Annotated in this window: 98 protein-coding genes and 1 pseudogene (2 of these 99 running past the window's edge); 50 read left to right on the plus strand and 49 right to left on the minus strand. The window is 69.3% G+C overall.

Going from position 1 to position 114,123, the window contains the following annotated elements; genetic code table 11:
• On the plus strand, positions 1-141 hold the 3' portion of the coding sequence (locus tag OZ403_RS12310; protein WP_140789742.1) for a DUF2381 family protein. It extends 774 nt beyond the left edge of the window; 141 of the gene's 915 nt are visible here — the last part of the coding sequence; its start codon lies beyond the left edge, outside the window; its stop codon occupies positions 139-141.
• A 50-nt stretch (positions 142-191) separates the two neighbouring features.
• Positions 192-974, plus strand: a complete 783-nt coding sequence (locus OZ403_RS12315; protein ID WP_268784291.1) for a DNA-methyltransferase — start codon at positions 192-194, stop codon at positions 972-974.
• Here the strand turns inward: OZ403_RS12315 and OZ403_RS12320 are convergent.
• A complete protein-coding gene (locus tag OZ403_RS12320) occupies positions 953-1,591 on the minus strand; it encodes a 2OG-Fe(II) oxygenase (RefSeq protein WP_140789746.1) in 639 nt (212 codons plus the stop codon). The genes OZ403_RS12315 and OZ403_RS12320 overlap by 22 nt on opposite strands.
• 80 nt (positions 1,592-1,671) lie before the next feature.
• On the opposite strand from OZ403_RS12320, the gene OZ403_RS12325 reads away from it, so the two are divergent.
• The 3 genes from OZ403_RS12325 to OZ403_RS12335 all read left to right on the plus strand — a co-directional run bounded on the left by OZ403_RS12325 (position 1,672) and on the right by OZ403_RS12335 (position 5,505).
• Positions 1,672-2,949 carry a dicarboxylate/amino acid:cation symporter gene (locus OZ403_RS12325; protein ID WP_140789747.1) on the plus strand — a complete coding sequence of 426 codons (1,278 nt, stop codon included), beginning with the start codon at positions 1,672-1,674 and terminating at the stop codon, positions 2,947-2,949.
• A 73-nt stretch (positions 2,950-3,022) separates the two neighbouring features.
• Positions 3,023-3,508 (plus strand): FKBP-type peptidyl-prolyl cis-trans isomerase, encoded by a 486-nt coding sequence (locus OZ403_RS12330; RefSeq protein ID WP_140853823.1) that lies wholly within the window; start codon positions 3,023-3,025, stop codon positions 3,506-3,508.
• 101 nt (positions 3,509-3,609) lie between these two features.
• Positions 3,610-5,505, plus strand: a complete 1,896-nt coding sequence (locus tag OZ403_RS12335; RefSeq protein WP_140789751.1) for an OPT family oligopeptide transporter — start codon at positions 3,610-3,612, stop codon at positions 5,503-5,505.
• A gap of 19 nt (positions 5,506-5,524) precedes the next feature.
• Here the strand turns inward: OZ403_RS12335 and OZ403_RS12340 are convergent, their stop codons facing one another.
• The 3 genes from OZ403_RS12340 to fusA all read right to left on the minus strand — a co-directional run bounded on the left by OZ403_RS12340 (position 5,525) and on the right by fusA (position 10,790).
• A complete protein-coding gene (locus OZ403_RS12340; RefSeq protein ID WP_174258733.1) occupies positions 5,525-6,439 on the minus strand; it encodes a flagellar motor protein MotB in 915 nt (304 codons plus the stop codon).
• A gap of 228 nt (positions 6,440-6,667) precedes the next feature.
• Positions 6,668-8,590, minus strand: coding sequence for an ABC-F family ATP-binding cassette domain-containing protein (locus OZ403_RS12345; RefSeq protein WP_140789755.1), 1,923 nt, complete (start codon positions 8,588-8,590; stop codon positions 6,668-6,670).
• Between the two features lie 85 nt (positions 8,591-8,675).
• Entirely contained in the window at positions 8,676-10,790 is a 2,115-nt protein-coding gene (gene fusA / locus OZ403_RS12350; protein ID WP_268784292.1) for an elongation factor G, read from the minus strand.
• Positions 10,791-10,948: 158 nt separating this feature from the next.
• Here fusA and OZ403_RS12355 point away from each other — a divergent pair, with 158 nt between their 5' ends.
• Both OZ403_RS12355 and encD read left to right on the plus strand, forming a co-directional pair.
• The gene (locus OZ403_RS12355; protein ID WP_140789759.1) at positions 10,949-11,311 is read left to right on the plus strand and encodes a nuclear transport factor 2 family protein; all 363 of its coding nucleotides are present in this window, start codon (positions 10,949-10,951) and stop codon (positions 11,309-11,311) included.
• Positions 11,312-11,353: 42 nt separating this feature from the next.
• Positions 11,354-11,683, plus strand: a complete 330-nt coding sequence (gene encD, locus OZ403_RS12360) for an encapsulin nanocompartment cargo protein EncD (RefSeq protein WP_140789761.1) — start codon at positions 11,354-11,356, stop codon at positions 11,681-11,683.
• Here the strand turns inward: encD and sthA are convergent.
• Both sthA and OZ403_RS12370 read right to left on the minus strand, forming a co-directional pair.
• On the minus strand, positions 11,667-13,070 hold the full coding sequence (gene sthA / locus OZ403_RS12365) for a Si-specific NAD(P)(+) transhydrogenase (protein WP_140789763.1): 1,404 nt from the start codon (positions 13,068-13,070) through the stop codon (positions 11,667-11,669). The genes encD and sthA overlap by 17 nt on opposite strands.
• A 50-nt stretch (positions 13,071-13,120) precedes the next feature.
• Positions 13,121-13,930, minus strand: a complete 810-nt coding sequence (locus OZ403_RS12370; RefSeq protein WP_140789764.1) for a pseudouridine synthase — start codon at positions 13,928-13,930, stop codon at positions 13,121-13,123.
• A gap of 183 nt (positions 13,931-14,113) precedes the next feature.
• Here OZ403_RS12370 and OZ403_RS12375 point away from each other — a divergent pair, with 183 nt between their 5' ends.
• Positions 14,114-14,374 carry a hypothetical protein gene (locus OZ403_RS12375; protein WP_140789765.1) on the plus strand — a complete coding sequence of 87 codons (261 nt, stop codon included), beginning with the start codon at positions 14,114-14,116 and terminating at the stop codon, positions 14,372-14,374.
• On the opposite strand, the gene OZ403_RS12380 is transcribed toward OZ403_RS12375, so the two are convergent.
• On the minus strand, positions 14,371-15,093 hold the full coding sequence (locus tag OZ403_RS12380) for an RNA methyltransferase (protein WP_268784293.1): 723 nt from the start codon (positions 15,091-15,093) through the stop codon (positions 14,371-14,373). The genes OZ403_RS12375 and OZ403_RS12380 overlap by 4 nt on opposite strands.
• 267 nt (positions 15,094-15,360) lie before the next feature.
• On the opposite strand from OZ403_RS12380, the gene OZ403_RS12385 reads away from it, so the two are divergent.
• Positions 15,361-21,102: an alpha-2-macroglobulin family protein gene (locus tag OZ403_RS12385; RefSeq protein WP_268784294.1), complete on the plus strand. Its 5,742-nt coding sequence runs from the start codon at positions 15,361-15,363 to the stop codon at positions 21,100-21,102.
• 20 nt (positions 21,103-21,122) lie between these two features.
• Here OZ403_RS12385 and OZ403_RS12390 read toward each other — a convergent pair whose 3' ends face one another.
• Positions 21,123-21,806: a phospholipase D-like domain-containing protein gene (locus tag OZ403_RS12390; protein WP_140789770.1), complete on the minus strand. Its 684-nt coding sequence runs from the start codon at positions 21,804-21,806 to the stop codon at positions 21,123-21,125.
• Between the two features lie 33 nt (positions 21,807-21,839).
• Here OZ403_RS12390 and pbpC point away from each other — a divergent pair, with 33 nt between their 5' ends.
• Complete coding sequence (pbpC, locus tag OZ403_RS12395) at positions 21,840-24,209, plus strand: penicillin-binding protein 1C (protein ID WP_237078248.1); 2,370 nt, start codon at positions 21,840-21,842, stop codon at positions 24,207-24,209.
• Between the two features lie 62 nt (positions 24,210-24,271).
• Here the strand turns inward: pbpC and OZ403_RS12400 are convergent, their stop codons facing one another.
• Complete coding sequence (locus OZ403_RS12400; RefSeq protein ID WP_442929770.1) at positions 24,272-26,077, minus strand: CotH kinase family protein; 1,806 nt, start codon at positions 26,075-26,077, stop codon at positions 24,272-24,274.
• 288 nt (positions 26,078-26,365) lie between these two features.
• Here OZ403_RS12400 and OZ403_RS12405 point away from each other — a divergent pair, with 288 nt between their 5' ends.
• Positions 26,366-26,836: a hypothetical protein gene (locus tag OZ403_RS12405; RefSeq protein ID WP_237078250.1), complete on the plus strand. Its 471-nt coding sequence runs from the start codon at positions 26,366-26,368 to the stop codon at positions 26,834-26,836.
• Between the two features lie 7 nt (positions 26,837-26,843).
• On the opposite strand, the gene OZ403_RS12410 is transcribed toward OZ403_RS12405, so the two are convergent.
• The gene (locus OZ403_RS12410) at positions 26,844-30,521 is read right to left on the minus strand and encodes a tolB protein precursor protein (protein WP_442929771.1); all 3,678 of its coding nucleotides are present in this window, start codon (positions 30,519-30,521) and stop codon (positions 26,844-26,846) included.
• Between the two features lie 184 nt (positions 30,522-30,705).
• Here OZ403_RS12410 and OZ403_RS12415 point away from each other — a divergent pair, with 184 nt between their 5' ends.
• Together OZ403_RS12415 and OZ403_RS12420 are read left to right on the plus strand one after the other, a co-directional pair.
• Positions 30,706-32,157 carry an LVIVD repeat-containing protein gene (locus OZ403_RS12415; protein ID WP_268784297.1) on the plus strand — a complete coding sequence of 484 codons (1,452 nt, stop codon included), beginning with the start codon at positions 30,706-30,708 and terminating at the stop codon, positions 32,155-32,157.
• A gap of 9 nt (positions 32,158-32,166) precedes the next feature.
• Complete coding sequence (locus OZ403_RS12420) at positions 32,167-33,261, plus strand: EAL domain-containing protein (RefSeq protein WP_268784298.1); 1,095 nt, start codon at positions 32,167-32,169, stop codon at positions 33,259-33,261.
• Here OZ403_RS12420 and OZ403_RS12425 read toward each other — a convergent pair.
• From OZ403_RS12425 to OZ403_RS12460, 8 genes are all read right to left on the minus strand, one after another.
• Entirely contained in the window at positions 33,251-34,342 is a 1,092-nt protein-coding gene (locus OZ403_RS12425; RefSeq protein ID WP_268784299.1) for a hypothetical protein, read from the minus strand. The two genes, OZ403_RS12420 and OZ403_RS12425, sit on opposite strands and share 11 nt — an antisense overlap.
• Positions 34,343-34,585: 243 nt before the next feature.
• On the minus strand, positions 34,586-36,202 hold the full coding sequence (locus tag OZ403_RS12430) for a hypothetical protein (protein WP_140789780.1): 1,617 nt from the start codon (positions 36,200-36,202) through the stop codon (positions 34,586-34,588).
• Entirely contained in the window at positions 36,199-36,981 is a 783-nt protein-coding gene (locus OZ403_RS12435; RefSeq protein WP_140789782.1) for an outer membrane lipoprotein-sorting protein, read from the minus strand. Before OZ403_RS12435 ends, OZ403_RS12430 begins: the two co-directional genes overlap by 4 nt.
• A gap of 4 nt (positions 36,982-36,985) precedes the next feature.
• The gene (locus tag OZ403_RS12440) at positions 36,986-38,287 is read right to left on the minus strand and encodes an ABC transporter permease (protein WP_140789783.1); all 1,302 of its coding nucleotides are present in this window, start codon (positions 38,285-38,287) and stop codon (positions 36,986-36,988) included.
• Positions 38,288-38,291: 4 nt separating this feature from the next.
• A complete protein-coding gene (locus tag OZ403_RS12445) occupies positions 38,292-40,400 on the minus strand; it encodes an ABC transporter permease (RefSeq protein ID WP_268784300.1) in 2,109 nt (702 codons plus the stop codon).
• A 2-nt stretch (positions 40,401-40,402) separates the two neighbouring features.
• On the minus strand, positions 40,403-41,146 hold the full coding sequence (locus OZ403_RS12450; protein WP_140789787.1) for an ABC transporter ATP-binding protein: 744 nt from the start codon (positions 41,144-41,146) through the stop codon (positions 40,403-40,405).
• On the minus strand, positions 41,143-41,640 hold the full coding sequence (locus OZ403_RS12455) for a GbsR/MarR family transcriptional regulator (protein ID WP_140789789.1): 498 nt from the start codon (positions 41,638-41,640) through the stop codon (positions 41,143-41,145). The genes OZ403_RS12450 and OZ403_RS12455 overlap by 4 nt, the downstream gene beginning before the upstream one ends.
• A 243-nt stretch (positions 41,641-41,883) precedes the next feature.
• Positions 41,884-42,501 carry an RNA-binding protein gene (locus tag OZ403_RS12460; RefSeq protein ID WP_140797932.1) on the minus strand — a complete coding sequence of 206 codons (618 nt, stop codon included), beginning with the start codon at positions 42,499-42,501 and terminating at the stop codon, positions 41,884-41,886.
• Between the two features lie 265 nt (positions 42,502-42,766).
• Between OZ403_RS12460 and OZ403_RS12465 the strand changes: the two genes are divergently transcribed.
• The 23 genes from OZ403_RS12465 to OZ403_RS12575 all read left to right on the plus strand — a co-directional run bounded on the left by OZ403_RS12465 (position 42,767) and on the right by OZ403_RS12575 (position 60,426).
• Positions 42,767-43,042 (plus strand): hypothetical protein, encoded by a 276-nt coding sequence (locus tag OZ403_RS12465; protein ID WP_174258734.1) that lies wholly within the window; start codon positions 42,767-42,769, stop codon positions 43,040-43,042.
• Positions 43,043-43,180: 138 nt separating this feature from the next.
• Complete coding sequence (locus OZ403_RS12470) at positions 43,181-43,750, plus strand: hypothetical protein (RefSeq protein WP_140789795.1); 570 nt, start codon at positions 43,181-43,183, stop codon at positions 43,748-43,750.
• A 30-nt stretch (positions 43,751-43,780) separates the two neighbouring features.
• A complete protein-coding gene (locus OZ403_RS12475; protein WP_013939015.1) occupies positions 43,781-44,212 on the plus strand; it encodes a tetratricopeptide repeat protein in 432 nt (143 codons plus the stop codon).
• Positions 44,213-44,228: 16 nt separating this feature from the next.
• On the plus strand, positions 44,229-44,624 hold the full coding sequence (locus OZ403_RS12480; protein ID WP_011552511.1) for a hypothetical protein: 396 nt from the start codon (positions 44,229-44,231) through the stop codon (positions 44,622-44,624).
• Positions 44,625-44,631: 7 nt separating this feature from the next.
• Positions 44,632-45,468: a sigma-70 family RNA polymerase sigma factor gene (locus tag OZ403_RS12485; RefSeq protein WP_140789797.1), complete on the plus strand. Its 837-nt coding sequence runs from the start codon at positions 44,632-44,634 to the stop codon at positions 45,466-45,468.
• 22 nt (positions 45,469-45,490) lie between these two features.
• A complete protein-coding gene (locus OZ403_RS12490) occupies positions 45,491-45,907 on the plus strand; it encodes a hypothetical protein (RefSeq protein ID WP_011552513.1) in 417 nt (138 codons plus the stop codon).
• A gap of 114 nt (positions 45,908-46,021) precedes the next feature.
• Positions 46,022-46,840 (plus strand): type III secretion protein, encoded by an 819-nt coding sequence (locus OZ403_RS12495; protein WP_140789799.1) that lies wholly within the window; start codon positions 46,022-46,024, stop codon positions 46,838-46,840.
• 71 nt (positions 46,841-46,911) lie between these two features.
• A complete protein-coding gene (locus tag OZ403_RS12500) occupies positions 46,912-49,161 on the plus strand; it encodes a hypothetical protein (RefSeq protein WP_268784301.1) in 2,250 nt (749 codons plus the stop codon).
• Positions 49,162-49,185: 24 nt separating this feature from the next.
• Positions 49,186-49,857: a FliH/SctL family protein gene (locus tag OZ403_RS12505; protein ID WP_268784302.1), complete on the plus strand. Its 672-nt coding sequence runs from the start codon at positions 49,186-49,188 to the stop codon at positions 49,855-49,857.
• 24 nt (positions 49,858-49,881) lie between these two features.
• The gene (sctN, locus tag OZ403_RS12510; protein WP_011552517.1) at positions 49,882-51,195 is read left to right on the plus strand and encodes a type III secretion system ATPase SctN; all 1,314 of its coding nucleotides are present in this window, start codon (positions 49,882-49,884) and stop codon (positions 51,193-51,195) included.
• A 51-nt stretch (positions 51,196-51,246) separates the two neighbouring features.
• Positions 51,247-51,735, plus strand: a complete 489-nt coding sequence (locus OZ403_RS12515) for a flagellar assembly protein FliH (RefSeq protein WP_011552518.1) — start codon at positions 51,247-51,249, stop codon at positions 51,733-51,735.
• Positions 51,736-51,768: 33 nt separating this feature from the next.
• Positions 51,769-52,677: a flagellar hook-length control protein FliK gene (locus OZ403_RS12520; RefSeq protein WP_268784303.1), complete on the plus strand. Its 909-nt coding sequence runs from the start codon at positions 51,769-51,771 to the stop codon at positions 52,675-52,677.
• The gene (sctQ, locus tag OZ403_RS12525) at positions 52,674-54,095 is read left to right on the plus strand and encodes a type III secretion system cytoplasmic ring protein SctQ (RefSeq protein WP_268784304.1); all 1,422 of its coding nucleotides are present in this window, start codon (positions 52,674-52,676) and stop codon (positions 54,093-54,095) included. Before OZ403_RS12520 ends, sctQ begins: the two co-directional genes overlap by 4 nt.
• Positions 54,096-54,213: 118 nt before the next feature.
• On the plus strand, positions 54,214-54,909 hold the full coding sequence (locus OZ403_RS12530) for a flagellar biosynthetic protein FliO (RefSeq protein WP_140858283.1): 696 nt from the start codon (positions 54,214-54,216) through the stop codon (positions 54,907-54,909).
• A gap of 11 nt (positions 54,910-54,920) precedes the next feature.
• The gene (gene sctR / locus OZ403_RS12535; protein ID WP_020477619.1) at positions 54,921-55,745 is read left to right on the plus strand and encodes a type III secretion system export apparatus subunit SctR; all 825 of its coding nucleotides are present in this window, start codon (positions 54,921-54,923) and stop codon (positions 55,743-55,745) included.
• 12 nt (positions 55,746-55,757) lie between these two features.
• Positions 55,758-56,021, plus strand: coding sequence for a flagellar biosynthesis protein FliQ (fliQ, locus tag OZ403_RS12540; protein ID WP_002637061.1), 264 nt, complete (start codon positions 55,758-55,760; stop codon positions 56,019-56,021).
• The gene (locus OZ403_RS12545; RefSeq protein WP_140797936.1) at positions 56,018-56,836 is read left to right on the plus strand and encodes a flagellar biosynthetic protein FliR; all 819 of its coding nucleotides are present in this window, start codon (positions 56,018-56,020) and stop codon (positions 56,834-56,836) included. Before fliQ ends, OZ403_RS12545 begins: the two co-directional genes overlap by 4 nt.
• Before the next feature lie 22 nt (positions 56,837-56,858).
• A complete protein-coding gene (gene sctU, locus OZ403_RS12550; protein ID WP_140789811.1) occupies positions 56,859-57,938 on the plus strand; it encodes a type III secretion system export apparatus subunit SctU in 1,080 nt (359 codons plus the stop codon).
• 43 nt (positions 57,939-57,981) lie between these two features.
• Positions 57,982-58,266: an EscU/YscU/HrcU family type III secretion system export apparatus switch protein gene (locus OZ403_RS12555; protein WP_011552525.1), complete on the plus strand. Its 285-nt coding sequence runs from the start codon at positions 57,982-57,984 to the stop codon at positions 58,264-58,266.
• A gap of 47 nt (positions 58,267-58,313) precedes the next feature.
• Positions 58,314-58,793 carry a hypothetical protein gene (locus OZ403_RS12560; RefSeq protein ID WP_026113929.1) on the plus strand — a complete coding sequence of 160 codons (480 nt, stop codon included), beginning with the start codon at positions 58,314-58,316 and terminating at the stop codon, positions 58,791-58,793.
• Between the two features lie 4 nt (positions 58,794-58,797).
• Positions 58,798-59,274 (plus strand): SycD/LcrH family type III secretion system chaperone, encoded by a 477-nt coding sequence (locus tag OZ403_RS12565; protein WP_140789813.1) that lies wholly within the window; start codon positions 58,798-58,800, stop codon positions 59,272-59,274.
• Positions 59,275-59,367: 93 nt separating this feature from the next.
• Positions 59,368-59,949, plus strand: coding sequence for a hypothetical protein (locus OZ403_RS12570; RefSeq protein WP_268784305.1), 582 nt, complete (start codon positions 59,368-59,370; stop codon positions 59,947-59,949).
• 99 nt (positions 59,950-60,048) lie between these two features.
• Entirely contained in the window at positions 60,049-60,426 is a 378-nt protein-coding gene (locus OZ403_RS12575; protein ID WP_140789817.1) for a hypothetical protein, read from the plus strand.
• Between the two features lie 196 nt (positions 60,427-60,622).
• Here the strand turns inward: OZ403_RS12575 and OZ403_RS12580 are convergent, their stop codons facing one another.
• Positions 60,623-60,847 carry a hypothetical protein gene (locus tag OZ403_RS12580; RefSeq protein ID WP_002640925.1) on the minus strand — a complete coding sequence of 75 codons (225 nt, stop codon included), beginning with the start codon at positions 60,845-60,847 and terminating at the stop codon, positions 60,623-60,625.
• 263 nt (positions 60,848-61,110) lie between these two features.
• On the opposite strand from OZ403_RS12580, the gene OZ403_RS12585 reads away from it, so the two are divergent.
• Both OZ403_RS12585 and OZ403_RS12590 read left to right on the plus strand, forming a co-directional pair.
• Positions 61,111-62,277, plus strand: a complete 1,167-nt coding sequence (locus OZ403_RS12585) for a DUF1521 domain-containing protein (RefSeq protein WP_268784306.1) — start codon at positions 61,111-61,113, stop codon at positions 62,275-62,277.
• Positions 62,278-62,336: 59 nt separating this feature from the next.
• Complete coding sequence (locus OZ403_RS12590; RefSeq protein WP_268784307.1) at positions 62,337-62,843, plus strand: tetratricopeptide repeat protein; 507 nt, start codon at positions 62,337-62,339, stop codon at positions 62,841-62,843.
• A 194-nt stretch (positions 62,844-63,037) separates the two neighbouring features.
• Here the strand turns inward: OZ403_RS12590 and OZ403_RS12595 are convergent, their stop codons facing one another.
• Positions 63,038-63,262: a hypothetical protein gene (locus OZ403_RS12595; RefSeq protein ID WP_002640925.1), complete on the minus strand. Its 225-nt coding sequence runs from the start codon at positions 63,260-63,262 to the stop codon at positions 63,038-63,040.
• 256 nt (positions 63,263-63,518) lie between these two features.
• On the opposite strand from OZ403_RS12595, the gene OZ403_RS12600 reads away from it, so the two are divergent.
• On the plus strand, positions 63,519-63,977 hold the full coding sequence (locus OZ403_RS12600) for a tetratricopeptide repeat protein (protein WP_140789821.1): 459 nt from the start codon (positions 63,519-63,521) through the stop codon (positions 63,975-63,977).
• Positions 63,978-64,029: 52 nt separating this feature from the next.
• On the opposite strand, the gene OZ403_RS12605 is transcribed toward OZ403_RS12600, so the two are convergent.
• Positions 64,030-64,818 carry a carboxypeptidase-like regulatory domain-containing protein gene (locus OZ403_RS12605; protein WP_174258735.1) on the minus strand — a complete coding sequence of 263 codons (789 nt, stop codon included), beginning with the start codon at positions 64,816-64,818 and terminating at the stop codon, positions 64,030-64,032.
• Positions 64,819-65,052: 234 nt separating this feature from the next.
• On the opposite strand from OZ403_RS12605, the gene sctV reads away from it, so the two are divergent.
• Positions 65,053-67,176 (plus strand): type III secretion system export apparatus subunit SctV, encoded by a 2,124-nt coding sequence (gene sctV / locus OZ403_RS12610; protein WP_140789823.1) that lies wholly within the window; start codon positions 65,053-65,055, stop codon positions 67,174-67,176.
• 258 nt (positions 67,177-67,434) lie between these two features.
• On the opposite strand, the gene OZ403_RS12615 is transcribed toward sctV, so the two are convergent.
• Together OZ403_RS12615 and OZ403_RS12620 are read right to left on the minus strand one after the other, a co-directional pair.
• Complete coding sequence (locus OZ403_RS12615; protein ID WP_140874308.1) at positions 67,435-68,505, minus strand: FHA domain-containing protein; 1,071 nt, start codon at positions 68,503-68,505, stop codon at positions 67,435-67,437.
• 31 nt (positions 68,506-68,536) lie between these two features.
• The gene (locus tag OZ403_RS12620; protein ID WP_140797938.1) at positions 68,537-69,475 is read right to left on the minus strand and encodes a tetratricopeptide repeat protein; all 939 of its coding nucleotides are present in this window, start codon (positions 69,473-69,475) and stop codon (positions 68,537-68,539) included.
• A gap of 222 nt (positions 69,476-69,697) precedes the next feature.
• On the opposite strand from OZ403_RS12620, the gene OZ403_RS12625 reads away from it, so the two are divergent.
• The gene (locus OZ403_RS12625; protein ID WP_174256944.1) at positions 69,698-70,216 is read left to right on the plus strand and encodes an outer membrane beta-barrel protein; all 519 of its coding nucleotides are present in this window, start codon (positions 69,698-69,700) and stop codon (positions 70,214-70,216) included.
• Here OZ403_RS12625 and OZ403_RS12630 read toward each other — a convergent pair.
• The gene (locus OZ403_RS12630; protein WP_140797940.1) at positions 70,182-70,988 is read right to left on the minus strand and encodes an RDD family protein; all 807 of its coding nucleotides are present in this window, start codon (positions 70,986-70,988) and stop codon (positions 70,182-70,184) included. The genes OZ403_RS12625 and OZ403_RS12630 overlap by 35 nt on opposite strands.
• 202 nt (positions 70,989-71,190) lie before the next feature.
• On the opposite strand from OZ403_RS12630, the gene OZ403_RS12635 reads away from it, so the two are divergent.
• The gene (locus tag OZ403_RS12635) at positions 71,191-74,295 is read left to right on the plus strand and encodes a cyclic nucleotide-binding domain-containing protein (protein WP_140789833.1); all 3,105 of its coding nucleotides are present in this window, start codon (positions 71,191-71,193) and stop codon (positions 74,293-74,295) included.
• Between the two features lie 28 nt (positions 74,296-74,323).
• On the opposite strand, the gene OZ403_RS12640 is transcribed toward OZ403_RS12635, so the two are convergent.
• A complete protein-coding gene (locus OZ403_RS12640) occupies positions 74,324-75,433 on the minus strand; it encodes a hypothetical protein (RefSeq protein ID WP_268784308.1) in 1,110 nt (369 codons plus the stop codon).
• 51 nt (positions 75,434-75,484) lie between these two features.
• On the opposite strand from OZ403_RS12640, the gene OZ403_RS12645 reads away from it, so the two are divergent.
• Positions 75,485-75,889, plus strand: a complete 405-nt coding sequence (locus OZ403_RS12645; protein WP_237081857.1) for a hypothetical protein — start codon at positions 75,485-75,487, stop codon at positions 75,887-75,889.
• Positions 75,890-76,074: 185 nt separating this feature from the next.
• The gene (locus OZ403_RS12650; RefSeq protein WP_140789837.1) at positions 76,075-77,616 is read left to right on the plus strand and encodes a bifunctional metallophosphatase/5'-nucleotidase; all 1,542 of its coding nucleotides are present in this window, start codon (positions 76,075-76,077) and stop codon (positions 77,614-77,616) included.
• A gap of 96 nt (positions 77,617-77,712) precedes the next feature.
• Here the strand turns inward: OZ403_RS12650 and OZ403_RS12655 are convergent, their stop codons facing one another.
• Positions 77,713-79,236, minus strand: a complete 1,524-nt coding sequence (locus tag OZ403_RS12655) for a hypothetical protein (RefSeq protein WP_140878315.1) — start codon at positions 79,234-79,236, stop codon at positions 77,713-77,715.
• An 87-nt stretch (positions 79,237-79,323) separates the two neighbouring features.
• Here OZ403_RS12655 and OZ403_RS12660 point away from each other — a divergent pair, with 87 nt between their 5' ends.
• Both OZ403_RS12660 and OZ403_RS12665 read left to right on the plus strand, forming a co-directional pair.
• The gene (locus OZ403_RS12660) at positions 79,324-80,340 is read left to right on the plus strand and encodes a stage II sporulation protein M (RefSeq protein WP_140789839.1); all 1,017 of its coding nucleotides are present in this window, start codon (positions 79,324-79,326) and stop codon (positions 80,338-80,340) included.
• Positions 80,333-80,812: an inorganic diphosphatase gene (locus OZ403_RS12665; protein WP_268784309.1), complete on the plus strand. Its 480-nt coding sequence runs from the start codon at positions 80,333-80,335 to the stop codon at positions 80,810-80,812. Before OZ403_RS12660 ends, OZ403_RS12665 begins: the two co-directional genes overlap by 8 nt.
• Here OZ403_RS12665 and OZ403_RS12670 read toward each other — a convergent pair.
• The 12 genes from OZ403_RS12670 to OZ403_RS12725 form a co-directional block, all read right to left on the minus strand.
• Positions 80,790-82,097, minus strand: coding sequence for a DUF58 domain-containing protein (locus OZ403_RS12670; RefSeq protein ID WP_140797942.1), 1,308 nt, complete (start codon positions 82,095-82,097; stop codon positions 80,790-80,792). The genes OZ403_RS12665 and OZ403_RS12670 overlap by 23 nt on opposite strands.
• Entirely contained in the window at positions 82,094-83,092 is a 999-nt protein-coding gene (locus tag OZ403_RS12675) for an AAA family ATPase (RefSeq protein ID WP_140797943.1), read from the minus strand. Before OZ403_RS12675 ends, OZ403_RS12670 begins: the two co-directional genes overlap by 4 nt.
• On the minus strand, positions 83,089-84,369 hold the full coding sequence (locus OZ403_RS12680; protein ID WP_140874320.1) for a DUF4350 domain-containing protein: 1,281 nt from the start codon (positions 84,367-84,369) through the stop codon (positions 83,089-83,091). The genes OZ403_RS12675 and OZ403_RS12680 overlap by 4 nt, the downstream gene beginning before the upstream one ends.
• Positions 84,362-86,272, minus strand: coding sequence for a DUF4129 domain-containing protein (locus tag OZ403_RS12685; RefSeq protein WP_268784310.1), 1,911 nt, complete (start codon positions 86,270-86,272; stop codon positions 84,362-84,364). Before OZ403_RS12685 ends, OZ403_RS12680 begins: the two co-directional genes overlap by 8 nt.
• Positions 86,273-86,275: 3 nt before the next feature.
• Positions 86,276-86,545 (minus strand): hypothetical protein, encoded by a 270-nt coding sequence (locus tag OZ403_RS12690; protein WP_140789850.1) that lies wholly within the window; start codon positions 86,543-86,545, stop codon positions 86,276-86,278.
• 52 nt (positions 86,546-86,597) lie between these two features.
• Positions 86,598-88,151 carry a transcription termination factor Rho gene (gene rho / locus OZ403_RS12695; protein WP_140853855.1) on the minus strand — a complete coding sequence of 518 codons (1,554 nt, stop codon included), beginning with the start codon at positions 88,149-88,151 and terminating at the stop codon, positions 86,598-86,600.
• Positions 88,152-88,416: 265 nt separating this feature from the next.
• Positions 88,417-90,894 (minus strand): signal peptide peptidase SppA, encoded by a 2,478-nt coding sequence (gene sppA, locus OZ403_RS12700; RefSeq protein ID WP_268784311.1) that lies wholly within the window; start codon positions 90,892-90,894, stop codon positions 88,417-88,419.
• A 48-nt stretch (positions 90,895-90,942) separates the two neighbouring features.
• Positions 90,943-92,145: a PEGA domain-containing protein gene (locus OZ403_RS12705; protein WP_174258738.1), complete on the minus strand. Its 1,203-nt coding sequence runs from the start codon at positions 92,143-92,145 to the stop codon at positions 90,943-90,945.
• A gap of 62 nt (positions 92,146-92,207) precedes the next feature.
• The gene (locus tag OZ403_RS12710) at positions 92,208-93,674 is read right to left on the minus strand and encodes a PEGA domain-containing protein (protein ID WP_268784312.1); all 1,467 of its coding nucleotides are present in this window, start codon (positions 93,672-93,674) and stop codon (positions 92,208-92,210) included.
• Between the two features lie 100 nt (positions 93,675-93,774).
• A complete protein-coding gene (locus OZ403_RS12715; protein WP_268784313.1) occupies positions 93,775-95,706 on the minus strand; it encodes a DNA gyrase/topoisomerase IV subunit B in 1,932 nt (643 codons plus the stop codon).
• Positions 95,707-95,718: 12 nt separating this feature from the next.
• Positions 95,719-98,097: a DNA gyrase/topoisomerase IV subunit A gene (locus tag OZ403_RS12720; protein ID WP_268784314.1), complete on the minus strand. Its 2,379-nt coding sequence runs from the start codon at positions 98,095-98,097 to the stop codon at positions 95,719-95,721.
• Between the two features lie 318 nt (positions 98,098-98,415).
• Positions 98,416-99,081, minus strand: coding sequence for a hypothetical protein (locus tag OZ403_RS12725; protein WP_140789858.1), 666 nt, complete (start codon positions 99,079-99,081; stop codon positions 98,416-98,418).
• 104 nt (positions 99,082-99,185) lie between these two features.
• On the opposite strand from OZ403_RS12725, the gene OZ403_RS12730 reads away from it, so the two are divergent.
• Both OZ403_RS12730 and OZ403_RS12735 read left to right on the plus strand, forming a co-directional pair.
• On the plus strand, positions 99,186-99,842 hold the full coding sequence (locus tag OZ403_RS12730) for an MBL fold metallo-hydrolase (protein WP_140789860.1): 657 nt from the start codon (positions 99,186-99,188) through the stop codon (positions 99,840-99,842).
• A gap of 157 nt (positions 99,843-99,999) precedes the next feature.
• Positions 100,000-101,286, plus strand: coding sequence for a hypothetical protein (locus OZ403_RS12735; protein ID WP_140874335.1), 1,287 nt, complete (start codon positions 100,000-100,002; stop codon positions 101,284-101,286).
• A gap of 175 nt (positions 101,287-101,461) precedes the next feature.
• On the opposite strand, the gene OZ403_RS12740 is transcribed toward OZ403_RS12735, so the two are convergent.
• From OZ403_RS12740 to OZ403_RS12760, 5 genes and pseudogenes are all read right to left on the minus strand, one after another.
• Positions 101,462-101,686: a hypothetical protein gene (locus tag OZ403_RS12740; RefSeq protein ID WP_268784315.1), complete on the minus strand. Its 225-nt coding sequence runs from the start codon at positions 101,684-101,686 to the stop codon at positions 101,462-101,464.
• Between the two features lie 263 nt (positions 101,687-101,949).
• Positions 101,950-102,882 carry a VOC family protein gene (locus OZ403_RS12745; RefSeq protein WP_268784316.1) on the minus strand — a complete coding sequence of 311 codons (933 nt, stop codon included), beginning with the start codon at positions 102,880-102,882 and terminating at the stop codon, positions 101,950-101,952.
• 253 nt (positions 102,883-103,135) lie between these two features.
• Positions 103,136-103,852, minus strand: coding sequence for a SitI6 family double-CXXCG motif immunity protein (sitI6, locus tag OZ403_RS12750; protein WP_268784317.1), 717 nt, complete (start codon positions 103,850-103,852; stop codon positions 103,136-103,138).
• Positions 103,853-103,864: 12 nt separating this feature from the next.
• Positions 103,865-104,537: pseudogene (sitA6, locus tag OZ403_RS12755) on the minus strand (SitA6 family polymorphic toxin lipoprotein).
• 45 nt (positions 104,538-104,582) lie between these two features.
• On the minus strand, positions 104,583-105,320 hold the full coding sequence (locus tag OZ403_RS12760; RefSeq protein ID WP_140789867.1) for a M50 family metallopeptidase: 738 nt from the start codon (positions 105,318-105,320) through the stop codon (positions 104,583-104,585).
• A gap of 136 nt (positions 105,321-105,456) precedes the next feature.
• Between OZ403_RS12760 and OZ403_RS12765 the strand changes: the two genes are divergently transcribed.
• Entirely contained in the window at positions 105,457-107,634 is a 2,178-nt protein-coding gene (locus OZ403_RS12765; RefSeq protein WP_268784318.1) for a S46 family peptidase, read from the plus strand.
• Positions 107,634-108,290 (plus strand): hypothetical protein, encoded by a 657-nt coding sequence (locus OZ403_RS12770; protein ID WP_140797952.1) that lies wholly within the window; start codon positions 107,634-107,636, stop codon positions 108,288-108,290. Before OZ403_RS12765 ends, OZ403_RS12770 begins: the two co-directional genes overlap by 1 nt.
• Before the next feature lie 12 nt (positions 108,291-108,302).
• Here the strand turns inward: OZ403_RS12770 and OZ403_RS12775 are convergent, their stop codons facing one another.
• From OZ403_RS12775 to OZ403_RS12800, 6 genes are all read right to left on the minus strand, one after another.
• Positions 108,303-108,806: an RNA polymerase sigma factor gene (locus OZ403_RS12775; protein WP_140853870.1), complete on the minus strand. Its 504-nt coding sequence runs from the start codon at positions 108,804-108,806 to the stop codon at positions 108,303-108,305.
• 161 nt (positions 108,807-108,967) lie between these two features.
• Positions 108,968-110,608, minus strand: coding sequence for a sigma 54-interacting transcriptional regulator (locus tag OZ403_RS12780; RefSeq protein WP_140789873.1), 1,641 nt, complete (start codon positions 110,606-110,608; stop codon positions 108,968-108,970).
• A 98-nt stretch (positions 110,609-110,706) separates the two neighbouring features.
• Positions 110,707-111,675 (minus strand): type II secretion system protein GspN, encoded by a 969-nt coding sequence (gspN, locus tag OZ403_RS12785; RefSeq protein ID WP_140797953.1) that lies wholly within the window; start codon positions 111,673-111,675, stop codon positions 110,707-110,709.
• Between the two features lie 3 nt (positions 111,676-111,678).
• Positions 111,679-112,236 (minus strand): type II secretion system protein GspM, encoded by a 558-nt coding sequence (gene gspM, locus OZ403_RS12790; RefSeq protein ID WP_140789877.1) that lies wholly within the window; start codon positions 112,234-112,236, stop codon positions 111,679-111,681.
• Positions 112,237-112,238: 2 nt separating this feature from the next.
• Entirely contained in the window at positions 112,239-113,840 is a 1,602-nt protein-coding gene (gene pilM / locus OZ403_RS12795; protein WP_140789879.1) for a pilus assembly protein PilM, read from the minus strand.
• A gap of 1 nt (position 113,841) precedes the next feature.
• On the minus strand, positions 113,842-114,123 hold the 3' portion of the coding sequence (locus tag OZ403_RS12800) for a general secretion pathway protein GspK (RefSeq protein ID WP_140797954.1). Its footprint extends 1,086 nt past the window's final position; only the last 282 of its 1,368 coding nucleotides appear in the window; the start codon falls outside the window, past its right edge; it ends in the stop codon at positions 113,842-113,844.

The raw sequence follows: 114,123 nt of genomic DNA on the forward strand, positions 1-114,123 counted from the left end.
CCGGTGGACCCCGACGGCCGCCAGCCCGTCATCATCATCGTGGACGAGCCGGAGGCCGCGGACCACGGCCGGTACACGCTCGAGTTGTGGGACGAGGGCCGCAAGCGGAGTATGAAACTCGAGGGACTTCAGGCGCTGTAAGCGCGCGACTTGAGCCCCGCGCTCCGCCGTGTAGGGTGCCGCTCAGGCCGATGACTTCCATTCCCCCGCCCGAGTCCCTTCGCTGCATCAACGCCGATTCCCGCGAGCCGGCGGGCTACCGCGCCGCGTTAGGCGACACCCGCGCCGCGTTGCTCCACACGGACCCGCCGTACTGCCTGCTCACCCGGCGGCGCAAGGGCGGGGACCTGCGAGACACGCGCGCGCATAAGAAGATCGACCAGAACCCCATCGTCCGCTTCGAGACGGTGCGCGACTACCGCGCCTTCTCCGAGGCCTGGCTGTCGCGCGCCACCGCGCACCTCACCCCGGACGCGCCGCTCATCATCTGGACGAACCTGCTGGGCAAGGAGCCCATCCTCACCGCGGCGCGCGGGCTGGGCTATCCGCACCTGCGCGGCGAGTACGTCTGGGGCAAGCGCACCACGGACAAGAACACCAATGAGCAGACGCTGCGCGTCTACGAAGTCGCGCTCGTGATTGCCCGCACGCCCGAGCCGCCGCTGGCGCCAGGAGATTTGCCCACCGTCTGGGCCGTGGTTGGCGGCTATGACGATGAAGGCGAAGCGAAGCGCTGGGGCGGCCACCCGCACCACAAGCCCTTCTCCGTCCTGGAGCCGCTGGTGCGCACGTACAGCCGCCCGGGGGACACGGTGCTGGACCCCTTCGCGGGCAGTGGCTCCATGCCGTCGGCGGCGCTGCGGCTGGGCCGGCGGCCCGCGTGCCTGGAAATCGAGCCGGAGTGGGCCGAGCGCGTCACCCTCCGCCTGCGCGAGACGGCCCGCGAGGAAGCTCAGCGCGCCAGCGCCCGGTAGAGGCGCGTGTCCGCCCACGCGGGGATGTCGGTGGGGCGGTGGCCCCACCAGTTCATCACCAGCGTGCGGCGCTGCCGGGACTTTCCGGGCAGCTTCCCGTCGGGAATCTGGTTGTCCGCGTCCAGCACGCCGTGGGTGAGCGTGCCGTCGAACACCACCAGCCGGTTGGGCCGGGGCGTCACCAGGTCGGCGGTGTCCAGGTTCGCGGGAGCCAGGGATGGGTTGGCCGGGTCTGGCAGCTCGGGCGTCACCACCAGCGCGCCGCCGCGCACGCGGTTGAGGAACAGCACGGAGGAGATGCGCGGGTGCACCAGTTCGCCGGTGCGCAGCGCGAGCTTCTCGTCGCGGTCCTGGTGGAAGTCCACGCGCACGTCCGTCGGGTACATGCGTGACAGCCACCACTCCACGCCGGCCACGCGGCGCTTGCCGGCGATGTGCGGACGCAGCGTGAGGATGATGTCCTCCACCACGTTGGCCGCGGGGCCGAAGTCGTACCAGAAGGTCGTCTGGTAGGTCTGACGCAGGCGCTCCGTGCCCACGGCGCCCAAGCGTCGCAGCAGGCGGCGGAAGAGCAGGGGGGGCACGGCGTTCTCAGTGAGTCGAACGAGGGTTTCCACGAGGAGGACAGCATGCCATCTTCGCCTACCGCCCGGTGGCGCGGACCATTCTCCTCCGGCGAGGAGGGCTCGGAGATTCGATGAAGGCGCACCAGAAGATGCTCGTCGGCATTGCCTCCGGCGCGGTGGCGGGCCTTGTCGCCAACGTCGTCGCGGGCGGCGCGCCCTGGCTGGCCTTCGTCGTGGACAACGTCGCCTCGCCGGTGGGGCAGATCTTCATCCGCCTGCTGCTGATGCTCGTGGTGCCGCTGTTGTTCTCCGCCATCGTCGCGGCGGTGGCGGAGCTGGACCTCAAGCAGGTGGGGCGGCTGGGGGCTCGCACGCTGGGCTACACCGTCGCCCTGTCCTCCATCTCCGTCCTCATCGGCCTGGTGCTGGTCAACACGCTGGAGCCCGGCGCGGGCCTCAGTGACGAGGCCCGTGCGTTGGCCCAGGGCGGGATGGCCATCCAGGCGGCCGCCGCGCCTGGGGCATCCTCGTTCGGCGCGGTGCTCATCTCCATGGTGCCCACCAACCCCATCAAGGCCGCGGGGGATGGAGACTTCATTGGCCTCATCGTCTTCTCGCTCATCTTCGGCATGGGCGTGGCGCTCACCCCGGGCGAGCCCGTCCAGCGCCTTCGAGAGACCATCCAGGGCCTCTACGACGTGATGATGAAGCTCATCGACGGCGTGCTGAGCCTGGCGCCCTTCGGTGTGGCCGCGCTGCTGTTCTCCATGACGGCGCGGCTGGGCTTCGGCATCTTCGTGCAGCTCGCCTCGTACATGGGCACGGTGCTGCTGGCGCTGGGCCTGCACATGTTCGTCGTCTACTCGCTGTCGGTGCGCTTCCTGGGCGGGCGCAACCCCGTCGAGTTCTTCCGCAGCAGCCGGCTGGCCATCGTCACCGCCTTCTCCACGTCGTCGTCCAGCGCCACGCTGCCCACCGCGCTCAAGGTGGCGGAGGAGAACCTCAAGCTGCCGCGCACCGTGTCGCGCTTCGTGCTCACCGCCGGCTCGGCCATGAATCAGAACGGCACCGCGCTCTTCGAAGGCGTCACGGTGCTCTTCCTCGCCCAGGTCTACGGCGTGCCGCTCAGCCTGCCCGACCAGGCGCTCATCATGTTCATCTGCATCCTGGCGGGCATCGGCACCGCGGGCGTGCCGGCGGGCTCCATTCCCGTCATCGCGATGATTCTGGGCATGTTCAAGATTCCGGTGGAGGGCCTGGGCCTCATCCTGGGCGTGGACCGCTTCCTGGACATGTGCCGCACCACGCTCAACGTCACCGGCGACCTGGCCGCCGCCGTCTACGTGGCGCGCGGAGAGCCGGCCGACAGCCCGGCCGAAGAGGGAGCCGTGGACCCCTCTGCTTCCTGACGCCGGGCATTTCCCGCCGCACCTTCCCCGCAGCAAGCGCAGTCCCACCGCAGTCATCGGCAAGGAGCCCCGCATGAGGGTCGCCAAGGATTCCGTCGTCTCGCTCGAATACCGGCTGCACCTGGGAGACGGCCAGGTCATCGACCAGAGCGCGCCCGACCAGCCGCTCTCCTACCTGCACGGGCACCGGCAAATCGTCCCGGGGCTCGAAGGGGCCCTGGAGGGCATGGGCCTCGGCGAGAGCAAGCAGGTGGTGGTGGCCCCCGGCCAGGGCTACGGCGAGCACGACCCGGCGGGCGTGCGCACTGTGCCGCGCAACATGCTGCCACCCGGCTTCGCGCCGCAGGCCGGCCAGACGCTGATGGCGCAGACGGACCAGGGCGACATCCCGCTGCGCATCCAGGAAGTGCGCGATGAGGGCGTCGTGGTGGACCTCAACCACCCGCTGGCCGGCAAGACGCTGCACTTCGACGTCACCGTGAAGGGCGTGCGTGCCGCCACGCAGGAGGAGCTCACCCACGGCCACGTCCACGGGCCGGGCGGGCATGAGCACGGCTGACGTGCCGCCCTGACGCGGCGCGGCCAGCCCAGGAGGTTGGCCCGCCCCGTCAAACGCGGTGCTCGCGGGGGGCGTGGGGGTGAACTATCTTCGCCGCCCCCATGAGCCAGTCCCCCTCCCAGACGCCCAGTCCCAGCGGCCTCCGCATCCAACCGTCCGACTCCCCGGGTGACGCGGGAGCCTCCGCGGCCCAGGACCCCGAGCGCTACTGGCTGGAGCACGTCTATCAGGGTGGGGTGCGTCAGCTCACGGTGCGCGCCGTCATCGCCGGCATGGCGATTGGCGCGGTGATGTGCCTGTCCAACCTGTACGTCATCCTCAAGACGGGCTGGAGCCTGGGCGTCACCATCACCGCCTGCATCCTGGCCTTCGCGGTGTTCGGCACGCTGCGCTCGATTCGGGTGCTGAAGACGGAGTTCACCGACCTTGAGAACAACGCCATGGGCTCGGTGGCGTCGGCCGCCGGCTACATGACGGGCGGTGGCAACATGGCCGCGGTGCCCGCGCTTCTGATGCTGACGGGGACGCTGCCGTCCTCGGGTTGGCTCATGGTGTGGTTCGCCGTCATCTCCGCGCTGGGCGTCTTCGCCGCCATCCCCATCAAGCGCCAGCTCATCAACGTGGAGGCGCTGCCGTTCCCCACGGGCACGGCCACCGCGGAGACCATCCGCGCGCTGCACGGCCATGGCGAGGTGGCCCGCCGCAAGTCGCGGCTCCTGGGCATCGCGGGTGGCATTGGCGCGCTCCTGGTGGCGCTGCGGGACGCGCGCTTCACGTGGCTGGCCAACATCCCGGAGAAGGTGAGCCTGCCCTTCACGATGTTGGGGAAGAAGGCGTCGGCGTGGTCGCTGTCCTTCGAGTTCAGCCTGCTGCTGGTGGGCGCGGGCGCGCTGGTGAGCTTCCGCACGGGCTGGTCCATGCTGCTGGGCGCGGTGCTCACCTACGGCTTCCTCGCCCCGGCCATGGTGAGCCAGGGCGCCATTCCCGAGGTGACCTACCGTTCCATCAACAGCTGGATGGTGTGGACGGGCTCGGCGGTGCTGGTGTCCTCGGGCCTGCTCTCCTTCGCCTTCCAGTGGCGCAGCGTGGCGCGCTCCTTCAAGTCGCTGTCCGGCCTGTTCAGGGGGAAGAGCACGAAGGAAGAGGAGGCCGACCCGCTGGCCGGCATCGAGTGCCCGCCCGCGTGGTTTCCCCTGGGCTTCGCGATTCTCGGCCCGGTGGCCGTGTTCCTCATGGCCTACCTGTTCCAGATTCCGTGGTGGGCGGGCGTGCTGGCCATGCCGCTGGCCGTCGTCATGGGCGTCATCGCCAGCCGGGTGACGGGCGAGACGGACACCACGCCCACCAAGGCGCTGGGCCCCGTCACGCAGCTCATCTTCGGCGGCCTGGCGCCGGGCAACATCCCCGCCAACGTCATGAGCGCCAACGCGACGGGCGGCGTGGGGCTCCACTCGGCGGACCTGCTGACGGACCTCAAGTCCGGGTGGCTGCTGGGCGCCAACCCGCGCCAGCAGTTCGTCGCGCAGCTCTTCGGCGTGGTCGCCGGCGCGGCGGTGGTGGTGCCCGTGTTCAAGATTCTCGTGCCGGACGCCAGCATGCTGGGCACGGAGGAGTTCCCCGCGCCCGCCTCCATGGTGTGGGCCGGCGTGTCGAAGCTGCTCGCCACGGGCGTGGCCGCGCTGCCGGGCTCGGCGCGCGTGGGCGCGCTGTGCGGCGCCATCCTGGGCATCTTCCTGGTGCTGCTGGAGCGCTGGGCCCCGGCGAAGGCCAAGGCCTACGTGCCGTCCCCCGCGGGCTTCGGATTGGCCATCGTGATTCCGGGGTCCAGCTCCATCGCCTTCTTCCTGGGCTCGGCCATCGCCGCGCTGCTGCGCCGCACGAAGCCGAAGCTGGCGGAGGACATGGTGCTGCCGGTGTCCTCCGGCTTCATCGCGGGAGAGAGCCTGCTGGGCATCGGCATCGCGATGGCGAAGGCCTTCGGAGTGATGCCCAAGTAGGCCGGCGGGGTGGGGCGCCTCAGTCCACCCGGAAGGTGGAGAACGAGGCGCCCGCCACGAAGCGGAAGGTGGGCGTGTCCATGCCGGCGCCCAAGCCCGGCCCGCCCAGGACGTAGAGGTCCAGCCAGGACAGCGCGTGCTTGCGGATGGCCAGCAGCAACTCGCCGCCCGGACGGCCACCTTGCAGCGGCAGCCCCGCCACCACGCTCACCTCGCCGCGCGTGCTCTCCCCGGCCCGCGACGTCACCGTGGCACCCAGCCGCAGCTCGCTGCCGATGACGTCCTGGGAGAAGCCGGACACGTTGAAGAGCTCGTGCTTCTTGCGCACCAGCACGCCGGCCTCACCGCCGATCTGCCACGTCTCCGCCAGGAAACCGACCTGCAGGCGGGGGTGCACCGCGTAGTCGTCCCGGGCCAGCAGCGCCGTGCTGCCCACCGGGAGCGCGGCCGACACGTCCGCCGCCAACTGGAAGCCCAAGTCCTGACGCATCAGCGCCGCGCGCAGGCCCAGCCAGGGCGTTCCCATTCCCGAACCTTCCGGCGCGTTGAAGTCCCGGAAGCGCGAGCCACCCTGGCTGACGATGAAGGGCACCTCCGCGGCGACCTGGAGCCACGGCAGCACGCCGTAGGCGGCCGTCATGTCCATGGTGAAGCGGTCCTCCACCAGGCCACTGCCGCCGCCCGGCTCCCATCGACGTTGGAAGTGGAAGGGGAGCTGCTCGTAGTGTCCCTGGACCGACATCCGCAGCTCGCCCTGGGGCAGCGTGCGGCCCGTGCCCACCATCAGCGAGCCCAGCGCCGCCGGGTCCAATTCCAGACGCTGGAGGTTGAAGGTGGGGAGCGACCGGCCCTGGGCCCGCGTTTCAGCGGGGCCAACGAACAGGGCCAATGAAGACAACGCAGAGACAAGCGCGAGCGCAGGCCGGGACGGCAAGACGACGCCTCCAATGAAACACGACGTGAATGCGACAGCCCCGAAGGCCCGCACGAGTCGCACGACACGCCAGTCCCGTGCAAGGGCGGCACGCCTTCCCTTGCGTCCAGCAAGTATCAGGGTTCCAAACAACTTGCTGGCTTGACGGGCCAGTCGTCCGGATTCTCCCCGTGTTTCCGTGAAGTCTCATTCCCAGACATGGCTGGGAATGGACAGACGCGCGCCGGCCTACGCGCTGGCGGCGGCCAGGTCCTGCAGCTCCTGCCAGCGCGTGTACAGCCGGTCCACCTCGGCGACGGCGGCGTCCAGCTCCTTCTGCACCTCCGCCACCTTGGGGCCGTTGCTGTACACGGCGGGGTCGGCGAGCTGGGCCTCCAGGCCGGCCTTGCGCGACTCGGCGGCCTCGATGGTGGCCTCCATGCCGTCCAGCTCGCGCTGGTCCTTGTAGGAGAGCTTCCCGGGCTTGCGCGCGGCCTTGGCGGGTGCGGGCTCATCCTGCTTGGGGCCCGGCTTCGGGGCGGCGGGGGCCGCGGCCTTCGCGTCCGCCTGCTCCTTCAGCCGCCGGTACATGGCGTAGTTGCCCTCGTAGCGGGTGACGCGGCCTTCGCCCTCGAAGGTGAGGATGCTGGTGGCCACCTTGTCCAGGAAGTACCGGTCGTGCGTGACGAGCAGTGTGCTGCCCCCGAAGTCCAGGAGCAGCCGCTCCAGGATGTTGAGGGTGACGATGTCCAAGTCGTTGGTGGGCTCGTCCAGCACCAGCACGTTGGCGCCCTCCAGGAACAGGCGCGCCAGCAGCAGCCGGTTGCGCTCGCCGCCCGACAGCGCCTTCACCTTCATGCGCTGCATGGGCACGGGGAAGAGCAGGTCGTCCAGATAGTCGCGCAGGGCCACCTTCTGGTCGCCCAGCTCCACCCAGTCCTCGCCCTGCGAGGCCGATTCGTACACGGTGGCCTCCAGGTCGAGCTGCGCCCGGCTCTGGTCGTAGTACGCCACCTTCGTGTTCTTCCCGATGACGAGCTTGCCGCCGTCGGGCTCCACCTCGCCCAGCAGCACGCGCAGGAAGGTTGTCTTGCCCACGCCGTTGGGCCCCACCAGGCCCACGCGCTCGCCGCGCTGGAGGCGGAAGTCCACGCCGTCCAGCACCTTCCGGTCGCCAAAGGCCTTCTTCACGCCCTCTGCCTCGATGACGGTGTGGCCCAGCCGGGGCGCCGCCGCCACGCGCAGGTCCGCCACCTTGGGGCGCTCGAAGCCCTTCTCCGCCATCAGCTTCTGCGCGCGTTCGATGCGGGCCTTGCTCTTGGTGCGGCGGGCCTCCGGGCCCTTGCGCAGCCACGCCACTTCCTGCGCAATCCAACGCTCGCGCTTGTGCTGCGCCAGCTCGGCGTTCTCCTGCGCCACCAGCTTCTGCTCCACGTAGGCCTGGTAGTTGCCGGGATACGACGTGACGCCCGCGCCGGGCTGGATTTCGACGATGCGGTCCACCAGCCCGTCCAGGAAGTACCGGTCGTGCGTGACGAGCAGCAGCGCTCCGGGCAGCTTGTCCAGCTCCTCCTCCAGCCAGTCCACGGTGTCAGCGTCCAGGTGGTTGGTGGGCTCGTCGAGCAGCAGCAGGTCCGGCCGCGTCAGCAGGGCCCGGGCAATGGCCACGCGCTTGCGCAGGCCGCCGGACAGCTGCGCCACGGGCCGGTCCCAGTCCTTCACGCCCAGCCTGTCGAGCAGCGTCTTGGCGTGGTGCTCGGTGTCCCAGCCGCCCATCTGCTCGATGCGGTCGCTGAGCGCGGAGAACTGCGCCATCAGCTTCTCCTGCTCTTCCGCCGGGGCGGACTCCATCCGCTTCGCCAGCTCCGCGTGGGCGGCCAGCGCCTCCTTCAGCGGCCCCTGGGACACGGACAGCTCGGAGGCCACCGTGGCGCCTTCGGGGAACTCCGGCTCCTGGGGGAGGTAGGTGACGCGGGCGCCACGGCGCAGCTGGAGCTCACCCGTGTCGGCGCGGGCGGCCCCGGCCAGGATTTTCATCAGCGACGACTTGCCGGAGCCGTTGACGCCCACCAGGCCCACCCGCTCCCCTTCCTCGATGGTGAAGGTGAGGTCCTGGAAGACGGTGCGGCTTCCGAAGCTGAGCTGGACGTTGGCGGCGCGGAGCAGCGTCACGGTATCGGACTCCTGAAAAGGCGAAAGGCGCCCCTCATTGAAGAGGGACGCCTTCCTTACCGCCAGAGTGTGGCGGATGCGCGGACTACTTGCGCGCTGCCTGCTCAGCGGCCAGCTTCTCCTTGTACGCCGCCATCAGGGCCTCGGACTCGTTCCGGGGCACCGGCGTGTAGCGGGAGAACTCCATCGTGTACTCGCCCTTGCCCTGGGTGGCGGAGCGCAGGTCCGTGGAGTAGCCGAACATGGTGTTCAACGGCACCTCGGCCACCGCCGTGACGTAGCCCTCGGCCGTCTCGGTGGAGAGGATGGTGCCACGGCGCTGGTTCAGCTGACCCACGACGGAGCCCTGGAAGTCCTCGGGAGCCTGGACCTCCACCTTCATCATCGGCTCGAGGATGATGGGCTTGGCGGCGGCATAGCCCTCACGGAAGCCCATGATGGCGGCCGTCTTGAACGCCATTTCGGACGAGTCCACCGCGTGGAAGGCGCCGTCGTTGATGACCACGCGCACACCCACCACGGGGAAGCCGATGAGGCTGCCCTTCTTCACGGCCTCGGTGAAGCCCTTGTCGCAGGCCGGGATGAACTCGCGGGGGATGGAGCCGCCCACGATGTCGTCCACGAACTCGTACTGCTGCACCGCGTCCGAGGGCAGCGGCTCGATGTAGCCGCACACGCGAGCGAACTGGCCGGAGCCACCCGTCTGCTTCTTGTGCGTGTACGCGAACTCGCCCTTCTGGCTGATGGTCTCGCGGTACGCCACCTGCGGCTTACCGGCCTGGACCTCGCAGTTGTACTCGCGCTTCATGCGCTCGATGTAGATCTCCAGGTGGAGCTCACCCATGCCGCGGATGATGGTCTGCCCGGACTCCTCATCACGGTGCACGCGGAAGGTGGGGTCCTCCTTGGTGAACCGGTTGAGCGCCTTGGAGAAGTTGGCCAGCGCGGAGCGGTCCTTGGGCGCCACGGCGAGCGAAATCACGGCGTCCGGGACGTGCATGGACGTCATCGTGTAGTTCACCACACCATCGGTGAACGTGTCGCCGGACGCGCACTCGATGCCGAACAGCGCAACGATGTCACCCGCGGTGGCATCGTTGATGTCGTTCATCTGGCTGGAGTGCATGCGGACGATGCGCGGAACCTTGACCTTCTTCTGGTTCGACTGGTTGATGATGAAGTCACCCTTCGACACGCGGCCCTGGTAGATGCGCATGTACGTGAGCTGCCCGTAGCGACCATCCTCGAGCTTGAACGCGAGGCCGACGAAGGGCTTCTCCGGGTCGGAATCGAGGATGACCTTCGCCTCGTTGTTCTTCTGGTCCAGCGCCTCGTTCGTCGCCTCTTTGGGGTTGGGCAGGAACGCGCAGACGGCGTTCAGGAGCAGCTGCACGCCCTTGTTCTTGTACGCGGAGCCGCACATGACCGGCGTCATCTTCAGGCTGATGGTGGCCCGGCGGACGGCGGCGATCAGCGCCTCGTTGGAGATGGGCTCGTCGGCGAGGAACAGCTCGCCGAGCTGGTCGTCGACCTCGGCCACGCCTTCGATCATCTGCTGGCGGCGCGTCTTGGCCTCCTCGATCAGCTCCGCCGGGATCTCCTCTTCACGGATGTTCTCGCCGCTCTCGCCATCGAAGTAATACGCCTTCATTTCGATGAGGTTGATCAGACCCTTGAGGCGGTCCTCGGCGCCGATGGGCATCTGCATCTTCACCGGGTGGTGGTTCAGCTTCTCCTTCAGCTGAGCGGCCACGCGGTCATAGTTCGCGCCGGAGCGGTCCATCTTGTTGACGAACGCGATGCGCGGGACGCGGTAGCGCTTCATCTGGCGGTCCACGGTGATGGACTGAGACTGCACGCCAGCGACCGAGCAGAGGACCAGGATGGCGCCGTCGAGCACGCGGAGCGAGCGCTCCACCTCGATGGTGAAGTCCACGTGTCCCGGGGTGTCGATGAGGTTGATGTTGTACTCGCCCCACATCGCGAACGTGGCGGCGGACTGGATGGTGATGCCCTTCTCACGCTCCAGGTCCATCGAGTCCATGACCGCGCCCACGCCGTCCTTGCCGCGGACCTCGTGGATCTCGTGAATCCGACCCGTGTAGAACAGGATGCGCTCAGAGAGCGTCGTCTTGCCCGAGTCGATGTGGGCGGAGATACCGATGTTTCGAATCTTCTCGATGGGTGCGTTGGCGGCCACGATCCGGTCCTTCTTTTCTTGAAAGTGCCTGACGGAACAGAGCAGGCGGGGCCTCTACTTCCCACAGGACGTAGTTTCCAGCCAAATCCGCATGGAAATTGACCCACTTGGGCCTACCTCTGCCTACTCAATACCGTAATCAGTTGAGGTTTCTAACGATGAGCGCGACCGAAAACTTCTCCCTCGCCCGAGCCTGGCTGGACGCCTTCAACGCCTATGACGTGGACGCGCTGGTGGCGCTCTATGCCGAGGACGCCACCCACACGTCACCCAAAATCCGGGTGCTGCACCCGGAGACGGGCGGGCGACTGGTAGGGCGGCAGGCCCTGTCCGCGTGGTGGAAGGCGGCCAACGCCCGGCTGCCGGGGCTGCGGTATGAGCTGGTGGCCCTCACCGCGGACGAGGACAGGGTGTTCATGGAGTACCTGCGCCACGCGCCGGGGGAGGCCCCCATGCCGGTGGCGGAGGTCTTTGAGGTGCGTGACGGCCGGATTGTCGCCTCGCGGGTGTACCACGGCTGAAGTCCCCCCACCTTCCGTGAAGTGGGCTAGCGTGGCCGTCCAATGGCGAAGAACTCGAACCCCAGCGCTTTCGACAGGGACTTCGGATACCTGATGCCGTTCCTGGACCGCGTGGCGGCGGCCGCCTCCGACCTGGGGGATGCGTCCGCTCGCGCGGAGCTCACCCGGCTGATGGTGGAGGAGAAGGCGCGCTGGCAGCGCATCCAGGAGTTGCTCGGAGGGGCAGGGGGCCGTGGCGCCGCCGCGCCGACGCCGGCCCGGGAAGCGCCCGCCGAGGCACCCCGGCTGGCGAGGGGCTCGGCGGACGAACTTCACGAAGCGGCTCCGTTCGCCACGGGGCTCACCGTGGGGAGCCTCAAGGGCAGCCGCTGAGCTGGTCCAGCGCGTCGAAGGTGGCTGCCTTGTAGGCCTCCGACAGCGTCGGGTAGTTGAAGCACGTCTCCACGAAGAGCCGGGCACTGGAGCCGGTGAGCAGGGCCGTGAGGCCCACGTGCACCAGTTCGGAGGCCTGGGGGCCCATGACGTGCACGCCCAGCAGCTTGAGGCTCTCCCGGTGGAAGAGCAGCTTCAGCAGGCCGTGCGTGTCCCCCAGAATCTGTCCGCGCGGGTTGGTGGCGAAGGCGGCGCGGCCGGCCACGTAGGGCACGTTCAGCTTGCGCAGGGCCCCCTCCGTCTCGCCGGCCATCGACACCTCGGGGATGGTGTAGATGCCGTAGGGCAGCACCGGCGCCATGGTGCGCACGCCGCCCAGGTCGAACGCGTGCTCCACGGCGATGCGCGCCTGGTCCATGGACGTGGAGGCCAGCGCCGGGAAGCCGATGACGTCCCCCACGGCATAGATGTGGGGCAGGGCCGTCTGGTACGTGGGGCCCACCTCCACCTGTCCGCGCGGGCCCACCTTCACGCCCAGGGCCTCCAGCCCCAGGCCCGCGGTGTTGGCGGTGCGGCCGGAGGCGACCAATATCTGGTCCGTCTCCAGCGCGGTGCCGGAGGAGAGCAGCATCCGGATGGGGGTGTCCGCGTCCTGTGGCACGTCCACCTGCTCCACCACCTGCCCGAAGCGCAGCTGGATGCCGAGCGCCTCCATGCGCTGGCCCAGCAGCGCGGAGAACTCATCGTCCAGGAAGGGCAGCAGCTCCGCGCGCGTCTCCACCAGCGTCACGGGGATGCCCATGGCGGCGAACATGCAGGCGTACTCACAGCCGATGACGCCGGCGCCCACCACCACCAGCGAGCGCGGCAGTCTTTCGAGCTCCAGCACCTCGTCCGAGTCGTGGATGCGCGGGTCCTCGAAGGGATACAGCGGCGGCCGGTACGGCGACGAGCCGGTGGCCACCAGGATGGTGCCTCCGGTGAGGCGCCGCTCCGGGGAGTCCTGGCGCCGCACGACGACGGTGTTCGCGTCCACGAGCGCGCCGGTGCCCTGGATGATTTCCACCTTGTGGCGCTGGAGGTTGCGGGCAATGCGCTCGCGCTCGATGTCCTTCACCCGCCGTTCGCGGAAGAGGAAGTCGGACACCGTGGCCTCGTGCCGCAGCGTCGTCTCCACGCTGTACAACCCTCGCGCCCGGAAGCCGGACAGGTGCAGCGCCGTCTCTCGCAGCGTCTTGGAGGGAAGGGTGCCCGTGTTCGCCGCGGTACCGCCCAGCACGGGCTCCCGCTCCACCACCGCCACGCGCTTGCCCGCCAGCGCCGCCTGTACCGCGCCCCACTCACCCGCCGGGCCGGAGCCAATCACCACCAGGTCGAAGTCCGCCATGGAGACGAAGGTACGCGACCCCGCCGGTCGTTTGAAGCCAATGCAAGCGGCTAGGGGGCCGAGGGCGCACGCCCCTCGTAGCGAAGCCCCTCGCGGACCTCGTCGTCCGTCAGCAGCCGGAAGGTGCCTTCGGGGATGCCTTCCAGGTCCACGCCGCCCACGGCCTCGCGGTGCAGCGCGCGCACGGGCAGGCCCACGGCGCCGAGCATCCGCTTCACCTGGTGGTGCCGGCCTTCCGTGAGAGTTACCTCCACCGTGTGCTCGTCCCGCACGTTCACCTTCGCGGGGCGGGCGGGACCGTCATCCAACGTCATGCCCCGGCGCAGGGGCTCCACCCGCTCGTCGCTCGCGGTGCTGAAGACGGTGGCCACGTACCGCTTGGGCAGGCGCGCGTCCGGGGACGTGGCGTGGGCCACCAGCTTGTCGTCGTTGGTGAAGAGCAGCAGGCCCGTGGAATCCACGTCCAGGCGGCCCACGGCGTGCCACGTGTAGCCCGCCAGCTCCGGCGGGAGCTGGGGCAGCAGCGCCTCGAAGACGGTGCCGGTGCGGTGCTGCCGCTCCGTGGAGGACAGCAGGCCCGCGGGCTTGTGGAAGGCCAGCACGCGCGTGGGCGGGGCCTCCAGGGACACGACGAGTCCGTCCACCTTCACGGTGGCGCCCGGCGGCACGGGCGTCAGCGCCATCTTCGCCACTCGGCCGTTGATGCTGACGCGGCCGGCGCGGATGGCGTCCTCCGCTTCCTTCTGGGGAAAGACGCCCGCGCGGGCCAGCGCGCGTGACAGCCAGTCCGGCTTCTCCTTGCCCTCCCAGCGTTTGTGCTGCTGCTGCGGCGGCTTCGGCTTGTCGGGCTTGCGAGGCATGGGCGCGGCACTGTACCCGGCCCGGCCTCGGGCGGGAGCGGGAGTTGTACGAACCCGTGCAGGCGCCAGCGGGATGATGCCGGCTGGTGGGGGGACGCCCGGCCGGCCGGTCCGTGTCCACACGGCCGCCGTGGCCCTTCGGGATTGCGGGCAGGAACGTGCGTCGGTGGACACCTTCCGAACATGCGCACCCGGATTCCATACCTGACGCTCCTGGTCCCCGTTCTCGCGCTCGCCCAGTCACGGGCGCGGGCGCCCATCGGCGGGGAGCCCGCGCCCGCCCAATCCACGTGGCTGTGGGTCCTGCTGCTGGTCGTGGCCGCCGCTGTCCTTGCCTGGGGCGCAGTGCGCATGGCGGGGCGCAAGGGGCCGCCGACGTCCGGGTCCGGGGGGATTGGCGTGGGGAAGGGGACGGGAATCCCCCAGAAGCCGCGCTCCGTCTAGGGCGCGGGCTGACGCTTGCGGAGGCTGTGCAGCGCGGCCAGCCACAAGCGGGCTTCCTTCCGCGTCAGCCGTGAGCGCCGCAGCGGTGCGAACAAGTCCCGCACCGCCGTGCGGCCCGGCTGGGCGTCCACGAGGAAGCCTCCCGTCGTGAGGACGGATTCCAGCGTGGCCTCCACCTGCGCGAGCTCCGCGTCCGTGGCCGCCGCGGGCAGCGGGCCGGGCGGCGTGGTGGCGGCCTCCAGCATCGCCACGCGGACCTCGTAGGCGTACAGCAGCACGGCCTGCGCCAGGTTGATGGAGGGCTGCTCGGGCGCGGTCGGCACGGCGGACAAGTCATGCACGCGCTCCACCTCCGCGTTGGTGAGCCCGCTGCGCTCGTCACCGAAGACGAGCGCCACGGGCCCCTGGGGTGCCCGGGCCACCAGTTCCTCACCCACCGCGCGCGGGGGAAGCCGGCGCTTGCCTTCGACCTTGCGCGAGCTGGTCCCCACCACCCAGACACAGTCCGCCACGGCCTCTTCCAGCGTGTCCGCGCGTCGCGCCGCATCCAGCACGTCCCCGGCGTGGACGGCGAGCCTTCGCGCCGGCTCCAAATCCTCCACCTCCGGGCGGACCCAGACCCAGTCGGACAGGCCGCAGTTCTTCAGGGCCCGGGCGGCGGCGCCCAGGTTTTCCGCGTTGCGGGGGCGCATGAGGATGAATCGGACGGGCAGCACCATGCGCGGGGCACCTTAGCGGTTTCTCGCATCGCGAGGACCGCGGATGGATGTCCCGCCGCGTCGCGGACTCCGCTACCCTGGGGGCCTCGAAAGCCTTCGCAGGCGCCCAGGAGCCACACACGGTGTGGCCCCTTGGACACCCTGCGGGTCCGCTGACGCGCGGGGGACGCGTCAGAGCCGCGGGCGCCTGACCACAGCCCTCTCTTCCCCGGCGCGCCCTGGTCCGGCACGCCGTGTGAAGAACACGCGTCATCTTCTGGAGGAATCATGGGTTCGCAGTCCGTCGTCACGCAGCGGCCATCGTGGGCGAAACGCTCGCGCTGGCTCCTCGCGGCCATGTTGGTGAGCGCCACGCTCGCAGGCTGCAAGAAGGAACAGGAGTCCACCGAGCCGCCCGCGCCGCAGCCCCAGGCGCCCGTCGCCGCGCAGCCAGCGGACGCGGGGACGGCCGTGGCGCAGACGCCGACGCCCCCCGCGCCCGAGCTGCTGACGCCCGTCGTCCGCGCGGTCTCCACCAGCGACGTGCTGCCGCAGGACATCGTCATCGAGTTCCCGCGGGAGGTACGCCCCAACGATGGCTCGGTGTTGAAGGACACCGTCGTGACCATCACTCCGGATGTGCCGGGCAGCCTCTCCTGGTCCTCCCCGTCCACGCTGACCTTCAAGCCGTCGGGCGCGGGCTTCGCCTTCGACACGAAGTACGCCGTTTCGGTGTCGTCGGTGGGGTTGGACTCGGGCGTGGTGAAGCCGGCCGCGGTTGGGGACTGGTCGCACACGTTCACCACGCCGCCCTTCCAGTTCGTCCGGATGGTGCCGCGTCAGCTCGACACGGTGAAGGGCCGCGTGGAGGTGGAGGTCGTCTTCTCCGGTCCCGTGGACATCGCCGCGGTGCGCTCGCGGGCGGGCTTCCGGGTGGGTGGGCAGGCCGTGGGTGACGTGAAGTGGCGCACCCTGCCCACCACGCGCAACGTCGTCAGCGCGCAGCTGAGCGGCGGGCTGCTCAGGCAGGGCCGCACGGTCGACTTCAGCCTCCAGGCGGGACTGCCCGCCGTGTCGCAGGCGAAGGCGACGGCCCCCGCCGCGCGCAGCGCGTTCGAGCTCCGCGCCGGCAAGCGAATGGACATCACCCGCGCCTCGGTGGAGCAGGGCACCACCGGCTTCTACATCGAGGTGAGCTGCCGGGACGTGGATGGCGCCGAGCCGCCCTCCCCGCGCGAGACGGAAGGGTATGACCCGTACTACTGGGACCACCGCAACAAGGGCTGCACGCTGGATGACGGCGTCGCCGCGGAGGCCATCCACCTGACGCCCGCCGTCAAGGTCTCCGTCGCGCCGTCGCGCCGCGGCTTCCGCATCTTCGGTGACTTCAAGCGCGGCTCCTACGCGCTGCGCATCGACGCGGGCACGACCTCGGTGGGCGGCGGCATGTTGCTGGCCACCTACGAGGACGCCTTCGCCGTCCCCGCGCGCTCGCCGCAGTTGTCCTTCGCGACCACCGGCCGCTACCTGCCGCGCAGCGCGTGGCGCAACCTGCCGCTGCAGCACCTCAACCTGGACTCGGTGGAGCTCACCGTCCGCAACGTGCCGCCGGAGAACCTCGTCTTCTGGATGAGCGACGACTACCGCGAGCGCGCGGATGAGCGCACCTCCAACGTGGTGGCGAAGCGGACGCTGGCGCTCAAGTCGCCCCCCGACACGCTGGCGACCACCTACGTGGATGTGGCCAGCCTGGTGCCCGCGAACACGAAGGGCCTGGTGGAAATCACCGCGAAGCAGAACCACCACGTGGCGGCGAGCCGCATCCTCCTCACCAACCTGAGCCTGGTGGCCAAGCGAGGTGAGGCCGCGCCGGGCTCCAACGGCGCCGGTGAGGTCTGGGTGTGGGCGCTGGGCATCGAGAGCACCGAGCCGCTGTCGGGCGTGGAGGTCTCCCTGGTGAAGAAGAGCGGCGAGTCGGTGGCCCGCTGCACCACGGTGGCGGCGGATGGCTGCCGGCTCCAGGTGCCCGCGCCCGGCGTCGACGACAGCGCGCCCTTCGCGCTCATCGCCCGTGACGGCGAGGAGCTGACGTACCTCAAGTACAGCGAGCTGAAGACGGAGATCGCCAACGCGGACGTACATGGCGAGTCCTACCGTTCGGAGAAGGCCTACCGCGCGTCGGTGTGGTCGGACCGCGGCGTGTACCGCCCAGGCGATACGGCGCACATCGCCGCGGTGCTGCGGGGGCAGGACGACAAGGCGCCGCCGGCGGGCATGCCTGTGGAGTTGGTGGTGGTGGACCCGCGTGAGCGCGAGCTGAAGAAGGTGTCGCTGAAGACGAACGAGGCGGGCCTGGTGACGCTGGACCTGCCCTTCGAATCATTCCAGGACACGGGCAGCTACCGCGTGGTGCTGAATGTGGCGGACCGCGAAGTGGCAATCTACTCCGTCAGCGTGGAGGAGTTCGTCCCGGAGCGCATGAAGGTGGAGGCGCGCACGGAGCAGGCCGGCTACCTCCAGGGCGAGGAAGTCCCGGTGGGCGTGGAGGCCGCGTACCTCTTCGGCGGCTCGGCGGAGGGCAGCCCGGTGGAGCTGACGTGCCGGCTGATTCCGTCCGCCTTCAAGCCGAAGGAGAACGCGCAGTACGCCTACGGACTGTGGCGCCAGGACGGCAGCGAGCCCCGCCCCGTCACGCTGGGCCAGGTGCAGGGCACGCTGGACGCGAAGGGACAGGCCGTCCTTCGTTGCCCGGCCCAGGGCGCCATGGGGGCCCTGCGGGGCGCCGGGGCGCTGAGCGCGCTGGCCAGCGTCTTCGAGTCGGGCAGCGGCCGCTCCACCCAGGGCAGCGTGACGGTGCCGGTGCACCCGGAGGCGTACTACGTGGGGCTCCAGGGCAGCACGGGCAAGGTGAAGGCAGGCAAGCCCTTCACGGTGAAGGGCGTGGTGGTGGATTGGGACGGCAAGCTGCTGGCCGCCTCGGACAAGACGCCCAAGTCGGTGGACGTGGAGTTCCTGCGCCTGGAGGAGGAGTACGGCTCCTTCTATGACGAGAACGAAGGCTACGAGCGTTACCAGCGCTACCTGCGCCCGGTGCGTGAGGGCCGCTCCACGGTGGCGGTGAAGGACGGCCGCTTCTCGCTGGACGTGACGCCGGGCGCGGACGCCGCGGGCTACATCGTGCGCGTGCGCTCGGGTGGGGCCCAGACGGACCTGGAGCTGGAAGGGGAGGGCCGCTACTATTGGTGGGGCGAAGGCTCGCGCGTGGACCAGACGCCGCGCCCGCTCAAGCCCACGTCGCTGGACCTGGCGCTGCCGGCGAAGGGGCGCGTGGGGCAGGCCATCACCGTGAAGCTGAAGTCGCCCTACAAGGGCCGCATGCTCTTCACCGCGGAGACGGACCGCGTGCTCGCCTCCCACTGGGTGGCGGTGGCGCCCGGCGAGGTGACGTGGAGCTTCACGCCGTCCGCCTTCGCGCCCAACGTGTACGTGAGCGCCTTCCTGGTGAAGGACCCGCACCTGGAGTCCGCCGAGGCCTTCATGCCCGACCGCGCCTTCGGCGTGGGCAGCGTCACGTTGGAGCCGGTGGAGTACACGCAGTCGGTGACGATGAACGTGCCCAAGGAGGTTCGCTCCAACGACACCCTCACGGTGGACCTGGAGCTGGGCCCGCAGGAAGGCCCCACCTTCGCCACTATCGCGGTGGTGGACGAGGGCATCCTCTCCCTCACGCGCTTCCAGAGCCCGGACCCGCAGAAGCAGCTCTTCTCCCGGCGAGCGCTGGGCGTGGAGACCTACGAGACGCTGGGCTGGACGCTGCTGGTGCCGCCGGGCGGCGCGTCCCGCTCCACGGGTGGTGACGGCGAGGGCGGCGCGGACGGCCGCGTGCAGCCCGTCAAGCCGGTGGCCCTGTGGAGCGGCCTGCTGCCGGTGCCGGCCAACGGCAAGCTGCGGGTGCCCTTCAAGCTGCCCCAGTACCGCGGCGCGGTGCGGGTGATGGCGGTGACGGCGGGCCCGCAGCGCATTGGCCGCGCCAGCGCGCAGGTGTTGGTGCGCGACCCGCTGGTGCTCCAGACGACGTTGCCACGCTTCCTCACGCAGCACGACGAAATCCAGGTGCCCGTCTTCGTCACCAACCTGTCCGGCAAGACGCAGGACGTGAAGGTGACGCTCAACGCGGAGTCACTGCCGGTGCCGGGGCTGGTGATGCCCGCGGCGGCCACTTCGCCGCTTCAACTGCTGGGCAAGAGCGAGGGCACGGCGCGGGTGGCGGACGGCAAGTCCCACACCTTCGTCTTCCAGGCCCGCGCGGTGCAGGCGGTGGGCGCGGCGCGGCTGTCGGTGACGGTGGAGGGCGGCGGCTACACCTCGAGTGAGTCGCTGGACGTGCCGCTGTCTCCGGCGGGCCCGCGCGAGCGCCTGGTGCAGCAAATCGAGCTGGCGCAGGGGACGACGGACGTCTCGCAGTACCTCCAGGGCTGGGTGCCCACGACGGAGCGCTCCACGCTGTGGGTGACGGCCAATCCGTACGCGCGCTCGCTGCAGCACCTCTCGTACCTGGCGCGCTACCCCTACGGCTGCGTGGAGCAGACGACGTCCGCCACCCGTCCGTTGCTGTACGTGTCCGAGCTGGTGAACGACGTGGACCCCACGCTGACCCAGGGCGGGACCGTGGGCGACATGGTGCTGTCGGGCATCAACCGCATCCTGGCCATGCAGACGCCGTCGGGCGGCTTCGGCTACTGGCCGGGCGCCACGGAGCCGGTGGGCTGGGGCTCGGCGTATGCCGCGCACATGCTGCTGGACGCGCAGAAGCTGAAGTACCCCGTGCCGCAGGACCGGCTGAACGACGCGCTCACGTGGATGTCCACCGAGCTGAACAAACTCGAGGGCCGCCAGAGCCGCGACGACATGTACACGGACAGCGCGGAGGCCTACATGCACTACGTCCTCTCCGTGGCCGGCAAGGGCCGCAAGGCGCGTGTGCAGAAGCTGGTGGACGCGTTGGCGGAGCGGGCGAAGCAGAAGGCGCTCACGGGCGAGGAGCAGGAGCGTGACTACATGCTCAAGGCTTCGCTGTGGCTTGCGGGCGACCGGCGCTACGAGAAGGAGCTGCGCAACCCCGACCTGTCGCCCGTCACCGGGGAGCGGAAGAACGACTGGTCCTTCTATTCCGACCGGCGCCGTCGTGGCTTCATGCTCAGCACCTTCCAGGACTTGTTCGGCAAGGACGCGGCGGGTGAGCCGCTGGCGCGCATGGTGGCCGAATCGCTCCAGGGGCACTCCAGCGGCTGGTACACGACGCAGGAGCTGGTGTGGGGCATCACCGGCCTGGGCAAGCGGCTGCAAGGGACGTCCACCCAGTTCTCCGCGCCGGTGCTCAAGGCGGACGGAAAGGTCATGACGCCGGTGCAGGACAAGACGGTGCGTTCGTCGGACCGGACGTGGGCCCTGGCCCGCGCCAGCGAGCGGCAGGGCCTTCAGCTGGAGGTGACGTCCAAGGACGAGGGCCGGCTGTACCTCGTGCTCAGCAGCGAGGGCGTGCGCTCGGACAGCAAGCCCCGCACGGGCGGCGAGGGCCTGGCGCTCACGCGCACCTGGCGCAAGCTGGACGGCACGGTGCTGGCCATGGGGCAGGCCCCGGTGGCGTTGGCGGACCTCGTCTACGTGGAGCTGGAGATTCGCAACACGACGGGCGAGCGCGTGCAGAACATCGCCCTGGTGGACCGGCTGCCGGCGGGCTGGGAAATCGAGAACGCGCGCCTGGGCCGGGGTGGCTCCACCGACTGGGTGGACCCGGCGTCGCTGTGGTCCGCGGACTACGTGAACATCCGCGATGACCGGATGGAGGTCTTCGGCAGCCTGGGGCCTCGCGAGTCGAAGAAGGTCGTCTACGCGGTGCGCGCGGTGACGGCGGGTGCCTTCACCCTGCCGTCGGCGGAGGCGGAGGCCATGTATGACCCGCGCCTGTGGGCGCGTGAGCCGGGCCGGACGATTCAGGTGTCCGGGCCGTGGAAGGACAACCTGCTGTAGCGCGGCGCGGGGAGACGCTCCTAGCCGAGCGTCTCCCACAGCGCGTCGAACGCGCGGCTGAAGGGCTGCACCAGCCGCGCGTCGTCGGATACCAGGACGTTCTCGTGGTTGTACTCGGCGGCCGAGCGCGTCCAGTTGTAGCTGCCCGTCACCAGCCGCAGCCGGTCGAACACGGCGAACTTGTGGTGCATATGCGCGGACGTCCTGTCCAGGCGGATGGGGATGCCGGCGTCCCCCAGCCGCTCCATGTCGGAGCCCGGGTCCATGGCCTTGTCATCGTCACTCACGATTCGCATCCGCACACCGCGCCGGTGGGCGTCCAGCAGCGCGCGGGTGATGCGGTCATCCGTCACGGTGAAGACGCAGACGTCGATGGAACCGCGTGCCGACTGGATTTGCTGGACGATGGCGTTGAGCGGGCCCTCGCCCGGAGAGAAGTGCGCCTCCATGCGCGACGTCTGCTCGGGCTCGGGCGCGTGCAGCGCCTGCACCGTCTCCTCGAGCCAGGAGATGACCTCCCGGGAGCGCGCGTCCTTCATCGACGCTCGCGCCAGGGCGAAGGCCTGGGTGCGGAAGAGGGTGAGCAGGGCCTCGCCTGCCCGCCGCTCCGCCAGGACGGCCTGCAACGCCTGCCGCTCGGTGGGTGTCAGCCGCCGGTCGTCGAGAATGGACGTCAGGATGGCGTCGATTTCAAAGGCATTCATTGCGCGTAGTATATGCCTGGGATTCACCGTCTCATGAGCCGTGCCCGTCGAATCACCCGGAAGCTCTTGCCCGTCGGCCTGGGGTTGTTGGGCCTCACCGTGGCCGCGTGGGTGGCCGCCTGGCGCGTGCCCATGCCGGCCCGTCTCTTCGCGCCCGCATCGGTGGTGATGGAGTACCGGGACGGCACGCCGGCCCACGTCTTCCTGGCCCCGGACGAGCGCTGGCGCATCCCCACGGCGCTGGAGCGCGTGGACCCGGACTACGTCCAGGCCCTGCTGGCCCTGGAGGACAAGCGCTTCTTCCACCACCCGGGCGTGGACCCGCTGGCGGTGCTGCGCGCGGCGACACGCAACCTGTCCACGGGGCGGCGGGTGTCCGGCGCCTCGACTTTGACGATGCAGTTGGTCCGCGTGTTGGAGCCGCGGCCCCGCACCTTCACGTCGAAAATCATCGAGTCCTTCCGGGCGATGCAGCTGGAGGTGCGGCTGTCCAAGCAGGAGGTGCTCGCGGCCTATCTCCAGTTCGTCCCGTACGGGCGCAACGTCGAAGGCGTGGAGGCGGCCGCGCTGGCGTACTTCGGCCACACGGCGGCGAACCTGAGCCCCGCGGAGATTGCCACGCTGCTGGCGGTGCCGCAGAACCCGAACCGGCGCTTCCCCACGGCGCAGAACACGGCCCGGTTGCAGTCGGCGCGCGACGGCGTGGCGCGAAGGCTGCTGGACGTGGAGGCGCTTCCCCGAGGGCCCGAGGCGGCCCGCGTGTCGGCGGAGACGGTGCTGCGCGAGGTGCGCGACACGCCTGTGCCCACGGACCTGAAGCCCTTTCCCCGTGAGGCGCCACACGTGGCGGTGTGGCTGCGCACGCAGCGGCCGGAGCAGGCCCGGCTGCGCACCACGCTGGAGGCCGGCACGCAGCGGATGGTGGAGCGGTTGATGCGGGACGCGGCGGTGGGGCTGGCGCCGCGGGGCATCTACAACGGGACGGCGGTGGTGGTGGACCGGCAGCAGGCGGAGGTGCTCGCGCTGGTAGGCAACTTCGACTTCTTCGACCAGAAGCACGGCGGGCAGATTATCGGCTTCGCCACGCCGCGCTCGCCGGGCTCGGCGCTCAAGCCCCTGCTGTATGCCATGGGCATCGACCTGGGAATGGTGGGGCCGGAGCAGCTGGTGGCGGACGTGCCCACGGCCTACGGCGGCTATGCGCCGCGCAACTTTGACGGCCGCTTCCAGGGGTTGGTGCGCCTGGAGTACGCGCTGTCCCAGTCGCTCAACATGCCCTTCGTGCGGCTCTTGGAGCGCGTGGGGGTGGAGCGCTTCCTGGGCGCCCTGCAATCGGCGGGAGTCACGAGCCTGGTGCAGGAGCCCGGGTACTACGGCCTGTCCGCGGCGGTGGGCGGCATCGAGCTGACGCCGCTGGAGCTCGCGGGCGTCTACGTCGCGCTGGCGGGGGATGGACGCGCGCCGCCGCTGCGGCTTCTGCTGGACGAGAAGGCGGCCGCGCCGGTGGAGGTGCTGTCCCCTGGCGCGGCCTGGCTGACGCGCCAGGCGCTGTCGCTGAGGGACCGGCCGGACTTCCCGGCCCGCCGTCGGCTGACGGGCATGCCGGCGCGCGTGCACTGGAAGACAGGGACCAGCTTCGGCCACCGCGACGCGTGGGCGGCGGGCTCGGGGCCGCGGCACACGGCTGTCGTCTGGCTGGGGAACTTCAATCACACGCCCAGCGTGCACCTGGTGGGCGCTGACGCGGCGGGGCCGGTGCTGTTCGACATCCTGGAGGGCGTGGGTCCGCGCGGCCTCAACCTGCCGGACGAGAGCATGAATCCGCCCGATGACCTGGCCGTGGTGGAGGTTTGCGCCTATTCGGGCCACCTGCCGACGGATGCCTGCGTGCAGCGCAAGCACGTCTACGCGCGGCGCTCGGCGGTGCCCACCACGCGCTGCCCGTACCACCAGCACGTGGAGGTGGACGTGGCCACGGGGCTGTCGGTGGGCCCCATGTGCCGGACGGGGCGGAAGACGGAGACGCGCGTGTACGTGTCGTGGCCGGCCACCATCCGCCGCTGGCTTGAGGAGCAGCACCGGCGCCTGCCGGAGCCACCCGCCGCCGCGCCTGGCTGCGAGCCCGGGGGGGCGCGCGCGGCCCCGTCCATTGTCTCCCCCGCGCCGGGACATGTGGCCGTGCTGATTCCCGGTGTCCCGGCCTCGCAACAGGAGGTGCCGCTGGAGGCGGAGGCCTCACACGAGCGGGCACTGACGTGGTTCGTGGACGGTGCCCTGCTGGGGACGGCGCGCGCCGATGAGCGCGTGTGGTGGACGCCGTCCGTGGGCTCCCACGAGATTCTCGTCACCGATGACCGGGGACTGAGCGCGAAGCGGACGTTGGAGGTCCGCATGCGGCCCTGAAACGCAGCGCGGCGCCCCCGGAGTCCAGGAGCGCCGCGCTCAGGTGAGGCTCGCCTCCGCGCTCAGCGCACTTCCCAGCCCCGCGCGCCGCGCTCGTAGCGCTTGCCCGCGCCCAGGTCGCCGTAGAAGAGCAGGTCTTTCACGCCCACCACGGAGCGCCCGTCGAAGAGGCCAATCTCGCCGTTGGCGGGCATCTGGATGCCCAGCTGCGCGGCGTTGAGGCGGACGCGCTGCCCCGGGGCCACCATCAGCTCCGGCAGCACCGCGCCGATGGGGGCACGCACCTGCGTGGGCAAGTGGCCGGGGCTCTGCGCCAGGCTGATGCGCAGCTGCGTCGTCAGCACCATGCCCGCCAGGGAAATGGGCGCCGAGGTGCGGTTGCCCACCTCCACCCAGCCTTCACGCGGGTGGACGGCCTCCAGCACCAGCGTGGGTTGCTGCTGCGCGAGCCGCTCCAGCTCCTTGAAGATGAAGTCGCGGCGCTCGCGCACGTAGCGCTTCAGGTAGGCGCGGCCCGCGGAGAAGCGGCCGTAGTCCATGAAGGGGTCATCACGCATGTGCGGGTCGATGAGCGCGTGCAGTTTGTCGATGTGCGCGTCCATCACCTCGCGGGTGAAGAGCTCGTCCAACGCCTTGTCCAGCCGCGCCTCCAGCCGCTCGCGCAGCACGGGGTTCATCACCACGCGGGTGGCCAGGTTGGAGAACACCGGCAGGTAGCCGGGGTACGAGGCCGTCTCCAGCTTGCGCTGCTCGTACATCTTCGCCACCCATTCGTCGGTGAGGGTGAAGCTGAACAGCGGGTGGCGCATGTTGCTGGTGCTCTGGCTCATGTCCTCCACGCTGATGGGGTGCCACCAGCGCGAGTCCACGTTGTTGAGGTCCCACGGGACGTAGGACCACCTGGCCACCGCGCGGTCGTAGATGAAGTAGCTCTCCGAGTCCTCCACGTAGTTGTTGGACATCAGCGCGTCCATCACCATGGCGCGCAGGTAGTGCTCCAGCTCGAAGCGCTTCTCCATTTCGCTGACGAACTGGGGCTCGGGCGTGTGGTTGATGGCGCCCACCATCTCCCAGAGCTTGTCGTCCGGCTGGGACTCGTTCGTCTTCTTCGCCCAGTCACCCTGGTACGGCACCTTCACCATCTTGAATTCGCAGTCCTTCCAGCCACACCGGTAGATGGTTCCATCCGTGTCGGCGTAGGCGTGCGCCCGCAGGAAGGCCTTGTTCACCTGCTCGATTTCCAGGAACACGCCCTGGTACACGCCGTTGACGTTGAGCCGCACCAGCGTGCCCTTCGACGCGGGGACGCGCATGGCCTCCAACAGGTCGAAGGCAAGCTTCTCCGCCAGCAGCGTCGCGTCCGCGTACTCGGCCACGAGGTTGAGTGACGTCCTCCCCTCGAAACGCACGCCGTCCTCGAAGCTCACGTTCCAGCTCTTCTTCGGGAAGAATCGCGCGGAAGCACCCCGCAGGCGCACCTGCACGCGGTACGTCGTCCCGTTCGCCTTGAAGAGGCCGCCCTGCTCTGGCGTCCAAGGGTCCGCCTCGAACATCCGCATCGTCTCTTCGGGAATGATGAGCTCGTACTGCGGCACCGACGTCTGCACGGGCGGCATCACAAAGGGCCGCTCCGTCTCCGGCACGGGCGGTGGCGGTTCCGGAGGCGGATCCACCGGAGGCGGGTCGACGGGAGGCGGGTCCACCGGTGTCGGCTGCGTCGGCTGCGGCTCCTCCTCGCCAGGGGGCGTTTGCGGATTCTCCACGCCCGGAGGGTCCTGGAGGGACGGTGGCCGCTCCGCCTGGGTTCCATCACAGGCCCACAGGCTCAGCAGCGGCAGGCACAGCAGCAATCGAGAAGGAGTCATCAACCCCGGCGCAAAGCAACGGTTGTGCCCGCCTCCAGGGTCCCTTTTTGGTGGAGAGCGAACGCTTGAGTCGGCACGCAGGCACCCACCGTCGCGTGCAAGGGAAACGGATTACCCAACCTGGCTGCTTGTCCCACCCTGGAGGGAATGGGACGCGAAGGGGCCCCTGGCGGGGCAGGCGGCCGGGCGGAACGGGGCCCCTTTCCCCGCGTGGGCTGTGCACGGGGGGCGGCGGCGGTCCTAGCTTCAAGAGAAGAGGGGGCGCGCCGCGTCAGGGAGAGAGGGCCTCATATGGAATCGTGGAACCAGACGTCGTCAGACACCGTGCGTGTCCACACGCCGCTGGTGGTGAACCGGCGCATCGACGAGCACGTGGAGCGCTGCGTCCGGTACATGGCGGAGAAGGGGGACCGCGCGGAGATGACGCGCTACCTCGCCCGGCTGGAGCGCGAGTGGGACATCAACCGCGCCCTCGCCGTGGGCACGTCGGCCCTGGGCCTGCTGGGCCTGCTGCTGGGCCAGCGGGACGGCGGCCGCTGGTGGAGGCTCACCGCGGTGGCGGGGGGCATGCTGCTCCAGCACAGCGTGTCCGGCTTCAGCCCCCTGTCCGAGCTGCTGCGCGTGCTTGGCGTGCGCACCCGCCGGGAAATCGACCTGGAGAAGTTCGCCATCAAGGCGCTGCGCGGCGACTTCGAGCGCATCCCCATGGAGGGCGGGCCCATGGCCCGCGCCAACGCCGCCCTCGTCGCCGCGCAGTCCTGACGCCGCCTCAGCGGCGCGGCGCGGTGTAGCCGCCTCCCAGGGAGGGCATCAGGGCCGGGGACATGGGCGTCGGCGATGGGCCGACGCTCTTCCCGGTGTTCGCCTGGTCGAAGAAGCCATTGAGGCCGGCGATGCCCAGCGAGAAGTTCGTCACCCAGCCCGGGTCCGGCCGGCCGGCAGCGGCGCCGACGTCGAACGGCCGGGCGAAGTGCAGGCGCAGCAGCAGGGGGCCCAGCGCGAGGTTGAAACCGACGACGCCGTTCACCACGCGGTGGTTCCACAAGTCATCCCGGCCCTCGCCGACGCCGCCCGCGTCGATGGCGGCAATCGCTTCCAGGTCGCTGAGGAAGGCCACCCGGATGATGTCGTTGAGCGGCAGCTGCGCCTCCAGCGTGGAGTAGATGTAGTGCCGGCCGAGCAGCCACTGGATGTCGCCGAAGTTCACGCCGCGCAGCGTGTCGAACGATGACAGGAAGTAGGAGCGCGCGTACCGGCCTCCCAGCGTGGTGCCCAGGCCGCCGCGGATGAAGATGTTGGCGCGGCCGTAGATGGGGAAGTAGCGCTCCGCGTCCACGCGCACGTTGCCGTAGGCCTGGTTGTCGAAGGGCTGCACGCCCACCGTCGTCTCCAGCATGGCCGCGCTGCCCGACAGCGGGCCGGTGGCGTAGTGGTACTTCAGGCTGTCGTAGCCAATCTGCCCGCTCAGCTCCGTCTGGAAGCGGATGGCGCGGTTTCGCGCGTTCCAGGCCGTCAGCAGCTCCCGGTTGGCCGCGTTGCGCTCGGGGAAGAACAGCTCGAACTCCGTGTAGTCGTCCAGGAAGTACCGGGTGCCACCAATGGCCAGGTCACCCTGCACGAACAGGAAGGTGCTCAGCGGGTAGCGCACGCTTCCGAGCGCGCCGAAGAAGCGCTCACCCGACGTGAAGAAGGCATTCTGCGCGCCCTCTTCACCTTCGAAGGTGCGGTCCACGCGGAAGCGCAGGGACTGGAAGATGCCGCCACCCCACGTCATGCGTGACTTGTCGTTGACGTAGAGCAGGTAGCCGTCCGTCAGGTCGAAGCTGCCGTACACCGCCAGGGTGAGCAGGAACTGGTGGTCCTTCATGCGGTCACTGGCCGCCGCGAACAGCTGGCCCACGAAGCCGCCGCCGCCCGCGCCCGCGAAGCCGAAGAAGGGACCGAACTCCAGGTTCTGCCGGGTGAAGGGCTCGTAGTTCTGTGCGTCCGTGAGGGGCCGCACCGCCAGCGGGTTGGGCGGCTCCGGCGGCGGTTCGGCGGGGACGTCCAGCGCCAGCATGCGCGGCGGGCGCAGCACCGCGGGCCGGCGCTCACCGGAGACGTGGAACAGCATCCACAGGCTGCCGTCCGGGCCCGGGCCGGGCTCGAAGACGCCCGTCGTCAGGTCCGTGCGCCGCACGATGCGGCCGTCCTTCGTCAGCTCGTGCAAATCGGAGCTGCTGTTGTTGAAGGCGGTGAAGAAGAGGCGTCCGTCCGCCAGGGCCACCGGGGCCGTGTGGTCCCGCTCCTCGCTGGTGAGGCGCTCCACCTGCCGGGGCGCGTCCGGACGCACGCGGAAGAGGTTGAACTGGCGGTGAGACGTCGCGTCCGACGTGAAGATGACGCCCGAGGGACCCCACGTCACCTCGCGCTCGGAGAACACGTCGTCGGTGAGCTGCAGCGGCGGGGCGTCCGGGCCCGCCTGCAGGTCGATGGCGTAGATGTCCCGCAGACCCGCGTCGTTGATGCCGATGAAGGCCACCCACCGGCCGTCGGGCGAGAAGGCCGGCGAGTACGCCGCGAGCAGCCCGTGCCGGTCGATGCGGTACGCGGTGCGTCCGCCCAGGCTCAGGTCGACCACCAGGCCCACCTCCCGGTCGATGCCGGTCCGGATGGCGTTGCGGCGCACCAGCACGTCCGCGCCTCGTCGCTCCGACTTGTGCGTGTAGTCCTGCACGTAGATGACGTCGCGCCCGGTGATTTCGGCGATGAAGGCCAGCTTGTCGTTCGTCAGCGCGAAGCTGCGTCCGGAGATGGGGTGCAACGACTCCACGCCCGGCACGCCGTCACCCGCGACCTTCACCGTCTTGTCCGGCACGCGCGGATCCATGATGTACAGCCGGCTCTCACCCGTCTCCGGGACGATGGTGCGCAGCCCCAGCACGTTGCCCGACGGGGAGGACGCCATGGCGGTGGTGTAGCCGGGCGCCTTGTCGAGCAGGTCCAGTGCCGGCGCGGACTGCTCGGACGCCAGGTACGTCTTGAAGGCCCGGCGCTTCAGCCAGTTCTCGAACCGCGCGGAGATGCGCTTGGGGTTGTCGCCGGTGAGCCGCTCAAGCAGCTCCTCGAACTTGAGCGACGGTGAATCGCGCGAGCCACCCGCCAGCCTCGGTGACTCCTCCAGCACGCGCTGGATGAAGCCGGCGCCGTACTCCTCTTCGAGGAAGGACACACGGACCTGGCCCACCTTGTAGATCCACAGGTAGCCGTAGGGCCCGGGGGAGAAGAAGTCGAGGAAGGCGTAGCCCTTGAAGAGGTCCGGGTTCACCAGCAGGTCCCGCACCAGCATCTCCGCTTCCGGGTCCATGCCGCGCTTGGCGTAGAACTCGGCGAGGCCCTCGATGAACCACAGCGGAATGGCCTGCAGCGGGTCGCCGAACATCTTGGCCTGCTCGGCCACGGTGCGGACCTTCTGGATGGTGAACTGGTGCGCCAGTTCGTGGGTACTGACCTCCTCGAAGAGGCGGTGGTCACCCAGGTACGGCAGCGTCAGCTTCAGGTCCTCGCCGGTGCTGGTGAGACCGAGCGTGCCCTCGGACACGGCGAAGAGGTTGGTCTGCAGGAACTCCTGGTAGCTGCTGTAGAGGATGTACGGGAACGTCTTGGTGGGAACGTACTTGAACTGATCCACCAGGTACCGGTAGGCCTCCTCGATGAGCGGCGCGGCGCGCTCGGCCACCATGCGCTCACGCTCATAGAAATAGAAGCGCACCCCGCCCGACTTGTCCCCCAGCGACTTCGCGTAGGTGTAGTTGAACCCACCGTCCGCGCCCGCGAACACCGACTGGCCGCCGCCCAGCACCGTCCCGCCGTCGTCATCGGAGTCGCTGGCCATCAGGTAGGTGGCGCCCGCGTCCTGCTCGCCGCCGTCGGTACCACCGGCCGCGAGCGTGCCGCCATCCGCCGTCCCCGCATCGGCCGCGGCCAGGGCACCGCCGTCCTCCGTCCCCCCGTCGGCGGCCGCCAGGCCACTCTCCGGGACGCTCCCGTCTTCACCCGTCGTCAAAGGCGGCACGCCCGCGTCGGTCGCCCCCCCGAGCACCACCGGCGTGCTGCCGGGCAGCCCCGTCTGGGACTGGGGCTCGGACGTGCCTCCCGTGGTCTCCGAGGGCGGACCGGTGGGAGGCGCCTTCGTGTCGCCCTCGTCCGGCGAGGTGGTGGGCGCGCCCGGGTTGGCGCCGCCCGGACTTTCCGGTGGCTGTTCGTGAGCCGTCCGCTCGGGAGGTTCCGCCAGACCCGTGGCCCCCGGTCCGACGAGGATATCCGTGTGTCGCCACTCGAATTCGTAGCTGTTCACCGCCGTTTTCCCGGGTCTTCGGGGCACGACGTAGAACTGGGCAAGCGCGAGCCCCGGGAAGAGCACGACGAGCAGGGCTGCGGCGAGGGGACGGGGGTTCACTGAAGGCACCTCTGTGGGTGGGGTACCGGCGAGACTACACCTGCTAGGGAGGCTGCCTCCCAGCGGTCCAGGTATACAAGCGCCCCGACGATTTCTTTCCGTTTACTTGACGGGCAGTGGGCATCGCCCCCTCGGAGGCCGGGGGAGCGCGCTGTTTCGTTGGGTGCTGGCGCCGGATGATATGCATGGGGGCATGAAACGCCTCCTCGCACTCACCAGCACCCTGGCGCTCGCCACCGCTTGCGGCAATGACAATCCGTCCGTTCCCAAGGCGGAGTGTCAGGTCGAGGCCATCGATTTGTCGGCCTGCCAGCTTTCAAGCCTCTCCGCCGTACAACCCGAGGGCATCTGGAACCTCAATATCAACCTCAACGACCGTTCCGGTGCCGCGGCCGCGATGCGGTTGTCGGGAGGGGGCAGCAACACCCAGATGCTGATGGGCCTCGCCGCCACGGAGCGGCAGAGCACCCCGGAGTCGTTCTTCCTGGCCAGCGAGTTCCAGGGCTCCAACAACGTGACGATGCGCTTCGCCGTCGCCGGGTGTTCCTCGTCCGGGCCCGGGCAGATGTCGGGCATCTTCCGGCGTTGCGCCAATGGCACTGCGGACATGAAGGGCACCTTCGAGGCCATCCGGCTGGGCCGCCGCGCGGGTGAAGCGGAGGCGTCCGGCGTGGAGCTGGTCAGCGAGGTGAAGCTGACCGAAGCCACGGCCACGAACGTCGCGGTGGCCCATGGCCACGCCTACGTGACGGCGGGGGCCAAGGGCCTCATCACCTTCGACCTGAGCGACCCCTCGCAGCCGCGCCAGGTCCGCCAGTACGAGCTGTCCAACGACTACTACACGGACGCGCTGGTGAACGGGAACACGCTCTATGTGGCCAGCCGCCGCAGCGGCATCGCCGTGTTCGACATCACCAACCCGGCGGTACCTGTCCGCCTGCGCTCCGTGCCCGAGTCCGTGGTGGAGGTGAACTCCCTCGCGCTGGACGGAAACGTCCTGTACGCGGCGTCGCCCGCGCCCAACGCGGAGGTGTACGTCTACGACGTCGCCACGCCCGCGGAGCCGAAGCAGCTCAGGCGGTACTTCGTCGAGGGCGCGGAGCCCCTGGCGGGGGAGGTGCCCCTGCACGTCTCGGCGATGGGCGGCCGGCTCTACGTGAGCAACTGGTCCTTCGGAATGACCGTCTCGGACGTCACCACCCCGGCGAGCCCGAAGCTGTTGGGCCGCTTCGCCAACGGCACGTCGGCCGCCACGGCGGTCGGCATGGTGGGAGACCGCGCCTACGCGTTCGACGCGGGCGAGGACTGGGGCGCGCACCTGAGCGTGCTGGACGTGAGCGCGCCGGCCACGGTGGCCCGGACGGGTGAGTTCCGGACGCGCCCGGAGGTGTCCATCCGCTCGGTGGCGTTCGCCGGGACGAAGGTCTACATGGCCTATGGTCAGGATGGCCTGCGCATCGTGGACGTGTCCGTCCCCGGCTCGCCCCAGCAGGTGGGTTACTACAACACCTGGCGGGAGACGGATGCGGGCCACGGCGTCGTGTTCCTCGAAGGACTGAGCAAGGTGCACGTGCCGGGCGACGGATTCGTGTACGCGACGGATTCCTCGCGAGGCCTGCTCATCTTCCGCGAGACGACGGAGTAGGCTGTCTGGATGAGCGACACCCCGACGCGGTCCTGCGGCAGGTGCCAGACGCTTCCTCCCATCGCGGAGGGCGCCGGGCGTCTGTTCCTGTGGAGCCCGGTGGGGCACAGCCAGGGCCGGCTGCTGTCCTTCCTCCGGGAGGCGCGGCACGAGGTCCAGGTGCGTGCCGAAGCCCATTGCGTCGAGGTGTGGGTGCCGGAGGCGGCGCTGTCGCCTCTGGCATCGAACCTGTTGGCCGCGCTCACGCAGGAGGAGGCGCGGGCCACCCGGGCGCTGTTCATGCCGGGGGCGGCGGAGCCCGGGCTGGGTGACTATCCCCGGGTGGGCTCACTCCAGCGGCTCGTCACGCGGACGCGCGCGGGGTGGCTGGTGGATTTGCTCTCCGAGGAGCGGCTCACCACGCACTTCCAGCCCATCGTCCATGCGCAGGACACCCGCTGCATCTTCGCGCACGAGGCGTTGATGCGAGGCCTGGAGCCGGACGGCACGTTGGTGCTGCCCGGACGGATGATGCAGACGGCGCGCGAGGCGGACCTGCTGTTCCAACTGGACCTGGCGGCGCGTACCACGGCCATCCGGCAGGCGGTGAAGCACGGGCTGGACACGCACCTCTTCATCAACTTCACGCCCACGGCCATCTACGACGCCACGGTCTGTCTTCGCTCCACGGTGGAGGCCATCCACGCGGCGGGCATTGCGCCGGAGCGGGTGGTGTTCGAAATCATCGAGACGGACCAGACGGCGGACGCGGAGCATCTGCGCGGCATCGTGGACTTCTACCGCAAGTCGGGTTTCCAGGTGGCGCTGGACGACCTGGGCGCGGGCTTCTCGTCACTGAACCTCATCCACCGGCTGCGTCCCGACATCATCAAGCTGGACATGGAGCTGGTGCGTGACGTCCACCTGGACCCGTACAAGGGCTCCATCGTGGAGAAGCTCCTGGAGATTGCGCGGACACTGGGCATCCGCACGGTGGCGGAGGGCATCGAGACGCACGAGGAGCTGCGCTGGGTCCGCGCGCACGGGGTGGACTTCGTGCAGGGCTACCTCATCGCTCGTCCGCAGAGTCCCCCCGTGGGGGCGACGCCGTCGTTCACGGATTGAGCAGGACGTTGCCGGTGGCCTGCCGCTCGAGGTTGGCGGCGCGGAGGATGCTCAGCTGGATGCCTGCATCCTGGAGGGCGAGCCGGGCATTGTATCCGTCGCGGTTGTTGACGAAGTTACGGGCGAGATTGAGCAGCGCGCGCAGGCGCTCCGCGTGGACGACGACAATGCCCTGGCCGTCCTCCTCCGCGCTGTCACGCAAGTCGACGAAGGCGTTGTCGGCGATGTCGAGCGCATTGATGACGTCCAGCTCACCCTGTTCCAGCGCAGTGTCCGCCGCGAGCATCCACTGTCCGGCGGTCTGAATCTGGGTCAGCCGGTCCTGTCGCGCCTGCTCCACGTCGACCGCGCGGTCGCCGTAGGTGTCCGCCTGGAGCTGGACGGCCTGGTTTCGCACGGTGAGGTCGGCGTCGCGCTCGTTGAGCTGGGTTTCGAGCTGCTTCATCCGCTCATTCAGTTGTTCCATCTGCTGCGCGGGCGTCGGCTGATTCGTGTTCGGCGTTCCTGCGCCGCCAGTGCCCATCGGGTTGTTCACGGGCGCTACGGTGGGCGGCGTGCCAATGGGCTCGGAGCGGCCGATGGGTTCCGAGCGGCCAATGGGCTCGGAGCGGCCGATGGGTTCCGAGCGGCCAATGAAGGCCGGCGTCGCGGGGGCAGGGGAGGGGACTGCGCTGGTCGTGCCTGTGCCACTCACGTCCTGCCCCGTCACACCCGAACCACCCGCACCGCTCGTCGTCCCACCCGTGGTGTCCTGGCCCGTCGAGGTGCCGTCAGCCCCCGTCTGCTGTCCGCTCCCACCCATCGCGGCCTGTTCCTGTTGCAGCGCCTCCAGGGGCGAGGGAACTGGCTCGTAGCGCTGCGTGGCCTCCTCGGCGGCGACCTGCCCCGCCGTCGGCGGTGGCGCGCCGTCGGGCAGGACGGGCGTCAGCACGAAGTCGCGCGGTGACGCATCCTCCGGCGCCTCATAGACGTAGCCCGCCGGGGGCCTCAGCCCTTCAATCTCTTCCGCCGCCTGCTGGTTCGCGTCCTGGAGCGCCGCTGCGGCCGGGTCCCGGATGGAAGGGTCCTCGGGAGGAATCATGACCGGCGCGTTCGGTGACTGGCCGAGGCCCAACCCTGCAGCGATGGCAATCCAAAGGGGCATGGCAGAAATCTGTCCATCCGTCCGCCCTCGGACACCCCAACTGCCTGTACGGCGCCCGACGGGAAGCTCGCAGGGCGGGCAGCCCCGAAACTGCCTGCTCGAGCCCTGAAAACACCCAGGGCCGCGCTCCCGGAAGCAGGGGAGCACGGCCCTTGGGCACCTCAGGACGAGTCGACGGACTCAGAGGCTGATGCGGAGCCCCGCTCCCAGTTGGAACGTCGGCGCGGGTACGGAGAAGGCCGGAATCGGCTGCCCGTCCACGACGAGTCCCTCCGGCACATCAACGGCGAGCCGGAACTCACCGCCGCGCCGTCCGTAGTTCACCGAGCCGTACGCCTCCACCGTGAGATACGTGAGCGCCCGGTGCATCACGTTGAGCCGCGTGGTGAACGAGCGGTCCGACAGGTTGCCCAGCGTGAACAGGTTGAAGGACGTCCGCTCCAGGGGGCCAGGCCGGTCCAGGAAGAGGTACGCGGCGCCGTAATGCCGTCCCAGATAGAGAGGGTTGAAGGCGTCCTTCAGCAGCAGGTACGGATACCCGAACGAGCCGGTGTAGCCCGTGGAGTTGAAGAAGTACTCCACGCCCAGCACGGCCAGGTCGTTCTCCCCATAGGAGAAGCTGTAGGTCGCGCCCGCCGTCATCTGCGGCGTGAGCCCCGAGGGAATGTAGGCCTCCACCTGGACGCCGTTCTGCGCGATGTCCTCGAGCGTCGTTCCTTCCGGAATGCGGTACAGCGGGCGGTCCGTGCCTTCCTTCAGCGCAACCTCGGCGTAGACATCCAGCGGCCCCAGCGGCGTGGACACGTCGAGCCCGAAGCGGGGCTTGCGTCCATTCTGCGCCACCGCGCTGGCGCCCAGCTCCGCGGGCCCCAGCAGGACTTCCGCGCGCAGCGCGCCGCCCAGGCGGCCCAGCCGGTTGACCGGGTCGCTGCCGCCGGCCTGGGACGTGGGGCTTCCGCTCGGGTCGGTGATGGCGCCCACGTCCGTGCCCAGGTCATCCATGACGAGGATGCCGTACACGTTCCAGCCCTTGGACTCCCAGGGCACGTGCACCTTCAACATGGACACGCCCGTGCGCAGGTCCACGAAGGCCAGCGGGTCTCTTCGCTGGGGCGACAGGAAGTCCGTGGGGTTCCAGATCTGCCCGGTGCCCCACTTCACGTGCTGCTTGCCCACGGTGAAGAACACCGTGCGCTCCAGGTCGAAGCGCAGCCACGCCTGGTCCAGCAGCACGCGTGGGTTCGCCGGGGCGTCCGGCGTGCTCCGGGGCGGCATGGCGGGGTCGTAGTTCAAGCGTCCCACGACGAAGCCACGGATCCGGTCGGACGGGCGCGCGTCGAGGTAGCCGTCCACCAGCGTGGGGGCGGAGAAGGACGTCTGGCGGAGCGAGGTGTTTTCGCTGCCCGCCATGAAGCCGCGCAGGTAGAACTGACCGCCAATCTTCAGCGGATCGTCCACCACGTCCTCGGTGTCGAAGGCGCTCCGGGTCGCAGGGCCGTTCAACACGTCCGCGTCCCGGTCCTCGTCAGGCGCGGTCAGCGGCGGCTGCCGCTCCGTGGCGCCACCGGTGGTGCCAGGGGCCACGTCCACCGTCGGCTCCGAGCCGTCACCGCCAAAGAGAGCATCCTCGTCAGGCCGGCCCGAGTCCTCGCCCGTGGGTGCCTCCGCGGGCGTCTTCTCCTGCCCGCCTCCGAAGAGCGCGTCCTCGTCGGGTCGCTCCTCGGACTGGGCCCACGCGGGCGCGCCGGTGAGGGCCGCGGACAGCGCCGCGGCCAGGGTGAGCGTGCGCGGGGTCATCGGCTCTTGCTCTCAAGCCACGCCTTGGTGAAGAGGTTGGCTTCCAGCGGACGCAGGTCCACCGTCTTGACGAGGATGGTGGTGGAGTTGCCCTTCTCGATTTCGTCGTAGATGCGCATCTCCTCCGGCATCCAGACGTCGTCCTTCTTGGACTCGCTGAACATCTTCTTCCAGCGGGGGTAGAGCGCCGTGCGCATTTTCCGGCCGGACAGGGCGTATTGCTCCTGCTTGAGGATGTTGCCGGACGCCTTGTCCACCCAGACCTTGAGGACGGGGTAGGCCACGTCCACGCCGGGCTTGACCTTCAGCGTCAGCAGGTGGGCCGTGTACTTGCCCAGCTTCGCCTCGCCCTCGTAGGACGGGTCATACTCCTCGGCCAGCCGCGACTCGTCGAAGTCCGCGCGGCGGCTGTCAGTGCCGGCGATGCGCTCGCGCTCGGTGCGGCGCTCCCAGCGGCCCACGTTGGGGTCGTAGTTCCAGAGGTTCTTGTCCAGACGCAGGTAGCCCTTGCCCGCCTCCGTTTTGGGCTTGGTGAACAGCATCATCAGCTTGTCGTCCGCATCGCGGCGGTAGACGACCAGCTCGTAGACGAGGTCCGCCTTCCCCTTCTCCTTCTGCTCCATGTACACCATCGCCTTGTAGTCGCCGCCGTTTCGCTGGCGGTCGTCGATGGTGGCCAGGAGCTTCACCTGCTCGGCCTGCTCCATGGCCAGGGCGGCCGGGGCGGACAGCAGCGCCACGGCCAGCGCCGCGGCGGACAGCATGTTCTTGAGGCTCATGGGTTCACCCGATGTGGTGCATCGCCGTCACCGGCTTGAGCCGCGCGGCGAGGAAGGAGGGAATGAGCGAGATGACGGTGGTGCACGCGGTGATGAAGGCCATGGCACCCAGGATGGACGAGGGGTGTACGGCCAGATTCAACGTGTCCGACATGATGAAGACCGCCACCACCTCCGGGACGTGCACCGCCATGGCATTGACGGCCAGGCACAGCACCAATCCCATGCTGGCTCCCGCCAACGTGCCCAGCAGGCCCAGCAGCAGCGCTTCGAAGACGAACATCATCAGTACGCGCGTGCGCTGCATGCCAATGGCGCGCAGGGTGCCAATCTCCCGGGTGCGCTCCCGGATGGCAATCCACAGCGTGTTCATGATGCCCACGCCGATGATGACCATCAGCACGAAGATGAGCACACCGGTGAGGCTGTTGAGCGCGGTGAGCGTCCAGGTGATGAAGGAGATTTCGTCCTCCCAGTTCGTGATGTCCAGCCGCTGACCCGTCCAGGCCTCGCGGTTGACGGTCTCGAACTTCATGAAGAACGCGCGCGGGTCGTGGTCCATCACCGTGTGGCCCGCGTCCGTCAGCGTCTGGCGCAGCCGGGCCTGCACCACCGGCACGTGCTTGATGTCCTTCAGGTAGAGCAGCAGCGCGCCCGCGGTGTCGCTCTTGAACTGGTACAGCGAGCGCAGCGTGTCCGACGGCACGAAGATGCCGAAGTCGCTCAGCATGCCCATGTCGGCCGCGATGGCCACCACGCGCGCGTCCACCGTGTTGCTGGCGCCTCGCAGCGTCTGGGCGGCCAGCGTCACGGACTCGCCCACCTGGACGTTGAGCTTCTTCGCCTGCTTCTCGAAGAGCAGCACCGTGCCGGACTCGGCCAGGCCGTCCAGCGCGCCCGCGCGAATCTGCAGCGCCTGACGGAGGCCAGGCTCGGACTGGATGTCGATGCCGCCCACGCCCACCTGGATGGAGGACGTCTCACTGACGACCTTGAGCCAGCCCCGCCCGCGCTGGACGGCGAAGTCCAGCTCCGGCACGTCCTTGCGGATCTGCTCCAGGATGGCCGGATAGCCCGTGACGACCGGCGCCGCCTGGCCCGCCGTCACCTTGTAGAAGCCGGCCACGTTGACGTGGCCGGTGGACAGCGTGGTGGCGGAGCGGAGCATCGACTCCTTCATGCCCGTGGACAGGCCCATGAGGATGACGAGCAGCGCGGTGACGCTGGCGATGGCGCCGCCCAGCAGCAGGGTGCGCCTGCGGTGGGTGCCGAGGTTGCGGAATGCGATGAGGAAGAGCTGGAGCATGTTCTCACTCGTCCGTCTGCATCGCCTGGAGGGGCGAGACCCGGGTCGCGAGGAACGCGGGATAGAGGGTGGAGATGGCGGAGACGCCCAGGACGATCACGAACGCCGCCACCAGGTTGCTGGCGCTCAGCGTGGGGAACAGCCGGGGGCCGGAGAAGAAGAAGTAGAGCGCTTCGTTGCCCGCGGGGATGCCGGCGTTGTTGAGCAGGGCCATGATGCCGCTGCCCACCAGTGAGCCGGCCGAGCCGAACACGAGCCCCAGCACCAGCGTCTCCACCAGCACCATGCCCAGGATGAAGGAGCGCTGCGCGCCAATGGCCCGCATCGTTCCCACCTCGCGCACGCGCTGCATGGTGGCCATCATCATGGCGTTGTTGATGATGACCAGCGCCACCACGAAGATGATGAAGACGGCGAAGTAGAGCACCAGCTTCCCGAGCAACACGAACTGCCCGATGATGCCCGCCGCCTCCTGCCAGGACACCACGCGCAGCTTCAGGCCCGCATCCTTCGCCGCCTGCCGCAGCTCCACCATCGTCTGCTCCAGCAGCTCCGGGTCCTTGAGCATCACCGCCGCGCTCAGGGCCACGCCTTGCTCGATTTCCTGCTGGGTGTAGACGCGCTGGAGCAGGTTCTCACGCGTGAGCGCCCCCTGGTCGCCGGTGAAGGCGGCCTGGTCATCCACGTCGGTGGACGTGGCCTCCGCCACCAGCTCGTTGTCGCTGGCCTCGCCGAAGAGGGCCTCCTCGGCTTCGTCCCGGCTCAGCGCCGACACGCCGCTCTGCTTCTGGATTTCCGCCAGCTCCGCCTTCTTGTCCGCGGTGAGGTACCCGTACAAGTCCCGGAACGACATCAGGTCCATCAGGCTCAGCGCGCCGGCCATGGCGGACTTCTCCAGGCCCTTGAACTGGTAGGTGCCATAGACCTTCACGTTGGCGCTCTGCATGTAGCCGGTGCGCGTGAAGGCGGTGATGGTGAGCACGTCCCCCATTCGCAGCCGGTAGAGCTCCAGCAGCGGCGCCAGCTCCGAGTAGAACTGGGCGTAGCGGGTGTCGAAGTTGGCGTCGTCGGTGGTGAAGAACTGTGTCAGCAGCTTGTCCAGCGCGGGCTCCTGGCTGCCCAGCAGCTTCTGCAGCCGCTCCACCATCTTCCGCGTCTTGACGGGGTCCAACTGGAAGATGATTTCCCGCGTCTGCGTCTGGTTCTCCTTCACCCAGCGCTGCAGGTCCGGGTCGGTGGCGATGGTCTTCTGGTTGAGCTCCCGCGCCTGCTTGATGTGGTCCAGCCGGAGCGCCGACTTCAGCTTGAGGAACTCTTCGTAGAAGAACTTGGACAGCAGCATGCCTCGCTGCCCGGTGGGCACCGGCTGTCCGTCCACGATCTCCATGCGGTCGAAGGTTCGCTGGAACGCGTCCAGGTCCGTGCCGGCGTAGCGCAGCTCCAGCATGTCCCCGTCCGGAATCTGCGGGGCGATGCGGTTCTCCAACAGCTCCAGCGCGCTGTACGGGGCCTCCTCGAAGGCGTCCCAGAACGCGTCCGTGCGCGCCCGGGCGAGTGCTTCCACCTCCGCGGGGTCCTTCTGGGCGCCGCCCAGCTCCTTCTCGCTCTTGGCCGTCTGGTCGGCCATCAGGTTGACCATCTGCCGCACGTGCCCCTTGACGCTGTCGATGCTCTCCCGCAGCTCGGGCGTCTCACCGGCGTCGTCGCGCTTCTTGTAGAGCGCGCGCAGGTTCGACAGCGTCAGGTCCACCGTGTTGCCGGAGGTGACGATGGCGCCGCTGGTGCCCAGGGGCACCACCGTCTTCACGTTGGGGTGCTTCTCCAGGAATGGCCGGAGTTGGCTGAAGTCGTCCAGCGCGGCCAGGTCCGGCTCTCCGCTCATGCTGCCGTAGAGGGCCAGCGGGTCCTTGGAGTCATCCGAGTAGACCTGGATGTGGCCCGCGACGCTGCCGATGATGCTGCGGCTCATCGCGCTGTCCATGCTGTCCATCAGCGCTCCGCCCACCACCACGAGCAGGGTGCCGAAGAAGATGATGCCGCCGATGAGCAGGTTGATCTTGCTGGAGAACAGGTTGCGGAAGGCCACCTGCAGCAGCAAACGGAGTTGTCCCATGGTCAGTGGCCTCCAGAGGCCATGGCGCGGCTGGCCTCGGCGGCGCTGATGCGGTCCAGGAACTTGCCGTCCGCCAGCCGCACCACCGCGTTGGCGTGGCTCATCACCTTCGCGTCGTGGGTGGAGAAGATGAAGGTGGTGCCCTCCTTCTGGTTGAGCTCCTTCATCAGGTCGATGATGTTCTGGCCCGTCACCGAGTCCAGGTTGGCCGTGGGCTCGTCCGCGAGCACCAACTGGGGCCGCGTGACGAGCGCGCGCGCCACGGCCACGCGCTGGCGCTGGCCTCCGGACAGCTCGTTGGGCCGGTGCTTGGCGTGGTTTGCCAGGCCCACCTGCTCCAAGAGTTGCATCACCCGCTCCCGGCGCTGGGCCTTGTCCAGCTTGCGCTGGAGCAGCAGGGGGAACTCCACGTTCTGGAAGACGCTGAGCACCTGCACCAGGTTGAAGCTCTGGAAGATGAAGCCAATGGTGTTGAGGCGCAGGTTCGTGAGCTGGCGCTCCGTGAGCTGCTTGGTGTCCTGTCCGGCCACCCGGACCACACCGCCGGTGGCGGTGTCTACACACCCGATGAGGTTGAGCAGCGTCGTCTTGCCGCTGCCGGAGGGCCCGGCGATGGAGATGAACTCACCGGCATGGACCTCCAGGTCCACGCCTCGGAGCGCCGGGACCACCACCTTCCCCAGGGTGTAGTCCTTGGTCACGTTCGTGATGGAGACGATGGAGGACTGCGAAGCGGAGGGATTCATGCGGTACGTCCTTTCGAAGTCTTGACGGGGCGTGGGGGACGGGGGGCGTGCGCTGCGCGCCACCGCTCGGCGATGCCTGTAAGCTCAGCCTTGTAGAAATCACAGAAAGCGAATGCTTCTCGCAAGTTACGATTTCCAGCGAGACGCGGAACCGCGAGGGCCTCGGAGCAGAGGCGGGCGAAGGCGCTCAGGGACTCCTCGGCGACGCGCAGCTTGCCTTCCCAGCCCTGTGAATGGATGACGTAGTAGTGCTGCCGGTCCCCTGGAACGCTGACGGGTTCCACCAGGCCCATGTCCGTGCAGGCCCGGAGGTTGGTGGACACCGACGCCGCGCTCACGTTGAGCAGCATGGCGATGCGCTTGTTCGACAGGGGTTTGCCCGCAAGCATCAACAGCGCGTAGATGCGCCCGCCGATGCGCGTGCCACCCCGCCGCTCGAAGTACAGCCCCATCGATTCGATGAAGCGACGTTCGGCGGCTTCCAGTTCCACCATGCCTGTCTCCACACCTCGCCGGCTGGGCGTCGCGGTGCGGAGCGCACGGCAGCCGGGGTGACGGGCAGGCTTTTAGGCGGCGGGGTTTCGTTCAGTCAATACTGAATGAACTGTATGGAGTGGAAGGTGGGGCGAGCCCTCCATGCGCACGTGCCACGGCGCGGGGCCCACAGCCGACTCGCGGCTGCGGGCCCCGAAATCCCCTTCATGGGGTGCAGGTCTGACATGCCCAAAGGTGTGTCATCAGTACGTGTCGGGCGAGGTATTGGAGCCCGTGTCCGGGTTCAGGGTGCTGCTGTCACCCGCGCCACCGGTGCCCTCGTGCTTCTCCACGCCGGAGCCGCCCATGTCCCTGTCCTGGTTGATGGACGAGTCCGGCGTCAGCGTCGGGTCACCCGCGCCGCCCGTTCCCGAGAGGGAGATGCTCTTGGCGACGTTCTTGGTCTCCTTCACCTCGTAGCTGGCGCGAATCTCCTGGCCGGGGCGCAGGTCCTTGGCCTTCTTCAGGGTCGGGTCACTGAATCGGGTGCTGCGGTCAACCTCCAGGGGGACCACCGCGCCGTGCATGTCGACGTAGATCTTGTCGCTCTCCGCCTTCACCACGCGGCCGTTGAGCTCCTTCTGGCCCATGTTGGCCTGCTGGCCCATGGTGCCGGAGCCGCCCTGGCCCGGCTGAGTGGGCGTGGTGGTCTTCTCGCGTTCGATGGTGGTGGTGTCCTGCTGGATTTCGGTCTGCCCCGCCTGGCCCGAGCCACCCTGGGCCGCCGAGGAGTCCTTCGGCTTGTTCTCGTTGTTGTTGGCCAGGGCGGTACCCGTTCCGAGCATGGCGATGGTGGCGAAGACGCCAACGAGCTTCTTCATGGAGGTTCTCCTGTGGTTGTTGTGAGTGGGCGGGGGCGGCGACGTCCCCCGTTGGAGAGAACCTAGGTGCGCTCGTGGAACCGGACAGGGCTTGCTCACCCCCTTGCTGGAGTGGCCGTTCGCTCTCCGGCCGGTGGTTCGGGGGCCGCGCGCGTCCGGGGAAGAGGGGAGCGCCTTGTAGGCAGCGGGGCTTTTCCCGTACCGTCGGGGGCCCAGCGCCCACTGGCCAGCCCGGCCGGTGGCCCGACAGGAGACCGCCTCCGCAATGCCCCCGACCGCCAAGCCGTCCCAGACCGCGCAGGACCTTCCCGCGCCCTCGTTTCCCGCCATCGAGTCACTGCTCGAGGCGGCCTCCGTGGAAGAGGTCCGTGGCTTCTTCGATGGGGTGAAGACGGGCCTCACCGAGCTCAAGGGCCCCAAGGTGGAGCAGGGCAAGAAGGCCCAGGCCGCCATTGGCCGCGCGGAGGAGCTGCTGGAGATGCTGGTGGAGACCCGCGAGCGGCTGGTTGCCGAATCGAAGGGTGGCAAGGGCCGGAAATGACGGTGGTTTTTCCCCGGGAGACTCTTTTTTTCCGGGGTTAGGCAACCGGCGAGGCCCCCCGCCGATAATGCAAGAGAGAGCATCTTGAGCATCGATGATCTCTGACCTTTCCGCTGGAAGCAGCGCCTGGAGGAAGCAATGGCGAAGATCGACAACATGATGGGCCCGAACGTTCGTCTCTCGACCAACGTCACGACGGCGCGGCAGACGCCGGACACCGGTTTCGGCGCGCGGCTTCACAATGGTCTCAACAGCGCCGCCAGCGCCGTGGGCACGGGTGTGGGCGCGATGGCGGGCATGGTCCCTGGCGGGCAGATCGTCTCCGCCGCCGTCTCCTCGATGCACACGTTCTCCTCGACGGGCGGCTCGGGCATGGGCGCGCCGTACGCGGGCGTGATGAACACCGCGGTGGCGGGCAACCTGAGCGGCGCGGTGGCGCCGGCCGGCGGCGGTGTCGTCGCGGGCGGCGGCCTGGGTGGCGCAGTGGCTGGCTCCGGCTCGCCGCTGGGTCTGGGTGCGCAGGGCACCGGCAGCACCACGGACACCGTCAACGGTAACTTCTCGCTGAACAAGATGGCCGAGGAGAACTCCAAGCTCCTGAACCTGCAGGCCGCCATCCAGCAGGAATCGCAGACTTTCACCGCGATCTCGAACGTGATGAAGTCGCGGAACGATACGATCAAGAACTCCATCGGCAACGTCCGCTAACTGCGGGCGTCGTCGCCCTAGGGAGCGTCAATGGCGGACACCTCGGAGATTTCGAACAGCCTCGTCCCACTCGGACGCCAGCAGGCCAGGGTCCTGCTGGAGGCCGGCTACCTGTGGCTCGACATGGGCCACTTCGACAAGGCGAAGGAGATCTTCTCCGGGGCGGCCGCGCTGATGCCCCGGAGCGAGGTGCCCCAGCTGGCGCTGGGCGCCGTGGAGTTCTCGCAGGGCCGTCATGACAAGGCCCTGCAGGCCTACCGCGTCGCGCAGCGCCTGGCCCCGCAGTCCGCGCTCCCGCGGGCGCACGCGGGCGAAGCGCTGCTGTTCATGGGTAAGGTTCCCGAGGCGCTCAAGGAGCTGAAGGCCGCCATGGACCTGGATCCGGACGGGGACGGTGCCCGCCTGGCGCAGTCCCTCATCCAGGCCAAGGAGGCGGGAGTCCTGCCTCCGGCGAAGACGTAGGACGGAGGTCACGGCGATGGCTGTCGGAGGTGTCGGACGAGGCGGTGGAAAGGGCCGCGCGGGTGGCGCGAAGGGCCCTGCCGGCGCGGCTCCGGCGGGTGGCGCCAGCTTTGGTGGCCGGGTGGACCGGACGGAGTCTCTTGTCGGGCCCTCGGGTCTGGTAGGCTCCAGCAATGTCCAGGGCCCCCAGGCCGCGGATCCAGTGGCCTCCCAGGCGGTGGCCATTGCCCGGAAGCTGAAGAACGGGGGCTTCAAGAGCAAGGAAGAGGCGACGCAGGCCCTGGTCGCCGAAGTCCTGAAGGAGAAGCTCCGCATGAAGTCTTCTTCCCTCACCACCAAGATTGCAGACGCGCTCCAGGATGATCCGCGGCTGAATCAGGTCCTCGAGCGGCTGTGGTCTAAGGCCGAGTGAGCGGCGCTTGGCTCTGGGCGACGACAGGCAGGTCATCCTCGAGAAGTACGGCCCCTACGTCCGGTCGCTGGCTGCGACCGTGCGCAAGCAGTTCAATGCCCAGCTGGAGCTGGATGAGCTGCTGGCCTACGGCCAGATAGGCCTTCTGGAGGCCGCCGAGCGGTTCGACCCGAAGGTCGGGGCCAACTTCCTCACCTTCGCGCACTACCGCATCAAGGGCGCCATCTTCGACGGTCTTCGGAAGATGGGCGTGCTGCGCGGTTCGGACGCCCGCAACGCCTTCGTGGGAGAGCGGGCGGCGGCGTATCTGGGAAATCTTTCGGATCGTGAGGCCGGAGCAGGCAACCGCGGGAGCTCATTCGACGATGATGTGAATGACATCTCGGATGCGGTGACGGGGTTGGCGATGGTTTTCGCCAGCAGCATCGAAGGCGCGGACACGGCGGGTTACACCGACGAGTCGCTCCCCGTCGACATCCGGATGGAGCAGGAGCAGCTGAAGACGCGGGTGCGGGCGGCGATCGAGAAGCTCCCGGAGAAGGAGCGCAAGCTCCTGATGGGGTACTACTTCCAGGGCAGGACGCTGGAAGAGGCGGGAGCGGAGATAGGACAGTCGAAGAGCTGGGCGTCGCGGCTGCATGCGCGAGCAATCGACCGGCTCAAGGAACTCTTGAACGAGGAGGAGGAACTTCCTCCTTCTCCGATGGATGCAAGGAGGGTCTCACATGGCGGGTCCGATGGCCGGAGTCTCCGCGGCGCAGGTCGCCCAGCAGAAGCTGCAGGATCAGGGCGCTCAGCAGACGAACAAGCAGGGCGCGTCGAAGTTCGACGGAGTTCTCGCTGACAAGGCGCAGGGTGCCGGTCAGGTGGACGCCGCCCAGCAGGTGAACAAGGCCCAGGCGGCGCAGGCCACCCAGCGCACGGATGCCGTGCGTCAGGTGGAGACCGTCAACAAGACGGAGAAGGCCGCCCTCAACAAGGTACACGGCGCCCAGGAGTCGGTGACGACCAAGGCGGCGGAGCCGGTGACGGCCAAGGCCGAGGCGTCCAAGTCGTCCAAGGCGGGCGACATGATGACGCAGATTGTCGGTGACCTGGAGAAGGGCCAGGTCAACCTGGAGCACATCATCAAGCAGGCCTCCAGCGGCAAGGCGTTCTCCAACGCGGAGTTGCTGTCGCTCCAGGCCTCCATGTACCAGTACACGCAGCAGCTGGACCTGACGAGCAAGGTCGTGGAGAAGGCGACCACCGGCCTGAAGGACGTCGTCAAGACCCAGGTGTAGGCCCAACCCCGGTTCCCCGGCGGCGCGGCCTTGAGAAGGGCGGTCCCTCCCTCTACGAGCGGGAGGGGGCGCCCTTCCGCGTTTTCCGGGGGCCTAGTAAGCTCCGACCCGCCCATGATTCGCCGACCGCACGCGTTTGCCGCCTCGCTTCTTGCCCTTCTCTTCCTGACGGGCTGCCACATCGAACTCCAGCACGCGCTGAGCGAAGCGGACGCCAACGAAATCTACGTCCTGCTCAGCAAGAACGGCATCAACGCCAAGAAGGAAAAGGAAGAAGGCGGCAACGAGGTGCGGTTCATGATCACCGTGCCCAAGGCGGATGCCGCGCAGGCGGCGGAGCTGCTCAAGCTCAATTCGCTGCCGCGGCCGGTGGAGAAGGGCCTGGCCCATTTCGCCAAGGGCAGCATGGTGCCCACCGCGACGGAGGAGCGCGCCATGCTCCTCAAGGCGATGGGCGGCGAGGTCTCCAATGCGCTGAATCAGATCGACGGCGTGCTGGAAGCGCGCGCCATCGTGATGATTCCGGAGAACAACGACCTCACGCAGCCGGAGAACAAGCCGATGCCGTCCGCGTCGGTGTTCATCAAGTACCGCCCGGGCGAGGGTGGCAAGCCGCCCATCGACACCGCCGTGGTGCAGCAGTTCGCGGCCACCGCGGTGCCGGAGCTGAAGGCCAGCGCGGTGACGGTGCTGATGACGCAGGCACTGCCGCCGTCGGCGGAGACGGACTCGGAGAGCCGCCTGCAGGACGTGCTGGGGCTGCGCATGACGGCGGCCAGCGCCAGCCAGTTCAAGGTGATGTTCGCGGGCGCCTTCGCGCTGGTGCTGGCGATGCTGGGCCTGACGGCGTGGACCTTCATGCGCGGCGGCTCCAGCAGCGCCCCGGCCACGCGCTCTGGCGCGCGAGCCCGCGGTCGTCCTCCCGAGGCCTGACGTCATCGCCCCTCACGGTGGGGCTTCCCTCCCTCTCCCAGCGGGCGTCCGTGGGGCCCGCGAGGTGACGTTTGGACTCGTTCTTCACCTCGCTCAACAAGCGCCAGAGCATGCTGCTCCTGACGGCCGTGACGTTCAGCGGCCAGGAGAGCCTCGGCGCCTTGGAGCACCTTCCCGAAGAGGAGGGGGCGCTTCTGCGTCATCGCGCGCAGGAGCTGCTTCAGATTCCGCGCGAGAAGCGCATCCCCGCGCTGGTGCAGGAAATCAAGCGGCTGGTGAAGGACCGCCGTGGTCAGCTCTGGAGCGCCGAACCGGAGCGGTTGGCCGCGCTGCTGCAACGTGAGCGGGGCGCGTTGATGGAAGTGGTGCTGCGCGCGCTGCCGGGCACGCTGGCGGAGGCGGTGCGCGCGCATCTGCCGCCCTCGCGCGTGAAGCTGACTCGCGAAGTCCGCCCGCAGGTCCTGGACATCGTCCGGTGGAAGCTGGAGGAGCTGTTCGCGCGCGAGGTCGCGGGGCAGCAGGCCGCGGGCTTCAAGTTCGCGGACGTGCTTCAGCTTCAGCAGCGGGAGCTGCTCACCATGTGCGACCGGTTGGGCGCGCGGGTGCTGGGGCCGGCGCTGGCGGGCCTTCCGGACGCGGAGCGCGAGGCCATGCTGGAGCAGCTGCCGCCGGACTTGAAGCTGCTGGCCACCAAGGCCGTGGCGGCCAACGCTCCGCGCAAGCTGCCGGAGGAGGATGCCCGGGCGCAGTTGGAGCCGCACGAGGGCCTGACGCGGCCCGCGGTGGCGCTGCGCAGCGCGGGGGCTCAGCGGCTGGCGCGCGCATGCGTGGCGCAGTCTCCGGAGTTCGCCGCGCGCATGCTGGAGAAGTACCGCGGTGAGTTCGGAAGCCTGCTGGCGAAGTGGGTGCGCGAGGAGCGCGTGCGTCCCACCGCGCGAGGCGATGGTGGCCGGACCGACATCGTGATGGACCTGGAGCGGCTGGCCACGCGTGGCCTCATCGAGCGGCCGGTTCGTCTGGCGACACCGCCGCCTCCGCGTCAGTCCGCCGTTCTTCCTCCGCCTCCGGGAGCCCGGAAGGCGGCTGCCGCGGCGGCGCCACCCGAGGCCAAGGCGGCGGCGCCCGCGGCCAAGGCAGCGGCGCCCGCGGCCAAGGCAGCGGCGCCCGCGGCCAAGGCAGCGGCGCCCGCGGCCAAGGCAGCGGCGCCCGGTGGGGCAGCGCCTGCTGGGGCGCCGGCTGCTGGCCGGGAGGTGCCGACGCGACCGCCGGTGCGAGGGCAGGCCCCGGGTGCGGCTCGCCAGGGCGCGGGAGCACCGGTCCGGCGGGACTTCATGGCGGAGCGGGCGGCGCGAAACGCGGGTGTGTTGTCCTCGCGTGAGCCGTCCCGCGTGGCCACGCCCGCGAAGCGACAGGATGGCTCCGCGGTGCAGCGGATGCCGGCCCGGCGTGAGCCCGCGAACGCGGGCGGCGCGGGGGCTCGTCGTGAGGGTGAGGGACCCGATACGCGCCCGCCTCGTGCGGATCCAGAGGGCGCGCGCATCGGTCCGCCGCCTTCTCGGCTGGGGCAGCGCGGTGCACGGCCTCGCCCCCAGGACCCCGACACGCTGTCAGAGCGTGACCGCGCGCGTGCCGCCGAGGGTTCCCGGGTTCATTCGCGCCCGCCGGACGAGCGTTCCCGGGTGGCCGAGGGCTCGCGGGTTCAGGCTGGAGGCCAGGGAGAGCGCTCCCGCGTTCATGCCGGTGCGCAGGACGAACGCTCCCGCGTGGCGGAGGGCTCACGGGTCCACGCCCGACCTGCGGATGAGCGTTCCCGTGTGGCAGAGGGCTCTCGCGTCCATGCCAACGTTCCAGACGAGCGCTCACGTGTGGCCGAAGGCTCCCGCGTCCAATCCGGAGCCCCAGATGAGCGCTCCCGGGTGGCCGAAGGCTCCCGCGTCCAGGCGCGCCCAGCGGATGAGCGCTCCCGCGTCGCGTCCCGGGGGCAGCAGCGTCCGGCGGAGGAGCCTCCCCGGGCCGCTCGGATGAAGTTCGGGGCAGCAGAGCCGGACCGGGAGGACTCGGAGGTCTCCCGGGTGTTCCGCTCGCGCTCGTCCGGTGCCCAGGGGGGCGGCCGGGCCAAGCCCCCCGAGGCGGAGCAGGAGCCGGAGCGTCCCCCCCGGGTGCTGGTGGGGCGGGCCATCACCTCGCCGTCCCTGGCGCCCATGCCCAAGCCCCGGGGTGAGGGCACTTCCGTCCAGCGTCGTCCCCGCTCTCCGTCGGGTACCGACCGTCCTGTGCCTCCGGGTGCAGGGGGACGTGGAACCAAGGGCGGAACGCGCTAGCATCCGGCCCGCAAGGAGCGGCCCATGGCGATCGGCAAGGTGATTCGAGGTGATGGGACGGCGGAGCCGGCGCACGCGCCCGAGCGTCCCGTGCTGCGGCCTCCCCGCGCGGGGGTGATGAACGCCGAGGTCTTCGAGGCCCGTCAGGGCGCGTCGGCCATCCTGGAGGAGGCGCAGCGCGAGAAGGAGCGCATCCTCACGGAGGCGCAGCGCGAGCGCGAGGAGCTCCTCGCCAAGACGCGTGAGCAGGGCCGTCAGGAAGGCCTGGCGCAGGCCACCGAAATCATCCTTCGCGCGAAGATGCAGGCGGGGGAGGTGCTGACCGGCCACGAGCAGGACGTCATCGCGCTGTCGCTCAAGGTGGCGGAGAAGATCATCGGCCGGAGCCTGGAGAAGGACCCGGAGCTGATGGTGGAGCTGTGCGCCGCGGCCATCGAGAACCTGCGCAGCGCTCGCTCCATGATTCTGCGGGTCCACCCGAAGACGGCCGCCGTGCTCCGCGCGAAGAAGCCGGTCCTCATGGAGCTCATCGGCCGCGCGGTGGACCTGGCCATCAAGGAGGACCCCGAGGTGGCCCCCGTGGGCTGCATCGTCCAGACGGAGTTCGGCACGGTGGACGCACAGCTTCCCACGCAACTGGAGATGCTCCAGAACGTCCTGTTGCCGGACACCGCGCGCAAGGAAGGGCCGGCTTGAGCCGGAGCGTCAAGGGACTCGCCCATGGCCATTGACCTCTCGCGGTACTTCGACCTCATCAAGGAAGCCCAGGTCGTGCGCGTGCGCGGCCGCGTCACGGAGCTGACGGGCCTCATCATCAAGGCCAGCGTGCCCAACGTCCGCGTGGGCGAGCTGGTGCTCATCAAGAGCCGCAACCGCGGCGCGGTGAAGGCGGAGGTGGTGGGCTTCCAGGGGGATGAGGTGATGCTCATGCCCCTGGGCGAGCTGCACGGCATCGGTCCGGACAGCGAGGTCATCCCCACCGGCAAGCCGCTGAGCATCAAGTGCGGAGAGGCGCTGCTGGGCCGCGTGCTCAACGGCATCGGCGAGCCCATGGACGGCCACCCGTTGCCGGAGGAGGGCCTCATCGACTGGTCCGTGGACCGCGACTGCCCGGACCCCTTCACCCGCCAGCGCATCGAGCGGCCACTGCCCCTGGGTGTGCGCTGCATCGACGGGCTGCTCACGGTGGGGGAGGGCCAGCGCGTGGGCCTCTTCGCCGGCTCCGGCGTCGGTAAGTCCACGCTGATGGGGCAGATTGCCCGGAACACCAAAGCGGACCTCTGCGTGGTGGCGCTCATCGGCGAGCGTGGCCGCGAAGTCCGTGAGTTCATCGAAGACGCCATGGGCGAGGAGGGCATGAAGCGCTCCGTGCTGGTGTGCGCCACCTCCGACCAGCCCAGCCTCGTGCGTCTGCGCGCGGCCTATGTCGCCACCGCCATCGCCGAATACTTCCGCGAGCGCGGCGGCAACGTGCTCTTCATGCTGGATACGGTGACGCGTCTGGCGCGTGCCCAGCGTGAGATTGGCCTCGCCGTGGGTGAGCCCCCGGCCCGTCAAGGTTACCCGCCGAGCGTGTTCTCCATGCTGCCGCGCATCCTGGAGCGCACGGGCAACTCGGAGAAGGGCAAGTGCACCGCCATCTACACCTGCCTCGTGGCCGGCGGTGACATGGAAGAGCCCATCGCCGACGAGGTCCGCGGTATTCTCGACGGCCACTTCATCCTCAACCGTGCCCTGGGTGAGCGCAACCAGTGGCCCGCGATGGACGTGCTCGCCAGCCTCAGCCGCGTGATGAGCGGCATCGTCTCCAAGGACCACAAGAAGGCGGCGGGACGGCTGCGCGAATTGCTCTCCACGTATGAGAAGCAGCGCGACCTCATCCTCCTGGGGGCCTACCAGTACGGGACGGATCCCCGCACGGATCAGGCCATCGACAAGTACGACGCCATCATCGACTTCCTCAAGCAGGACACCCACTCCAACTCCGGGTTCGAGGAGACGGTGGAGCAGCTGATCGCCCTGTTCGACGAGTAAGGCGCTGGCCAGGGGTGCGCGGCGGGGATTCCGGGTTAGGATGGGGCCAACATGCCCCCGTACCGGTTGCAGGCCCTGCAGGACATGCGCGCCCGGGCCAAGGAAGAGGCGGAGCAGGCCTTTTCCTCCGCCATCAAGGCGCTGGAGAAGGAGAAGGCGGAGCTCCAGCGTCTCATCGACGACCTGGAGCAGCGCAAGCGTGAGCGCAAGGCGAAGGTGGCCGCCTACCTGAAGGAGGTCATGTTCAAGGGGGCCGGCATCAACGGCATGAACATGATGAACCGCTTCGAGGAGCGCCTGAAGGACGAAGAGGCGCAGGTGGCGCTGGAGGTGGAGCGCCAGCGGGAGGCCGTCAAGGTGGCCGAACGGCTGGTGGAGCAGCGCCGGCGGGAGATGGCCGAGGCGGCGAAGGAGCTGAAGGCCATCGAGAAGCACCGAGAGAACTGGCAGAAGCAGGTGAAGTACGAGCGACAGCAGCGTGAGGAACTGAACCAGGAGGAGATTGGCAACGCCTTGTTCCTGGCGCGCCAGCGCAAGTAACCTGCGCCCTCCCCATCCCCCTGGAATGACGTCATGAGCCGAGTTGACGACGATCGCGAAGCAGCGCGCATGGCCGAGCGCCTCCTCCAGGAGAAGAAGCTCGCCGAGGGGCAGGCCAAGAAGCGCCAGGAGGGGGCTTCCGCCTTCCAGCGGCTGATGCAGCAGGCCCAGCAGCCGCCCCCGTCGCCGGGCCCGGCGCCCGCGCAGCCCCAGCAGCTACAGGGCGGTCTGGCGCGCGCCGTCCTCGCGCGGGCCACCCAGCAGGGCAAGACGTTTGGTGAGCGGGTGCAGCAGGAGCAGCAGCCCGCCATGAAGGAACTGGCCCAGCCGCAGGCCCAGGCGCAGGGCCAGGCCGCGGAGGCACGTGGCGGCTCACGCGCGTCGGACGCCCGGGACGCCCGGCGCACCGACGAGAAGCGGACCTCCGAGAGCCGCGAGAAGGACCTGGGCAAGGCGGAGTCCTCCTTGGGGCAGGTCAGCTCCGAGCGGGGCGCCGCCATTCGGGCGGATGCCGACGCGGGCGGCGGCAAGGGCAGTGGCGGTGGCAAGGACAAGAAGGAAGGCGGGTCGGAGTCCATCGCCCCCGGCTTCCGCTTCAACCCCGCGCTGATGGCGCCGGTGCCCGTGGCCAAGCCCAAGGACACCGCGGGCTCGGAGCGCCTGCGGGCCCTGGCCACCGAGATTGCGCAGAAGATTGTCGACCGCGTCCGCGTGGGCACCAACGCCGCGGGCAACGCGGAGTTCCAGATCGACTTGCGGGGCGACGTGCTCAGTGGCCTGTCCATCAAGGTCAGCGCCCGGAACGGGAAGATTTCGGCCACCTTCAGCGGCAGCAACCGCGAGGTGCTCAAGCAGCTCGAAGGGGCCAGCGAGGGACTGCGGTCCGCGCTCAGTGGCCGTGGGCTCCGGCTTGAAGACGTACGCTTCGAGGCGAAGGCATGAGTCTCGAGTCCGAGGATGAAGGACCGGGCGTCCACGAGCGCACGATGCTGGTGGACCTGCGCCAGCTCCGGCCTTCGCGCCAGGAGCCTCCGCAGGAGTCCCCTGCCTCGCAGGAGCCACCCGCCAGGCAGGAGCCACCCGCCAGCCAGGAGCGGCGCTGGCGGCCCTTCGCTTTCCGGAACCTGGAGAAGGTCTCCCGGGCGCAGGGGCTGCTCGCGGAGCGCTTGCGGTGGCTGACGCCCGCGGACGGCACGGCGGTGGCCGTGGCGGCTCGGCTCAAGGAGCTGTTCGACGCGGAGGTGCGCCTGACGGTGGAGTCCGTCCAGGTGCGGCCCATGGCGGAGCTGCGGCGCTTCCTGGGCGACCCCACCTTCCTGGCGGTGCTCGCGCCCGGGGCGCTCCAGGGCCGGGCGGTGCTGGAAGTGGAGCTCGCGCTGGCGCACGTGGCGGTGGACCTGCTGCTGGGCGGCGCCGGTGAGACGGTGGGCCTGCGGCCGCTGACGGACATCGAGGAGGGCGTGATGGCCTACGTCGTCCTCGAGGGACTCAAACTGCTGGTGCCGGGGCTGCAGGCGGCGGTGCCGCGCCCCCGGTTGGACGGCGTGGCGCGGGGCGTGGACGAGGTCTCCGCGCGGCTGGGGGATGATGGCCCCATGCTGGCGGTCCACCTGCACGCGACGCTGGGACCGCACAGCGGCATGGTGCGGCTGGTGGTGCCCGCGGCGGTGCTGGACGCGGCCGAGCCGGCGGTGGAGAGCACGCAGCGGCGGGCCCGGGGGAAGGCGGACCTGGAGGCCTTCGCGAGCCGCCTGTCGGCGGTGCGCAGCTGGCTGCGCGCGGAGATTGGCTCGGCGGAGATTTCCGGCCAGGACCTGGCGAGCCTGCGGGTGAAGGACGTGCTGCTGTTGGATACGCTGTCGGCGCGCCCGGACAAGGGCGAGCCGGGCACCGCGCGGCTGCGGGTGGGGAAGGGGACGGCGGGGTGGGCCGAGGCGGAGGTGTTCGTCGGCGAGGACGGGCGCTACCAGGCGCGCATCTCCGACTTCGTTCAGGGAGAGCCGGGCCACCCGGGCTCCGCGGACGGGGCGAGCGCGGAGCCTGCGGATGAAGAAGAGGACTTCACGAACCCGGAGTTGGACGTGCCTCCGGAACTGGAAGGGGCGGCCTTGGACGATGTGAGCAAGCCGGACGGAAGCGACCTGCTCGGAGACGTGCCCCTGCAGATTGCGGTGGAGCTGGCGCGCGTGCCTGTCACCGCGCAGCAGGTGGTGGGGCTGCGCACCGGTCAGGTCCTCGAGCTGAACCGGGGGCCGGGAGAGCCGGTGGAGCTGTCCGTCAACGGCAAGGTGGTGGCCCGGGGTGAGCTGGTGGAGTTGGAAGGCCAGCTCGGCGTGCGCATCATCACCCTGGCGAGCTGAGTCCCAGTCGGGGCAGGGCAGGCGAGCAGGAGCGGCCGGCCGGGCGTGGGCCCGTGGCGGTCCTCCGGCCGATGCACTAGCCTCGCGCCCAGCCATGGCAGTCCTCCGTCCCCCCCTCATGCGCCTGTTGCTTGGTGCCGCGCTGGTGTTCGCGCCGCCCGCCGCCATGGCCCAGGCTCCGTCCACGTCCGCGCCAGCCGCACCCACCGTGAATCCGGTGGTGCCCCCCGCGGCACTGGCCCAGCCTCCGGCACCAGCGGTTGCTTCGCCCGCGACGCCAGCACCGGCCGCGGAGAAGGCGGACCCCAAGGCCGACGTCGAGTTGCTGGAAGCGGACCGGGCCCTTGAAGCGGAGCTGTCTGCTCGCGAGTCCGCGAAGGCGGCCCGGAGCGGCGCGGGCGGGGACGCCCTGTCGGAGTCCGAGGAAACGGACAGCCTGGGCTGGACGCTGGTGCGCACGCTGCTCGTGCTGGGCGTGGTGGTGGCGTCCATCTACCTCACGCTGAACGTGGGCCTGCGCAAGCTGATGGGGCTCCAGGGGGCGGCTGCGGGCCGTCAGCCCCTGGTCTCCGTGGTGGAGCGGCTGCCCCTGGACCAGCGCCGCAGCCTGTTCGTGGTGAAGGCCGCGGACGAATACCTGCTGTTGGGCGGCGGCGAGGGCGGCTTGCAACTGTTGTCGAAGCTGGATGTGGAGGCGGTGGAGCGCATCCGCGCGCAGCGCCTGCAGACGAATGCAGTTCCACTGAGCCCATTCCTCCAGAAGCTCCTCTCCCGCCGCAGTGGTGGCCCGCCTTCCCAGCCCCCCGGCTCCTGACGACCGTGCCCGTGAACCTCCCTTCCTCCGCCCGTTCCCGTCTCCCGCGCGTCCCGCCCTGGCTGTTCGCGGCGGTGGTCGCCGTTCATCCGTTCGCCGCGCTCGCTCAGAAGCGCGGGGGCGCGGCCATCCCCGACTCGGTGGTCAACGAGGCCGTCAACAGCGACTCGTTCGCCTCGCGCCCGCTCATCCTCATCCTGGCGCTCGCGGCCATGGGCCTGGTGCCCTTCGCGTTGATGATGGCGACCAGCTTCGTGAAGATTTCGGTGGTGCTCTCCATCGTCCGCTCGGCGCTGGGCACGCAGCAGATTCCGCCCACCCAGGTCATCACCGGCCTGGCCATCATCCTCACCGTCTACATCATGGCCCCGGTGGGCCAGCAGATGTACCGCGCGGCCGGCCTGGACATCTGGGCCAAGGGCCCCGGCGTGTTCTCCTCGGAGACGGTGGGCTCGATGCTGGGCGCCGCCAACAAGTCCAAGGAGCCGCTGCGCGAGTGGCTCATCAAGAAGGTCACCACCAAGGACCGGGCGCTCTTCTTCAACCTCGCCAAGAAGATGCGCAAGGGCGAGGACCGCGACGCCGTGGAGAGCAATGACTTCATGGTCATCATCCCGGCGTTCGTGGTGTCCGAACTCAAGGAGGCCTTCCAGATAGGCTTCCTCTTGTTCGTGCCGTTCATCGTCATCGACATGGTGGTGGCCAACATCCTGCTGGCGCTCGGCATGCACATGTTGTCGCCGACCACCATCTCCATGCCGTTCAAGCTGCTGCTGTTCGTGCTCGTGGATGGCTGGTATCTCATCGCCAAGGGCCTGGTCGTCGGCTACCTGTAGGGAAAGGGCTCCATGAATCAGCTCACGTTCATCACTCAGGAGGCCCTGTTCCTGGTGCTCGTCGCGTCGGCGCCGCCGGTGCTGATGAGCCTGTTGGTGGGGTTCATCATCTCCCTGTTCCAGGCCACCACGCAGATCCAGGAGCAGACGCTCACCTTCGCGCCGAAGGTCGTCGCCGTGTTCGGCGTCCTCGCGTTGGCCGGTCCCTGGATTGGAAGCCAGTTGGTGCGCTTCACGTTCCACGTCTTCGACAGGTTCCCCGCGCTCATCAAATGAACGTCGCGGACCTCGTCGCAGAGCTGGGCACCCGGGCCAACGTCTCGGCCGTCATCTTCACGGTGGCGCTGGTGATGTGCCGGGTGATGCCCGTGCTCATCTTCAGCCCCTTCCTGGGCGGCGAGGTGGTCCCCACCGAGCTGAAGATGGGCGTCGGGCTGACGCTCTCCATCGTCCTCTATCCGCTCATCGCGGGCTCGGTGACGTCCATCCCCCTGAGCGCCCTGCCGTACATCGCGCTGATGGCGAAGGAGGTGTTCGTCGGCTTCACCATCGCCTTCGTCGTCAACACGCTGTTCGAAGCGGCGCGCGTGGCCGGCAACCTGGTGGACACCATGTCCGGCAGCAACAACGCGCAGCTGTACGTGCCCCAGCTCGGGCAGCAGGTGACGTTGTTCTCCAGCTTCAAGGTGCAGCTGGCGGTGGTGCTGTTCCTCACGCTGAACGGGCACCACCTGGTCATCGAGGCGCTGGCGGACAGCCTGGTGGCGGTGCCGCTGGACGGCTTCCCGCGCTTCCACGACGGGCCGTGGCCCTTCTTCGACCTGATGATTCGCGTGTTCGCGGACCTGCTCAAGGTGAGCCTGTCGCTGGCCGCTCCGGCGATGCTGGCGACCTTCCTCACCGACGTGGCGCTGGGCGCCATCAACCGCGTGGCGCCGCAAATCCAGGTGTTCTTCATCTCCATGTCCGTCAAGCCCCTGGTGAGCGTGCTGCTCGTCTTCCTGGTGCTCGGCGCCTTGATGGACCGCATGCAGGGGGAGATGGTCATCATGCTGCGGACCCTCAACCAAGCCCTGCGGCTCTTGTCCTGAGCCTCTTCATCCGGGACGCGCCATGTCGGACGAGAGCGGCGAAAAAACAGAAGAGCCATCCCAGAAGAAGCTGGATGACTCACGCAAGAAGGGGCAGGTCTGGAAGAGCAAGGACCTCAGCGGCGTGGGTGTGCTCGTGGTGGGGCTGGCTGCCGTCAAAGGCAGCTGGGACATGCTGGAGACGGAGCTGACGTCGCTCTTCCTGTTCTCCTTCGACCACCTGACGAACCCGGTGGACCTGTCGGTCGCCACCGGGCAGCTGCTCTACCTGGGCGTGCGAGCGGTGGTGCTGGTGTCGTTGCCGGTGCTGGCGGGCGGGGCCATTGTCGGCGGACTGTTGGAGTACCTCCAGGTGGGGACGCTCTTCACCATGGATCCGCTGATGCCCAAGATGGAGAAGCTCAACCCCATCCAGGGCATGAAGAACCTGTTCAACAAGAAGGCGATTGTTGAACTGCTGAAGAACCTCATCAAAATCTCCGTCACCGCCTACGTCGTCTACGGCGTGGTGCGCGACTCCATGCCCATGGTGGTCGAAACGTTGCGGCAGGACACTCGCGGCATCATGGCCATCATGGGAGAGCTGGTGACGCGCGTCGCCACGCGGGTGGCGCTCCTCTTCGTCCTCTTCGGCGTCTTCGACGTCTGGTGGCAGCGCAAGTCCTTCATGAAGGACATGATGATGACGAAGGAGGAGGTGAAGAAGGAGTACAAGCAGAGCGAGGGCGACCCGCACCACAAGGCCAAGCGCAAGGAGCTGCACCAGGAAATCATGGAGGGTGCGCAGATGGAGGCCGTGCGTGACGCCGACGTCATCGTCACCAACCCGGACCACGTGGCGGTGGCTCTCAAGTACGACCGGGAGAAGGACGGCGCGCCGCGCGTGCTGGCCCGGGGTATCGACTTCAAGGCCGAGCGCATCAAGGCCATTGCCCGCGAGCAGGACGTGCCCACGCTGCGCAACGTGCCCCTGGCCCACGCCCTGCTGCGGGTGGAGGTGGGGCACGAAGTCCCGGAGGAGCTGTACGACGCGGTCGCCGAGGTCCTCAACTTCGTCTACGGCTTGAAGTCCGGCCAGCCGGTCCCCGAGGGCCGCGCGTGAGCGGGCCGGGTGTGGCTATCATGCAGGGACAGCGGGGCCTCCCATGAGTGACGACGCCGAAATCGCCATCGCGTTGAAGTACGACAAGGAGAAGGACGGCGCGCCGCGCGTGGTGGCCAAGGGCATGCGGCTCAAGGCGGAGAAGATTCGCGAGATTGCCCGCGAGCACAACATCCCCCTCATGCGGAACGTGAACCTGGCCAATGCCCTCTACCGGGTGGAGGTGGGCCAGGAGGTCCCCGAGGAGCTGTATGACGCCGTGGCCGAGGTCCTGAACTTCGTCTACGAGCTGCAACGGGAGCAGGCGGCCGCGGCCGCCAGGCGCTAGGGGGGCTGGACGTCCCCCACCCATCTGGAGTGAGGTTCGGTATCACGATGGCCAGAATCAACAATCCGCCTCCGAATACGTCCCTGTGGCCCTGGGGCGGTCCCCGCAGCGTCCGCGAGCGGCTCGTCGACCCGGCGCAGGTCGACCGGAAGAAGCTCCGCAAGACGGGCAACCCGAAGAACCCGGCGCTCGCGTCCGCGGCGCTGCTGGACTTCATCGGGCCGGCGCACTCCTCGGAGGAGCTCCGCCTGCCGCTGCCGCCGCACCCCGGCGGGCATGAGGCGGACCTGGAGAGATTCAGCGACCGGCCCCACCTGTCCAGCGTGGCGGGCCGGGGGCACGAGGACCAGCGCCGGATGCTGGAGCGGGGCCTGGGCAAGGTGAAGGCGGCCCCGGACCGGTTGGAGCGGCTCAAGGCGCTGCTGCACCGCGAATCCGCCATGCTCTCCCTGGTGGATCAGGTGAACGAGGAGACGAAGGAGATCATCCGCCGCATGTGGGACGCGCAGAAGGACGAGGGCTACTAGCGTCATGGCGGTCCTGGACCCGGATGATCCGAAGGACGAGGCGAAGCTGGACACGCTTCTGCAGCGCTGGGCGGATGGCAAGGCCACGCTGCGGGACGTGCGTGGCTACTCGGACGAAGAGCTCTACGCCATCGCCAAGACGGCCTACTACTTCTTCTATCAAGGCCGGGTGAGCGAGGCGCGCACGCTCTTCCAGGGCCTGTATGCCGTCAACCCGACGGATGCCTACTTCGCCAAGGCCCTGGGCGTGGTGGAGATGGCGGCTGGGAACGGGCAGGGGGCGCTGGCGGCCTTCGACGTAGCCGCCAAGCTGACGCCGCATGATCCGTCCGTCTACGTGGGGCGCGCGGAAGTGAAGCTGGCCATGGGCCAGAAGCCCCAGGCGCTGGAGGATCTGCGCCGGGCGGCGGCGATGCAGCCGGGGGATGACCCCGTGGTGCGCAAGGCGGCGGCCATGATCTCCGCCCTGAGCCGCCGCTGAGGGCCGCATTTCACATCCGGAATCGACTGTTCTTCCGGGGAGTCTGGTAGGCTGCCCGACGCTCAATTCTTCGTCGTCAGGGAGGTCGTTGACATGTCGAACCCGAATCCTGATCCGCGCGTTCCCGCCCAGATGCCTCCGGAGGCCCCGCCCGAACTGGTCGCCAAGCGCGAGCGTCTCGTCACCGAGCTGGAGAACCAGGCGAAGTCCGCGACGGGTACGCTGCAGCAGGTGATGCGGAAGATGTCCTCGCTGCTGGGCAACACCAAGCCCGGTGCTTCGCTGAGCTTCCAGCTCTACCAGGACGTGAAGGACGCCTTTACCCGGCACCTGAACGAGGCGACGAAGACGCCGGCCCTGGCCACCATGCCGCCCGTGCTGGTGGAGTCCGTGGAGTGGATGCAGGCGTACCTGAACGCCCGTGGCTTCTCCACCGACGAAGCCGCTGCCTCCGCGCCCGCCGCCACGGCGGCTCCGGCCGCCGCGCCCAAGGCCCCCGCCGGGCCGGGTGGTGCGAAGGACGCCTTTGAGACGAGCAGCAAGAAGCACGCCTCGTTGACGGGTGACGTGCCGCCTCCGCCGGCCGCGCCGCCGGACGTCAAGGCCGAGCAGAAGGACCTGGAGTCCTTCAAGGCCTGGATGAAGAACCCCAGCCTGGGCAAGCTCAAGGGCTAGTCTCACCGCGTCGGCGCCTGGCCCTTGGGGACGCAACTTGGGGCCTGGCGCCGACGATAACTCCCTCGAGACGTTCTTTTCTTCCGAGGAGATTTCCCCGTGACCACCAAGATTGCGAACAACGCGTCCGCGACGACGCGCAAGTCGACGACGACGACCCCCGAGGCCCAGAAGCAGGCGTGGGAGGGCGTGCTGAACTCCGCCGTGGACCGGATGAACGAGCCGGAGATCAAGGGCAGCCTCCAGTACCTGGGCGAAGGCCGGATCAACACGGTGAAGGAGAAGGTCCAGGGCGAGATGGAGGCCTTCGTCAAGAGCAACCCGAACGCCTCCGCCGACGACGTCAAGTCGCACGCCGAGTCGACGACGAAGAAGCACGAGACGAACGCGATGTTCCAGAAGATGCGGGACGACAACTTCTTCGGGAAGCTGATGAGCCGTCGCAAGGAGCTCCTCAAGGACATGTGGGGCGAGTAGCTCGACTGCGAGCGGCCCCGCCGCACGCCTGTCCTTGAAGCCGCCGCCCGGGTCTCTGACCGGGGCGGCGGTTTTGCTTTGCGGGGTGCTGGGGAAGGGGAGTGGGCGGCGCGGCGAGTCGCTCAAGCCCGCAAAAGCAAGGAGCCGGCATCCCGTGAGGGAAGCCGGCTCCGAGAGTCGCGTTACAGCGGCAGGATTAGATCTTGCCGATGACGGACATCGCGATCTCGTTGAGCTTCTTCATCAGGTTGGCCACGAAGGCGGTGGCCTCCTGCTGCTTCTGGAGCATCAGCTGCGCCTCGGCGCGCTCACGGTCCGGACCCGTCAGACCGGAGAGGGACTTCTGCTCGAGGGCGGAGAGACCCTGGCTGGCTCCGAGGGCCTTCGTGGCGGCGGCGGCGGCGGTGGTGGCGGTGGTCATGGCGTTCTCCAGAAAGTTTGGGAAGCGGGTGGTTTGCGGCGGCGCTGCTTACAAAAGGATTATGGGAGAAAGGGGTCCGGAAGTTTCCTCGGGATTTTCTGATTCTTTTTCCCGCCCTGGCAAGAGGTGCCCCCGCCCCGCGTGATCGGCTCGTGCCTCCTTTTAAGAAAAGCGACGCACCGAGGCGAAACTCCCAGCGCGGAACACCGAAAATCACGGTGAAGCAGCATCGAACATTTCCCCCTCCTTAGGGAGCACCGAATATGTCGAACGGCATCGGCGGAGTTGGCGGTAACCGGCAGCTCACCACGACGCAGGGCGTGGGTAACGTCAACACCTCGACGATCGCGCGCAACGCGCAGCTCATCGAGTCGACGCTGAATCTGGTCGAAAAGGCCGTTGACCTGGCGGGCAAGGCGGTGAGCGTCGCCGGCAAGGCCGTGGATCAGATGTCCCAGGCCGCGGCCTCCACGAAGCAGGCGGGCGCGACGGGCACCAACGCCGCCTTCCCCGCCGAGCGTCCCAACCCCCTGGACGCGGTGCGTGAGGCGAACTCCCTGAAGGTGGAAGAGGGCACCGGGAAGATCACCACCCCGGGCGGCTACACCATCGAGCAGCTGGGCCAGTTCGAGTGGCGCGTAACGGGGCCGGACGGCAACAACACCCGCGTCTGGGGTGATCCGCACGTCGACGAGAGCGACGGCGGCAAGTTCGACTTCAAGCGCGACACCTCCTTCGTCCTGGGTGACGGCACCCGCATCAACTGCTCCTGCAAGCCCTGGGGCAACGGCATGACGGTGACGGGCCAGCTGGACGTCGTCTACGGCGACAGCCACGTGCGCGTGACGGACATCGACAAGGGCAAGGGCAAGGTCGGCCAGGTCACCAACAAGGGCATGGACGAGGTCGTCCGCTTCCACTCGAACCAGTCCGCGGACGTCTTCCACATGGGGCAGAACGCTGCCGACTGGACGTTCCATGGCAAGGAGATTGTCGGCCACGAGAACGGCGGCGACGTGCACAAGGTGGGCGAGGCCGTCATCACCGAGCCGCGCACCATGGCCTTCAACTACTCGGCGGCGGCGGATGCCCCCGCGGCGGGTGAGGTGGCCCAGAACTGGGACATGAACACCAACCTGCCCCAGGCGAAGCCGCTGCCCTGGGACATGAGCAGTGGCAAGCCCGAGCTGAACAAGCTGAACGAGACGTTCGATTCCATCAGCAAGGTGTTCGACCAGCTCAAGAACACCAACGCGAACGGCTTCAACCCGTTCCGCAAGGCGGACGACCTCTTCGGCGCCTACGACAAGAACCAGCACAAGTCCGGGCTGACCCAGTCCTTCAAGGCGCTGGGTGACATGTTCGGGACGCTGGAGAAGCTGTCCAAGCTGAATGATATGGTCCGCTTCCGCGGTCCCCAGTCGTTCTAGCCGCTGGACGTACTTCATCAGGCCAGGTGGGGGACTGCCTGGCCCTTCTCGAGGTTGTCGTGAGCGACTCGGCCCCCAGGGGTGAAAAAGAGAAGGTCGTCGTCCCGGAGACACTCGCCGAGGCGGTGATCCGCGGCGAAATCACCCTGGGGCAGTTCCTCAACCTCTCCAACACGCAGCTCTACGCCTGGGCGGAAAAGGCCTATCAACTCCTCCAGGCGGGTAGCTCGCAGCAGGCCCTGCAGATTTTCCAGGGCCTCGTGGCCGCCTCGCCCACCGACGCCGTCTTCCACGCGCAGCTCGGGGCGACCCTCATGACGCTGGAGCGCTTCGACGAGGCGTTCGACGCCTTCCGGCTGGCGCTCCAGTTCAACGACGGCCACGTGGACGCGCTGGTCGGCCGGGGTGAAATCCAGCTGCGCCGGGGCAATGTCCCCGAGGCGCTCGCGGACCTCAGCAAGGCCATCCAACTGGACCCGGGCCTCAAGCGCCGTGCCACGCAGCGCGCCCACGCGACGCTGCGCACCCTCAAGCAGCAGGCCGACCAGGTGAAGAAGTCCCGGTAGGCCCTCGGGGGCATGCCCCCTCCCGTCGCAACACACACGGCCCGGGCCGCGCGAGTCGTCGCGCAGTCCGGGCTTCGTCGTTTCCGGGCGGGGAGGGGATTGGGTGGTGCTGGGGCCCGTTCAAGCCCGCAAAAGCAAGGAGCCGGCATCCCGTGAGGGAAGCCGGCTCCGAGAGTCGCGTTACAGCGGCAGGATTAGATCTTGCCGATGACGGACATCGCGATCTCGTTGAGCTTCTTCATCAGGTTGGCCACGAAGGCGGTGGCCTCCTGCTGCTTCTGGAGCATCAGCTGCGCCTCGGCGCGCTCACGGTCCGGACCCGTCAGACCGGAGAGGGACTTCTGCTCGAGGGCGGAGAGACCCTGGCTGGCTCCGAGGGCCTTCGTGGCGGCGGCGGCGGCGGTGGTGGCGGTGGTCATGGCGTTCTCCAGAAAGTTTGGGAAGCGGGTGGTTTGCGGCGGCGCTGCTTACAAAAGGATTATGGGGGAAAGGGGTCCGGAAGTTTCCTCCCCATTTTCTGATCCATTTTTTCGCGCCGGCGGCGGGAATATCGCTTCCGAAGCGGCGCACCGTTTTGGTGGAAAAGCCGATAACAGTCTAAGCTCCCGGCGCCCGGAACCGCTTGCCCTACCGGCTCCGGGGCCGTCCTCCCGCCCTCGTGAGGGATGTGTGCAGATGACGACTGAATCCAAGGCAACGGTGACCAACGACGACGTGAAGCCCCTGTCTGGCCCGGAGATGCTCGAACGGGCCACGGAAGGCTTCAACCTCTTCCAGGACGGCCGCTTCCGTGAGTCGCTGACCTTGTTCCAGTCCCTGGCGTCCATGGACCCCACCGAGGCCTACTTCCAGACGGCGCTGGGCGCCTGCCACCTGGCGCTGGAAGACCTGGACCTGGCTGAGTCCTACTTCAACCGCGCCATTGAACTGGACCCCACGGACCTCACGCCCTTCGTCAACCGCGGGGAAGTCCACCTGCGGCTCGGCAAGGTCCACGAGGCGGCTCGGGACTTCAATCACGCGGTGGGTCTGGACCCCGAAGGACAGGATCCGCTCAGCGCCCGCGCTCGGATGCTGGCCGCCGCGGCGCTGGAGAGCGCCGAGGAGTCGCCGTCCTCCGACGGCGCGGCGTAGGCGCGGGCGGGGCCGCTCGAAGGCCCCGGCCCGCCTTCCCTGGCCCTTGGGCTCAGGGGAACTTCAGCTCCACGTCCAGGCGGTACAACCCCTCCATGACGGGCTGGAAGTCGGCCGTCACGGATTCAGCGTAGGTGCCCTGGTCCTGCACGCGGACCTGCAGCGGCCGGACGGCCTGTCCTGGCGGCGCATAACGGCCCGTCACCGTGTAGCGTCCCAACGGGAGGTCCGGGAAGCCGAAGCCGTCCGGCGTGTTGGTGCCCCGGGCCGTCACCGGCGTCCCGGTGCTGCCGTCCACCAGCGAGCCCACCGGGGTGAGCGTCAGCTCCACGTGCTCGCGCTGCAGGGCTTGATCCGGGTCGGCCGGATCCACGTAGTCCGTCAGGTTGAAGTAGACGCCGCTGCCGTAGGCGCCGCCCTCGGGCTTCGCGCCGGTCAGCTTCCAGCTGAAGTCCCGGACGGCGCCCTCGTTGCCCGCGAAGGGGGTGGCGCTGCTGGGGTGCAGCTCGAAGGTGTAGCTGCGGCCGTTGAAGTCGCGCTTGAGCCGCGCGCTGGCGTTCCAGGTGGTCGCCGCCTGGCCCAGCTCCAGCCGGTACGTGCCGTCCGCGCCCGTCACGCCCACCACATTGGAGTTGTAGAGGACCTGGTTGTCGGCCACCACCTCCACCCCGGCCAGGGGCTTGCCCGCGGTGTCCGTGGCCTTGCCCTTGACGACGTTCTTCTCCCTGTCGACAGAGGGGCCAGGGCCGCCGGTGCCGCCGTCCGAGCAGGCCGAACAGGCCAGGGACGCACCCAGCAACATCAGCGGAAGACCCCTGCCCAAGGCATTCTTCAATCGCATCGTGTTCTCCCAGGTTTCGTGTGGCCTGCCCCGGCCCTCCAGGACGGCAGGGCACGACAGGGGGGATGAACCCGCGTGACGGGGCGCGGTGCAAGAACGAATGTCCACTTCGGTTGACTGCCCGGCTGCTTCCGCACGAGGGAGAACGGCGGGTTTCGCCGTGGGGGAGGGGGCCCATCGCGACGCCCCCCCTGACAGAAGGTACCCGGGTTGTCCTAGGATGCCTGACCGCTGATGGCTGCCACCAATCCGAACAGCTTCCTCTCCAAGTACTCCGACATCGTCCTCGCCGTGGTGGTCGTGGCCATCGTCGGGATGATGATCGTCCCGCTGCCCACGCTGCTGCTGGACGTGCTGCTGACGCTGAACATCAGCATCTCGGTGGTGCTGCTCCTCGTGTCCCTCTACGTGCCAGCGGCGCTGCACCTGTCGGTGTTCCCGACGCTGCTGCTCATCACCACGATGTTCCGGCTGTCGCTCACCATCTCAACCACGCGTCTCATCCTCCTCACCGGTGACCCGGGAGAGGTGGTGGTGGCGTTCGGAAACTTCGTGGTGCAGGGCAACTTCGTCGTCGGCGCCATCCTCTTCATCATCCTGGTCATCGTGAACTTCATCGTGATTTCCAAGGGCTCGGAGCGCGTCGCCGAAGTGGCCGCGCGCTTCACCCTGGACGCGATGCCCGGAAAGCAGATGTCCATCGACGCCGACCTGCGGGCGGGCTCCATCGACCAGGACCAGGGCAAGAAGAAGCGCCGCGACCTGGAGCGTGAGAGCCAGCTCTTCGGCGCCATGGACGGCGCCATGAAGTTCGTGAAGGGCGACGCCATCGCGAGCATCATCATCACCGTCGTCAACATCGTCGGTGGCCTCATCATCGGCGTGACGCAGAAGGGCATGTCGGCGGGCGACGCGGCGCAGAAGTACACGCTGCTCACCATCGGTGACGGTCTGGTCGGCATGATTCCCGCCATCCTCGTCTCCACCTGCGCCGGTATCATCGTGACGCGCGTGGCGGGTGAGGAAGAGGGCAATCACCTGGGCATGGACGTGGGCTCCCAGTTGACGGCCTATCCGAAGGCGATCGCCATCGCCGCCGGCATGCTCATCGTCCTGGGCCTGGTGCCCGGTCTGCCCAAGATTCCCTTCTTCCTGCTGGGCATCGGCGCGGGCCTGGGCGCCTGGACGATGCTGAAGAAGCAGAAGCAGGCGGTGGAGGCGGAGGATGCCGGTCCGGCCATGGAGACGGACCTGGGCACGCCGATGGCCTCCGAGCCCGCGCCCAAGGAGGCCCTCAATCCGGACTCCGAGCTGTTCATCCCCGTCGTCACGCCCATCGTCCTGGAGGTCTCTGACGCGCTGGTTCCCTTCGTGGACTCGCGCCAGGACAACGGGAAGTTCCTCTTCGAGCTCATCCCGTTCATGCGTGATGGTCTCTTCGTGGAACTGGGTGTCCGCTTCCCGGGCGTGCGTGCGCGTGGCAACGGCTCGTTGCCGCCGGGCGCGTACCAGATTCAAATCAACGAGGTGCCCGTCGTCACCGGCCAGGCCACGCTGGGCCACGTCCTGGTGAACGACACGGTGGACCGGCTGCGGCTGATGAACATCCAGGGCTTCGAGGCGGTGAACCCCGCCACCCGGCAGCCCGCCGCCTGGGTCCCCGAGCAGTACCGCGACACGCTAGAGGCCGCCGGCCTCACGACGTGGGACGTGCCCGGCTACATCATCCTGCACACCGCCGCCGTGCTGCGGCGCAACGCCCGCGAGTTCGTCGGCGTGCAGGAGACGCAGACGATGCTGGAGCAGCTGGAGAAGGCCTTCCCCGCCATCGTGAAGGAGGTCGTCCCCAAGGTCGTCAACGTGCTGAAGCTGACGGACATCCTCCAGCGCCTGGTGGAGGAGGAGATCTCCATCCGTGACCTGCGCGGCATCCTCCAGGCCCTGGCCGAGTACGGGCAGGTGGAGGCGGACAACGTCATGCTCACCGAGCATGTCCGCGCGGCCCAGCGCCGCTACATCTCCCACAAGTACGCGCGTGGCACCGGCACCCTGGTGGTGTACCTGCTGGACCCGAACATCGAGGACGCCATCCGCGGCTCGGTGAAGCGGACCTCCGCGGGCGCGCACCTGGCGCTGGAGCCGGAGCTGGCGCAGGAAATCGTCCAGGCCGTGCGTTCGGAGTGTGGCCACCTGCCGCCCAGCGCGCAGCGGCCCGTCATCCTCACGGCCATGGACATCCGCCGCTACGTCCGCAAGCTGCTGGAGTACGAGTTCAACCCGTCGTTCTCCGTGCTCAGCTACCAGGAGCTGTCGCCCGAGCTGAACATCCAGCCGGTGGCGCGCATCTCCACGCGCTAGCCGCGGGTTGAGTTCCGCCCGCGCGTGACATGGACGCGCGGGCGGAAGGCCGCCCACTCACGAGGGCAGGTGCGGTTCCCCCGCGCAGGGCGGGCCTCTCCTCTTGAGGGGGGCTGCCGCACGGAGTCTCCCCAGAGCAGGACCTGCCGTGCTGTGACAGGGCGCATGGGCCGTGCCGGGAGTCAGGCGCCTCGGGCGAACAGGCCCTCCCGCGCCGCTGGCGCCATGCGCCTGGGGCACATAGGCTTCGCCCAGACGCTAGGCGCCCGCGAGCACGGCAATCATCAGCACGAGGAAGACCAGGCCCACCACGCCCATCACCACGAGGGGCACGAGCTTGCCCTTGTCCTTGAGCGCCTCCATCGCGCCCGGCTGGGCGGACTCATCCGGCATGGGGTACTCCGCCGACACCGGCGGGGGCGGCTCTTCGGAGACCTGCTCCTCGGGCGGAGGCGCGGGGTCCTCGGCGGGCGGCTCTTCCGGCGCGGGCGCGGGCTCCTCGGGCGGAGGCGCGGGCTCCTCCTCCGGCGGGGGCTCCACGGGCTTGGGCTCCGGGCGCGGACGACGGGGCGAGGGCGGAGGCGGAGCCTTGACCTCGGCGGCCAGCTGAACGGGCTCCTCGGCCGGCTCGGTGGGGTCCACGTACAGGAATCGGGTGGCGCCCACCTCCAGCTCGTCCCCGTCCTTGAGCTGCCGGCGGTTGACCCGCTTCTTGTTCACCTTGATGCCGTTGCGGCTGCCCAAGTCCTCCACATGCGTACCGGACCAGTCGCGGCGCACCTTGGCGTGCTTCCGGGAGACCAGGTCATCCTTGAGGATGATGTCCGCGTCCTTCTCGTCGCGGCCCAGGATGACTTCCTTCGCGTCCCCCAGCTCGATGCGCTCGCCTTCGCGGGGGCCGTTCATGAAGCGCAGGTAGCGCTCCTCGCCGCCGCCGGCCAGGCCGCGCATGGCGTCCTTCACCATGCCCCGGGCGATGAAGGACGTCTTTTCCCCTCCAGCTTCGGGGTTCAGGTCCATCACCCGCTCGAAGCGGACGTCGAACGTGGCGATGGCGATGACGTCGCCGTTGCGCAGCAGCCGCTTCTCGCCCTTGGGCACGGGCTTGCCGTTGATCTGCGTGCCGTAGGAGCTGCCCAGGTCCTCCACGAAGAAGAGCGTCCCCTCCTGGCAGATGCGCGCATGGTTGCGCGACACCGCCTGCTGGGCGAGCACGACCTGGCAAGCCTTGTCGCGGCCCAGGGTGATGACCGCGTCGTCGAGGACGAACTCGGTGCTCTGGGCAGCGCCGGCCTCGCTGCGCTGCGTGACGGTGAGACGAACGCTCATCGAGGAGGAGGGGAGTCGGGAAGGCGGGACATCAGAACGTCGCGTCGCTCAGGAATCTCTCACACGTCTGGTACTCCGTGGGGAATTCCTCAGACGTCCCGTACTTCAGGAAGTTCTTGCAGGCGATCTGCGCGTGCTCGCGCTTGTGGGCTTCGAAGAAGAGTTCGTAGAGGCCGTAGTGGCAGGCGGCGTACTTCGCATCCAGCTTGACGCACTTGCGGTAGGTGGCCTCTTCCTCCGCCAGCAGGCCCTTCTCGCGGTACTGACGCGCGAGGATGTAGAGCGCGGGCGCGGAGTTCTCCGCCTGCTGCGTGTCCTTGATCTCCTTGAAGGCCGCGTCGGTGAGGGCCGTCTTGCGCTGAGCCAGGGACAGGTTGTTGATGCAGCTGCTGTTGCTGGGGTCCAGCTGGGCGCAGTTGGCGAAGGACTCACGCGCTTCCTGGAAGCGGCCCAGCTCCATCAGCGCGGTGCCCAGGTCGTGCCACATCACGGGCGAATCCTGGACCAGTTGCGTGGCCCGGGAGAGGTGCTCGCCAGCCGTGTCGTATTCACCTTCTGAGTAGGCGATGACACCTAAGGTGTGGTGCGCGTCGGCGATACCGGGGTTGACGGCCAGGAGCGTGCGCAGCTCCTTCTTGGACTCGTCCATCTTCCCCATCTTCATCAGAGAGAGGGCCAGATTGTAGCGCGACTCGAGGTTGTCCGGGTTGACCTTCAGGGCCCGGCGGAAGTTGTCGTGCGCCTTCCCGTACGCACCTTCCTGCATGTAGATGGCGCCGAGGTTCTGGTACGCCTGGAGGTGCTCCTGGTTGTAGCGCAGGGCCTTGATGAAGTGCTTCTTCGCGTCCTCGTAGCGGCCCGAGTACATGGCGATGAGGCCCTTGTTGGACCAGAGGTCCGCGTACTGGGGGGAGAACTCCAGGCCCAGGTCGCAGAACGTATCCGCGCGGGTCAGGTCGCCCTTGGCCATCTCCTGCGTGCACAGCTCATTGTTGATGAGCGCCCGCTCATGCGGCGGCGGGGTCCGGACGCAGGCGACGAAGGGCAGGGCGGAGACCAGGGACAGCGCAGCAACAAGTCGGCGGACACGCATGGCGGAGCGAGTGTAGGAGAGCGCCCGCGCCCAGGCAACGCCCGGAGTGGCTTGAATCCAGGCTGTTTTCCGGGGGTTACGCCGGTAGAGTGGCGGCCCATGCGTACCCTGCTCTGCACCCTCGGCTTTACCCTGGCACTGCTGTCGGCCAGCCCCGCGCATGCCCAGTTCGCCAATCGCAGCCTGGGCCTGTCACTGGGCTACATGGACTTCAACCGGACGAACGGCCTGGATGACGCGTTCTTCGTGGGCGTCGACGCCAGCCTCTACATCGAGAACGGCTTCGAGGTGGTCTCCCTGTCGAAGATCGCGTTCCCGCGCGACACCACGGACCGCAACGAGAAGCGCGTGGTGGGCCTGGCGCCGTCCATCGGCATCCGGTACCTGCTGATGGAGGAGTCCATCCGCCCCTATGTGGGCTCGGACCTGAGCTACCTCGTCGTCTTCAAGAACAGCGTCAGCAACTTCGTGGGCATTGGCCCCAACGTCGGCATCGACTTCTTCGTGTCGGACTCGGTGAGCGTGGGCGCGCGCGCGCAGTACAACTTCTACATCGCGCTCAACGAGAAGACGCAGCGCACGCTCACGCTGTCTGCCGGCGCTGCGGCGTACTTCTAGGCTGTCCCTTCGGCGGTAGCAGGGCCGCGGCCACCAGCAGCGCCCACTTCTCGTCGGAGAGGTGGGCCGGCTTCTCCATGGCCAGCGCGTCCTGCAGCCGTGCTCCCAGCGCCGCGAATAGCCGGAGCCGCGCCTCCATGCGCAGATCCTCGCGGCGCAGGGCCGCTGTCAGCACCACTTCCCGCTCCTCGCTGGACAGGCGCTTCACGCGCGACACGAAGAGCGGATCCGCCAGCAGCCCTTCCTCGCCGGGGGTTCCCAGGGCGGAGGGCACCTTCAGGCGCCGCTCGCGCACCACCAGCGTTCCCGCCAGCATGTCCCCCAGCCGCTGCTGGGAGCCGGACACGAGCGCGGTGAGCCCTCCCACCAGGTAGAACAGGGGCAGCCGGTCCACCGGACGCGCCAGGTTGCGCAGCGCCGCGTGGTAGAAGCCGATGCGCACGCCGCTCTCCTGGATGACCCGCAGCGACATCACCCGCTTGCCCACGGTGCGTCCGCTCCACACCGTCTCCAGCGTTATCGCGTAGCCCCAGTCCACCAGGAAGTAGATGACGATGGACAGCGCGCTGGCGAAGCCCGGGAAGGCGAACATCACCAGGCTGAGCGTCGTCAGGATGGTGCCGGTGAGCAGCGTGACGATGACGGCGTCCAGCAGCCACGCCAGGAAGCGCGAGTACAGGCCCGCGAGCGTGAAGCGGAACTCCACGTACTCGGGGGTGAGCACCGTGTGGGTGCCGTCCAGCAGGGTGTCGGTGGCGGTCGTCACCGACACAGTCTAGCCGCGGCGGCGCACGTGCGGGCGGCTCGAGGCACATTCGTCGCGGCTCCAACGATTTCAGTGAGGGCGGCGGAAGTCGGGTGAAGGTGTCCGAAGTGACTTGCCCGCCGTCCGGAGGGCAGGCGAGCGGCACCTCGCACGACAGCGCTATTCTTGGGGCGAGAGGGCGTGGGGTAGTCTGCCGCGCACTCGCACCGTGCTCCCCTCCGACTCTTCATCATGGAACCGCCGCCTTTGGCCGGCGGCAGCCTTTCAGTTCGCGCTCATCGCAGGGGTGACGCAGCTGAAGACGGCTTCCAACGCCCTGGTGCTGTCGCGCTTCGAGTCCCAGGCGCTGCCGTACCTGTACTTGCTGGGCGCGTTGATGACGGCGGCCATGACGGTGCTGCCGCGCTCCAAGCCGGGCTCGCCCTTCGAGTCCCCGGGCCTGCTCACGGGCATGGGCGGCGTGGTGGCGCTGGTGCTGGCGGGGGCCCTGTCCGCGGGGCAGCGCATGCCCGCGCTGGCGCTGTACCTCTTCGCGGACACCTTCTCCACGTTCGTGTCCTTCCGCTTCTGGGGCCGCATGGCGGCCGCGTTCGACGCGCGTGAGGCGCGCCGGGCCTTCACCGCGCTCAACGGCTTCGCCATGGGCGGAGGCATCGCCGGAGGTCTGCTGGTGCAGGGCCTGGCGGTGAAGCTGGGCACGCCGGCCATCGTGGTGAGCGGCGCCGTGGGCCTGCTCGCCGCGGGCGCCATCTTCCACCACCTGTACAAGGGCCTGCCGCCAACGCCGCCGCGCGGCCGCCCCGCGTCCTTCCTGGGGCTGCGCTATCTGGCGGAGAGCCCCTACGCCCAGGTGCTGGCGGCGCTGGGCATCGCGTTCGCGGTGCTGTCGTCGTTCGTGGACTACCTCTTCCGGCTGCGCCTGGAAGGCACGCTGAGCGAGGACGCGCTGACGGCGCTCTTCGGTTCGCTCCAGCTGTGGATTGGCCTGTTCTGCGTGGCTTTCCAGCTGCTGGTGGCTCAGCGCCTGCTGAAGCGGCTGGGGCTCCTGCGCTACGTGGCGATGGTGCCGCTGGTCCTGGCCCCGCTGGCGGGCGCGGCGCTCGTCACCCCCAGCTTGTGGCCGGTGCACCTGCTGCGGCTGGTGGAGACGGCGGTGAGCTACTCCATCCTCCCGGTGGGCATCCAGTTGCTCTACGCCGCGGTGCCGGACGACCAGCGCGAGGGCCTGCGCGCCACGGTGGATGGGCTGCTGCGCAAGGGCGGCGTCGTGCTGGCCGGCCTGCTGCTCATCGGCGCGGGGCGCGCGGCCAACGGCGCCTTCATGGCCGTGGCGGTGGTGGGCATGTGCGCGGGGCTGGGCCTGCTGCTGGTGCGGATGAAGCCCGCGTACGTGGCCGCGCTGGGCGAGCAGGTGGGGGCGCCCGAGGAAGAAGACGTGGCGCTGGAGGGCGAGGAGGAGCAGCGGCTGCTGGCAGAGGCCCTGGCGGCGCCTTCTCCGGAGCGGGTGCTGCGCGCGGTGGCGATGATGGAACAGGCGGAGGTGCCGCTGCGTCCGCACCTGCCCGCGCTGCTGCGCCACCCGCACGAGCGCGTGCTGGAGCGCGGCGTCTCCCTGGCCCTGGAGCTGGAGGCGTACGAACTGGCGCCGGTGCTGGAGCGGTTGGTGGAGGAAGGGCCACGCCGGCCCCGGGACCAGGCCGTGTGGGCTCTGGCGCGGCTGTCTCCGGAGCGGGCGGAGCGCCTGCTGCCCGCGTTGCTGACCCATCCGGACGTGGGCCTGCGCTGCGCGGCCATTGGCGCGCTGGTGAAGTCGACGGGGAGCGCCGTGGCGCTGGACGCGCTGCGGGCGATGTTGTCGCGCGGCGAGGGCGCACCGGTGTCCGAGCGCCGCGAGGTGGCGCGGCTGCTGGGGCGCATCCAGAACTCACGCTTCGCGGAGCCGCTGGCGCGCTATCTGGAGGACGCGGACGCCTCCGTGCGGCACGTGGCCCTGGTCGCGGTGGGCAAGGGCGGCTACGCGGAGCTGGCGCCCCGGCTGCTGCCGTTCCTCACCTGGCGGGAGGAACGCAAGGCGGCACGCGAGGCGCTGGTGGCGCTGGGCGACGAGGTGACGCCGCTGGTGGAGGACCAGCTCAACAACCGCGTGGCGCCGCTGGCGATGCGGCTGCAACTGCCTCGCGTGCTGCGCGGCATCGGAACACCGGCGGCGCTGGACGCGCTGCTGTTCTCCAACGTGCGCGACGACGCGTCCCTGCACTTCCGGATTGGCGCGCAGATGTCGCGCCTGCGCGACGAGCACCCCGAGCACCCCGTGGACGTGGAGCGCGTGCGCGAGGCCCTGGGCCGGCGGCGGGAGGTCTACCGCAATCTGGTGGGCGCCTTCCGCGACCTGCGCGCGGCGTTGGGGGACGGCTCGTTGCTCACGCGCGCGGTGGGCGACCGGATGGACCAGGCGTTGGAGCTGTCCTTCTTCCTCCTGGGTTTGCTCCATCCGTCGCACGTGATGCGCGGCATCCACTACAACCTGGTGGGGCCGGACCCGCGCCGTCGCGCGTTGGCGCTGGAGCTGTTGGAGAACCTGGTCGACGAAGAGGACCGGGAGCTGGTGATGGAGCAGGTGGAAGCGCACCACCGTGAGCTTCCGCCCGGCGCGCCCGGCCGGTTGTGGCGGCGGCTGGCCGCGCTGGTCCAGAGCGAAGACGGAGTGCTGCGCGCGTGTGCCCGCCATGTGGCGTGGGTGAACGGGCTGCACGTGCTCCCGCAGGAAGGTGACATGAGCGACAGGACAGTCCAGCGGATGTTCGCGCTGGAAGGGGTGAGTGTCTTCTCCCAGTGCGACGTGGACGACATCGCCGCCATCGCCGCCGTGGCCCGCGAGGCGTCGTTCCGCGCGGGAGAGCGCATCTACGCCCAGGGCGACCCGGGCGACGCGCTCTACGTCATCGTCGACGGCGCCGTGGATGCCTTCCACGACGGCGAGCACGTGCTGCGCTTCCAGGGCAAACAGGCCTTCGGCGAGGTGAGCCTGCTCGACGGTGCACCGCGTCCCACGGACATGGTGGCCGCGGTGGACACGCGGGTGCTCATCATCGACCGGCGTGACTTCTTGGATTTGCTCGCGGACCGGCCGGAGCTGCTGACGGGCTTCTTCCGCGCGGTGAGCCTGCAGCTCCAGGCGCTCATCGACCTGCCGGACTCGCGCGAGACGGGCGAGCGGCTGGAGATGACGGCGCCGCTGGGCCCCCTGGCGCCGCCGCTGCCGGATGGGCCGGCGCCGGATGGAAACGACGACCGCTCGCGCGACGACTCCTGAGCCGAGCGGCGCGGGGACGTCCCTCCCGTCACCACACATCGGCGGGGCGGGGCACCTCGGCTTCGGGCGGCGAGGCGTTCGCACCGGCGGCGAGCGCCTTCCTGGCCGCGGCCACGTCCTCGTCCAGCAGGTGCGCGGAGGCGACGGGGATGAGCGGCCGGACGAAGAACTTCATCGGAGGAAATGAGCCCATGAAGCGAACCACCGCAAGCCCGGCGAACACCCAGGGGTGGCGCTCCGTGCTGGAGATGGGCGCGAAGACCTCCTCCGTTCGCCGTCCCCAGGACGCGCCGTACCGCTGAAGCGCGCCCCACCGCAAGCCCGGCACGCGCGTGGTGAGCACCGTCCACACCCGCAAGAACCAGGGCGGCCGCGTGGGCCCCGCGGACGGCTCCCAGGCTCGCGCGCTCTTGGCGGCGGTGAAGACCACCCACCACCACGCGCCCCAGGCGGTGAACAGGGCGGTGAAGACGAGGCGGGAGGCGCACATGAACGGGAGGGTGATCACCACCAGCGCCGGCACGCCCACCATGAGCAGCAGGAAGGACCGCCAGCGTCGCTTCATCTTCTTGCGCAGCCACACCACGTTGAGGCGCACGCGCGGCGGGAACTCCTCGTCCTCTGGCTCCAGCCCTGTGAGCAGGCTGGCCTTGCGGGAGATGGCGTCGTGGTAGTCCCGCGACAGGGCGATGACCACCCACTGTGCCAACTGCAGCGCGGCGAACAGCGCCGCCCAGAAGGCCAAGCCCCACACGGAGAAGCCATTCACCGTCCAGGTGCTCTTTTCGTGAGCAGGAGCCTGGGTGTCCTCGGCGGTGTGTGGGTCGTCCGTCGTGGCGTCGGTGCGCTCCTTGGCGGAGGACGCCGGGGCCTCCGACTCCAGGTCCTTCGTGGCTTCCATCACCAGCGCGGTGATGGCCTTCGCCAGGGACGTGCCCGCATCGGCCCCCTGGGCCGCGGCCTCCACGTCCCGGATGCGCTGCTCCAGCCGCGCTTCGGGCGTGTCCGCCGGGATGGGGGAGGGCTTCTGGGGGTCCGGAGTGGCTCCCTCGATGTCCTCGGCCTCTCCGGTGGGGGCGTTCTCGGGGGACTCGTCGTCCGAGAGGGCGGAGGAGGGGCTCGGGGTGGCGCCAGCCATGGCCGCGGTCTCGGGCTGCACTTCGGGACCAGAGGGCGTCCCCTCGCCAGCGTGCTGCGCGTCGGCCTGCTTGCGCCGGGCAACCTGCGCGTCGATTTCCTGGAGGCGCTGGAGGGTCTGCGCTTCAACCTCCTTCGCGCGCCGGGTGGCAGCCGCCGCCTCCTTCTTGACCTGCTGGTCGACGAGGACCTCGGCGACTTTTCGAAACTGCGCCGCCTTGGCGCGCGCTTCGGCTCGGGACTCCCGCTTGCTGGCGCTTTCCGCCGCTTCAGTTCCGGAAGTCATGCAACTCAAGGCCAATGCCAGAGCTGCAACGGATTGGAGAAGCCCGACACGAATGTATTGTTTGCGTGCGACCGGGTCGCCCAGCAGCGCTCCACCAATGTGGAACGGCAGGCTCATGCCGTAGAAGAACTGGCGCAGGCGCCCTTCGGGCGGTTTCCGATCTTTCAGTGAGAAGTGACGCGCACCTGCGCTCACCTCTCCCCAGAACTCGCGTGCCCGGCCCTCGCCCTGGCCGGCAAACCCCTGCTCTGTGTGCTTGTGAACCTTGCCTTCGGGTGAGGAGCCGCCGTGCCGCGTGTCGCTGTCTGCCACGTGTCTCAGCGTAGCACGAGCCGAGTTGTGCTAAAGGCGCACTTGTGAGCGCGAACCCTCTCCGTCCTCGTCCCTTCCGCCAGCCGCTGTCCGGCGTGCTGGTCCTCGCCCTCGGTGTCGTTGCCGGCTGCGAGAAGAGCAATCCCACTCCGCCTCCGGCCGCCGCGCCGGAAGCCAAGGCTCCCGCTGCTCCTACCGAAGTCACGCTGCTCGTGACGGGTGGCGCGTTCGGCCAGCTCCAGCCCTCCGAGGGCAAGGGCGGCGCGGCGGAGCTGCTCGGCCGCTGGATGGCCGATGAGAAGCACTGTCCCGGTCCCGTGAGGGAGGGCCAGCCCACGTGCGCGGACGCCAGCACGTTGGCGCTCGCCACGGGTGACCATTGGAACGGCCCGGCCATCTCCTCCTTCTTCCTGGGCACGCCCACGGCCGAGGTCATGGGCCGCATGGGCTACGCCGCCTCCGCCCTGGGCAACCATGAGCTGGCCTTCGGCAAGGAGGCCTTCCTCAAGAACCGCGGCGCGGGCGGCTTCCCGTTCCTCGCCGCCAACCTCAAGGTGAAGGACCCGGCGCTGGCGGGCGACCTGTCCATGCCGGCGTTCCAGATCTTCGAGCGCCGCGGCCTCAAGATTGGCGTGGTGGGCCTGGCGTCCGAGAAGACGGTCCGCACCGCCATGCCCGGCCGCGCGGATGGCCTGGAAGTGACGGGCTACGAGGAGGCGCTCACCACCGCCATTCCGGAGGCCCGCAAGGCCGGCGCGGACGTGGTCGTGGTGCTCGCCGACGAGTGCGTCACCGATCTGCAGCCCGCGGTGGCGAAGCACCCCGAGTGGAAGGTGGCGCTGGTGGCCGGTGGCCGCTGCGCGCAGCCGGTCGAGCTGAAGGACGGCGCGACCAGCTTCGTGTCGCTGGACCGTGGCTTCGGCAAGTACCTGCGCGCGCACGTCACCTTCGACCCGGCGAAGCCCGCGGGTGAGAAGCTGACCGGCCTGGACACCAAGGTCGTCGAGGTGTCGGGCGGCGCGCCGGACGCGGAGACGGCGCAGCTGGTGGGCAAGTGGAAGACGCAGCTGGACGAGGTGCTGGGCCAGCAGATCGGCTTCTCCAAGGCCGGCATCCCCCATTCGTCGCCCCAGATGGCGAAGTGGGTGGCGGGCGCGGTGCGCAACGTGCTCGGCACGGACGCGGCCGTCCTCAACAGCGGCGGCATCCGCGGCGACCTGCCCGCCGGTCCGGTGACTCGCGGCAGCATCTACTCGGTGATGCCCTTCGAGAACACGCTCCTCGTCGTGAAGCTGAAGGGCGAGGACCTGGCCCGGCAGCTGGCCAACCCGAACGCGCTCGTCTCCGGCTTCACGGCCGCGGGCAAGGGCAAGTTCAAGGACGCCAAGGGCAAGGCCCTGGACCCGAAGAAGGAGTACACGGTCGCCACGGTGGAGTACCTCTACTTCGGCGGTGACGGCTTCGAGTTCGAGAAGCTGGCCCCCGAGCCCACCGAGACGGGCATGGCGTGGCAGACGCCGGTGGTGGACTGGACCAAGGACCAGTCGAGCAGCGACAAGAAGCCGCTGGAGAAGCTGCTGAAGTAGTCCTCGCCGTCCTGCTTGCTGCGTAGGACCTTGAAGCGCCGGAGGAGCCCACCTGGGCCCCTTCCGGCGCTTCGTCGTTTCAGCGGGGCCGTGGGCTCACGGCGTTTCCATTGTAGGCGCCGCCGTGGGCGGGGGCGCCGCGGAGGGACGGGCATCGGGCCCGCACACGGCCTGATAGCGGGCCAGCGTGTCGTGCACGGTCCGCCGCAGCCGCTGCGGCGTGCCTTCGTGGAGCATGTCCACCGCGAGCTGCTGGGCGTCCAGCGCCTCCGGGCAGCGACCGAGCTGGAAGAGGAGGGTGGACCACGTGTCCAACACCGACGCGTTCCCCGGCGCCAGCGACAGGGCCCGCTGCGCCGCCGTCAGGCCCTTCTCCGGCTGGGCTGTGCGCGCGTAGTAGCCGGCCAGTCCGTTCTGCGCGCTCACGCTGCCGGGCAGCAGCTCCACCGCGCGGAGCCTCGCGGCCTCTTGCTCTTCGGACGTATTGCCCGCGGCGTCCAGCGCCTGCGCCATGGCGTTCCACGCGTGCCCGCTGTCGGGGTGGCGCTCCACCAGCTCCCGCGCCAGGGCGAGCCTGCGGAACGGATCCTCCGTGGAGCGGATGCGCAGCAGCATGGCGTCCACGTTGCCGGGCTCCTCGCGCGTGGCCTCCGCCATCTCCCGTTCGATGTGGGGCAGCCGCTCCTCCATGGGGGACGCGCCCGGTGTCATCAGGAACAGCTGGGCGCGGATGGCGTGGACCTCGGCCGCACGCATGGGGCGCGATTGCAGCGGGCTCGTCACGGGCGCCAACGGCGCGGTGATGGTGCGGTAATTCATGTGCCCAGGGCGGCGCACGTAGCCATTCAGCTCGCCAGCCAGGTCCTCCTCGCCGCGGAAGGCGGCCTCGAAGGCTTGCCGGGGTTCATCGCCGTGCATGAGGCGCTTCTGGAAGTCCTCGAAGCGCGCGCCGTGCCGGCTGATGAAGAAGTGCACCCACAGCCAGGAGGACGCGTAGTACTGCCGCGACTCGGCGGTGCCGAGCAGCCCCTTGCCGTCCCACTCCCAGAGCTCGTCGAGCGTGCGCCAGCCGTGCCGCTGCACCTGGGTGTAGAATGGCCCGTGGATACGCCCGAGGATGACCTCGCGCCGCTCTGGCCTGAGGGCGATGGTCTCCAGGTAGCTGGCCAGCCCTTCTGACAGCCAGCGTGGCTGGCGGACGAGCGCGAGCTCGGAGAGATAGTGCGTCAGCTCATGGGCCTGGGTGGTGATGTCCGCGGTGGCTTCGCTGAGCGCGTAGGCGTGCCCGGCCAGCACCAGCAGCGGGCCGTCCTCGGTGTGGGTGGAGAAGCCCTCGATGCGGATGTTGGTGAACTCCTCCATCGCGCTGCGGTTGTGGAGGACGATGATGTCCACCGTGCCCGGCGGGTCGAAGCTGCCGCCCCAGGCCTGAAGCAGTCCTTCGCGGAGCAGCTCCAGCTCCTGGGCCGCTTCCTCGGCCGTCTCCGTGTCCAGGTTGGTGCGGACGATGAAGTGGGGACTGCGCACTTCCACCCAGGGGCGGCCTCCCTCCAGCGGGCACAGGGCGCGCATGCTCGTGCATCCCGACAGCAGGGCGAGCAGCCATCCCAGGAACGCCATCCGACACGTCATGGTCCTGCGTTTTCCCACAAAGCGTCATCGGAGGGCAGGGTGGCCCGCCGTATCACTGGGGTAGAGTGCCGGCCCATGGAGATGGCGGAGTTCATCGAGTCCCGCAGGCCGCGCTGGGAGCAGTTGGAGTCGCTGCTGGACCGGTCCGAGTCCCACGGCCTGCGCGAGCTGAGCCTGGAGGACGCCAGGACGCTGGGCCGGCTGTATCGCGCCGTCTCCAGTGACTTGCTGTGGGTTCGCGCGCGCAGTGGCTCGGCGGACGTGAATGCCTACCTCAACGATTTGGTGGGCCGGGCGTATGCGCTGACGTACCCGGGCCGGCGCCCGCGACTGGCGGACGTGTGGGGCTTCGTGGCACGGGGCTTCCCCGCGCTGATGCGGCGCGAGTGGCGGATGTACGTGGCGTCGCTGCTGCTGCTGCTGGCGGGCGTGGGCTTCGGCTACGCGGGGATGATGGTGGACCCCGACGCGGCGCACTACCTGGTCCCCGCTGAGCACCTGAAGCTGGACCCCGTCGAACGCGCGGCCAACGAGGCCGCGGGTGACGGCATGTCGGTGGGAGACCAGGCCCAGTTCACCACCTACCTCTTCACCCACAACATCCAGGTGGCCTTCCTGGCGTTCGCGCTGGGCATCACGGTGGGCCTGGGAACGGCCATCATGCTGTTCGTCAACGGGCTGTTTTTGGGCGCGCTCGCGCAAGTCTACGCGGCCAAGGGAATGGCGGGCTGGTTCTGGGCGTGGATTCTTCCGCACGGCATTCCGGAAATCACCGCCATCTGCATCGCAGGCGCCGCGGGGCTGGTGATTGCGCGAGGCATGGTGGCCCCGCGAGGACTGCCCCGTGGACAGGCGGTGCGACAGGAGGCGGTGACGGCGGTGAGGCTGCTGTTCGGCACGCTCGTCCTGTTCGTGCTCGCGGGCTTCATCGAGGGCACGGTGTCCCAGATTCATCCACCCAAGTTGTCGGTGGCGTTCAAGGTGTCCTTCGCGTTGACGGTGGGCGCGGGCGTGTACGCGTACCTGCTGTCGGACTGGCTGCGTGGGAGCCGCGCGGCGCCAGACGGCGGCGCTGAGTCCGCGCATGGATGAGCGCTTGTGGCTGCCTCCGCTGCCCAGCGAGCCGGAGGTCCTCATCGAGTGCCCGCGCTTCTCCTTCGTGAAGCGCCGCGCGGACGGGGCGGTGGACTTCGTGTCGCCGCTGCCGTGCCCGTACAACTACGGCAGCATCCCGGGCCTCACGTCGGATGAAGGCGACCCGCTGGACGCCGTCGTCATGGGGCCCCGGCTGGCGTTGGGCCAGCGGCTGCGGGTGCCCGTGGTGGGCGTCATCGGCTTCGTCGACGCGGGACGGGGGGACCCGAAGGTGGTGTGCGCCGCCGCGCCCCTGACGGACGCCGAGCGCGCGGGCCTGGAGCGCTTCTTCCGCGTCTACGCCCTCTTCAAGCAGGTGCTGCACCGCGTGCGGGGCAACGTCCCGGACACCCGCTTCATGGGGTGGTTGCCGCTGCCCGCCCCGGCGCTGGACGTGGCCCCGGAGGCTACAGCACGCCGCGCGCCTTGATGTCCAGGTAGCGGTTGACGGCGGCCAGGCTCAGCTCATCCGGCTGCACGTCGAGCATCTGCACGCCGCCCTGGCTCACGCGCGCCTTGAGCATTTCGCGGTCGGTGAGCAGCTCCGACGCCACCGCGTGCTGGAAGGCCTCTTCCGGGCTGGGCGGCGGCGTGCGCAGCAGCTTCTGGAGCGCGGTGTCCTTCACCGACAGGCACAGGGGGACGTGCCGCCGCGCCAGGCGGTGCAGTGGGGCCACCATGGTGGAGGCCTGCTCCTCGTCCAGGAAGTCGGTGAAGACACACAGCAGGCTGCGGCGCGTGAGGCGGAGGTTCAGCTCCTTGAAGAGCGCCAGGTAGTCCACGTACGTGAGGCTGGGCGTGGTGCCGTAGAGCGTGTCGACAATCTTCCGGTACTGCGTGCGTCCGGCAGCGGGCGGCAGGTAGGCCTTCACGCCATCCGCGAACACGGCCAGCCCCACGCGGTCGCCGTTGCGCACGGCCACGAAGGCCAGGAAGAGGGCCGCGTTCACCGCGTGGTCCAGCTTGGTGAGGCCGTCCACCTGCGCGGCCATGGAGCGGCCCGCGTCCACGCAGATGAGGATGGACTGCGAGCGCTCCGACTCCAGCACGCGCGTCACCGGCCGCCCACGCCTGGCGGTGGCCTTCCAGTCCACGTCCCGCACGCTGTCGCCCTGGGCGTAGTCGCGCAGGCGGGCGAACTCGCTGCCGCGCCCGTCGCGCCGCAGCTGCCGCAGGCCCAGGTTGACCAGGTCCAGCGCCGCGCCCGACAGCAGCAGCCGGTTGGCGCCGCGCAGGTCCGGGTACACGGCGATGTCCTGCGCCGCGGGGAACACGCGCTCGTGGGACACCAGCCCCAGCGGCCCGCGCACGCGGACGTGCACGTCTCCGAACTGGAAACGGCCGCGCTTCACGGGCGTTACCCGGTACACCCAGCGCGACTCGCTCCGCGCGGGCAGGTGAAGTGGTGCCTCGTCCGGCGTGGCGGCGAAGCCGTCCGGCACGTCGTCCCGGACGCGCACCTGGACGGCGCCGCCGCTCCGGTGAATCAGCCGCACCACCACCTTGTTGGCCACGCCCACGTTGAGCCGCGCGGGCAGCACGCGGTGAACCTCCAGCCGGGCCCTCCGCGCGGTGAGCACGTCGAACACAGCCAGCGCCAGCACCAGGGCGTCCAGCGCGAGCACGGCGCCGCCAATGCCGGGGCTGAAGCCCGCCAGCATCATCGGCAGCGCGAGCAGCGCCAGCAGCACCCAGAGGCGCGGGGTGGGAATCACCGGGGGACCTCGACGCCGCGCACCACCTCGCGCAGCACGTCCGTCGGCGTGGCCCCGTCCAGCTCCGCATCCGGTGACAGCAGCAGGCGGTGCTTCAGCACGGGCGCCGCCAGGAAGCGCACGTCGTCCGGGGTGACGAAGCCGCGCCCTCGCAGCGCCGCCAGGGCCTTGGCCGCCAGAAGCAGGTGCACGCCCGCGCGAGGCCCGGCCCCCAATCGGATGCGGCTGGAGGCGCGCGTGGCCGCCACCAGCTTGCGGACGTAGGCCAGCACCGGCGGCTCCACCGTCACCTCATTCAGCGCGCCGCGCGCGGCCAGCAGCCCGTCCTTCGTCACCGCGGCATTGACGCCCGCGCGCTGCAGGTCCCCCGAGTCGAAGCCCCGGTGCACGGAGGCCAGAATCGCGTCCTCCTCCTCTGGCGCGGGGTAGCCCACCTCGATTTTCAGCAGGAAGCGGTCGAGCTGCGCCTCGGGCAGCGGATAGGTGCCCTCGGACTCCACGGGGTTCTGCGTGGCGAATACGGTGAAGAGCGGGGAGAGCGACAGCACGCGGCCCTCCATGGACACCGAGCGCTCCTGCATGGCCTCCAGCAGCGCGGACTGCGTCTTCGCCGGGGCGCGGTTGATTTCGTCCGCCAGCAGCAGGTCCGTGAAGATGGGGCCGCGCACCAGCGTGAAGCCCTGCGTCTTCAGGTCGAACACGCTGGTGCCCAGGATGTCCGCGGGCATCAGGTCCGGGGTGAACTGGATGCGCTTGAACTCCGCGCCGATGCTGCGCGACAGGGCCTTGGCCATCAACGTCTTGGCCACGCCGGGTACGCCCTCCAGCAGGATGTGGCCGCCGGCGATGAGGCCACAGAGCATCAGCTCCAGGGCCTCATCCTGGCCGACCACGGCCTTGCGCACCTCGGACAGCACGGCCTCGCGGATGGCGTGGGCGGCCTGCACGGCGTTACCAGCCGGGGCGGGGGAGGGGGCAGACAGGGTGTCGTTCATGTCGTTTCGGGAGGGCTGGGCCGGGCGGCGCCGGCGGAATGAAGGCGTTGTCGCAGCCGCGCCGCGCGCTCGGCGAACTGCTGGAGGTCTGTGTCGCGCGTCACCGCGCGGCTGTCCGTGGTGAGCTCCTCGAGCCCCTGGGCCAGGTCCGCGCGGCCACGCTCGCGCAGCCCGTGAGCCACTGCGTCCGCGGGCGCATGCGCGGGCAGGCCCGCGTGCAGGGCCAGGTCCTGGGTGAGGCCCCGGAGGATGAGCTGGGCGGAGAAGCCGTGGTGGCGGCCCTCGCGGTACAGCCGGCCCATGGCGAAGAGCGCGTCGGTGGCGCCCACGCGCGAGGACTCGGGCGGGGGGCGCGGGCGGCCGAAGCGCTTGAGCGACACCGACCACAGCGCTACGCCAAGCAGCAGTTGCAACACGGCGAAGTGCAGGCCGTAGCGGCGCGCGAAGTCCACCACGGAGCGCTCGTTGGTGAAGCCGTGGTGGAACTCGTCGAACTCGATGGGGCCGGGGCCGATTGACGCCAGGGTGCTGAGCCAGAACTGCGCGTTGTCCGCGCGCGCCAGCGCCTGGTTCATGGCCAGCTCCGGGGCGCCCACCACCAGCACGCGGCCCTGCCCGTACGGCACCACCGCCGCCACGAACATGCCCAGCCGTTCATCCTCCAGGACGGGAACGGCCGTCTCGGGCAGCTCCAGGTAGGCCTGCACCTTCGCCTCCACGCGCTCCACGCCCAGCGTGTACGGCGTGGGCTGGGGCGGCACCAGCGTGCGCATGGGCAGGGTGGTGTCCGCCTTGAAGAGCTTCACGTTCAAGGCTTGCAGCACCGGGTTCTCCCGCGAGCCCCACGGCACGTAGACGGCGCTGCCGCCCTCTCGCACGTGCTTCAGCAGTTGCTCGGTTTCATCGTCGTCCAGCGCGGCCGCGCGGAAGGCGTTGAAGCCGGTGCGGGGGACGTGCTCGTCGGCCAGGCCCGCGTCGGGCTCGGCGGCCAGCGCCGTCTGGTCCGGGTCGTGCTCGTAGGCACCAGACACCTCCACCGCCAGCAGCACCGGCGTACCCAGTCCGGACGCGATGCGCAGGTCCGCCATGCGGCGCGTCACCGGCAGCCCGCTCTCCTGGGCCAGCAGGAACAGGGCCCGCGCGCCGTCCTCCTGCGCGCGGTACGTGGACAGCGTGTCCGCGAACGCGTTGCGCCGGGCGCCTCGGACCAGGAAGGTGGTCAGCACCGCGGTGAGCAGCAGGCCCCCCACCACCAGCAGCGGGAAACGGTCACGCACCAGCCACCTCCGGGCGAGACGGCGCGGCCAGCAGGGGCTCGGTGAGCGCGCGGAACTCGCGGTAGCCGTCCACGCTCACCGGCAGGTTGCCGTACCAGGCGAAGTCGAAGCGCCGCGTCAGCTCGCGGAAGGGAGCCTTCCATTCCGCGCGGCCCCGGAACTGATACAGGTAGTCCCAGTTGCTCAGCGTCTCGTCATAGAGGATGGCGCCGTCGCGGTGGAGCCGGGACAGCAGCGCCAGGTAGAGGCTGCGCACCGCCTCGCGGTATGCGCCCCGCGCGGCCAGCTCGTCCGCCAGGTGGGCCCAGCCCTCGGGAGGACGTGACAGCGCGTGGTGGGCGTCCCCCGCCAGCGTGGATGCGTCCACCGTGGACACCTGCACGCCTTCCGCGCCCGCGCGGCGCTTGTCGCGGTTCAGCGCACGCAGCAGCACGACGCCCAGCACCGCGAGGGTGAGTGTCACCAGCACCACCACCAGCACGTTGGCCACGCTGGCGCCGGTGAGGAATGGCTGCGCCGTCTCCTGCCGCGGTTCCGCCGGCTCCCGCTCGAATAGCTTCTTCAACTGCGCCCCCAGCCAGTCGATGAAGCGCTGCCACCAGCCTGGCGCCTCTCGGGGGGCCGAGGGCTCCTCGGGGGCGTCTTTCTCCGCCTTGGGCGCGGCCTCCGCGAACTCGGGCCGGGCCAGGATGTCCTTCGCCCGCGCGGAGGCGGAACGCGCGTCCGCCCGGGTTTGGGCGTCCACGGTCGCACCCATCGTGGTGAGCCCCTGCGTCAGCGTGACGCGGGCCTTGTCGCAGTCCTCCTCGTCGAAGGCCTGCCGCTCCACGCGGCGCACGAAGCGCTCCAGCTTCGCGGCTTCGCCGGGCCCCAAGGACTCCAGGGGCGCGTATAGGCCCGCGGCATCCTCCGCCGTCGAGGCCTCACACGCCTCCGCGACCTCGCCCAGCCGCCGCAGCGCCTCGGCGGGGGGCAGGGGCTTGGCTTCCTCGGTGTCCTGGGCATGGGCTGGCGCCGCCGTCAGCAGGCCCAGGCCCAGCACCACCGCCAGCATCGCCGCGCCACGCGTCGCGCCCGGCGGAGGCAGGGGGCGTCCCAAATCCCGGGATGGAAGCTGCTGGACGCTGGCCAGCAGGTCGAGCCCTTCCTGACGCACGCGCCCGTCCACCAGCAGCAGCGTGGCCGTCGCGGCGCGCACCGGCTCGAAGAGGGCGAACGTCGTCACCGCGAGGAAGATCAGCCACTGGCCGTTGTCCAGCGAGGCGTAGCGCTCCGCGAACGTCAGGTCCACGCCCACCAGCTTGCGGCCCAGGAACAGCAGGAAGTTGAAGGCGATGTGCAGGTTGAAGAAGGCCAGCACCTGCGCGGACATGAGGATGCGGACCCACATCGCGGTGCCGCGCGCCGGGCCCAGCAGCCGTGAGCACGTGCCGTAGAGCTTCAACGGACTGCCGCGCCCCTGCATCACCGCCGCGTAGCCCACCCCGTGGGACTGCAGCAGGAGGTAGCCGAAGCCTCCCGTCACCATCACCACCAGGGTGTTGAGGCCCAGCAGGTACGCCACGGCGATGAAGAGCGCGGGCATCCGGCCCAGCGCCGCCTTGAGCGAGACCCACGCGGAAGGCTCGCCCTGGGTGCCCAGCAGCAACTCCTGTACGTAATGGCACGTCGCGCCCTGGCCCAGGCCCCGGAGGAACCACGCCAGCGTCAGCAGCAGCGAGGGCACCACGAGCGGCCAGCCCATGCGCACCGACTCCGCCAGGTACAACATGGCGGCCACCACGGCCGCGCTGCCGGGCAGGGTGAGGGCCCAGACGCCCGCGTTGCGGGTGCACAGGCGCAGCGCGGCGTCCATCAAGGCCACCGCGTTGCGCGGGCGGAGTTCGAGCGCGGAGACGGCCATGGGCTAGCTCGCCGCCACTTGGGCAAGCAGGAGGATGCCGCCCCAGACGAGCGCCAGGCTCATCAGCGCCAGCACCACGTTGCCCGCCGACCATTCGCGGCGCTCACCCGGGCCCTCCAGCGCCTTGAGGCGCTGGTCCAGGCAGCTGGCGCAGCGGTTGATGCCCTCGAACTGCGTGGTGCATTCCCGGCAGATGACACGCCGGCACTCCACGCAGACGCCGAGGCCGGCGCGCTCCGGGTGGTAGTGGCAGCGGCCCGAGCCTTGAATCATGCCGCCACCTTAACGCACACCCGGGCTCGCCGTACCACTCCCGAAGCGGGGACTACAGCTCGTCGAGGAACTCGTCGTTGTACGTGTAGCGGGACAGCCGCTTCACGAGCGCCTCCATGGCCTCCACCGGCTTCACGGAGAAGAGCATCTGCCGCAGCTTCTTCACCTTCTCGTACTCGCGCAGGGTGAAGAGCTTCTCCTCCTTGCGCGTGCCGGACTGGGCGATGTTGACGGCCGGGAAGACGCGCTTCTCCGCCAGGAGCCGGTCCAGGGTGACCTCGGAGTTACCCGTTCCCTTGAACTCCTCGAAGATGACCTCGTCCATGCGGCTGCCGGTGTCGATGAGCGCCGTGCCGATGATGGTCAGCGAGCCGGCTTCCTCCGTCGCGCGGGCGGCGCCGAAGATGCGCTTGGGGCGCTCCAGGGCGCGGCTGTCCACGCCGCCGGACATGGTGCGGCCGGAGTTGTCGACCTCCTTGTTGAAGGCGCGGGCCAGACGCGTAATCGAGTCCAGGAGGATGACCACGTCCTTGCCCGACTCCACCAGCCGGCGCGCGCGCTCCAGGGCCAGCTCCGCCACCTTGAGGTGGTCCGCGGTGGGGCGGTCGGAGCTGGAGGCCAGCACCTCCGCCTTGATGCTCCGCCGCATGTCCGTCACTTCTTCCGGACGCTCGTCGATGAGCACCACCATGACGTGGCACTCCGGGTGGTTGGAGAGGATGGCCTGGGCGACGCGCTGGAGCATGATTGTCTTGCCCGTCTTCGGCGGGGCGACGATGAGCGCGCGCTGCCCCTTGCCAATGGGCGAGATGAGGTCCAGCACCCGGGTCACCATCTCCTTGTGACCGTTCTCCAGCTTGAGCCGCTCGGTGGGGTCCACCGACGTCAGGTCCGCGAAGTGCGGCAGCCGCGGCGCGCCCTCGAGCGGCCGGCCGTCCACCGTGTCCACCTTCTGGATGACGCCCTTCTGGCCCCGCATCTGCGCGAAGGCGGTGATGTACTGGCCCTGCCGCAGCCGCAGCTTCTGGACCAGGTTCTTGGGCAGCTCCGGGTCGTCCGGCGCCGCCAGCAGGTTGCGCTTGAGCTGGCGCAGGAAGGCGTTGGGGCCCTTGGCCTCCGTGTCCAGCACACCCTCCACCGGAGACAGGTTCGCCTGCTGCGAGGCCTGCTGGCCGCCGCCCCCGTGCTGCGCGTGGCGCGCGTGCTGCTGGCCCCCGCCGCCGTGCGCCGGCTGCGGTGGTGGCTGCTGTTGCTGTTGTTGCTGCGCCTGCCGCTGGCGGTGCTGCTCCAGCTCCTGCGGCGTGAGGAAGACCTGGACCTGCTGGCCGTCCGCTCCCGGCTGCATCCGGTAGGCCTGGCCGTCCGGGGTGAAGAGGACCTGCGCGCCACGGCGACGGCGCCGACGGCGGCGGCGGCGGCCGGTGGCCTGGCCGGGCTGCCCGGGGGCGCCACCCTGTGCGCCACCTGCGCCGGAATCACCGTCGTCGGGCCCCTCGTCGTCGCCCTCGTCGCCACCGTCATCGTCCGGCTCGGGCGGCGCCACGGCGCGGGCGGCGGGAACAGGGGGGGCATCACGTGGGTCGCGGTTATCGGGGTTTTCGCTCATGAAAGTTCCAGACTGTGTGCGCCCCGGGCGGCCGCTCCAGGAGGAGGGCGGGGACGCAAGGTGACTCAGGCCGTGGGACAGGAAGCGGACGCGGGGCCCTGGTGACGAGCAGGCCGAACCGCCGTTTCCTGGAGCACCCTGGCGGCCCAAAGCCGTCCGGGGTGCAGGAGTAACAGTAACAGAGGCCGGGGACGGCGCCGCCGCTTTTTTGCGCGGTGTCGTCCGGCCGACCCCTACCTGCCAATTCAGGCCCGCCGCCAGGACTTCAGCGGACGGTTATCTGGAAGGGCATCATCGCCTTCACGCCCGGCTGGAGCAACATCAGGTTCAGGCCCGCCGAGCGGGCCAGCGCCCGCAGGGACTCGGGCAGGGCGGGCTCTGGCGCGGGCAGCAGTGACAGCGCCGCGCGCACCCCGGGCTCACCGCCCAGCGCGGAGAAGAAGCCCCGCGCCTCGCCCATCACCACCAGGTCCAGCTCCTCGTCCGGAGGGATTCCGGCCCGCATCCGCGCGGAGTCCACCGCTTCCAGCAGGCCGCCCAGCTTGTCCACCAGGCCGCGAGCGAGCGCGTCCTGGCCGCTCCACACCCGGCCCCGGGCGACCTCATCCACCTTCGCCTTGTCCATCTTCCGCCGCAGCGCCACCTGGGTGATGAAGCTGTCATAGGACGCGTCCGCCCACGCCTGGGCCGCCTGCTGCTCCTCCGGCGTCCAGGGGCGCCACATGTCCAGGATGTCCGCCATCGGCGCACGGGTCAGGCTCTCCTGGTGCACGCCCAACAGTCCGCCGAGCAGGCCCTCGACGGCGGGCTTGATGTAGAAGACGCCGATGCTGCCCGTCAGCGTGGTGGGCAGGGCGAACACCTCATGCGCGCCAATGGCGGCGTAGTAGCCGCCGGACGCGGCCATGTCCCCCATGGAGGCGATGACGGGCTTGTGCCTGGCCGCCTCCATCACGGCTTCGTACATCAGGTGGGACGCCAGCACCTCGCCGCCGCCCGAGTCCACGCGCACGACGATGGCCGCCACGCTCGGGTCCGACTGCGCCTGCTCCAGCGCGCGAATCACCGTCTCCGCGCCCGCGAGGCGGCTGAAGCCCAGCGGGTCCTCGCGGCTGCGGCCGCCGATGATGTCGCCCAGCACCGGCACCACGGCGATGCGGCGCCGGCGGGCCCAGCGGGCATCGCGCTCGTCGCGTGGCGCGTACGTGGTGCTGAAGCGTCCGCCCGGCACCAGCTCCGCCACCTTCTTGTCCAGCTCCGTCGAGGAGATGACGCCATCCATCAACCCCAGCTCCACCGCGCTCTTCGGGTGGGGCAGGCCCAGGTCCCACAGCGCGTGCAGCCGCTCCACGGGCACCTTGCGGCCTTCCTGCACAGCCTTCTCGTAGACGGCCACCTCCGTGTCCAGGTAGGCGTTCGTGGACTCCAGGGACGCGTCGCTGGGCTCGGTTCGGGAGAGCTGCTCCGGGGCCGTCTTGAAGCGGCCCACCCGCGCTACGTCCCAGTGCACGCCCAGCTTCTCCATCGTCCCGCCGTACGTCTGGAGGTGCACGGCCAGGCCGTTGATGTAGAGAATCGACTCCTGCAACGCGTAGATGCGGTCCGCCGCCGACGCGACGAAGTAGCCCAGGTCGTCCGTGGACAGCACCACCGCCATCACCCGCTTGCCGGACGCGCGCAGCCGCAGCAGCGCCTGACGCAGCTCCTCCGCCTTGCCCCATCCCACCCCGGGCAGGCTCTCCATCTTCAACACCACGCCGGCCAGCCGGTCGTCCTGGGTGGCCAGGTCCAGCCACCGCGTCAGCCGCAGGTATGGGTCCGCCTCGCTGACGCCCAGCCAGGAGAGGACGGGGCTGGTGCCTCCGCTCAATGCGTCATTCAAGTCCAGCAGCGTCACCACGCCGCCGCGCGGCGCGATGGAGCGGTAGGTCTCCGACGACAGGCGCACCGCCGCCAGGTGGTCCAACCCCGCGTTCGTCCCGCCCGCCGCGTAGGTGAGGCCCAGGTGCGAGGTGTCCACCGTGGCCGCCACCTGGAGCGCGATGGGCACCCCGGAGGTGAAGCCGTGCGACACGCCCGCGCCCAGGCGGAGGCCCGGAATCACCTCCGCGTGGACGGTGTACGTCGCCTGGCCCTGGCGGAAGGCGCCCTCGGAGAAGAGCCAGTCCACGCCCAGCGTGTAGCGCTCATCCAGCGGGCGCACACCCAGGCCCAGGTTGTACTGCCGCTTCAGCGCCAGCGTGCCCTCCGAGGGGGCGTTGACGTCGCGCACCACCGCGCCCAGTGACAGCGCCCGCAGGGGGCGCGCCGTGAGGCCCACGTCGAAGGTGTCCAGCGCGTCGATGTCCCGGTTGGATGAACCGTAGGAGTGCCACGAACCGCCCAACTGCAGCGCGCCCGTGCCCAGGGAGAGCCCCAGCGACGTGCGGCGGTAGTCCGGCTCCGCCCGTCCGCGAATCCACTCCATGGAGCCGCCCAGGCCCAGTCCGAGCAGGCGCGTGGCCAGGAAGACGCCGTCTCCCAGGCCGTCATGCACGAGGTTGCGCTCGTGCAGGTAGAAGAGCTGACTGCCGTTGACGAAGCCCAGGCCCGCGGGGTTGAGCGACAGGGCGGTGGCTTCATCCACCAGCGCGGCGCCCGTGGGCGGCAGCGTCAGCCCCCGGGAGGGCAGGGCGGGCCGGCTGAGGACACTCGTCTGGGCGAGCGCGAGGCTGGGGAGGAGCAGGAGGGCGAGCAGGCGCATACGCCCCGGGACTCTAGGCAACAGCCGTCCCGGGACAAGCGCTCAGCGCTACCAGTCCTCGGTTCCGGACACACCGTCGAGCGGGTCGTCGCTGGGCTTGCTCTTCTTGTCCTGCGCCTTGCCACGGCCGCCCCGGTCCTCCGACGACCAGTCTTCCATGCCACCGCGGTTGTCCAGCGGGTCCCGGCTCTTGGTCACCTTCTCGCCGATGCTGTTCACCAGGTGGTTCACCACCCGCTCCATCTCCTGCTTCAGCTGGCCGAACTCGTCGCCCTGGACGGCCATGCGCCGCCCCGCCAGCCTCTGACCGGTGCGCGCGTCGTAGTAGCCCAGCGTCAGGTCGGTGCCCTCTCCATTGGCGCGAAGGGTGCCCACCATGACCCGCTCCAGTCCCAGCGACTGCGCCATGGCCGCCACGCCAGACGCCTTCTCGCCGGCGCGGTTCACCTCGCCCGCCACCCGGTCCAACTGCGCGTCGTAGGCCTTGTACGCAGAGGTAGGCACCAGCTTGGCGGTGACTTCGGCGTCGTCGGTGGCCACCTCCATGAGCTGCCCGTACTGCCGGAAGCCCGGACGCTCCAAGCGCAGCAGGTGCTTGCCAATGGGTAGCGCGGGCAGCGTCACCGGCGTGTAGCCCACGACTTCGCCGTCCACGTACACGCGCGCGCCCGCGGGCCGCGAGTTCACCGTGGCGGTGCCGCGCAGCTGGGACGTGCGGCTGGTGGCCACCTGCACGCGCAGGGCGAGGAACTCGCGCGTGAAGCGCTTGGGGGACAGCTCATGGGTGGGGGACAGCGCGATGAGGTCGATGAGCGCCAGCTTCGCCTCCTCCACCTCGCCGCGCAGGTGTAGCACGGCGGCGTACAGCGCCAGCGCGTCACACAGCGGCGAGCACCCGCGCATGGCGCCCGCGGCCCCCTGCAGCTCCTTCAAGGTGGCGCGCACCTTGCGCTCCGCCTCCTCGTAGTCCTTCTTGTCGAAGGCGGACAGGCTCTCCGAATAGCCCTTGCGCCCGCGCTCCAGCGAGGCCCGGGCCTCCGGGTCCTCCGGCATGCCGAACAGTTCCTCCGACTTGCGGACCGTCATGCCGGCGAAGTGGGTGAGGGCGTCGTTCATGTAGCCCTCCATCTGCACGCTGGATGCCTCGGAGGCCGGGTCCATGGGCACCAGGAGGGTGCTGACGCGGCGCGCCTGGGGCGGGGCCGCGAGGGCCAGCGCGGGGAGGAGGACGAGGGCGAGGGCGGCTTTCATGGGGTGACCTCTGAAACAGGCGACGCGGGAGTCGGTCCGGGCATTCAACACGCGGCTCCGCCTCAGAATCCGACGCCACCAGAAACGGGGTTGAACGGGCGGCCCTTGTCTTGGGACGTCGCCACGTAGACGGCCCCGGCCGTCACCGCCGCCGCGCCGCCGACCACCGCCCAGAACCACGGGCGCTTGATGAGGGTGGAGAACGAGTTGCCGCCCTCCGCCACGCGGGGCGCCGCGACGCCGTTGACGAAGGCGCGCACCTGGTCCGCCGCCGCGTCCGGGCCGTTCTTCTTCGCGCCCGGCGCCAGGGCAATCTCCACCCCGCGCAGCCGCGCGTTGGAGCGCAGGTCCCACGCCTGGAGTTCGGCCTTGAGGTGGCCCTTGTCCCCGCGAGCCACCGCCGCCAGCACCACGTAGCGGGCGTTGAGCCGCTCACCAATGGCGCGTGCCTCGGGCGGCGGCGTGTCGCGCTCGAAGGCCTGTTCGGTGCTGGCGTGGACCGCCGCGTCACGCACGGCGGACAGGCCCGGGGTGGGCTCCAGCGTCGCCTTCACCTCGGTGCTCTTGGCGGACGCCACCTCCGTGTACTGGGCGAAGGCCGAGTAGCCGGGCAGGGACACCACCACCGGGTGCTGGCCCGCGGTCATCTCCACGCCCTTGAGCGGCGTGACGCCCAGCTCCTGGCCCCGCACGAGGACGCTGGCGCCCGCCGGCTTCGACTCCACCACCAGCGTGCCGGCCGGGCGCGCCTTCACGTCGGCGCGGGCCTGGTCGAAGGACTTCAGCACGTCCTGTCCGAAGAGGGCGGCGTCGGGAGTCGTGGACGGATCCGCCACCACCGCGCGCTTGAACGCGTCCTGGGCCCCGGTGGAGTCGCCGTTGAGCATCCGCGAGGCGCCCAGGAACAGGTAGGCCTTGGCCAGCCGCTCCGGGCTCAGCTCCGCCGGGTGCTTCGTATAGGCCTCCGCCGCCGCCAGGAACTTCGCCTCGGCGGACTCGGGGTCCAGGTTGTCGTAGTCGGTGCGGCCCTGCTCGAAGAGCGTGTCCGCGCGCGTCAGCGAGGCCGGCGGGGACGGCGGGAAGGCCGCGCCCAGGTCCACCATCGCCACGCCGCTCGCCTTGAGCCGGCTCAGCAGTTCCTCCTCCAGCTTCACTGCGGCCTCCTCCGCCGCGGATGTCCGCGCCACCGCGAAGAGCGCCACCGGCCCGGAGGCCGTCACCGCCGCGCTGGCCACCGCCGGCTCACCCGAGGCACTCGGCGCCGCGGGCTTGGCCACGGCCGGAGCGTCCGGCGACACCAGCGGCGTGACGGACGTCTCCTCGTCCTCGTTCGGGGAACCGAAAACCCGGGGCTCGTCGGACTCATCGCCGTCCGCGTCGTCCGCCGGGGGCGCCTTGGTCGTCTTCACCGGCTGGGAGGTGGCGGGGGGCTTCTTGCTGGACTGCTTCTTCCGCGTGGACTGCCCATAGGCGGGAGAGGTGGCCAGCATGAACGCGAGGAGCAGGGAGGTTCGGCGGAACGTAGTCACGGCGCGGATGCTAGCCGAGCCAGGGCTCCGTCTCAAAAGCCCTGCTGCACGCGGGCCCCTCCGGGGTGGGGAGGGACCCGCGACGGTGATTCCGCTCTGACTAAACGTCCAGGTCCTGGACCTCGCTGGCACGCTCCATGATGAACCTGAAGCGGGCGCTGACGTCCTTGCCCATCAAGTCATTGATGAGCCGGTCCGTCTCCAGCGGCTTGTCAATGGTGACGCGCAGGCTCATCCGGTGCTTGGGGTCGAGCGTCGTCTCCTTCAGCTCGTCGGGCGTCATCTCACCCAGACCCTTGAAGCGCATGATGTTGGGCTTGGCGTTGCCCTTCGTCTTCTCCTTGATGATGCGGTCGCGGTCCGGCTCATCCAGCGCCCAGTACGTCTCCTTGCCGATGTCCACGCGGTACAGCGGCGGCTGGGCGATGTGGATGGCGCCGCTCTCGATGAGCGGACGCAGGTGCCGGTAGAAGAAGGTGAGCAGCAGCGTGGCGATGTGGTGGCCGTCGCTGTCGGCGTCCATCAGCAGGAAGACGCGGCCGTAGCGCAGCTTGCTGATGTCGAAGTCGGAGCCGATGCCGCAGCCCAGCGCGGACACGATGTCCTGGAGCTCCTTGTTCGTCGTCACCTTGTCGGTGGACGCCTGCTCCGCGTTGAGCACCTTGCCGCGCAGCGGGAGGATGGCCTGGGTGCGCCGGTCCCGACCCTGCTTGGCGGAGCCGCCTGCGGAGTCACCCTCCACGATGAACAGCTCGCTCATGCCCGGGTCCGTGGACGAGCAGTCCGCCAGCTTGCCCGGCAGGTTGAGCCGGTGGCTGACCGCCGTCTTGCGGCTCACCGCCTGTGACGCGGCCCGGCTGGCCTCGCGCGCGCGGGCGGCCAGGACGATGCGCGCCACCACGGACTCCGCGATGGACTTGTTGTCGTTGAGCCACTTCTCCAGCGCCGGACGCAGCACGCCGTCCACCTGGCCACTGACTTCGGGGTTGTTGAGCCGCCCCTTCGTCTGGCCCTGGAACTGCGGCTCCACCACGTAGGTCGACAGGATGGCGGTGATGCCCTCGCGGATGTCCTCCGCGGTGAGCGTCACGCCCTTGGGCGCGATGCCGTGCGTCTCGATGTAGTTGCGCACCGCCTTCACCACGGCGCTGCGCAGGCCCGCCTCGTGCGTGCCGCCCAGCGGGGTGGGGATGCCGTTGACGTACGAGCGGATGTGCTCGTCGGTGGCCTCCGTCCACGCCAGCGAGGCCTCCAGCCGCACGCCGTTGTCGCGCGAGTGGTAGAAGGCCGCGCTGCCCATGGGCACCAGCGGCTTGTTCCGCTCGGTCACCACCTTGGTGAGGTACTCCGCGATGCCACCGTCGTGTTTGTACGTCACCGACGTGTGGGGGCTGGACGTCTCGTCCTTCCAGACGACCGTCATGCCCTTGTGCAGATAGCTCTTGGCCTCCAGCCGCTCGCGCACCAGCTCCGCGTCGAACTTCAGCTTCTCGCCGAAGATCTCCGGGTCCGGCTCGAAGGTGACGGCCGTGCCGGTGCCTCGCGTCGCGCCCTCCACCTTCAGCGTGCTGGTGGCCCTGCCCCGCGCGTACGACTGGACGTGCTTCTTGCCGTCGCGCTTGATCTCCACGACGAGCTTGCGCGCCAGCGCGTTCACCACCGAGCTGCCCACGCCGTGCAGACCGCCCGAGTGGATGTAGTTGCCCTGCTCGAACTTGCCGCCCGCGTGAAGCGTCGTGAGGATGACCTCCACGGCCGGCTTCTTGTGCTTGGGCATGATGTCCACGGGGATGCCTCGCCCGTTGTCCACCACCGTGACGCTGCGGCTGTCCTTGTGGAGCGTCACCTCCACCGTGGTGGCGAAGCCGTTGATGACCTCGTCCACCGAGTTGTCGAGGATCTCCCACAGCAGGTGGTGATACCCCGTGCTGTCGGTGCCGCCGATGTACATGGCCGGGCGCTTGCGCACCGGCTCCAGGCCTTCCAGGACCTGGATGTCCGCGCCTGTGTAAGTTTCCTTCTTCGTCGCCATGGCGTCCTCTGCCTAGTCCTTCTTCTCGGGCAACGGGATGAAGGTGACGGGGCGTGCCACCTCCTTCACGGCGTCGCGCTTCGACATCTCGTGGCCCTTGCCGCCGCGGCCCGTCAACCCGTACTTCGCCGGGGACAGGTGCAGCTTGCGGCCCTTCTGCGTCTCGAACTCCAGCTTCGCGTCCTTCTGGGCGGGCGACACGGCGAGGAAGTCCACCACCCGGTCATTGTCGTCCACCTTGATGACGGTGACGCCCTTGCCCGGGCCAGCCAGCTCGTTGACCTCCGCCACCTTGCACACCAGGGCGCTGGTCTTCTCCGTCAGCACCGCCAGCAGGTCTTTGTCCGTCACCGGCTGCACGCCAATGATTTCGTCGCCCTCGCCCGTCTTCGCGTAGCGGCGGCCGGCGCGCGTGGAGACCTCCAGGTGCGGCTCCAGCAGGAAGCGCATGCCCATGCCCTGCTTCGTCACGCCCACCAGCTTCTGCGGGCGCGCAAGCCGCGCGTCCAGCGACAGGGCGGACACCACGCGCTCGCCGTCGTCGAACTTGAAGAACTTCTGCACCGGCTCGCCGTAGCCCGTGGAGGCGGGCACGTCGTTGAAGCGGGTGACGTACGCGGTGCCGAAGTTGCTGAACAGCACCAGGTTCGCCTTCAGGCTGCCGGCCAGCACCGCCATCACCGCGTCGCCTTCACGCAGGCGGGTGGTGGACGGGTCCTTCACCTCGCGCACGCGCTTGACCCAGCCGTCGCGGGTGATGACCACGTGCGCGTCCTCGTCCGCGATGAACGCCTCGGCGCTGAACTCCATCTCCTCGGAGCCCGCGCCGCCAATCCGCGTGCGACGCTTGTCGTTGTAGCGGGCCTTCATTTCGCCCAGCTCGTCCCGGACGGTGCTCCACACCTTGTTCTTGTCCTTGAGGATGCCCTGGATGCGCTTGATTTCGGCGCGCTTCTCCTTGAGCTCCTTCTCCACGACGAGAATCTCCAGGCGGGCCAGCTTGTAGAGCTTCATCTCCAGGATGGCGTCCACCTGGGCTTCATCCAGCTTGAAGCGGGCGATGAGCTTCTTCGCGGCGTCCTGCTTTCCTTCCGACGCGCGGATGATTTTGATCATCTCGTCGAGCGCGTCGTAGACCTTCTCGAAACCCTCCAGGATGTGGACGCGCCGCAGCAGCTCGCCCAGCTCGTGCTCGAAGCGCTTCGTCACCACGTCGAAGCGGAAGGTGAGGAAGTACCAGAGGATGTCCTTGAGGTTGAGCCGCTCGGGCGTGCTCAACTCGGGCTTGTCCTTGATGGGTACCAGGCAGGTGAGGTTGACGCCGAAGTTCGTCTGCAGCGGCGTCTGCTTGTACAGGTACGCCATCACCAGCTCGGGGTTGGCGTCCTTCTTCAGCTCCAGGACGATGCGCACGTCCTTGGTGGATTCGTCGCGCACGTCGGTGATGAGCGGCAGCTTCCGCTCGCGCACCAGGTCGCCGAACTTGGCCACCAGCGTGGACTTGTTCACCGTGTAGGGGATGGAGGTGATGACAATCTGCTGGCCGCCTCGCTTGAGGTCCTCCAGCTTGTACTCACCGCGGATGCGGATGCTCCCCTGGCCCGACTCGTAGATGTCGCGCAGTTCCTTCTTGTCGTTGAGGATCTGCCCGCCGGTGGGGAAGTCCGGACCCTTCACCCACTTGAGCAGGTCCTTCGTCAGGAGCTGCGGGTTCTCGATGAGCGCCACCAGCGCGTCCACCAGCTCGCCCAGGTGGTGCGGCGGGATGTTGGTGGCCATGCCCACGGCGATGCCCGTGGTGCCGTTCATCAGCAGCTGCGGCACCCGCGCGGGGATGACCACCGGCTCCTGCAGCGTGCCGTCGTAGGTCGGCCGGAAGGCCACCGTCTTCTTGCCCAGCTCCGTCAGGAGCTCGCTGGACAGCATCGCCAGACGGCACTCGGTGTAGCGCATGGCCGCCGCGCCGTCGCCGTCGAGCGAGCCGAAGTTGCCGTGGCCGTCCACCAGCGGGTAGCGCAGCGAGAAGTCCTGCGCCATGCGCACCAGCGCCTCGTAGATGGAGGCGTCACCGTGCGGGTGGTACTGACCCATGACACTGCCGACCACCTTGGCGGACTTCTGGTACTTGGCTTCGTGCGTCAGCCGGTGGTCGTGGTACATGCCGAACAGGATGCGGCGCTGCACCGGCTTGAGGCCGTCACGCACGTCCGGCAGGGCGCGCGAGGTGATGACCGACAGGGCGTAGTTGATGTACCGGCGGCGTGCCTCGTCCGCGAGCGAAGCCGGCACGGACCCGTCGCCGTTGCCACCCGCGGCGCCGCCACTCCCGCCACCGCCGCCTCCCCCGGCCCCCTGCTTCTTTCGCGATTTCGATTCGGCTTCTGCGAGCATGGTCGTCAATCCACAGGTGAGAACGCCCCGCACCCCGAACGCGGCGCGCGACCCGCGCACTCCTCACGTTGGAGGGGCAGAGGTATGTAACAGGGCGCCGGGACTACCATGCCACCCTGACATTGGGAACGAATTCGGGGGGTTGCGCACTCTCCAACAGTGCCTACCTATACGTCTGTCCAGTCCTATTTGCCAGCAGAACCCCACTCCAACCCCGCGGAATTCCGAGGTCGGAGGCCTCCTGGCTGGGGCATGGGGCGGGACGGTGGGTGCGGGTGGGACAGGACGGCTCGTCCCCCCTGGCTGCAGGCGGACGCCCTAGGGGGTCGCGTCGCGGGCCTTCCCCCACGAACCGTCCTTGAAGATGCGCACGCCCTTGCCGCTCCCGCTGCCAATCATCCCGGGAATGGTGGCCTGGAGCGGCTTGGCGCCGGGCGGCTGGTAGACGACGCGGGCCTTGCGAGCGGAGGGCAGGGCGGCGCTGGTGGCGTCCACCAGCAGGTAGATGGTTTCGCCGTCCACGTGGAGCCGCTCGGGGTCCTGGCGGTGGTTGAACTCGGCCAGCAGCTCGCCGTCATCCACGGAGGAGGCCTCGCTGCCGAGCAGGCGGACCTTCACCCGCAGCCAGCTCACGGGCGGGGCGCCTTCCTGCTTCGCGTAGTCGCGCACGCCCTGGATGACGACGGCGACGTCGGCGCCGTTGCCGGGCGCGTTCTTCGTCGCCAGACGCAGGCCCGTCTGCTTGCTGTTGTCGGTGTCGAGCAGCAGCGTGGCGTTGGCGCAGCGGCTCTTGCACTCGTCGCCCCACGGCACCTTGTCGAAGCGCAGGCGCATGGCGAAGTCACTGCCTTGGGGGCCAATGACGGCGTTGACGATGACGGGGCGCTCCCCATCCGGAGGCGCGGCATAGCGGAAGGTGGCGCGCTCCTTGGCGGCGAAGGCGGTGCCGGCGAGCAGGGTGCAAAGGAGCAGTGGGCGCTTCACGTGGAGACCTCCCAGGGGCAAAAAGGGCCTATTCAAGAGGGAAGGGGCCCACCGCATCAAGTCCCGGGCGTTAGAGTGAGGCTTCCGACGAGGAGGATTTCGCGATGCGTGAACCGTACGTGCGGCAGCTCAAGCTCGGGCCCATGGACAACTTCGTCTACCTGGTGGGCCCCCGGCACTCGGACGAAGTGGTGGTGGTGGACCCCGCGTGGGACGTGGAGGCCATCGAGCAGGCGGTGAAACAGGACGGCAAGCGCGTGGTGGGCGCGTTCGTCTCGCACTGCCACTTCGACCACATCAACGGGCTGCCGGACCTGCTGTCGAAGTGGGACGTGCCGGTGTTCGCGCAGCGTGAAGAGGTCCAGTTCTCCCCGGAGCTGCGCGAGCTGGGCGGCGCGCTGCGGCCCCTGGGGCCGGGGGATGACGTGCGCGTCGGGACTGAGACGTTCCAGGCACTGCACACGCCCGGGCACACGCCGGGCTCGCATTGCCTGCTGGCCGGTGACGCGCTCGTGTCCGGGGACACCGTGTTCATCAACGGCTGCGGCCGGTGTGACATGAGCGGGGGCAACCCGGAGGCGATGTACCGCTCCCTGTCGCAGGTGCTGGCGAAGGTGCCCGACAGCGCGAAGCTGTATCCGGGCCACGACTACGCGGACGTGCCGGTGACGTCCATGGAGACGGTGCGGCAGAAGAACCCGTACTTCGCCTTCGACAATGTGGACGCCTTCGTCGCGTTCCGCATGCGGCCTCGCAAGTAGCGGTCCTCGCCGCTGGTGTCTGGCGGCCAACGGGGCCTCACACCGAGGACACGTTTACCCTGAGTGCGTGCCTGTCTATTGAATCGCGCCCGGCAGGAGAGGGGTTTTCGCCTGCCGTTTTTCCTCGCAGTCCAGGCGTCGAGTCAGGAGCGTTCTCATGTTTCAGGAGCAGCTTTCTCCCCAGTCGCAGCAGATGTTCGGTGAGTCGCTGAAGGAGCGGGTCGTCGAAGCCGTTCGCGAGCAGATTGTCTCCGCGATTGAGGATCGGCTCGGCCGCGAGGTGCGTGAGCGCGTGGGGGAGGCCATCCGCCACGCGATGTCCGAGCGCGGCGGCGGGATGCCGCAGGGGTTCGGGATGATGCCCCAGGGCTACGGCATGCCGGAGCCGGAGCGCATCGCGGACGCGCTTTGTTCCCGCCTGGCGGAGACGCTGCGCGAGCGCATCGCCTCCGTGGTGCACGAGCGCATCCGCGACGGCATCCGCGAGCGGCTGGCCGAGTGCGTGCGCGCGGCGCTGATTGAGCAGTGGCAGATGTCCTCCCACGGCTTCGGCGCCCCGGATGCCGAGCGGCTGGCGGAGGCGGTGCGCACGCGGCTGATGGAGGCCCTGCGCGAGCGCATCAACACCGCCGCGCATGACGGCGTGCGCGAGGCCCTGCGCGAGCGGCTGGCGGACACGCTGCGCTCGGTGATGTCGGAGCGCATGCCCGGCTTCAGCCCCCACGACGCGGAGCGGATGGCGGACGCCATTCGCGGGCGCCTGGCCGACGCCCTCCACGAGGGACTGGTGTACAGCCTGCGGGAGCGCGTGCGCGAGGCCCTGCGCGAGCGCCTGGCCGACGGGCTCCGCGGCTTCGTGACGCGCCAGTGGGGCGGCATGGCGGCCGGCTCGTTCGACCCCGATCGCATCGCGATGGCCCTCCAGGACCGGCTGTCCGAGGGGCTCCGTGAGCGCATCAACTCGGCGGTTCGCGAGCGCGTCCGCGAGGTGCTGCGGGAGCGCATGGGCGAGATGCTGCGCGGCGCCATGGCGCGTCACCGGGGCATGATGATGGGGCAGGGCGGGATGATGCCGCAGGGCATGATGATGGGGCAGGGGATGCAGGACGTGGAGCGCCTGGCGGACGCCATCCGCACGCGGCTGGCGGACTCCCTGCGTGAGCGGCTCGTCAGCAGCATGCGCTCGGAGCTGGAATCGGCGCTGCGCTCGCAGCTCCCCGACGCCGTCCGGTCGGCGCTCGGTGAGGCGATGCGCGCCGGTCCGTCCATGATGCCGACGCAGCACAGCGGCGGCGGCGCCGTCGACCCCGAGCGCATCGCGAGCGCGGTGCGTGAGAGCGTGAGCGCCGATGTCCGTGAGCGCGTGGGCGAGATGGTCCGCGAGCGCGTGTCCGAGGTCGTCCGCAACGAGCTGTCCAACGGCGTGCACGCCCCGCAGGCGTGATGCGCCGTCTCCTCGGAGGCGCGGTGGTGAGGTCCGCTGCCCGCCTCCGGGGAGGCATTCCCCCTCCGTCGGGCGATGGCGCTCAGGGGGGAGCTCAATCCTCCCAGGGGTTGGCCTTTCGCCAGCGCGCGAAGACGGCCTTGACCTCTTCGGGCGAGGCCGAGATGTACTGGGGCTACAGGGCCCATTTCTTGTGCGGATAGCCGAGCAGGTTGTTCAGCGTGCTGTTGATGGCGTACTTCTGTTTCGCTAGGTCGTCGCACGCGGGCCAGGACGCCAGGATGGCGGCGACCTCCGCTCTGTCGAGTCCGAACACGGAGGGGAACGCCCTTTCGGAGAAGAACGGGCCTTCGACCGCTGCACGAAGACACTCCTCGATGATCTTCTCGTCGCGCGTCATACCGCGCAGTCTATCTGCGCGGCGAGGAGGCGGGTATGCTCAGGGCGACCAGTACATCGGCCCGCCGTTCCAGGTGGTTGTGATCTCCATCTGCGGTGTCGCGTTCCATGGCGAAGGCGTGGTGAAGCCGAGTCCGACGCCCGCTGGCTGGTCCGTGCAACCGGACGTCATCAGGGCACCGGCCATCAGGACGGCCCAGGACAGCGAGCGGGGGGATGCGTGTCGACGCAGACGCATGTGGGGTTCTCCTCGAAGGTGGCGCATCAGGGCGCCGTAGCGGACTTGGACGTTTCGAAGGGGTAGCGCTGGAGCGCGAGCACCGCGCCGCTCGGGTCGGCGATGAGCGCGAGCGAGCCGCCACGCGCGTCCGGGCGCGGGGCCATCAACACTCGGCCACCCAGGGCCTGGGCCCGCGAAGCGAGCGCCGCGGGGTCCTTCACGCGGATATAGGTGAGCCAGTTGGGGCGTGCGCCTTTCACCGGGTTGGCCAGCACGCCGCCTCGGGGATGCTGTCCCTGCGCGAGGACGTAGTGCGGCCCGCCGCCGAGTGGACGCTCACGGACCTCGTAGCCCAGGAGTTCCTTGTAGAAGTCCGCCGCGGCGACGGGGTCCTGGGCCAGGTACTCCATCCACAAGAACTGGCCCTCATCAGGCACGCCCGTGTCGGCCGGGTCTCCGGGCTGGGATCGCACGAAGCCCACCGCCGCGCCCTGCGGGTCGGCGACCACCGCGGCTCTGCCGATGTTCCGCACATCGATGGGCCCGTCGAGCGCCTTGCCGCCGCGAGCACTCACTTCGGTAACGGCGCGGTCCACGTCGGGCACGGAGAGGTAGCCCAACCACAGCGCGCCTTCGCGTTTCTCGGCCGCGTTCGCAGGATGGACGATGCCGCCAATCCAGCGTCCCTGGGCGCGGATGAGGGAGTAGGGGCGGCGGCCTCCTCGGATGTCCACGAACTCCCAGCCGAACAGGTCGCGATAGAAGCGCTTCGCGGCTGCGGGGTTGTCGGTGACGAGGTCGTGCCAGACGAACTTGCCGTAGAGTGGCGTGGGCGACAGGGGGATTCCCTCGCGGGCCGCGCTGTTGGGCGTGGACGCGCACCCGGTCTGGGTGGCGACCGCGCCTCCCACGGCGCACACGCTGGTCAGCAGGAGTCCGCCGCGAATCCACGCGCGCCACATGCCAGGAAGTTTCATCGTCTCTCCTCGTGCCGCGTCCGGAGCCGCTCGCGGGCTGGATGGCCGGCGGGCTCGGAGGTGCACGGGACAGGACGGGCCGGAGGCTTCGATATGAGGCGGCGGCCTTCACTCGACAACCCACGGGGCGCGTCCGGGCGACTCTCGGTGAGGTCATTGTGCCCCGCGCGACGTCAGTCGGCCCCCGCGCGCTACACCCGCCGCGCCCGCGCCGTGACGGAGGGCATCTGAACGGCGGCGGACTCCAGCGTCATCAGCGCGTAGGAATCTCGCGAAAGGCCATTCCTTCCAGGCCGAGCTGGCGCACTGTCTCCATGAACCGTTCGGTGCAAACGATGACGGTGGCGTAGTCGCCTACACGGAAGACATCGCGATCGATGGGCAGGGATGCTGCGTCGAGAAGGGGCGCGTCCGGCAGTCGAAGCGCGACCCGGCCACAGGCGTCGCATGGCGGAGCGAGGTCCGAGGGAAGGCAGTCCATATGGAGCCGGCCGCGCGGCTCGATTTGGAGCTCCAGCAACTCCGGCGGCTCCTTCTGGCGGAACCTCAATTCCGTTTTACAGCCGAGCAGTCCCCTGACGCCTTCGGTTTGGAGGCGCTCAAGAGCATCTCGCCGCACGACCCACAGAATGTCCCCCTGTGACGTCAGCGGGCCGAACCTCCCAGCGGCTGTGCCTTCAAGAGGCCCCAGGTGCGTGCCCGGCGGAAGTGGCACGCCGGGGGGGACATAGGGGCGAACCAGCTCTCGCAGTTGCGTGAGTTCCGAAACGGGAACAGGCCAGGGGCGCACGAAGCGTGACCGCTCGGGCACGTGAGACAGGTCCACCCCTGGGTACTGGTGCCCGGCCCCGCCCCACGTCACTCCACAGGCATCGCACTTCACGCCGGGCAGGCGCCACTTGTGTGTGGCATCGAAGCTGCCGTTGAAGGGCGGCGTCCGCTCCTCGCGTATCCAGAAGAACCGCATCATGCACTCAATCTCTCAAGTCCCTGGCTTGGAATGGTAGGCGCGAATGGGCCCGCCCATGAGCTGGAAGCGGTAGATGAGTTCGCCCGCGTGCTTGAAGATTTCCTCGGGGCTTGCGTTCTCGTTGCGGAGTCTGAACTCGCGCCAGGCTTGGTTCCATGCACCGCCGCTGTTGCCCCCTTTTGTGAATGCGCTGATGAAGGTCCCGGGGAATCGGAAGTGTGTAGTCGTGAATCCTGAGCCCTCTATCCCTGAACCACTCCGCCAGGTCTCTGGCCTGGGGGAAGATGTGGTGCTTCTCCCACCGTCCGGGGGTGAGCCAACGTGAAGGTGGCACCACCCAACCGGCAGCGCCGTTCCAGTTGGGGAACACCATGACAGCGCCCCGCGGGAGGTTCTGGCCTCCTCCCCAATTCCTCCGGGGACCGCGCACTGGCGCAGCCGCAGCCGCGGGAGGGCGCGCAGGCGGGAACCGCGCCAGCTCTACCGCTCCGGGCACGTCTTCGCAGCGATAGAGTCCGCACGCGTCGCCATGGCAAAGGAGCGAGCTGCAAGGGGCATCATCAGCGGCGGCGCACGTCTCCTCCGCGGTCTCCCAGTCCTGGGACGCGGGCATCCTCGCGGCGTTGGAGCACCCCAGAAAAGACAGCGCGAGCACCGAGAATGCAGAGACCAGAAATGTCCGCATCATCGGAGAAGTCTATCGCGTGTCAGGCTGGGGCCGCGGGAGGCGCTACACCCGCCGCGCCCGCGCCGTGACGGAGGGCATCTGGAGCCCCTTGGGCCTGGCGTGCAGGGACGTGTACGCCGCCACCGCCAGCAGGCCGATGGCGAGCAGCGACCACAGCGCCGCCCACACCACCGCGGGCACGTAGGTGAGGTCCGCCAGGAGCGCCGCGTCACTCTGCGAGCGCACCGCGCTGTTCCACAAATCGGAGCGCAAATCGAACAGCGCATACAGCGCCGTGAAGGCAGCGATGAACAGGTTCAGCGCGTCCACCACCCCATCCGGCAGGAACTTCGCGCCCAGGGCCAGCACCACGGCCGTGCCCAGGCAGAAGAATAGGGTGAAGCTGTCCCCCGCGTACACCACGCCCATGACGGTGAGCCACACGCTGGCCGTGCCCAGCACCCAGCGGCGGAGCCGGAAGCGGAAGGTGGCCAGCATCAGCCCCGCGCCCGCCACCGCGCTGCCCAGGTACCCCCCGGAGTAGACGGCCACCTTGGCGAACAGCCCGGGAGGCAGGCGGGACAGGCAGGAGCCCGACTCGTTGGCCGCCAGGTGGATGCGGTCCACGGAGCCGCCCACCAGCAGCGTCGCCAGGGCGTGCCCGCTCTCGTGCATCATCACCACCAGCACCTTCATGGGCCACAGGGCGGGCGAATCCCAGAAATACCAGCCCACCCCCAGCATGAGGGCGAGCAAGGCCAACCGGCCCAAATCGAGCTGTGCACCGCTGGCGGTCCGCATCGGTTGCTCCCCTCCTGGGACACTCCAACACTTAATCCGGGTTCGTCTTCCACGAAAAAGCCCGGCCTCCAGGCCGCGAAGCGTCACGGCGAAGGGATTCGCTTGCGGGCGCCGGACGGAGTAGGGAGGGGACACCATGAAGAAGACGCTCCTCCTCCTGTCGCTCGTGGCTGCCCCCGCTCTGGCCGGGGAAGGCAAGTGGACTCCCCAGCAGGTCCTGGAGCTGGACCCGGCGTGGCTACGCGCCCAGGGCCTCCAGGTCTCTCCCAAGAAGCTCTGGGATCCGAAGCGTGGCACCGGCCTGCTCGCGGGCGCGGTCAACGTCGGCGGGTGCTCGGGCGCGTTCATCGCCGCCTCGGGTCTGGTCATCACCAACCACCACTGTGCCTTCGGCGTCATCCAGGAGCACAGCACGCCGCAGCGCGACCTCATCACCCAGGGCTTCCTCGCCTCCAAGCGCGAGGACGAACTGCCCGGCAAGGGCTCCCGCGTCCAGGTCCCGCGCAGCTTCACCGACGTGACGAAGACGGTGCTCGCCGCGGTGCCCGCGGACGCGGATGACATCACGCGCTACAAGGCCATCGAGCGGAAGCAGAAGGAGCTGGTCGCCGAGTGCGAGAAGCGTCCCGCCACCCGCTGCCAGGTGGCCACCTTCGATGGCGGCGTCAACTACACGCTGGTGGACGCGGTGGAACTCACGGACGTGCGACTCGTCTACGCGCCGCCGCGCGCGGTGGGCGAGTACGGCGGCGAGGAGGACAACTGGATGTGGCCGCGCCACACCGGTGACTTCGCCATCCTCCGCGCGTACACCGCGCCGGACGGGACCTCCGCGCCGTACAGCGACAAGAACGTCCCCTACAAGGCGGAGTTCTTCTTCCCGCTGGCCACCCAGGGCGTGAAGCCCAACGACTTCGTCATGGTGCTGGGCTACCCGGGCATGACGTACCGCGCGCTGCTCGCGGAGGAGATGGCCGAGCGCCAGTCCCGCCTCTACCCGCGCATGCGCGACGTGTTCGGTGAGGCGATCCGCATCCTTGAGGCGGAAGGCGAGAAGGACGCCGCGGGCAAGATTGCCGTCGCCTCGCAGCTCAAGGGCCTGCACAACGTCTACAAGAACTCGGGCGGTCAGCTCGCGGGCCTGAAGCGGGGCCACATCGTGGAGAAGCAGCGCGAGGCGGAAGCCGCCGTCGCGGTGTGGGCGAAGAAGACGGGCGCGAAGTGGCAGCCGGCGCTGGACGCGCGGGCCGCGCTGCTCGTCGAGCAGTCCGCCATCGCGAAGTCCTTCGAGCGTGAGTTCCTCCTGGCCGCGTCGTCGCGGCTGGCGCGGGGCCCGGCCCTGGCGGTGACGGTGTCGCGGCTGGCCGCGGAGCGCGCGAAGCCGGACCTGGAGCGCCGCCCGGAGTACATGGAGCGCGAGCACGTCCGCATCAAGGACCGGCTGGAGCGCGACCAGAAGAACCTGTTCCTCCCCGCCGAGCGCCAGCTGCTGCTGGCCTTCGTGCGCCGCGCGCAGGCGCTGGGCGCCGACGAGCGCATCGCCGCGGTGGACAAGCACTTCGGCAAGACGTTCTCGGAGAAGGACGTCCTGGCGAAGATTGACGCCATGTACGCGGGCACCCAGGTGCTGACGCTGGACCAGCGCCTGAAGATGGCCACCGAGTCGGTAGGCCAGCTCGAGGCGCGCAAGGACGCGCTGCTCGCGTTCGGTCTGGACCTGGCGAAGGAGCAGGCCGCGCTCGACGAGGTGAAGGACAAGCGTCAGGGCGCCGCGCTGCGGCTGCGGCCGGAGTGGCGCAAGGCGGTGCTGGCGCACGCGGGCAAGCCGGTGGCCCCCGACGCCAACAGCACGCTGCGCGTCAGCTTCGCCAAGGTGCAGGGCTACGCGCCGCGGGACGGCGCCATCTACACGCCGCAGACGACGCTGTCGGGCATGCTGGCCAAGCACACCGGCGAGGAGCCCTTCGACGTCCCGGAGAAGGTCTCCAAGGTCGCCGAGGCGAAGCGCTTTGGCGCGTGGCAGGACAAGAAGCTGAAGGACATCCCGGTGAACTTCCTGTCGGACGCGGACACCACCGGCGGCAACTCCGGCAGCCCCACCGTCAACGGCAAGGGCCAGTTGGTGGGCGTCAACTTCGACCGCGTCTGGGAGAACGTGGCCAACGACTTCGGCTACAACCCGGACGTGGCTCGCAACGTCAACGTGGACGTGCGCTACATCCTCTGGATGCTGGACCAGGTGGAGGACGCGGACGTGCTGCTGCGCGAGCTGGGCGTGCGCAAGGGCCCGCCGGTGGCGGGGGAGACGCGCTGATGTCGGACGCGGGGGACGGCTCGCTTCCTTTTCCGGTCTTCAAGCCGGAAGAGCGCGTGTGTGGCAATTGCAAGCTGTTCAGCCCGCAGTCGGTGGATGAGCGCCGGGGCTGGGTGGGCACATGCCGGCTGCACTCGTGGCGGGGCAACTTTCCCCCGTCCGCGCCCATTTGCGACAAGTACACGCCTCGGGGAAGCGCGGCCCCCTTGGCGGTTGCACCCGCGCGCGAGCGGACCGCGCGCAGCGTGGCGCCGGTGGTGGTGCGGCGCCGCGCGGACCCCAACGACGTGGTGGACCTGGAAGGGTTGAGCATGACGCGTGAAGAGCTGATGGACATCTTCCGGGAGGCGTCCGGGTTGCTGGACGCGCCGCCCCTGGCCAACAAGTGGGAGGGCGGCACGATGCGGCTGGTGCCCGCCAACACCGAGCTGCAGCCCAAGGACCTGCCCATCGACAACCTGTTCCACAAGGTCGTCATGGTGCGCGACAGGCTCCGGGTGCTGGAGCAGAAGCTCAACGCGCACCCGAAGCTGTCGGACGCGGAGAAGGTGGAGATGCAGAGCTACATCACCCGCGTCTACGGCTCGCTCACCAGCTTCAACGTCCTCTTCAAGGAGAAGGCGGACCAGTTCGTCGGCTCGAAGAGCGAGGACTGAGCACGTCCCCGCTCAGGGCTGCTGGCCACGCTCTTCCATCAGGAAGAGCGTGCGCTGGCGGGCGCGGTGGAGCGTGCTCTTCACCGTGCCTTCGGGGATGCGCAGCAGCCGGGCGATTTCCGGGTAGCTCAGGCCGCGCACCTCGCGCAGGTAGAGGACCTGCCGCTGCTGCTCGTTGATGTCCTCCATCGCCTCACCGAAGTGGCGCTCCATCTCCGCGCCCACGGCGAGGGCTTCGGGGGACAGGGGCTCCTGGACGTCGTGGCTCAGCCTGTCTCGGCGCTTGCGCGCCCGCAGCCAGTTGATGCTGCTGTTCACCATGACCCGGTGCAGCCAGGTGCTCCACGCCGCGCGGCCGCCGTAGCCAGGCGCTCGGCGGGCAAGCCGGGCGAAGACGTCCTGCACCACGTCTTCCGCGTCGGCGGTATCACCGACGATGCGTCGGGCAATGGCCAACGCGCGAGGACGGTGCTCGGTATACAACTCGGACAGCGGCGGAAGCGCGCATGCGTGCATGACGGGTGCTCTCCTGACACGCCGGGGTGGACGTACAGGACATGGAACGAATGAGCCGCCAGAAGGGTCTATCGCCCTTCAGGGCCATGCACCGTGGGACACATTCTTCTGGGGCGGGGGCGTCCTTCCTCTGACACCCCCACCTCCCTGGAAGACAGCCTCTACTCCTGCTCGTCCTGCTTCGTGAGGCCCCAGTCCTTCAGCCGCTTGAAGAGGGTGGAGCGGGCCACGCCCAGCTCGCGGGCCACGCGCTCGCGGTTGTTGTTGTACCGCCGCAGCGCCGCCTCGACGATTTGACGCTCCAGCTTCTCCAGCATCTGCTCCAGCGTCATCCCTGGCGGCAGCTCCGGCACGGCGATGCCCGTCTCGCGGTTCAGCTCCTGGTCGAAGGAGATGTCCCCCGCGTCGATGAGGGGCCCCTTGCGCAGCAGCAGCGCGCGGTGCACCACGTTGCGCAGCTCGCGGATGTTGCCCGGCCACGCGTGGTGCTGGAGCCGCTCCAGGGCCGCGGGCGTGAAGCGCACGGACTGGCCACGCGGGGCGTAGGTGCGCACGAAGTGTTCGGCCAGCGAGCCCAGGTCCGCCTTGCGGCTGCGCAGCGGCGGCAGGTGCAGGGGGATGACACAGAGCCGGTAGTACAGGTCCTCGCGGAAGCGGCCCTCGCGCGCCGCCGCCAGCAAGTCTTTGTTGGTGGCCGCTACCACGCGCACGTCCACCGTCTGCGGGCGGCTGGCGCCCACGCGCTTGATTTCGCCACCTTCCAGCGCGCGCAGCAGCTTGGCCTGCAGGTCGAGCGGCAGCTCGCCAATCTCGTCCAGGAAGAGGGTGCCTCCGTCGGCCTCCTCGAAGGCGCCCTTGCGCGCGCCCATGGCGCCGGTGAAGGAGCCCTTCTCATGGCCGAAGAGCTCGCTCTCGATGAGCTCCTTGGAGATGGCCGCGCAGTTGACGGGCACCAGCGGCCGATTCGCCCGCTGCGAGCAGGCGTGGATGGCGCGGGCCACCAGCTCCTTGCCGGTGCCGGACTCGCCCAGAATCGTCACCGCCGCGGAGGACGGGGCCACCCGCTCAATCAACTCCGAGAGCTGCCGCACCGACGGGTCACCGCCAATGATGCCGTGGAAGGACGTGGGCTCCTTGCGCGTGGTGGGCGCGGCGGGCTCCAGCACCAGCTCCGTCTCACCCACGCGCAGCACGGTGGGCAGCGGGACTTCCGCCTCGAAGACGCGCACCGGGCCCAGCCACGTCCCGTTGGTGGAGCGCAGGTCCACGACGTGGAAGGCGCTGTCGCGGCGGGTCACCTTCAGGTGCCGACTGGAGGCGAAGCGGTCCTGGAGCACCAGGTCGCAGCCGGAGTCCTTGCCCGCGGTGAAGCCTTCACCCGTGAAGCGGTGCACGGACTCGTTGAGGCCCTGCTTCACCCGTACCTGGGCGGGCTGCCAGCGCGGGGCCTGCGTGTCACGGGACTGGACGGACGTCGTGTGACCCACCTCGGTGGTGACGTCCGCGCCCTCGCCGCCGCCGCTGAGGCGGAACACCGCGCGCCACTGGCCCAGCGCCAGGTCCGCGCCGTCCGGCAGCTCGCCGTGGGTGATGGACTGGCCGGCGACGGTGGTGCCCTTGCCGGACAAATCCTCCACCCGGCAGCGCTCGCCGTCCCACAGCAGGGCCACCTGGAGGCGGCTCACCTCGGGGTCCGGAATGGCGACGTCGCTCTGCTCGCCGCGTCCGAGCACCAGCCGCGCCCGGTCCACCCCCACCCGCAACACCTCGTCGCCACGACGAAAGAACACCAGCTCCGGCATCCCAGCCCTCTCAGCAGTCCAGCCTGAGAGCGCTTTACACGCCCTGGTGTTCAGCTTTCAACCCCGCGCCCTGGCGGCGGACGCGGGGGAGCAGGCGCTCAGCGCCGCGGGAGGAACGTCGGCCGGTTGAGGAAGCCGGCGAGCCGGGCGGCGCGGAAGCTGGGGTCCTTCTTGTCCGGCGGGAGGATGGTGACGCCCGCGCCCACCAGGCCCAGCCGCTTCTGGAACTCCGGGTCCAGCTTGATGTTCACATCCATGCCGGGCTCGCTGTACTCCAGCCGCTTGCCCAGCTTCAGCGTGCCGGTGGCCAGGGCTTCCAACTCGTTGCTCTTCAGGCGCAGCGACTCCACCGTGCCCAGGCCCTTGACGAACTGGATGCGTCCGGTGAGCGCGCCCAGGTCGATTTGCGGCAGGTCCATGGGAACCGCCGAGCCGCCACCCATGGGGATGGCCACCTTGCCGCCCTTGATGACCAGGTTGCGGGTGTCCAGCGTCAGCTCGCCGTTGGCCTGGGACAGGTCTGGTTGCGCGCCGTTCTTGGGCATCGTCAGGGACAGGGCCGCGTTCAGCTCGCCGTCCAGGTCCAGCCCGGTGAAGGCCGGCAGGTTGCCGCCAGAGGCCTGGAGCCCGTCCGCCGTCACCTTCACGCGCGTGTCGCCCAGCAGGCCCACGGAGGCGCTCAGCGTGCCGCCCATGACGCTGGCGCGCATCGCGATGCCCGGCGGGAAGAGGGCGGGGCGCAGCGCCACGCTCTCCAGCACCAGCGGCTCACCCAGCTCCGCGGCGCCCAGCATGCCCTCGCCGCGGGAGAGGGCCGCCACCGTGTCCGCGCTCAGCGGCTGGGGCGGCTTGCTCACGCGCACGTTGGTGGCGGTGATGCCCGCCAGGCCAGGCCGCAGCGAACCGATGCGCACCGCGAGCCCCGCCTGGGCCGCTTCGCTGACCAGCCGCTTGCGGATGGCGTCGTATGGGAAGGTGACGAGCAGGCCCACGACGAAGGCCACCACCGCGAACGCGGCGTAGCCGAGGAGAATCTTCCAGCGGGCGGCTTTGGAGTCAGAGGACATGGGTCAGGGCTTCATCCGGTAGGTGGCGACAGTGGTCCACGCCGTCAGCGTGTCCGACGCGGGACGCGGCTCGATGCGCAACAGCTTCACCTTCACCACGCCCGGACCGCTCTCCACCGTCTGCAGGAAGTCGGTCAGCTTGCGCAGGTCCACGTCCGTGAAGGTCAGCTCCACGGCGCTCTCCACGATTTTCCCGTCGCCGATGCCCACCTCGCCCTTGGGCGTCATGTTGGGCACCTGGAGGCCGGCCAGCGTCGCCTTGTCCTCGATGTAGCTGATGAGCTGAACGTTGCTGGACGTGAGCTGCTGCTCCACCGACTGACGGTTGGCCTGGGCCTCGCGGAAGCTGGCGGCCAGCGTGTTCACTTCCTGCAGCTTGGCCAGCTTCTCCTCGGTGCGCTTGCGGTACCCGGACGCGCTGTTGGTGAACGTCATCACCACGGCGAACAGGACGAACACCAGCACCGCCGCGCCGGCGATGGACACCATGCGGCGCTCGCGGTCGCTGAGCCGCTCGAACCACGTCTGGATGGGGGCGAAGACTTCCTGAAGCTTGGCCATGGTCAGCTCTCTCCTCCCTGCTCACCAGGGCATTGCACCTGCACGTCCAGGCGGAAGGACATCTTGCTGCCGTCCCGCGTCTTCTCCACCTTGCCCTGCCGGACGTCCTTGAAGCAGTCGTGGTTCTTGATGGCGTTGGACAGCGTGTCGATCTGCTTCGAGGAGTCCGTCTCGCCCTCGAGGATGACGCGGCCCAGGTCGATCTGGATGCGGGTGAACCTCACCGGCATGTCGTCCGGAACGCGCCCCGTCACCTCCGCCAGGAGGTTGACCGCCGTCAGCCGGGGCAGCGCCGCCGCCGGGCTCTCCACGCCCGCGAGCATGTTGAGCGCGCGGTTGTAGTCCTTCTCGCACCGGCCCAGGATTCGCTGGGTGGTGTCACACAGCACGGCGTCCACCTGCGCCTCGCGCCGCGCCAGCACGGAGTTGCGCACCACGCCGAACGCGATGAGCAGCAGGATGAGCGTGGCCGCGAACGACGCCAGCAAGCCCAGCTTGTCCTTCACGTAGTCGAAGTCGCCCTTGAAGGCGAACTGGCCCCGGCGGAGGTTGAAGCGCGGCGCGCGCACGCCCGCCGCGTTGCCGCGCAGGGACAGCGAATAGGCCTGGGCCGCCACGGGCTGCTCGGCCGCGGGAATCGCCTTCGCGTCCGCGGGCAGCGCCAGCACCCGCACCGGCAGATTCAAGTCCCGGGAGAGCTGCTCGGCGATACCCGGCAGCTTCGCCGTACCACCGCACAACACCACCGCGCCCACCTGCTGACGGGTGCGGGCCGTGTAGGCCTTGAGGGTGGGGCGCAGCTCGCGCAGCATCGGCTGCAGGCCGCGCACGAAGGCCGCCGCCGCGCGCTCCGCGTCCGGGCCCTGCGCCGCGCTGGCCACCGCGCCGTGCTGCTCCTTCCAGTGGTGCGCCTCCGCCAGCGACGTCTGGAACTCCGTCGCCAGCGCCTTGCTCAAGTCCTTGCCGCCACCGGAGAAGGTGCGCGCGAACTGGACGCCCTCACCGGGCTTGCCCACCGACACGGAGGTGCGCTCGTGGCCGATGTCCACCACCGCCACCGCGCCGCCTTCACCCGTGCCCTGGAAGAGGCCCGGGTGCTGCTGGAACAGGTTCTGGTAGGCCAGGCCCGGGTGCGTGACGATGCGCGGGTCCACCTTCAGCTCGGCCAGCAGCGCCAGCAGCGCCGCCAGCTCTTCCTTGCGCACCACGCCCACCAGCAGGTCGCTGGCCTTCTCCTTGCCCTCTCCTTCCTTCAGGCCCACGACCTGGTAGTCGTAGACGACGTCGGAGATGTCGAAGGGCAGCTGGCTGCCGACCTCGAAGGGCAGCGTCGCCTCGATGCGCTTGGCGTCGGAGAAAGGCAGGCTCAGCGCGTGCGTGGTGAGCGCGGGGCCGGGCAGGGCGATGACAATCTGGTCCACGTTGCCCGGCGGGAGCTGGCCCAGCAGCTCCTGCACCGCGGCTCGCAGCGTGTCGGCGCGCTCGCCCTCCTGGGCACGCCGGACCTCGGCGAACCCATGGGTGGTGTGCGTCTTCGTCTTCGCCTCCAGCACCACGCCCTTCACGGCGTGACTGCCGAGGTCCAGGCCAAGGATACGGGCCATGCTATTCCTCTCTCCAATACAGGAGCCGGCCCAGGGTGTCGTCGAGCCGGATGACGGCGGTCAGCGTCTTCTGCACGTTGCCCGCTTCTCCCACAGATTTGATGGTGAAGGTCTGACTCTTGTCGCCCACGAGCCGGTTGCCCGCGACGTTGGATTTCACGGCCGGGTCGACCAGGATGCCCGCGGCTTCCACCACCGCGACGAAGTCCTGCACGGACATCCCGAAGAAGCTGAACATGCGCGCGGCGCGCACGCGTTCGATGAGCTCGTTGAGGAACACCGG

Source organism: Myxococcus sp. NMCA1 (assembly GCF_026810205.1).
Taxonomy (GTDB): Bacteria; Myxococcota; Myxococcia; order Myxococcales; family Myxococcaceae; genus Myxococcus; species Myxococcus xanthus_A.

Coding starts and splice junctions, on each gene's coding strand:
- OZ403_RS12625 (WP_174256944.1), top strand. CDS start 69,698: ATGCGTACCCTGCTCTGCACCCTCGGCTTTACCCTGGCACTGCTGTCG.
- fliQ (WP_002637061.1), top strand. CDS start 55,758: ATGAATCAGCTCACGTTCATCACTCAGGAGGCCCTGTTCCTGGTGCTC.
- OZ403_RS12735 (WP_140874335.1), top strand. CDS start 100,000: ATGTTTCAGGAGCAGCTTTCTCCCCAGTCGCAGCAGATGTTCGGTGAG.
- gspN (WP_140797953.1), bottom strand. CDS start 111,675: ATGTCCTCTGACTCCAAAGCCGCCCGCTGGAAGATTCTCCTCGGCTAC.
- OZ403_RS12450 (WP_140789787.1), bottom strand. CDS start 41,146: ATGAATCCCTCCGCTTCGCAGTCCTCCATCGTCTCCATCACGAACGTG.
- OZ403_RS12740 (WP_268784315.1), bottom strand. CDS start 101,686: ATGACGCGCGACGAGAAGATCATCGAGGAGTGTCTTCGTGCAGCGGTC.
- encD (WP_140789761.1), top strand. CDS start 11,354: ATGGCGAAGAACTCGAACCCCAGCGCTTTCGACAGGGACTTCGGATAC.
- OZ403_RS12580 (WP_002640925.1), bottom strand. CDS start 60,847: ATGACCACCGCCACCACCGCCGCCGCCGCCGCCACGAAGGCCCTCGGA.
- OZ403_RS12660 (WP_140789839.1), top strand. CDS start 79,324: ATGGAGATGGCGGAGTTCATCGAGTCCCGCAGGCCGCGCTGGGAGCAG.
- OZ403_RS12415 (WP_268784297.1), top strand. CDS start 30,706: ATGAAACGCCTCCTCGCACTCACCAGCACCCTGGCGCTCGCCACCGCT.
- OZ403_RS12520 (WP_268784303.1), top strand. CDS start 51,769: ATGAGCCGAGTTGACGACGATCGCGAAGCAGCGCGCATGGCCGAGCGC.
- OZ403_RS12565 (WP_140789813.1), top strand. CDS start 58,798: ATGGCGGTCCTGGACCCGGATGATCCGAAGGACGAGGCGAAGCTGGAC.
- OZ403_RS12465 (WP_174258734.1), top strand. CDS start 42,767: ATGCCCCCGACCGCCAAGCCGTCCCAGACCGCGCAGGACCTTCCCGCG.
- OZ403_RS12665 (WP_268784309.1), top strand. CDS start 80,333: ATGGATGAGCGCTTGTGGCTGCCTCCGCTGCCCAGCGAGCCGGAGGTC.
- OZ403_RS12745 (WP_268784316.1), bottom strand. CDS start 102,882: ATGAAACTTCCTGGCATGTGGCGCGCGTGGATTCGCGGCGGACTCCTG.
- rho (WP_140853855.1), bottom strand. CDS start 88,151: ATGAGCGAAAACCCCGATAACCGCGACCCACGTGATGCCCCCCCTGTT.
- OZ403_RS12385 (WP_268784294.1), top strand. CDS start 15,361: ATGGGTTCGCAGTCCGTCGTCACGCAGCGGCCATCGTGGGCGAAACGC.
- sctN (WP_011552517.1), top strand. CDS start 49,882: ATGGCCATTGACCTCTCGCGGTACTTCGACCTCATCAAGGAAGCCCAG.
- gspM (WP_140789877.1), bottom strand. CDS start 112,236: ATGGCCAAGCTTCAGGAAGTCTTCGCCCCCATCCAGACGTGGTTCGAG.
- OZ403_RS12690 (WP_140789850.1), bottom strand. CDS start 86,545: ATGATTCAAGGCTCGGGCCGCTGCCACTACCACCCGGAGCGCGCCGGC.
- OZ403_RS12515 (WP_011552518.1), top strand. CDS start 51,247: ATGCCCCCGTACCGGTTGCAGGCCCTGCAGGACATGCGCGCCCGGGCC.
- OZ403_RS12455 (WP_140789789.1), bottom strand. CDS start 41,640: ATGGTGGAACTGGAAGCCGCCGAACGTCGCTTCATCGAATCGATGGGG.
- OZ403_RS12655 (WP_140878315.1), bottom strand. CDS start 79,236: ATGGCGTTCCTGGGATGGCTGCTCGCCCTGCTGTCGGGATGCACGAGC.
- OZ403_RS12505 (WP_268784302.1), top strand. CDS start 49,186: ATGGCGATCGGCAAGGTGATTCGAGGTGATGGGACGGCGGAGCCGGCG.
- sctU (WP_140789811.1), top strand. CDS start 56,859: ATGTCGGACGAGAGCGGCGAAAAAACAGAAGAGCCATCCCAGAAGAAG.
- OZ403_RS12560 (WP_026113929.1), top strand. CDS start 58,314: ATGGCCAGAATCAACAATCCGCCTCCGAATACGTCCCTGTGGCCCTGG.
- OZ403_RS12470 (WP_140789795.1), top strand. CDS start 43,181: ATGGCGAAGATCGACAACATGATGGGCCCGAACGTTCGTCTCTCGACC.
- OZ403_RS12760 (WP_140789867.1), bottom strand. CDS start 105,320: ATGCGGACCGCCAGCGGTGCACAGCTCGATTTGGGCCGGTTGGCCTTG.
- OZ403_RS12380 (WP_268784293.1), bottom strand. CDS start 15,093: ATGGTGCTGCCCGTCCGATTCATCCTCATGCGCCCCCGCAACGCGGAA.
- OZ403_RS12495 (WP_140789799.1), top strand. CDS start 46,022: ATGATTCGCCGACCGCACGCGTTTGCCGCCTCGCTTCTTGCCCTTCTC.
- OZ403_RS12600 (WP_140789821.1), top strand. CDS start 63,519: ATGACGACTGAATCCAAGGCAACGGTGACCAACGACGACGTGAAGCCC.
- OZ403_RS12530 (WP_140858283.1), top strand. CDS start 54,214: ATGCGCCTGTTGCTTGGTGCCGCGCTGGTGTTCGCGCCGCCCGCCGCC.
- OZ403_RS12780 (WP_140789873.1), bottom strand. CDS start 110,608: ATGCCGGAGCTGGTGTTCTTTCGTCGTGGCGACGAGGTGTTGCGGGTG.
- OZ403_RS12440 (WP_140789783.1), bottom strand. CDS start 38,287: ATGCTCCAGCTCTTCCTCATCGCATTCCGCAACCTCGGCACCCACCGC.
- OZ403_RS12435 (WP_140789782.1), bottom strand. CDS start 36,981: ATGAGCCTCAAGAACATGCTGTCCGCCGCGGCGCTGGCCGTGGCGCTG.
- OZ403_RS12420 (WP_268784298.1), top strand. CDS start 32,167: ATGAGCGACACCCCGACGCGGTCCTGCGGCAGGTGCCAGACGCTTCCT.
- OZ403_RS12585 (WP_268784306.1), top strand. CDS start 61,111: ATGTCGAACGGCATCGGCGGAGTTGGCGGTAACCGGCAGCTCACCACG.
- OZ403_RS12480 (WP_011552511.1), top strand. CDS start 44,229: ATGGCTGTCGGAGGTGTCGGACGAGGCGGTGGAAAGGGCCGCGCGGGT.
- OZ403_RS12765 (WP_268784318.1), top strand. CDS start 105,457: ATGAAGAAGACGCTCCTCCTCCTGTCGCTCGTGGCTGCCCCCGCTCTG.
- sthA (WP_140789763.1), bottom strand. CDS start 13,070: ATGGCGGACTTCGACCTGGTGGTGATTGGCTCCGGCCCGGCGGGTGAG.
- OZ403_RS12545 (WP_140797936.1), top strand. CDS start 56,018: ATGAACGTCGCGGACCTCGTCGCAGAGCTGGGCACCCGGGCCAACGTC.
- OZ403_RS12715 (WP_268784313.1), bottom strand. CDS start 95,706: ATGGCGACGAAGAAGGAAACTTACACAGGCGCGGACATCCAGGTCCTG.
- OZ403_RS12620 (WP_140797938.1), bottom strand. CDS start 69,475: ATGGCCAAGGGCGACCTGACCCGCGCGGATACGTTCTGCGACCTGGGC.
- OZ403_RS12775 (WP_140853870.1), bottom strand. CDS start 108,806: ATGCACGCATGCGCGCTTCCGCCGCTGTCCGAGTTGTATACCGAGCAC.
- sctQ (WP_268784304.1), top strand. CDS start 52,674: ATGAGTCTCGAGTCCGAGGATGAAGGACCGGGCGTCCACGAGCGCACG.
- OZ403_RS12570 (WP_268784305.1), top strand. CDS start 59,368: ATGTCGAACCCGAATCCTGATCCGCGCGTTCCCGCCCAGATGCCTCCG.
- OZ403_RS12615 (WP_140874308.1), bottom strand. CDS start 68,505: ATGAGCGTTCGTCTCACCGTCACGCAGCGCAGCGAGGCCGGCGCTGCC.
- OZ403_RS12605 (WP_174258735.1), bottom strand. CDS start 64,818: ATGCGATTGAAGAATGCCTTGGGCAGGGGTCTTCCGCTGATGTTGCTG.
- OZ403_RS12685 (WP_268784310.1), bottom strand. CDS start 86,272: ATGGCCGTCTCCGCGCTCGAACTCCGCCCGCGCAACGCGGTGGCCTTG.
- OZ403_RS12355 (WP_140789759.1), top strand. CDS start 10,949: ATGAGCGCGACCGAAAACTTCTCCCTCGCCCGAGCCTGGCTGGACGCC.
- pbpC (WP_237078248.1), top strand. CDS start 21,840: ATGAGCCGTGCCCGTCGAATCACCCGGAAGCTCTTGCCCGTCGGCCTG.
- sctV (WP_140789823.1), top strand. CDS start 65,053: ATGGCTGCCACCAATCCGAACAGCTTCCTCTCCAAGTACTCCGACATC.
- sppA (WP_268784311.1), bottom strand. CDS start 90,894: ATGCGCCTGCTCGCCCTCCTGCTCCTCCCCAGCCTCGCGCTCGCCCAG.
- OZ403_RS12325 (WP_140789747.1), top strand. CDS start 1,672: ATGAAGGCGCACCAGAAGATGCTCGTCGGCATTGCCTCCGGCGCGGTG.
- OZ403_RS12770 (WP_140797952.1), top strand. CDS start 107,634: ATGTCGGACGCGGGGGACGGCTCGCTTCCTTTTCCGGTCTTCAAGCCG.
- OZ403_RS12390 (WP_140789770.1), bottom strand. CDS start 21,806: ATGAATGCCTTTGAAATCGACGCCATCCTGACGTCCATTCTCGACGAC.
- OZ403_RS12330 (WP_140853823.1), top strand. CDS start 3,023: ATGAGGGTCGCCAAGGATTCCGTCGTCTCGCTCGAATACCGGCTGCAC.
- pilM (WP_140789879.1), bottom strand. CDS start 113,840: ATGGCCCGTATCCTTGGCCTGGACCTCGGCAGTCACGCCGTGAAGGGC.
- OZ403_RS12335 (WP_140789751.1), top strand. CDS start 3,610: ATGAGCCAGTCCCCCTCCCAGACGCCCAGTCCCAGCGGCCTCCGCATC.
- OZ403_RS12675 (WP_140797943.1), bottom strand. CDS start 83,092: ATGAACGACACCCTGTCTGCCCCCTCCCCCGCCCCGGCTGGTAACGCC.
- OZ403_RS12475 (WP_013939015.1), top strand. CDS start 43,781: ATGGCGGACACCTCGGAGATTTCGAACAGCCTCGTCCCACTCGGACGC.
- OZ403_RS12595 (WP_002640925.1), bottom strand. CDS start 63,262: ATGACCACCGCCACCACCGCCGCCGCCGCCGCCACGAAGGCCCTCGGA.
- OZ403_RS12640 (WP_268784308.1), bottom strand. CDS start 75,433: ATGGCTGGCGCCACCCCGAGCCCCTCCTCCGCCCTCTCGGACGACGAG.
- OZ403_RS12730 (WP_140789860.1), top strand. CDS start 99,186: ATGCGTGAACCGTACGTGCGGCAGCTCAAGCTCGGGCCCATGGACAAC.
- OZ403_RS12430 (WP_140789780.1), bottom strand. CDS start 36,202: ATGACCCCGCGCACGCTCACCCTGGCCGCGGCGCTGTCCGCGGCCCTC.
- OZ403_RS12460 (WP_140797932.1), bottom strand. CDS start 42,501: ATGAAGAAGCTCGTTGGCGTCTTCGCCACCATCGCCATGCTCGGAACG.
- OZ403_RS12315 (WP_268784291.1), top strand. CDS start 192: ATGACTTCCATTCCCCCGCCCGAGTCCCTTCGCTGCATCAACGCCGAT.
- OZ403_RS12705 (WP_174258738.1), bottom strand. CDS start 92,145: ATGAAAGCCGCCCTCGCCCTCGTCCTCCTCCCCGCGCTGGCCCTCGCG.
- OZ403_RS12555 (WP_011552525.1), top strand. CDS start 57,982: ATGAGTGACGACGCCGAAATCGCCATCGCGTTGAAGTACGACAAGGAG.
- OZ403_RS12445 (WP_268784300.1), bottom strand. CDS start 40,400: ATGGGACAACTCCGTTTGCTGCTGCAGGTGGCCTTCCGCAACCTGTTC.
- OZ403_RS12370 (WP_140789764.1), bottom strand. CDS start 13,930: ATGCCTCGCAAGCCCGACAAGCCGAAGCCGCCGCAGCAGCAGCACAAA.
- OZ403_RS12405 (WP_237078250.1), top strand. CDS start 26,366: ATGGAATCGTGGAACCAGACGTCGTCAGACACCGTGCGTGTCCACACG.
- OZ403_RS12720 (WP_268784314.1), bottom strand. CDS start 98,097: ATGCTCGCAGAAGCCGAATCGAAATCGCGAAAGAAGCAGGGGGCCGGG.
- sitI6 (WP_268784317.1), bottom strand. CDS start 103,852: ATGATGCGGTTCTTCTGGATACGCGAGGAGCGGACGCCGCCCTTCAAC.
- OZ403_RS12375 (WP_140789765.1), top strand. CDS start 14,114: ATGCGCACCCGGATTCCATACCTGACGCTCCTGGTCCCCGTTCTCGCG.
- OZ403_RS12425 (WP_268784299.1), bottom strand. CDS start 34,342: ATGATTCCTCCCGAGGACCCTTCCATCCGGGACCCGGCCGCAGCGGCG.